At 67.1% G+C, this 92,400-nt stretch carries 91 protein-coding genes; 53 read left to right on the top strand and 38 right to left on the bottom strand.

The features are described from left to right. Together AC04MI_RS01865 and AC04MI_RS01860 are read right to left on the bottom strand one after the other, a co-directional pair. Positions 1–391, bottom strand: a 391-nt coding sequence (locus tag AC04MI_RS01865) for a MerR family DNA-binding protein (protein ID WP_476496951.1), incomplete at its 3' end; no start/stop codon positions are given. 42 nt (positions 392–433) lie between these two features. Continuing rightward, entirely contained in the window at positions 434–640 is a 207-nt protein-coding gene (locus tag AC04MI_RS01860; RefSeq protein ID WP_056742486.1) for a heavy-metal-associated domain-containing protein, read from the bottom strand. Positions 641–807: 167 nt separating this feature from the next. Between AC04MI_RS01860 and AC04MI_RS01855 the strand changes: the two genes are divergently transcribed. The 3 genes from AC04MI_RS01855 (at position 808) to AC04MI_RS01845 (ending at position 5,597) form a co-directional block, all read left to right on the top strand. After that, a complete protein-coding gene (locus tag AC04MI_RS01855; RefSeq protein WP_476496950.1) occupies positions 808–3,069 on the top strand; it encodes a heavy metal translocating P-type ATPase in 2,262 nt (753 codons plus the stop codon). A gap of 118 nt (positions 3,070–3,187) precedes the next feature. Further along, the gene (locus AC04MI_RS01850; RefSeq protein WP_444824944.1) at positions 3,188–4,855 is read left to right on the top strand and encodes a methyl-accepting chemotaxis protein; all 1,668 of its coding nucleotides are present in this window, start codon (positions 3,188–3,190) and stop codon (positions 4,853–4,855) included. A 154-nt stretch (positions 4,856–5,009) separates the two neighbouring features. Continuing rightward, positions 5,010–5,597, top strand: coding sequence for a hemerythrin domain-containing protein (locus AC04MI_RS01845; protein ID WP_476496948.1), 588 nt, complete (start codon positions 5,010–5,012; stop codon positions 5,595–5,597). Positions 5,598–5,701: 104 nt separating this feature from the next. On the opposite strand, the gene AC04MI_RS01840 is transcribed toward AC04MI_RS01845, so the two are convergent. After that, the gene (locus AC04MI_RS01840; protein WP_476496947.1) at positions 5,702–6,805 is read right to left on the bottom strand and encodes an alkene reductase; all 1,104 of its coding nucleotides are present in this window, start codon (positions 6,803–6,805) and stop codon (positions 5,702–5,704) included. A gap of 169 nt (positions 6,806–6,974) precedes the next feature. Here AC04MI_RS01840 and AC04MI_RS01835 point away from each other — a divergent pair, with 169 nt between their 5' ends. Continuing rightward, positions 6,975–8,201, top strand: coding sequence for a YbfB/YjiJ family MFS transporter (locus AC04MI_RS01835; protein ID WP_436076640.1), 1,227 nt, complete (start codon positions 6,975–6,977; stop codon positions 8,199–8,201). 112 nt (positions 8,202–8,313) lie between these two features. Here the strand turns inward: AC04MI_RS01835 and gstA are convergent, their stop codons facing one another. The 6 genes from gstA to AC04MI_RS01805 form a co-directional block, all read right to left on the bottom strand. Next, positions 8,314–8,922, bottom strand: a complete 609-nt coding sequence (gene gstA, locus AC04MI_RS01830) for a glutathione transferase GstA (protein WP_260665763.1) — start codon at positions 8,920–8,922, stop codon at positions 8,314–8,316. Positions 8,923–9,038: 116 nt separating this feature from the next. Continuing rightward, complete coding sequence (locus AC04MI_RS01825; RefSeq protein ID WP_056742476.1) at positions 9,039–9,812, bottom strand: class II aldolase/adducin family protein; 774 nt, start codon at positions 9,810–9,812, stop codon at positions 9,039–9,041. A gap of 248 nt (positions 9,813–10,060) precedes the next feature. Beyond that, complete coding sequence (locus AC04MI_RS01820; RefSeq protein WP_436076639.1) at positions 10,061–10,519, bottom strand: carboxymuconolactone decarboxylase family protein; 459 nt, start codon at positions 10,517–10,519, stop codon at positions 10,061–10,063. Between the two features lie 224 nt (positions 10,520–10,743). Continuing rightward, a complete protein-coding gene (locus tag AC04MI_RS01815; RefSeq protein ID WP_436076638.1) occupies positions 10,744–11,622 on the bottom strand; it encodes an RNA polymerase sigma-70 factor in 879 nt (292 codons plus the stop codon). A 177-nt stretch (positions 11,623–11,799) separates the two neighbouring features. Then, a complete protein-coding gene (locus AC04MI_RS01810) occupies positions 11,800–12,066 on the bottom strand; it encodes a YkgJ family cysteine cluster protein (protein ID WP_110960602.1) in 267 nt (88 codons plus the stop codon). Between the two features lie 12 nt (positions 12,067–12,078). Then, positions 12,079–12,675 (bottom strand): NADPH-dependent FMN reductase, encoded by a 597-nt coding sequence (locus AC04MI_RS01805; RefSeq protein ID WP_436076637.1) that lies wholly within the window; start codon positions 12,673–12,675, stop codon positions 12,079–12,081. A gap of 327 nt (positions 12,676–13,002) precedes the next feature. Between AC04MI_RS01805 and mnmG the strand changes: the two genes are divergently transcribed. The 15 genes from mnmG (at position 13,003) to AC04MI_RS01730 (ending at position 26,771) form a co-directional block, all read left to right on the top strand. Beyond that, positions 13,003–14,988, top strand: coding sequence for a tRNA uridine-5-carboxymethylaminomethyl(34) synthesis enzyme MnmG (gene mnmG / locus AC04MI_RS01800; RefSeq protein WP_436076636.1), 1,986 nt, complete (start codon positions 13,003–13,005; stop codon positions 14,986–14,988). 2 nt (positions 14,989–14,990) lie between these two features. Then, positions 14,991–15,668, top strand: a complete 678-nt coding sequence (rsmG, locus tag AC04MI_RS01795) for a 16S rRNA (guanine(527)-N(7))-methyltransferase RsmG (RefSeq protein ID WP_436076986.1) — start codon at positions 14,991–14,993, stop codon at positions 15,666–15,668. A 117-nt stretch (positions 15,669–15,785) separates the two neighbouring features. Next, the gene (locus AC04MI_RS01790; protein WP_288851757.1) at positions 15,786–16,400 is read left to right on the top strand and encodes a LysE family transporter; all 615 of its coding nucleotides are present in this window, start codon (positions 15,786–15,788) and stop codon (positions 16,398–16,400) included. A gap of 24 nt (positions 16,401–16,424) precedes the next feature. Beyond that, the gene (locus AC04MI_RS01785; RefSeq protein WP_056056973.1) at positions 16,425–17,237 is read left to right on the top strand and encodes a ParA family protein; all 813 of its coding nucleotides are present in this window, start codon (positions 16,425–16,427) and stop codon (positions 17,235–17,237) included. Between the two features lie 34 nt (positions 17,238–17,271). Further along, entirely contained in the window at positions 17,272–17,814 is a 543-nt protein-coding gene (locus AC04MI_RS01780; RefSeq protein ID WP_436076635.1) for an RBBP9/YdeN family alpha/beta hydrolase, read from the top strand. Further along, complete coding sequence (locus AC04MI_RS01775) at positions 17,811–18,086, top strand: hypothetical protein (RefSeq protein ID WP_476496945.1); 276 nt, start codon at positions 17,811–17,813, stop codon at positions 18,084–18,086. The genes AC04MI_RS01780 and AC04MI_RS01775 overlap by 4 nt, the downstream gene beginning before the upstream one ends. Before the next feature lie 25 nt (positions 18,087–18,111). Then, complete coding sequence (locus AC04MI_RS01770) at positions 18,112–18,408, top strand: cupin domain-containing protein (protein ID WP_056056978.1); 297 nt, start codon at positions 18,112–18,114, stop codon at positions 18,406–18,408. Positions 18,409–18,450: 42 nt separating this feature from the next. Next, positions 18,451–19,368 carry a ParB/RepB/Spo0J family partition protein gene (locus AC04MI_RS01765; protein WP_099731631.1) on the top strand — a complete coding sequence of 306 codons (918 nt, stop codon included), beginning with the start codon at positions 18,451–18,453 and terminating at the stop codon, positions 19,366–19,368. Between the two features lie 237 nt (positions 19,369–19,605). After that, complete coding sequence (locus tag AC04MI_RS01760) at positions 19,606–20,961, top strand: hypothetical protein (protein WP_436076634.1); 1,356 nt, start codon at positions 19,606–19,608, stop codon at positions 20,959–20,961. Between the two features lie 12 nt (positions 20,962–20,973). Continuing rightward, entirely contained in the window at positions 20,974–21,717 is a 744-nt protein-coding gene (locus AC04MI_RS01755) for a class I SAM-dependent methyltransferase (RefSeq protein ID WP_056056984.1), read from the top strand. A 337-nt stretch (positions 21,718–22,054) separates the two neighbouring features. Then, complete coding sequence (locus AC04MI_RS01750) at positions 22,055–23,593, top strand: COG3014 family protein (RefSeq protein ID WP_436076633.1); 1,539 nt, start codon at positions 22,055–22,057, stop codon at positions 23,591–23,593. 35 nt (positions 23,594–23,628) lie between these two features. After that, a complete protein-coding gene (locus tag AC04MI_RS01745; RefSeq protein WP_056056988.1) occupies positions 23,629–24,036 on the top strand; it encodes a YcfL family putative periplasmic lipoprotein in 408 nt (135 codons plus the stop codon). Between the two features lie 42 nt (positions 24,037–24,078). Further along, the gene (gene lpoB / locus AC04MI_RS01740; RefSeq protein WP_056742439.1) at positions 24,079–24,696 is read left to right on the top strand and encodes a penicillin-binding protein activator LpoB; all 618 of its coding nucleotides are present in this window, start codon (positions 24,079–24,081) and stop codon (positions 24,694–24,696) included. Positions 24,697–24,716: 20 nt separating this feature from the next. Then, positions 24,717–25,679, top strand: a complete 963-nt coding sequence (locus AC04MI_RS01735) for a hypothetical protein (protein ID WP_056056992.1) — start codon at positions 24,717–24,719, stop codon at positions 25,677–25,679. A gap of 6 nt (positions 25,680–25,685) precedes the next feature. Then, positions 25,686–26,771, top strand: a complete 1,086-nt coding sequence (locus AC04MI_RS01730) for an alpha/beta fold hydrolase (RefSeq protein ID WP_436076632.1) — start codon at positions 25,686–25,688, stop codon at positions 26,769–26,771. 11 nt (positions 26,772–26,782) lie between these two features. Here AC04MI_RS01730 and AC04MI_RS01725 read toward each other — a convergent pair whose 3' ends face one another. Further along, positions 26,783–27,418 carry a flavin reductase family protein gene (locus AC04MI_RS01725; protein ID WP_436076631.1) on the bottom strand — a complete coding sequence of 212 codons (636 nt, stop codon included), beginning with the start codon at positions 27,416–27,418 and terminating at the stop codon, positions 26,783–26,785. A gap of 239 nt (positions 27,419–27,657) precedes the next feature. After that, positions 27,658–28,605, bottom strand: coding sequence for an AraC family transcriptional regulator (locus AC04MI_RS01720; protein WP_436076630.1), 948 nt, complete (start codon positions 28,603–28,605; stop codon positions 27,658–27,660). A 65-nt stretch (positions 28,606–28,670) separates the two neighbouring features. On the opposite strand from AC04MI_RS01720, the gene AC04MI_RS01715 reads away from it, so the two are divergent. The 3 genes from AC04MI_RS01715 (at position 28,671) to AC04MI_RS01705 (ending at position 32,175) form a co-directional block, all read left to right on the top strand. Further along, the gene (locus AC04MI_RS01715) at positions 28,671–29,948 is read left to right on the top strand and encodes an MFS transporter (RefSeq protein WP_436076629.1); all 1,278 of its coding nucleotides are present in this window, start codon (positions 28,671–28,673) and stop codon (positions 29,946–29,948) included. Between the two features lie 144 nt (positions 29,949–30,092). Further along, a complete protein-coding gene (locus AC04MI_RS01710; RefSeq protein ID WP_436074206.1) occupies positions 30,093–30,605 on the top strand; it encodes a DUF1993 domain-containing protein in 513 nt (170 codons plus the stop codon). A gap of 178 nt (positions 30,606–30,783) precedes the next feature. Next, a complete protein-coding gene (locus AC04MI_RS01705) occupies positions 30,784–32,175 on the top strand; it encodes a hypothetical protein (protein ID WP_436076628.1) in 1,392 nt (463 codons plus the stop codon). 107 nt (positions 32,176–32,282) lie between these two features. Here AC04MI_RS01705 and AC04MI_RS01700 read toward each other — a convergent pair whose 3' ends face one another. The 5 genes from AC04MI_RS01700 to AC04MI_RS01680 form a co-directional block, all read right to left on the bottom strand. Beyond that, the gene (locus AC04MI_RS01700) at positions 32,283–34,520 is read right to left on the bottom strand and encodes an NADP-dependent isocitrate dehydrogenase (RefSeq protein ID WP_056742425.1); all 2,238 of its coding nucleotides are present in this window, start codon (positions 34,518–34,520) and stop codon (positions 32,283–32,285) included. 241 nt (positions 34,521–34,761) lie between these two features. Continuing rightward, positions 34,762–35,499: a ligase-associated DNA damage response endonuclease PdeM gene (gene pdeM, locus AC04MI_RS01695; protein ID WP_436076627.1), complete on the bottom strand. Its 738-nt coding sequence runs from the start codon at positions 35,497–35,499 to the stop codon at positions 34,762–34,764. 5 nt (positions 35,500–35,504) lie between these two features. Continuing rightward, positions 35,505–38,219, bottom strand: coding sequence for a ligase-associated DNA damage response DEXH box helicase (locus AC04MI_RS01690; protein ID WP_436076626.1), 2,715 nt, complete (start codon positions 38,217–38,219; stop codon positions 35,505–35,507). Further along, positions 38,216–39,913 (bottom strand): ATP-dependent DNA ligase, encoded by a 1,698-nt coding sequence (locus tag AC04MI_RS01685; protein ID WP_436076625.1) that lies wholly within the window; start codon positions 39,911–39,913, stop codon positions 38,216–38,218. Before AC04MI_RS01685 ends, AC04MI_RS01690 begins: the two co-directional genes overlap by 4 nt. After that, the gene (locus tag AC04MI_RS01680; RefSeq protein ID WP_288851743.1) at positions 39,910–40,971 is read right to left on the bottom strand and encodes a ligase-associated DNA damage response exonuclease; all 1,062 of its coding nucleotides are present in this window, start codon (positions 40,969–40,971) and stop codon (positions 39,910–39,912) included. The genes AC04MI_RS01685 and AC04MI_RS01680 overlap by 4 nt, the downstream gene beginning before the upstream one ends. 317 nt (positions 40,972–41,288) lie before the next feature. Between AC04MI_RS01680 and AC04MI_RS01675 the strand changes: the two genes are divergently transcribed. Next, a complete protein-coding gene (locus AC04MI_RS01675) occupies positions 41,289–41,819 on the top strand; it encodes a BON domain-containing protein (RefSeq protein WP_436076624.1) in 531 nt (176 codons plus the stop codon). Positions 41,820–41,848: 29 nt separating this feature from the next. On the opposite strand, the gene AC04MI_RS01670 is transcribed toward AC04MI_RS01675, so the two are convergent. Next, on the bottom strand, positions 41,849–42,367 hold the full coding sequence (locus AC04MI_RS01670; RefSeq protein WP_436076623.1) for a hypothetical protein: 519 nt from the start codon (positions 42,365–42,367) through the stop codon (positions 41,849–41,851). A gap of 261 nt (positions 42,368–42,628) precedes the next feature. Here AC04MI_RS01670 and AC04MI_RS01665 point away from each other — a divergent pair, with 261 nt between their 5' ends. Next, on the top strand, positions 42,629–44,104 hold the full coding sequence (locus AC04MI_RS01665) for an ABC transporter substrate-binding protein (protein WP_436076985.1): 1,476 nt from the start codon (positions 42,629–42,631) through the stop codon (positions 44,102–44,104). 50 nt (positions 44,105–44,154) lie between these two features. On the opposite strand, the gene AC04MI_RS01660 is transcribed toward AC04MI_RS01665, so the two are convergent. Together AC04MI_RS01660 and AC04MI_RS01655 are read right to left on the bottom strand one after the other, a co-directional pair. Next, positions 44,155–44,481: a YnfA family protein gene (locus AC04MI_RS01660; RefSeq protein ID WP_209816647.1), complete on the bottom strand. Its 327-nt coding sequence runs from the start codon at positions 44,479–44,481 to the stop codon at positions 44,155–44,157. Next, a complete protein-coding gene (locus AC04MI_RS01655; RefSeq protein WP_436076622.1) occupies positions 44,475–45,203 on the bottom strand; it encodes an ArsR/SmtB family transcription factor in 729 nt (242 codons plus the stop codon). Before AC04MI_RS01655 ends, AC04MI_RS01660 begins: the two co-directional genes overlap by 7 nt. Positions 45,204–45,282: 79 nt before the next feature. Here AC04MI_RS01655 and AC04MI_RS01650 point away from each other — a divergent pair, with 79 nt between their 5' ends. Further along, the gene (locus AC04MI_RS01650; protein ID WP_436076621.1) at positions 45,283–45,621 is read left to right on the top strand and encodes an NIPSNAP family protein; all 339 of its coding nucleotides are present in this window, start codon (positions 45,283–45,285) and stop codon (positions 45,619–45,621) included. 425 nt (positions 45,622–46,046) lie between these two features. Here the strand turns inward: AC04MI_RS01650 and AC04MI_RS01645 are convergent, their stop codons facing one another. Both AC04MI_RS01645 and AC04MI_RS01640 read right to left on the bottom strand, forming a co-directional pair. Then, positions 46,047–46,667, bottom strand: coding sequence for an IPTL-CTERM sorting domain-containing protein (locus tag AC04MI_RS01645; protein ID WP_288851739.1), 621 nt, complete (start codon positions 46,665–46,667; stop codon positions 46,047–46,049). A gap of 131 nt (positions 46,668–46,798) precedes the next feature. Beyond that, entirely contained in the window at positions 46,799–48,223 is a 1,425-nt protein-coding gene (locus tag AC04MI_RS01640; protein ID WP_436076620.1) for an FAD-binding oxidoreductase, read from the bottom strand. Positions 48,224–48,393: 170 nt separating this feature from the next. Here AC04MI_RS01640 and AC04MI_RS01635 point away from each other — a divergent pair, with 170 nt between their 5' ends. The 10 genes from AC04MI_RS01635 to AC04MI_RS01590 all read left to right on the top strand — a co-directional run bounded on the left by AC04MI_RS01635 (position 48,394) and on the right by AC04MI_RS01590 (position 56,860). Then, positions 48,394–49,086 (top strand): TetR/AcrR family transcriptional regulator, encoded by a 693-nt coding sequence (locus tag AC04MI_RS01635; RefSeq protein ID WP_436076619.1) that lies wholly within the window; start codon positions 48,394–48,396, stop codon positions 49,084–49,086. A 96-nt stretch (positions 49,087–49,182) separates the two neighbouring features. Beyond that, positions 49,183–50,181 (top strand): Bug family tripartite tricarboxylate transporter substrate binding protein, encoded by a 999-nt coding sequence (locus tag AC04MI_RS01630; protein WP_436076618.1) that lies wholly within the window; start codon positions 49,183–49,185, stop codon positions 50,179–50,181. Further along, the gene (locus AC04MI_RS01625) at positions 50,178–51,686 is read left to right on the top strand and encodes a carboxylesterase/lipase family protein (protein WP_436076617.1); all 1,509 of its coding nucleotides are present in this window, start codon (positions 50,178–50,180) and stop codon (positions 51,684–51,686) included. The genes AC04MI_RS01630 and AC04MI_RS01625 overlap by 4 nt, the downstream gene beginning before the upstream one ends. A gap of 108 nt (positions 51,687–51,794) precedes the next feature. Beyond that, entirely contained in the window at positions 51,795–52,367 is a 573-nt protein-coding gene (locus tag AC04MI_RS01620; RefSeq protein WP_056643459.1) for a hypothetical protein, read from the top strand. Next, entirely contained in the window at positions 52,339–52,803 is a 465-nt protein-coding gene (locus AC04MI_RS01615; RefSeq protein ID WP_099731605.1) for a DUF2752 domain-containing protein, read from the top strand. The genes AC04MI_RS01620 and AC04MI_RS01615 overlap by 29 nt, the downstream gene beginning before the upstream one ends. Before the next feature lie 254 nt (positions 52,804–53,057). Continuing rightward, positions 53,058–53,852, top strand: a complete 795-nt coding sequence (locus AC04MI_RS01610; protein WP_099731604.1) for a GntR family transcriptional regulator — start codon at positions 53,058–53,060, stop codon at positions 53,850–53,852. Next, positions 53,849–54,670, top strand: a complete 822-nt coding sequence (locus AC04MI_RS01605) for a transporter substrate-binding domain-containing protein (RefSeq protein ID WP_099731603.1) — start codon at positions 53,849–53,851, stop codon at positions 54,668–54,670. The genes AC04MI_RS01610 and AC04MI_RS01605 overlap by 4 nt, the downstream gene beginning before the upstream one ends. Positions 54,671–54,738: 68 nt before the next feature. Beyond that, a complete protein-coding gene (locus AC04MI_RS01600) occupies positions 54,739–55,413 on the top strand; it encodes an amino acid ABC transporter permease (protein WP_099731602.1) in 675 nt (224 codons plus the stop codon). A gap of 6 nt (positions 55,414–55,419) precedes the next feature. Then, on the top strand, positions 55,420–56,073 hold the full coding sequence (locus AC04MI_RS01595; RefSeq protein WP_056057035.1) for an amino acid ABC transporter permease: 654 nt from the start codon (positions 55,420–55,422) through the stop codon (positions 56,071–56,073). Then, entirely contained in the window at positions 56,057–56,860 is an 804-nt protein-coding gene (locus AC04MI_RS01590) for an amino acid ABC transporter ATP-binding protein (protein WP_056057037.1), read from the top strand. The genes AC04MI_RS01595 and AC04MI_RS01590 overlap by 17 nt, the downstream gene beginning before the upstream one ends. 131 nt (positions 56,861–56,991) lie before the next feature. Here the strand turns inward: AC04MI_RS01590 and AC04MI_RS01585 are convergent, their stop codons facing one another. Beyond that, the gene (locus tag AC04MI_RS01585; RefSeq protein WP_099732274.1) at positions 56,992–57,360 is read right to left on the bottom strand and encodes an EF-hand domain-containing protein; all 369 of its coding nucleotides are present in this window, start codon (positions 57,358–57,360) and stop codon (positions 56,992–56,994) included. 316 nt (positions 57,361–57,676) lie between these two features. Here AC04MI_RS01585 and AC04MI_RS01580 point away from each other — a divergent pair, with 316 nt between their 5' ends. Beyond that, positions 57,677–58,117 (top strand): hypothetical protein, encoded by a 441-nt coding sequence (locus tag AC04MI_RS01580; RefSeq protein ID WP_056057040.1) that lies wholly within the window; start codon positions 57,677–57,679, stop codon positions 58,115–58,117. Positions 58,118–58,378: 261 nt separating this feature from the next. Further along, positions 58,379–58,948: a cob(I)yrinic acid a,c-diamide adenosyltransferase gene (locus AC04MI_RS01575; protein WP_436076616.1), complete on the top strand. Its 570-nt coding sequence runs from the start codon at positions 58,379–58,381 to the stop codon at positions 58,946–58,948. A gap of 198 nt (positions 58,949–59,146) precedes the next feature. Here the strand turns inward: AC04MI_RS01575 and AC04MI_RS01570 are convergent, their stop codons facing one another. The 4 genes from AC04MI_RS01570 to AC04MI_RS01555 form a co-directional block, all read right to left on the bottom strand. Next, entirely contained in the window at positions 59,147–59,569 is a 423-nt protein-coding gene (locus tag AC04MI_RS01570; protein WP_108500132.1) for a hotdog fold thioesterase, read from the bottom strand. 251 nt (positions 59,570–59,820) lie between these two features. Further along, positions 59,821–60,972, bottom strand: coding sequence for an ABC transporter substrate-binding protein (locus AC04MI_RS01565; protein WP_436076615.1), 1,152 nt, complete (start codon positions 60,970–60,972; stop codon positions 59,821–59,823). Positions 60,973–61,173: 201 nt separating this feature from the next. Beyond that, positions 61,174–62,715: an acetyl-CoA hydrolase/transferase family protein gene (locus tag AC04MI_RS01560; protein ID WP_436076614.1), complete on the bottom strand. Its 1,542-nt coding sequence runs from the start codon at positions 62,713–62,715 to the stop codon at positions 61,174–61,176. 142 nt (positions 62,716–62,857) lie between these two features. Further along, positions 62,858–64,147 carry a solute carrier family 23 protein gene (locus AC04MI_RS01555; RefSeq protein ID WP_056742381.1) on the bottom strand — a complete coding sequence of 430 codons (1,290 nt, stop codon included), beginning with the start codon at positions 64,145–64,147 and terminating at the stop codon, positions 62,858–62,860. Positions 64,148–64,278: 131 nt separating this feature from the next. Here AC04MI_RS01555 and AC04MI_RS01550 point away from each other — a divergent pair, with 131 nt between their 5' ends. Further along, the gene (locus AC04MI_RS01550; protein ID WP_056742379.1) at positions 64,279–65,025 is read left to right on the top strand and encodes a zf-TFIIB domain-containing protein; all 747 of its coding nucleotides are present in this window, start codon (positions 64,279–64,281) and stop codon (positions 65,023–65,025) included. A 188-nt stretch (positions 65,026–65,213) separates the two neighbouring features. Next, the gene (locus tag AC04MI_RS01545) at positions 65,214–66,128 is read left to right on the top strand and encodes a class I SAM-dependent methyltransferase (RefSeq protein ID WP_436076612.1); all 915 of its coding nucleotides are present in this window, start codon (positions 65,214–65,216) and stop codon (positions 66,126–66,128) included. A 100-nt stretch (positions 66,129–66,228) separates the two neighbouring features. Here AC04MI_RS01545 and ubiM read toward each other — a convergent pair whose 3' ends face one another. From ubiM to AC04MI_RS01525, 4 genes are all read right to left on the bottom strand, one after another. Beyond that, complete coding sequence (ubiM, locus tag AC04MI_RS01540) at positions 66,229–67,515, bottom strand: 5-demethoxyubiquinol-8 5-hydroxylase UbiM (RefSeq protein ID WP_436076611.1); 1,287 nt, start codon at positions 67,513–67,515, stop codon at positions 66,229–66,231. Positions 67,516–67,694: 179 nt separating this feature from the next. Then, positions 67,695–68,126, bottom strand: coding sequence for a hypothetical protein (locus AC04MI_RS01535; RefSeq protein WP_436076610.1), 432 nt, complete (start codon positions 68,124–68,126; stop codon positions 67,695–67,697). A 167-nt stretch (positions 68,127–68,293) separates the two neighbouring features. Beyond that, entirely contained in the window at positions 68,294–69,190 is an 897-nt protein-coding gene (locus AC04MI_RS01530) for an alpha/beta fold hydrolase (protein WP_436076609.1), read from the bottom strand. Between the two features lie 248 nt (positions 69,191–69,438). Beyond that, positions 69,439–70,050 (bottom strand): TetR/AcrR family transcriptional regulator, encoded by a 612-nt coding sequence (locus AC04MI_RS01525; RefSeq protein WP_056057057.1) that lies wholly within the window; start codon positions 70,048–70,050, stop codon positions 69,439–69,441. A gap of 106 nt (positions 70,051–70,156) precedes the next feature. Between AC04MI_RS01525 and AC04MI_RS01520 the strand changes: the two genes are divergently transcribed. Further along, on the top strand, positions 70,157–72,229 hold the full coding sequence (locus tag AC04MI_RS01520; protein WP_436076608.1) for an acetoacetate--CoA ligase: 2,073 nt from the start codon (positions 70,157–70,159) through the stop codon (positions 72,227–72,229). Positions 72,230–72,317: 88 nt separating this feature from the next. Here the strand turns inward: AC04MI_RS01520 and AC04MI_RS01515 are convergent, their stop codons facing one another. Then, entirely contained in the window at positions 72,318–73,316 is a 999-nt protein-coding gene (locus AC04MI_RS01515; RefSeq protein ID WP_146870322.1) for a Bug family tripartite tricarboxylate transporter substrate binding protein, read from the bottom strand. Between the two features lie 81 nt (positions 73,317–73,397). Next, positions 73,398–75,368 (bottom strand): acyl-CoA synthetase, encoded by a 1,971-nt coding sequence (locus tag AC04MI_RS01510; RefSeq protein ID WP_436076607.1) that lies wholly within the window; start codon positions 75,366–75,368, stop codon positions 73,398–73,400. Positions 75,369–75,640: 272 nt separating this feature from the next. Between AC04MI_RS01510 and pssA the strand changes: the two genes are divergently transcribed. Continuing rightward, a complete protein-coding gene (pssA, locus tag AC04MI_RS01505; RefSeq protein WP_056057700.1) occupies positions 75,641–76,267 on the top strand; it encodes a CDP-diacylglycerol--serine O-phosphatidyltransferase in 627 nt (208 codons plus the stop codon). A 42-nt stretch (positions 76,268–76,309) separates the two neighbouring features. Then, complete coding sequence (locus AC04MI_RS01500; RefSeq protein WP_436076606.1) at positions 76,310–77,152, top strand: PhzF family phenazine biosynthesis protein; 843 nt, start codon at positions 76,310–76,312, stop codon at positions 77,150–77,152. A 117-nt stretch (positions 77,153–77,269) separates the two neighbouring features. Here the strand turns inward: AC04MI_RS01500 and AC04MI_RS01495 are convergent, their stop codons facing one another. Further along, complete coding sequence (locus AC04MI_RS01495) at positions 77,270–78,151, bottom strand: LysR substrate-binding domain-containing protein (RefSeq protein WP_436076984.1); 882 nt, start codon at positions 78,149–78,151, stop codon at positions 77,270–77,272. 66 nt (positions 78,152–78,217) lie between these two features. Between AC04MI_RS01495 and AC04MI_RS01490 the strand changes: the two genes are divergently transcribed. From AC04MI_RS01490 to AC04MI_RS01480, 3 genes are all read left to right on the top strand, one after another. Continuing rightward, positions 78,218–79,360 (top strand): MFS transporter, encoded by a 1,143-nt coding sequence (locus AC04MI_RS01490; RefSeq protein ID WP_436076605.1) that lies wholly within the window; start codon positions 78,218–78,220, stop codon positions 79,358–79,360. A gap of 59 nt (positions 79,361–79,419) precedes the next feature. Beyond that, positions 79,420–79,698, top strand: coding sequence for a hypothetical protein (locus tag AC04MI_RS01485; RefSeq protein ID WP_436076604.1), 279 nt, complete (start codon positions 79,420–79,422; stop codon positions 79,696–79,698). A gap of 300 nt (positions 79,699–79,998) precedes the next feature. Further along, the gene (locus AC04MI_RS01480) at positions 79,999–80,202 is read left to right on the top strand and encodes a hypothetical protein (protein ID WP_288852458.1); all 204 of its coding nucleotides are present in this window, start codon (positions 79,999–80,001) and stop codon (positions 80,200–80,202) included. 98 nt (positions 80,203–80,300) lie between these two features. On the opposite strand, the gene AC04MI_RS01475 is transcribed toward AC04MI_RS01480, so the two are convergent. Further along, positions 80,301–81,227, bottom strand: coding sequence for a DMT family transporter (locus AC04MI_RS01475; RefSeq protein ID WP_436076603.1), 927 nt, complete (start codon positions 81,225–81,227; stop codon positions 80,301–80,303). 173 nt (positions 81,228–81,400) lie between these two features. Between AC04MI_RS01475 and minC the strand changes: the two genes are divergently transcribed. From minC to yccS, 4 genes are all read left to right on the top strand, one after another. Next, positions 81,401–82,165, top strand: coding sequence for a septum site-determining protein MinC (minC, locus tag AC04MI_RS01470; protein WP_436076602.1), 765 nt, complete (start codon positions 81,401–81,403; stop codon positions 82,163–82,165). A 47-nt stretch (positions 82,166–82,212) separates the two neighbouring features. Further along, the gene (gene minD / locus AC04MI_RS01465; RefSeq protein ID WP_056643423.1) at positions 82,213–83,028 is read left to right on the top strand and encodes a septum site-determining protein MinD; all 816 of its coding nucleotides are present in this window, start codon (positions 82,213–82,215) and stop codon (positions 83,026–83,028) included. Positions 83,029–83,030: 2 nt separating this feature from the next. Continuing rightward, positions 83,031–83,297 carry a cell division topological specificity factor MinE gene (gene minE, locus AC04MI_RS01460; protein WP_056163087.1) on the top strand — a complete coding sequence of 89 codons (267 nt, stop codon included), beginning with the start codon at positions 83,031–83,033 and terminating at the stop codon, positions 83,295–83,297. 170 nt (positions 83,298–83,467) lie between these two features. Then, a complete protein-coding gene (yccS, locus tag AC04MI_RS01455) occupies positions 83,468–85,666 on the top strand; it encodes a YccS family putative transporter (protein ID WP_436076601.1) in 2,199 nt (732 codons plus the stop codon). Positions 85,667–85,706: 40 nt separating this feature from the next. Here the strand turns inward: yccS and AC04MI_RS01450 are convergent, their stop codons facing one another. Continuing rightward, positions 85,707–86,297: an MOSC domain-containing protein gene (locus AC04MI_RS01450; RefSeq protein ID WP_436076600.1), complete on the bottom strand. Its 591-nt coding sequence runs from the start codon at positions 86,295–86,297 to the stop codon at positions 85,707–85,709. Further along, positions 86,294–86,815 (bottom strand): flavin reductase family protein, encoded by a 522-nt coding sequence (locus tag AC04MI_RS01445; protein ID WP_015011990.1) that lies wholly within the window; start codon positions 86,813–86,815, stop codon positions 86,294–86,296. Before AC04MI_RS01445 ends, AC04MI_RS01450 begins: the two co-directional genes overlap by 4 nt. A 104-nt stretch (positions 86,816–86,919) precedes the next feature. Between AC04MI_RS01445 and AC04MI_RS01440 the strand changes: the two genes are divergently transcribed. Both AC04MI_RS01440 and AC04MI_RS01435 read left to right on the top strand, forming a co-directional pair. After that, on the top strand, positions 86,920–87,711 hold the full coding sequence (locus tag AC04MI_RS01440) for an alpha/beta fold hydrolase (RefSeq protein ID WP_476496939.1): 792 nt from the start codon (positions 86,920–86,922) through the stop codon (positions 87,709–87,711). 61 nt (positions 87,712–87,772) lie between these two features. Beyond that, complete coding sequence (locus AC04MI_RS01435) at positions 87,773–88,531, top strand: YdcF family protein (RefSeq protein ID WP_056057075.1); 759 nt, start codon at positions 87,773–87,775, stop codon at positions 88,529–88,531. Positions 88,532–88,576: 45 nt separating this feature from the next. Here AC04MI_RS01435 and AC04MI_RS01430 read toward each other — a convergent pair whose 3' ends face one another. After that, the gene (locus AC04MI_RS01430; protein ID WP_288852463.1) at positions 88,577–89,152 is read right to left on the bottom strand and encodes a flavodoxin family protein; all 576 of its coding nucleotides are present in this window, start codon (positions 89,150–89,152) and stop codon (positions 88,577–88,579) included. Positions 89,153–89,200: 48 nt separating this feature from the next. Next, complete coding sequence (locus AC04MI_RS01425) at positions 89,201–90,538, bottom strand: D-amino acid dehydrogenase (RefSeq protein WP_056742348.1); 1,338 nt, start codon at positions 90,536–90,538, stop codon at positions 89,201–89,203. 176 nt (positions 90,539–90,714) lie between these two features. On the opposite strand from AC04MI_RS01425, the gene AC04MI_RS01420 reads away from it, so the two are divergent. Then, positions 90,715–91,626, top strand: coding sequence for a LysR family transcriptional regulator ArgP (locus AC04MI_RS01420; protein ID WP_476496938.1), 912 nt, complete (start codon positions 90,715–90,717; stop codon positions 91,624–91,626). 125 nt (positions 91,627–91,751) lie between these two features. Further along, positions 91,752–92,366: a TetR/AcrR family transcriptional regulator gene (locus tag AC04MI_RS01415; RefSeq protein WP_056057714.1), complete on the top strand. Its 615-nt coding sequence runs from the start codon at positions 91,752–91,754 to the stop codon at positions 92,364–92,366. The last annotated feature ends 34 nt before the right edge of the window (positions 92,367–92,400 follow it).

The following is a 92,400-nucleotide window of genomic DNA, read 5'->3' as shown; positions in this document are numbered from 1 at the left end:
TTTGCAGGCTGCGCTGCATGGCCTGCATCTGGGCGATGCGTTCGCTCAGGTCGTCGATGTGTTGTTGGGCGATGCGCTTTACCTGGCTGCTGGCGCGGCTGCGGTCGTGCCACAGGCCCAGCAGTTCGGCGATTTCTTCCATCGAAAAGCCCAGGTCGCGGCTGCGGCGGATGAAGTGCAGGGCGTGCACGTCGGCCTCGGTGTACTGGCGGTAGCCGCTGTCGGTGCGCGCCACGCCGTTGATGAGGCCCAGCGATTCGTAGTGCCGCACCATGCGCGCCGAGATGCCTGCGCGCTTGGCAGCGACGCCGATGGGCACGGGCCAGGCGATGGGGCGGGGCGCTGTGGCCTTGGCGCGCGTGGTCGGCGCGGCATCGGGGGAATGGGGCATGGTCATGGTGTGGCCCTCTCTGGGTGCGTGGTGGCGCGGCGCTCAGGCCGCGACGGTGTAGCCTTCTTCGGCAATCGCGGCGGCCAGGGCCTCGCGGGGGGCGGTGCTGTCCACGTCCACCTTGCCGCTGGCGCGGTCGATGCGCACCTGGGCGTTGGGATCTACCTGCTGCACGGCCTGGGTGACGGCGCGTTCGCAGTGGCCGCAGGTCATGCCCTGCACTTGGAAAGTCGTGGTGGTGGTTGCCATGGGGTGTCCTTGTTGGGTTTGGAAATGTGGCCGTGGATGCGACCGAAGCGAATGTTGAAGCTTGACATCGTGGCAGAGTCAAACACCGCTCAAGACACTCATGATGTGAGGGTTGATCAATATCAATGCTTGACCTTGCCATCACGTCAAGGATCAGCATCCCGGCCATGAACACCATCACCACCCCCCTCAACACCGCGCCCGGGTCTGTGCACTCGCTGGACCTGGGCATTTCTGGCATGACCTGCGCAAGCTGCGTGGGCCGTGTGGAGCGCGCGCTGCGCAAGGTGCCGGGCGTGCAGGAGGCCTCGGTCAATCTGGCGACCGAGTCTGCGCGCATTGCCTTTGTCACGCAGGTAGGCGCTGACGCCGCGGCCATGGAGGCGGTCCTGCGCCGCGCGGTGCGCAATGCGGGCTACGAGCCGCGTGCGGCGGGGCAGGAGGATGCTCCGGAGGACTTGTCGCCCTGGGCCGGCTTTTTACCCGTGGGTATTGGCCTGCTGCTGTCGGCGCCGCTGGTGCTGCCCATGATCGGTGACCTGTTCGGCCAGCACTGGATGCTGCCCGCCTGGGTGCAGTTTGTGCTGGCCACGCCGGTGCAGTTCATCCTGGGGGCACGGTTTTACAAGGCGGGCTGGCATGCGGCCAAGGTGCTCAGCGGCAACATGGATTTGCTGGTGGCGCTGGGCACCAGTGCGGGCTGGGGCCTGTCGATGTGGCTGTGGCTCACGGCGCCCTCAGACCACCCGGGGCATGTGCCGCATCTGTACTTTGAGGCGTCGGCCGTGGTGGTCACGCTGGTGCTGCTGGGCAAGTGGCTGGAGGCACGCGCCAAGCGCCAGACCACGGCCGCCATCCGTGCGCTGCATGCGCTGCGGCCCGATGTGGTGCATTTGCTCACCAAGCAGGGCGAGGTGGATGTGCCGGTGGCCGAGGTACTGGTGGGCGATCAATTGGTGGTGCGGCCTGGCGAGCGCATCCCCGTCGATGGCACGGTGCACGAGGGCCACACGCAGGTGGACGAATCCATGCTGACCGGTGAGCCCCTGCCGGTGGCGCGCGATGTGGGCGCGGCGCTCACGGGTGGCTCGATCAACGGCGATGGCCGCATCGTGATGGCGGTGACGGCCGTGGGCGCCGAGACGGTGCTGGCCCAGATCATTCGGCTGGTGGAAGACGCGCAGGCCGCCAAGGCGCCCATCCAGCGGCTGGTGGACCAGGTGTCGGCCATTTTTGTGCCGGTGGTGCTGGTGGTGGCGCTGGTGACCCTGGCGGGCTGGCTGGCCATGGGTGCGGGGCTGGAGGCGGCGCTGATCCACGCCGTGGCCGTGATGGTGATTGCCTGCCCCTGTGCGCTGGGGCTGGCCACGCCCGCGGCCATCATGGCGGGCACGGGCGTGGCGGCCAAACACGGCATCCTGATCAAGGACGTGCAGGCGCTGGAGCTGGCGCACAAGGTGGACACGGTGGCCTTTGACAAGACCGGCACGCTGACCGTGGGCCAGCCCCGGCTCACGGCGTTTGAGGTGGTGCCTGGCCTGGATGACAGCGCGGTGATGGCGGCGGTGGCCGCTGTGCAAAGTGGCAGCGAACACCCACTGGCGCGCGCAGTGGTGGCGGCTGCGGGCGAGCGGCAGATCCACGTGGCCACCGCGCAGGACGTGCGCGCCGTGCCCGGGCGTGGCACCGAGGGCGAGGTGGACGGCCAGAGCTACCTGGTGGGCAGCCTGCGCTGGATGCAGGAGCTGGGGGTGGCACTGGGCCCGTTGTCAGACCGCGCGGAGGCGTTGCAGCGCGAAGGCGCCACGGTGTCCGCCGTGGCCCAGCGGGTCACGGAAGGGTTGGCGCTGCGGGCACTGATGGCCTTTGGCGACGAGCCCAAGCCAGGTGCGCGCGAAGCGCTGGCGGCGCTCAAGGCGCGAGGCATTCGCACCGTGATGGTGTCGGGCGACAACCGGGGCGCGGCCGAGGCCATGGCCCGGCGCCTGGGGCTGGACCCGGCCGCAGGCGAGGTGATGGCCGAGGTGCTGCCGGGCGACAAGGCGGCCAAGGTGGCTGCGTTGCAACAGGGCACTGATGGCAAGCACCATCATGTGGCGATGGTGGGCGACGGCGTTAACGATGCCCCCGCGCTGGCGGCGGCCGATGTGGGCATGGCCATGGGCAACGGGACTGATGTGGCCATGCACGCAGCGGGCATCACGCTGATGCGCGGCGACCCGATGCTGGTGGCGGCGGCGCTGGACATTTCGCACCGCACGGTGATGAAGATCCGCCAGAACCTGTTCTGGGCGTTTGCATACAACGTGGCGGGCATTCCGCTGGCGGCGCTGGGTTACCTGAACCCGGTGGTGGCGGGCGCAGCCATGGCGCTGAGTTCGGTCAGCGTGATGGCGAATGCCCTCCTACTCAAGCGGTGGCGCATGTGATAAATACGTACAGCACGGTCATCGATGTCTGGCAAACTGCAACGATTTGTTGCGAATCCGTCGCCTCGGGGGAGGTGCGGCGACCGCATTGGCATAGCTATATCAAGGACGACAGATCATGAATCTCTTCTCGCTCATGCGGCAGTTCACCATACGTTTGCGCATGCTGGGTGCCATTGGCGTGGTGCTGGGCCTGCTGGGGCTGCTGGGGGGCGCGGGCATGCTGGGCATGTTCCGCATCCACAACATGAGCCAGGACTTCATGGACCACTCGTTCGCCGAGGTGGGTTACATGGCCGAGCTGCGGGGCGAAATGGGTGCCATCCGCCAGTTCGAGAAGGACATGATCATTGGCTACGAGAAGCCCGAAGCCGTGAAGGCCGCGCATGCCAAGTGGGTGGAGAGCCAGGACAAGGCCAAGAAGATTGCCAACAAGTTCCTGGAAGGCGAGGAGGACTCTGACAACCCGGTGGTGCGCAACATCGTCAAGCGCCTGGACAGCTACCGCGAGCTGTTTGCGCACGTGGCGCGCCAGCTGGAGGCGGGTGGCTATGACACCGCCACCATTGCCAACCGCATGAGCGGCAAGGCCGTGGCGGAGTTTGCCGAGGCCGACAAGCTGATGGCCGAGCTGGACTCGGTGCTGCGCGCGGAGGTGGCCAAGTCGGTGGCGCAGCAAAGCGAAGTGTCCAACCAGACCAAGTGGCTGTTTGTGCTGGCGGTGCTGATCACCGTGGTGGTGGTGGTGCCCACCACGCTGATGAACATGAACTCCATTTGCAAGCCGCTGGAAGACGCACGCAAGATGGCCCAGGCGATTGCGGGCGGCGACCTGTCGCAGCACATTGCTGCCGAGGGCAAGGACGAAGTGGCCGATTTGCAGCGCGCGCTGCGCGACATGCAGCAGGGCTTGAGTGCGCTGGTGGCGCAGGTGCGCGACGCCAGCGGCAACATCGCCACGGCCAGCCAGGAGATCGCCACGGGCAACCAGGACCTGTCGCAGCGTACCGAGCAGACGGCCAGCAACGCGCAAGAAGCCGTGTCCTCGCTGTCGCAGCTCACGTCCACGGTGCAGCAGACGGCATCGTCGTCGCAGATGGCGAACCAGCTGGCCGCGTCGGCCTCGCAAATGGCCACCCATGGTGGCGGCGTGGTGCAGCAGGCCGTGGCCAGCATGCATGAGATTTCGACATCGAGCCGCAAGATCGGCGACATCATCGGCCTGATCGACTCCATTGCCTTCCAGACCAACATCCTGGCGCTGAACGCTGCGGTGGAAGCCGCCCGTGCAGGCGAGCAGGGCCGGGGCTTTGCCGTGGTGGCCAGCGAGGTGCGCAGCCTGGCGCAGCGCAGCGCAGCGGCGGCCAGCGACATCAAGGGCCTGATCCAGAGCAGCGTGACGGCCGTGGACGGCGGCGTGCGCCATGTGGAAGAAGCCGGCACGGCCATGAAGGACATCGTGAGCAGCGTGCAGCGCGTGGGCGACATCATTGGCGAGATCACAGCGGCTGCGTCCGAGCAGTCGGCTGGCATCGGCCAGGTGAACAGTTCGGTGGGCGAGATCGACCGCATGACGCAGCAGAACGCGGCGCTGGTGGAGGAATCCGCCGCAGCCGCCGAGTCGCTGCGCGAGCAGGCTGCGCGCCTGTCGCACGTGGTGCAGCAGTTCCGCCTGGCCGAATCGGCAGCCGGCTACGGCCACGGCGGTGCGGTGGCCGCACCCTATGCAGGGCAGCAAACCCAGGCGCTGGCAACAGGCGCCGCGCAGGCGCGCCTGACGCACTGACCACACCTGGCCTTTTCTTCCGATGAGCCCCGCAGGCCTGGTCTGCGGGGCTTTTTTGTGGGCAGAGCTGCCCGGCGGTTTATTGACCTGCGTCATGGGCGCACCCGTGCGCGCGTGGCACCCTTGGGGCCTTGTTGAACCTGGGGAGTGCGCCATGCCGTCGATCAGTCTGCGAACCATTCGCGAAGAGCATGCGTCGCTCGCGGCGGTGCTGCACTCGCTGCGCCTGATGCTGGACCAGGGCCCGGGCGACGAGCCCGCCGCGTTCTTTGACGTGATGCGGGCCATGCTGTTCTACATCGACGAGTTTCCCGAGCGCCAGCACCACCCCAAGGAGTCGCAGTGGCTGTTCCCCAGGGTGGCCGAGCGCTCACCCCAGGCGGCCGAGGCCATCGCCCAGCTGGAGCGTGACCATGAGGGCGGCGAGGCCGCCGTGCGCGAACTGCAGCACCTGCTGCTGGGCTGGGAGCTGATGGGCGACGCGCGCCGCGAGGCGTTTGCGCTGGCGCTGGAGCGCTACATCCGCTTTTACCTGGAGCACATGCGCCTGGAAGAAACCGTGGTGCTGCCCGCCGCCCAGGAGACCCTGCAGCCGGGCGACTGGACCGCCATCGACGCGGCCTTTGCCAGTAACACCAACCCGCTGGCCCCGGGCAAGCCGCACGACGCGGCCTATGACCGGCTCTTCACCCGCATCGTCATGCGGGCGCCCAGTCCGATCGGGCTCGGCTCACCCTCCTGAGCGACTGCGCCGCTTGGTGCTGACTGCGGCAGGCGACCGCTGGCTCGTGCAGCGCCAGCTGCAACCGGTGCGGCCCCATGGGGCCGTTCCGGCGCGGTGCAGACTCAGGCGCTGAGCGCCGGGTAGTCCGTGTACCCCTCGGCCCCGCCGCCGTACAGCGTGGCGCGGTTCACCTCGTTGAGCGGTGCGTTGGTTTTCAGGCGCGCCACCAGGTCGGGGTTGGCGATGAAGGGGCGGCCAAAGGCCACGATGTCGGCGCCCTTGGCCAGGGCGGCATCGGCCAGTTCGCGCGTGTAGGCGTTGTTGACCATCCATGCACCCTTGCCGCCCGCTGCGCGGTAGGCGGCCTTGAGGGCGGCGTAGTCGAAGGGGCGGCCTTCCACCTCGCGCGGGCCGCCGGTGGCGCCTTCGATGACGTGGATGTAGGCCAGGCCCAGCGGGCCCAGGTGGCGCACCACGTGGTCGAACAGCGGCTGCGGGTCGGCGTCCACGATGTCGTTGGCGGGCGTGACAGGCGACAGGCGGATGCCGGTGCGGCCGCCGCCGATTTCCTCGACGATGGCGCGGGTCACTTCGAGCAGCAGACGGGCGCGGTTGGCGATGCTGCCGCCGTAGTCGTCGGTGCGCTGGTTGGCACCGGTCTTGAGGAACTGGTCGATCAGGTAGCCGTTGGCCGCGTGGATTTCCACACCGTCAAAACCCGACGCAATGGCATTGCGCGCGGCGTGGCGGTAGTCCTGCACGATGCCGGGGATCTCTTCGGCGTCGAGTGCGCGGGGCATGGAGGTGGGGGTGAAGGTGGGCACGCCGTCCTTGATGAGCACGGTCTTGGTGTTGGCCTGCACGGCCGAGGGTGCGACGGGTGCGGCGTTGCCGGGTTGCAGGTCGGTGTGCGAGACACGGCCCACATGCCACAGCTGCACCACGATCTTGCCGCCGGCATCGTGCACGGCGCGGGTCACCTTCTTCCAGCCGTCCAGCTGCTCGGTGCCGTACAGGCCGGGCACATCGGCATAGCCCTGGGCTTGCGGGCTGATGGCTGTGGCCTCGGAAATGATGAGGCCGGCACTGGCGCGCTGCGCGTAGTAGGTGGCGACCAGGTCGGTGGGGATGGCCTCGGGCGAGCGGTTGCGCGTGAGCGGCGCCATGGCAATGCGGTTGGCCAGCTGAAGGTCGCCTGCGCGGGTGGGTTCAAACAATGAGGTCATGGTGAGGGTGTCCTGAGGGCTGTGTGCAAGAAAAGCAGCCTTTCAGCTTAATGCTGCAGCGCAAAACGTGCAGCACACTTGCGTCAACAAGGGCACAGGTTTTGTGTTAGCCCGGTCCTCTGGCTGTCGTGCCAGCGGCGCGGGGGCTGTTGCACGAGAATGGACCGCCATGCCCTTGCCACCGCCCCCCGCACCGTTCCCTGTCTCCCCGTTGCGCAGCCTGTGGCTCGCCGTGGCCCTGTCGATGGGCGCCGCCATTTCGCTGGGCATCACGCGGTTTGCCTATGCCCTGTTGCTGCCGCCCATGCGCGAAGACCTGGGCTGGTCGTACACGCTGGCCGGGGGCATGAACACGGCGAACGCGCTGGGCTATCTGCTGGGCGCTCTGGCCACGCCCTGGCTGTTGCGGCGTGCGGCCCCGGGCGCAGTGCTGTTGGTGGGCGCCACGATGGCTACGGTTTTTATGGGCCTGAGCGGATTTTTCACGCAGGCAACGCCCTTGCTGGCGCAGCGCCTGCTGGCCGGTGGGGCCAGTGCGCTGGTGTTCATTGCCGGGGGCCTGCTCGCGGCGCGGCTGGGTGCGCAGGTGCCGGGGCACAACGGATTGCTGCTGGGCCTGTATTACGGTGGCACGGGCTGGGGCATCAGCCTGTCGGCCTTGCTGGTGCCAGCAGTGCTGGGTGTGGCGCCCGCGCCGCATGGCTGGACCTGGGCCTGGTGGGCCTTGGCGCTGGCCTGTGTGGCGGCCACGGTGGCATTGCTGTGGCCGGCGCGGGTGTTGAACGGGCTGGCTGCACCTGTGGCCGCCGCATCGGGGACTCCACCGGAGGCAGCAGTGCCCGACCGCGTGCGCTGGCGGGCCCTGGCCCCGGCGCTGCTGGGTTACGGCCTGTTTGGCGTGGGCTATATCGGCTACATGACCTTTGTGGTGGCGCTGCTGCGCGAGCAGGGCCGGGGTGCGGGCGAGGTGACGCTGTTCTACGCCTTGCTGGGGCTGGCCGTAGTGCTGTCGTCGCGCATCTGGGCCGGGCTGCTGGACCGCAGCCGGGGCGGTGAGGCCCTGGCGCGCCTGAATGCGCTGCTGGGCGTGGGCACCATCCTGCCCGCCATTACGAGCGCGTGGCCGGTGGTGCTGGCCTCGGGGCTGCTGTTTGGCGGGGTGTTTTTGTCCGTGGTGGCATCGACCACGGCGCTGGTGCGGCACAACCTGCCGCAGGCGCTGTGGGCCAGCGGCATCAGCGCGTTCACCATCGTGTTTGCGGCCGGGCAGATCGTGGGGCCCACGGTGGTGGGCTGGATCGCCGATGGGCCTGGAGGCCTGGCGCGCGGGCTGGTGTTCTCGGCCTGCGCGTTGTGGGTGGGGGCGCTGGTGGCGTGGCGGCAGAAGCCGCTGTAGCACACAGGGATTTTGGCCGCGCGTCGAGCTACGTGCTCCCAATCGATACTGGCGGGGCCTAGGCCAGGAACGCCGAGCAAGGGCCGTCCCGCAGCGCCTCAGGGGAGTGTCCCTATTTCAGCAGGCCTTCGGCCTTCATGGCCGCCTGCACTGCGGGGCGGGCACCCACGCGTTCACGGTAGGCCGCCAGGTTGGCCAGGCCGGAGATATCGAGCTTGGTGGGCTGGGTCCAGTTGGTCACGGTGAACAGGTAGCCGTCGGCCACGGTGAACTGGTCGCCCATCAGGTATTGCTTGCCGGCGAGCTGGCCATCCACCCACTGCAGGCGTTGCAGCAGGCGCTCGCGCACCATGGGCTTGTACTCCTCGGGGGTGGCGGGGTTGAACAGGGGGCTGAAGCCCTTGTGCAGCTCGGTGCCGATGAAGGTCAGCCACTCTTGCAGGCGGTAGCGCGCCAGGGTGCCGTTGGCGGGAGCGAGCTGCTTGTCGGGCACCTGATCGGCAATGTATTGCACGATGGCCGGGCCTTCGCGCAGGCGCTCGCCGCTGTCCAGCTCCAGCACGGGCACGTAGCCCAGCGCATTGATGGTGTAGTAGTCGGTGCCGTCCTGCAGCTTGTGGCTCTTGGTGCTGGCCAGCACGGGGGTGTAGGCCAGGCCGGCCTCTTGCAGGGCGATGTGGGGGGACAGGGAGCAGGCGCCGGGGGAGTAGTAGAGCTTCATGGATCGGTCCTTGAAAACGGTCGGAAACCGCCGATCCTATGCGCTGCGCCGGATTCTTGCAGGCGCCGGGGCGCAACCCCGGCGCCCGCCGCGTGGTGCAGCGGGGATGGGTCGTGTCAGCTGTCGTATCCGGGCAGGTCGCGCTGCACCTTGCGCAGCAGCGCGGGCCAGGCAAAAGCGCCGCCCAGACCGCCGGTCTGCACGCGCATGGCCTGGGCCACGCCGCTCACGATCTGCGGGTTCACCTGCGTCAGTTCGCCGCCGGCCTGCGCGTCGATCTGGATGCGGCAGGTGTTCTCGAAGGTGTACATGGACAGGAAGGCGTCGGCAATCGTCTTGCCCACCGTCAGCAGCCCGTGGTTGCGCAGCATGAGGAAGTTGGCTTCGCCCAGGTCGGCCTGCAGGCGCGGCTTTTCTTCGTCGCGGAAGGCCACGCCTTCGTACTCGTGGTATGCCAGCGAGCCCAGCACAAAGGTGCTTTGCTGGCTGATGGGCAGCACGCCGCCCTTTTGCGCGCTCACGGCCACGCCAGCGCGGGTGTGGGTGTGCAGCACGCAGCCCGCCTCGGGCCGGGCCTCGTGTACGGCGCTGTGGATCACGAAGCCGGCAGGATTCACGGGGAAGGGTGAGTCGTGCAGCTTGTTGCACAGCATGTCCACCTTGATCAGGCTCGACGCCGTGATCTCGTCGAACATGAGGCCATAGGGGTTGATGAGGAAATGGTGCTCGCCCGGGCCTGACACCGACTCGGGCAGCTTGGCGCTGATGTGGGTGAAGACCAGGTCGCTCCAGCCGTACAGCGCGACGAGCCGGTAGCACGCGGCCAGGTCGCAGCGCAGCTGCCATTCTTCAGGGCTGACGCTGCCTTGCAGCGAGGGGATGTTGAGCATGGGTGGGTGTCTCCGGTGTTGTGGGTGGGAAGACACCACTGTAGGGCGGGGCGGTGGCTGGGTCTGTCAGGCAGGCTACACCCGCGGCCATGTGTCGGGTGCCTTGTGCTTCATTATTGATAGCAAAAGAGGCATGACTCACTAGCGCTATCGGCCATTTCAAACCGAATCTTTGGTGCATGGCGCCCGCAGCGGGTCCCACGGGCCGATGTCCCCTTCACCGGCCCGTACCCCTCGTCGGCGAGCGCTCAGCCGGCCTGTGGAATCGGTGCGCGCATGCCCGCGTTCAGCAGGTTCCAGGCGTTGATGATGGCGATGGCAAAGCCCAGGTCGGAAATCTCGGCGTCGGAGAACAGGGCCTTCAGCTTGGCGTATTCGTCATCGCTCGCGTCGCTGTGGGGTGTGGCGGTGATGATCTCTGCCCAGCGGAAGGCGGCGCGTTCGCGTTCGCTGAAGAACGGTGCCTCGCGCCAGCCAGCCACAGCGTTGAGGTGGCGCGGATCGGCGCCGTCCTTGACGAGCGCGCTCCAGTGCATGTCCATGCAGTAGGCGCAGCCGTTGATCTGCGAGATGCGCAGGAACACCAGCTCGGCCAGCCGGGTGCCCAGCGGGCCTTTCTTGATGGTTTCAGAGACGTTGACCAGGCCCATGAAGGCCTTGGACGACAGTTGGTGGTAGGGCAGGCGGGCGCTGTTGTGTTGCGACATGGAAAACTCCTGGTGTGAAAGGGTGTTGATAACGGCGGTGAAAGACGGCGCTCGTGTGTAGCCTTGTGGCCTTGTTACCGTGTGGCCACACTGCCGTCTTCCATACCCTTCAAGACGCTGCACCGTGCCGGGTTGTGACAGGTGGCCTGCGTTTTTTCTGCCCTGGCGCACTCGCCGGAGGTGCCCGCGTGATGGTCTGCGCGGACGGCGCCATGCCCATGTCTTTACAGCGGCAGCATGGCCGGGATGCCGGCCAGCTTGTCCGGGTTGCGCACAGCGTAGATGGCCACGATGCGCTCGCCATCGGTCACAAATGCCTGGGCCGACTCGATGCGCCCGTCCACATAGCGCAGCAGGCCCGGCTCGCCGTTGATGAGCGCCATGCGGTACACCACCTGCGCGCCCAGGCGCCGGAACACCGCCCAGTACAGGTTGGTGATGCGAAACGGCCCCACCAGCGGCTTGGGGAACGAGGGCACCACCCCGCCCCCATCGCCGATGAGCTGGGCGTCCTCGCTCAACAGTGCCTCGATGGCATGGCGGTCGCCACTCTGGGCGGCTTTCATGAAGCGCTGCAGCAACTGGTGGTGCACCGCCTGCGGCACCTCAAAGCGGGTGCGCGCCTGCTGCACGCGCTCGCTGGCGCGGTGCACCATCTGGCGGCAGCTGGCCTCGGTCTTGCCCAGCTGGGCGGCGATCTCGGGGTAGTCGTAGTCGAACACCTGGCGCAGCAAAAAGGCCGCGCGCTCCTCCGGCCCCAGCCGCTCCAGCACATACATGAACGCCACCGACAGCTCGCCCGCCAGTTCCGCCGCCGACTCGGGGGTGTGCGCGTCCAGCTCCACCAGCGGCTCGGGCAGCCACCAGCCCACATAGGCCTCACGCTCGGCCTTGGCCGCCCGCAGCCGGTCGATGGACAGCCGCGTGACGATGGTCACCAGCCAGGCCTCGGCCGACTGCAGGGTGCTGGCGTCGGTGCGGCTCCAGCGCAGCCAGGCATCCTGCAGCACATCCTCGGCATCGGCCCGCACGCCCAGCATGCGGTAGGCAATGCCGAAGAGGCGAGGGCGCAGGGTGGTGAAGGGGTCGGTAGAGGTGGTCATGGCAATGGCGGCGGTGGAGTGCTTTCAGTGAAGCACAGACGGCGCACGCCTGCGGTTTGTGACAGCCTGGCTTGGAACTATCGTTTTTATAGCTGCTAGTGCATGTGGCACTAGCGCTTGAGTTCACTTTGGGGCTTGAAACGCCTGCAGTGTCCCTCCGAGGCCCCGCGAGACAGGCTACGGGCGTGCGGCCGGCTGCGTGAGCGATTCCAGCCGGTACAGGTAGTGCAGGGCGTGTGCCTGGTTGCTGCCGCACATCTCGGCAGAGGGCATCAGCCCTGCGCACACCGCCGGGCGCTCGGGTTGGCCAAAGATGCGGCAGCGCGCATCGTCCCCCAGCTGAATGCAGCGCACCCCGGCCGGTTTGCCCTGGGGCATGCCGGGGATGGGCGAGCTGATGGAGGGGGCGGTGCAGCAGGCGCCGCAACCGGGGCGGCAGTCCACGGGCGGGCCGCCTTATTGGCCGCCAGCGGGCTGCAGGCGGCTGGCGCCCCACAGCACCTGGTCCACCACGGCACGCACGCGGTCGCGGTGGGCTGGCTGGACGAGGGCGCCGCTGTCGTCAAACGCGCTGCCTGCCGAGCCCAGGGCAAACGCCTTGGGCGCCAGCCAGCATTCGGCATTGATCAGCAGGGGTGCCAGGTGGCTTTGCGAGCGCAGGCCGCCCAGGGCACCGGGCGAGGCACTCAGCATGCCCACGACCTTGTCGCGAAAACTCTTGCCACCGTCCTGCCAGTCGGGGTTGCCCTTGACGGGGCTGGAGGCCCAGTCGATGGTGTTCTTGAGCAGGGCGGTGTAGCTGCCGTTGTACTCGGGCGAGCAGATGATCCAGGCCGGGTGCTGCCAGAGGATTTCCTTCAGCCGGATCACGTCGGCAGGCGTGCCCTGGGCTTCGAGGTCGGCGTTGTACAGCGGGATGTTGAAGTCCGACAGCTCCATCAGCGTGACGCGGGCCCCCGCATCGCGCGCGATGGCAGCGGTGGCGTGGGCCAGTTTGCGGTTGAAGGATTGCTGGCGGGTGCTGCCCGCGAAGATGAGAAGTTGGGTAGTCATGCGGGCCATTGGAGCACAAAGCCGCGGCAGGAATACTGCAAGCTGCCGCCCTCCGGCGTGTGGGGGCGGGCGCTTGTTTCACGTGAAACACCTGCCCAATGCAGCAGGGGCTGGTAGCGCTGCGGATGGGTGGCGCAACCGCTGTCACCAGGGCTTTGCACAAAAAGCATGCAAAGGTGGGAAAATCGTGGGTTTCCCCTTGCACCCTTGCCGCCCCGATGGCTGGCGAATGATGCATCCCGCCGCCGTGCGACCCGCCCTCGTTGGGCCGTCGCAGGAGGGCGGGCGGTTTTGAATGTCGGGCCCCCCGGGCCCCGGAGCACCCCCATGTTGTACCCCCAGGAATTTGATGTGATCGTTGTCGGCGGTGGCCATGCAGGCACCGAGGCCGCGCTGGCCGCTGCCCGTATGGGCAGCAAAACGCTGCTGCTGACCCACAACATCGAGACGCTGGGGCAGATGAGTTGCAACCCCAGCATTGGGGGCATCGGCAAGGGCCACCTGGTGAAAGAGGTGGATGCGCTGGGCGGGGCCATGGCGTTGGCCACGGACGAGGGTGGCATCCAGTTCCGCATCCTCAATAGCTCCAAGGGCCCGGCCGTGCGGGCCACGCGCGCCCAGGCCGATCGCATTCTGTACAAGGCCGCCATCCGCCGCATGCTGGAGAACCAGCCCAACCTGTGGCTGTTCCAGCAGGCGGTGGACGACCTGATGGTGGAAGGCGACCGCGTGATGGGCGCCGTGACGCAGGTGGGCATCCGCTTCCGCAGCCGCACCGTGGTGCTCACGGCGGGCACCTTTCTGGACGGCAAGATCCATGTGGGCCTGAACAACTACGCGGCGGGCCGGGCAGGGGACCCGCCTGCGGTGTCGCTGTCGGCGCGCCTCAAGGAGTTGAAGCTGTCGCAAGGGCGCCTCAAGACCGGCACGCCGCCCCGTATCGACGGGCGCAGTATCGACTTCTCGAAGTGCACCGAACAGCCCGGAGACGGCATGCCCGGCGGCGTAAACGAGGGCACGGTGCCTGTGTTCAGCTTCATGGGCAATGCGCAGATGCACCCCCAGCAGGTGCCCTGCTGGATCACCCACACCAACGAGCGCACGCACGAGATCATCCGCAGCGGTTTTGACCGCAGCCCCATGTTCACCGGCAAGATTGAGGGCGTGGGCCCGCGCTACTGCCCGAGTGTGGAAGACAAGATCAACCGCTTTGCCGACAAGGACAGCCACCAGATCTTCCTGGAGCCCGAGGGGTTGACCACACACGAGTTCTACCCCAACGGCATCTCCACCAGCCTGCCGTTCGACATCCAGTACGACCTGGTGCGCAGCATGCCGGGGCTGGAGAACGCGCACATCCTGCGCCCCGGCTACGCCATCGAATACGACTACTTCGACCCGCGTTCGCTCAAGAGCAGCTTTGAAACCCGCCAGATCCAGGGTCTGTTTTTTGCCGGCCAGATCAATGGCACCACCGGTTATGAAGAGGCGGCGGCCCAGGGCCTGTTTGCCGGCATCAACGCCGCGCTGCAGTGCCGGGGCGATGCGCCCTGGCTGCCCGGCCGCGACGAGGCTTACCTGGGCGTGCTGGTGGACGACCTGATCACCAAGGGCGTGACCGAGCCCTACCGCATGTTCACCAGCCGGGCCGAGTTCCGCCTGCAGCTGCGCGAGGACAATGCGGACATGCGCCTGACGGAAGTAGGGCGCCAGATGGGTCTGGTGGACGATGCGCGCTGGGATGCCTTCAGCCGCAAGCGCGATGCGGTTTCACGTGAAACAGAGCGCTTGAAGGCCACCTGGGTGAACCCGCGCAACCTGCCTGCCGCTGAATCCGAGCGGGTGCTGGGCAAGAGCATCGAGCACGAATACAACCTGTTCGAACTGCTGCGCCGCCCCGATGTGGGCTACGCCAACCTGATGTCCATGGATGGCGGCAAGTACGCATCCGCCGATGTTTCACGTGAAACCCTGGGCGACTTGAGCGACCCTGTGCTGGAGCAGGTGGAGATTGCCGCCAAGTACGCAGGCTACATCGACCGCCAGAAGGGCGAGGTGGAGCGCGCTGCGCACTTCGAGAAGCTGCGCCTGCCGCCCGACCTGGACTACATGCAGGTCACCGCACTGAGCATCGAGGCGCGCCAAGTGCTCACCCGTCACCGGCCCGAGACCCTGGGCCATGCCTCGCGCATCACGGGCATTACGCCTGCGTCGATCTCGCTGCTGATGGTGCATCTGAAGAAGGGTGGGTTCAAGGAGTTCGCCGTGGCACCCGCCATGCCATCCAAGGCAGAAGGCGAAGTGGCGGCATGACGATGGCGGTGAACAACAACCACGACAGCCTGCGCCAACAATTACAAACCGGGGTCGACACTCTGGCGCTGGGCCTGAGCGATGCGCAGGTGTCCCTGTTGATGGATTTCCTGGCGCTGCTGCAAAAGTGGAACAAGGTCTACAACCTGACCGCCGTGCGTGACCCGCAGGAGATGATGACGCACCACCTGCTGGACAGCCTGGCCGCCGTGGCGCCGCTGCGGCGGCATGTGGCGGGCCTGCAGCAGGGTGGGGTGGCAGCGGTGAAGCTGCTGGATGTCGGGTCGGGTGGCGGCTTGCCTGGCGTGGTGTTTGCCATCTGCTGCCCGGATGTGGATGTGAGTTGCGTGGACACCGTGGGCAAGAAGGCGGCCTTCATCCAGCAGGCAGCAGTGGCGCTCAAGCTGCGCAACCTGCACGGCGTGCATGCACGGGTCGAGACGTTGAGCACGCCGTTCGATGTCATCAGCTGCCGTGCGTTTGCCTCGTTGCCAGACTTTGTGACCTGGTCGCGCAGCGCACTGGCCTCACCCCATGGCGCGTGGCTGGCCATGAAGGGCAAGCATCCAAATGAGGAAATCGCTGCGCTGCCTGGGGATGTGGCAGTGTTTCACGTGGAACAGCTCATGGTGCCGGGTCTGGACGCGGAGCGCTGCATCATTTGGATGAAGCCCGCCTGATGGCTCTGTCCTCAGTGCGCCGACTTTTCGACGGGTGGGGCAGGGGGCTCGCGTAAACTCGGCTCCTCACCCGGGTGCATCTTTCGGTCGCACCCTTCCCGCGCACCAGGAGAAACCATGTTCGGCATCGCAGACTACGGCGCCTTTGTCGCCGCCATCGTGTTGTTCCTGCTCATTCCGGGCCCTGGCAATCTGGCGCTCATCACCTCCACCAGCAAGGGCGGTATTCGCGGCGGCATGGCGGCCACCATGGGCGTGATTGCGGGCGACCAGGTGCTGATGTGGGCGGCAGTGGCCGGTGTGGCTGCGTTGCTCGCCACCTACCCCACCGCCTTCCACGCGGTGCAGTGGCTGGGGGCCGCCTATCTGGCGTGGCTGGGTTTCAAGATGGTCACGGCCAAGCCGGGCGCCCAGCCCATCCTGAACATCGAGCCACGCCACTATTTCAAGCAGGCCGGGCTCATCACCTTGCTCAACCCCAAGGCCATCGTTTTCTACATGGCGTTCTTTCCGCTGTTCGTCGATCCTGCGCGCCACCAGGGCATGCTGACCTTTGGCGTGATGGCGGCCACGGTGGCCGCGTTGACGTTTCTCTATGGCTTGGTCGCCGTGCTGCTCACGCACCACCTGGCCGAGCGCATGCGCGCCAACCCGCGCATCGGCCGCGTGCTGGAGAAAGTGGCAGGCGTCTTCCTGATCGGCTTTGGCATCAAGCTGGCCATCTCCAAATAACACCACACGAACTGCAGCACCCACATGGCCAAGATCTTTTGCGTTGCCAATCAAAAGGGTGGGGTGGGCAAGACCACCACCACCGTCAACCTCGCCGCCGGCCTGGCCAAGATCGGCCAGCGCGTGCTGATGGTGGACCTGGACCCGCAGGGCAACGCCACCATGGGCTCGGGCGTGGACAAGCGCAGCCTCGACCTCACGGTGTACGACGTGCTGCTCGAATCCGCCTCCGTCAAAGAGGCGGCCGTGCTGTCGGACAAATGTGGCTACTGGGTGCTGGGCGCCAACCGCGAACTGGCCGGGGCCGAGGTGGAACTGGTGGCGCTGGAGCACCGCGAAAAGCGCCTCAAATCCGCGCTGGCTGAGGCCGATGGTGACTACGACTTCGTGCTGATCGACTGCCCTCCGTCGCTGTCGATGCTCACCCTTAACGGCCTGTGCAGCGCCCACGGCGTGATCGTGCCCATGCAGTGCGAATACTTCGCGCTGGAAGGCCTGACCGACCTGGTCAACACCATCAAGCAGGTGCACGCCAACCTCAATGCCGACCTGCAGATCATCGGCCTGCTGCGCGTGATGTTCGACCCGCGCATCACGCTGCAGCAGCAGGTGAGCGACCAGCTCAAGGGCCACTTTGGCGACAAGGTGTTCAACAGCGTGATTCCGCGCAACGTGCGCCTGGCCGAGGCGCCCAGCTATGGCCTGCCCGGTGTGGTGTTTGACCCGGCCGCCAAGGGCAGCCAAGCCTTTGTGGAGTTTGCGCAGGAGATGGTCGAGCGCGTGCAAACCATGCCTGCTGCAGCCTCTTCCATGGCCAAAATGGCCGCAGGCGCTTGAAGAGTATGCGGTGGCAGCTATTAATTTGATAGTAATGAAGGCCTCCAACATCCTGCTGCTGCCTGGCTGGCAGAACTCTGGCCCCGACCACTGGCAAAGCCGCTGGGAGGCCGCGCACGGCTACCAGCGCGTGGAGCAGCACGACTGGATGCGCCCGCTGCGCGGCGACTGGTCTGCGCGCCTGGAAGAAACCGTGGCCGATGCCGAGGGCCCCGTGGTGCTGGCGGCGCACAGCCTCGGTTGCATCCTCACCGCCTGGTGGGCGGCGCACACCCGCCACGCGGCCAAGGTGCGCGGCGCGCTGCTGGTGGCGCCGGGCGATGTGGAGCGGCCCGACCTGGCTGCGCAGATCCACGGCTGGGCGCCTATTGCGCGCCAGCCGCTGCCGTTTCCGGCCGTGCTGGTGGGCAGCCGCAACGACCCGTACTGCAGCTTCGAGCGCGCCGAAGGTCTGGCCCAGGCCTGGGGTGCGCGGTTTGTGGACTATGGCGAGCGCGGGCATATCAATGCCGAATCCGGGCTGGGTGACTGGGACGAGGGGCGCGGCTGGCTGATGCAGCTCGCCACCCCGGCATGAGCCGCTGGGCCTTTTGGCGCAAGCGCCCGGATACGGCGGGTGCTGCACAGAGCCAAGCACCCACGATGGCGCGGCGTCCTGTGGCGCTCTACTGGCCGCTCGATGCGCTGCAAGTGGTGCTCGCCTGGCTGCTGCCCAGCGGGGCGGTGGTGGTGGGCGCGCTGGGGCAGTTCATGCTGGCCCTGGTGCTGCTGGCCATCGGGTTCGGTGTGTGGCTGCGCCTGTGGCGCAGTCGCAAGCGGCGTCGCGTGGCGAGCCGCTCTGCGCGTTGATGTTTTGAACCCTTGTTGCCGACCCATGACCAAGATCAGCCTGCCCGCCATTGCCGACCAACTGCCCCGCGCCTGGAACTCCACGGTGGTGGGCCAGGCTGCGGGCGCCAACGTCAAGGTGCTGCGCATGGACGACGCGGCCTATCCCGACGAATCGCACGACTTTGACGAAGCGCTGTTGGTGCTGGACGGCTGCATGCGCCTCGCCCTGCAAGGGCAGGTCACCGAGGTGAACGCGGGCGAGGTGTTCATCGTGCCCGCTGGCGTGCCCCACGCCGTGGCGCCCGGCAGCCACGGCACGCTGGTCATCATCGACCGCTGATTCTTCCCCCCTTTCCCTTTTTCCTTTCGCGAGACGCATTTCATGGTCACCAAAAAACCCAAGGGCCTCGGCCGAGGCCTGGAAGCCCTGCTGGGCCCCAAGGTCGAAGACAAAGTGGAGCAGGCCCAGGCCGCCGAAGCGGGCCTGCCCAGCAGCCTGCCGCTCTCCGAGCTGGTGCCGGGTGTGTACCAGCCGCGCACGCGCATGGACGAGGGCGCGCTGTACGAGCTGGCCGAGTCCATCAAGGTCCAGGGCGTCATGCAGCCTATCCTGGTGCGGCGCCTCGCGGGGGGTGAACACGCAGGTAAGTACGAAATCATTGCGGGCGAGCGGCGTTTTCGGGCCTCCCGCCTGGCGGGCCTGGCCGAGGTGCCGGTGCTGGTGCGCGATGTACCGGACGAGTCGGCCGCCGCCATGGCGCTCATCGAAAACATCCAGCGCGAAGACCTCAACCCGCTGGAAGAAGCCCAGGGCCTGCAGCGCCTGGTCAAGGAGTTTGGCCTGACGCACGAGCTGGCTGCCCAGGCCGTGGGCCGCTCGCGCAGCGCCGCCAGCAACCTGCTGCGCCTGTTGAATCTGGCCGAGCCTGTGCAGACCATGCTGATGGCGGGCGACATCGACATGGGCCATGCGCGTGCACTGCTATCGCTGGACCGCGCCGCGCAGATCACGGCGGGTAACCAGATCGCGGCCAAGAAGCTGTCGGTGCGCGAGGCCGAGGCCCTGGTCAAAAAGATCGGCGCCGAGTTCAGCCTGGTGCCGCAAAAGCCCCAGAAGGAAAAGTCGCGCGACCTCAAGCGTGTGGAAGAAGAACTGTCGGACCTGCTCATGGCCGAGGTCGAAGTGCGCGTCAAGAAACGCGTCAAGCGCAACGGCCGGGTGGAGGACATGGGCGAGCTGGCGATCCAGTTCGGGTCGCTGGAGGCTTTGAACGGCCTGATCGACCGCCTGCGCGGCTGACCCTCTCATCGCTCCGGGGCGCGGCGTTGTTGCCGCGCAAGATGGCGTGAAATAGCGCACACAAACGGTTTCCACAAGTAACTTGCAGGGGCAAAATGCGTCCTTGCGGGGCCTACACTGCGCTGCGTTCAACACACCCGGGTTGACCGCAAGGCCTCTTCACAGGGCGGCGACGACGCTGCTTTGCGGCCCATGATGGTTTGCCGGGTGATCCATGTATCTCCTGGAGCAGACCTGATGACAACCCCTTTGCGCTACCTGACCCCCGCCTGCCTGGCCGCTGGCCTGTGCATTGCCAGCCTGGGCGCCCAGGCCCAAAACACCAAGGCTCCCAAGGTGCAGCTGTGGATGGACCTGTCCACCGGCACCATGGCCGGTATGCCCGAGATGGACAGTCTGCCCGGTGGTGGCGGCATGCTCGGCGGCCTCATGGGGGGCATGGGCGGCGGCGCTGCGCCGGGCATGGGGGGCGGCAGCAACACGTCGTATGGCAACGCCCGCGCCATGTCCATCATGCCGCCGCGCGTCATCGATATCGCTTTGCACAACAGCCTGCGCCCCGGCGTCGAGGCCAGCCAGTCCATCCCGCCCGGCATGCGCATGGGCGAGTCCTTGCCGCTGATCCCTCCGCGTGCCCAGCCCACGCAGACCGAGCCGGGCGAAGTGCCGCGTGAGTACCAGCAACAGCAGCCCAAGGGTCGCATCCTGCTGTACTGGGGCTGCGGTAGCGCGGTGCGTGCGGGCCAGCCCCGCGTGATCGATCTGGCACGTGCCAAGCCCTCCGACTACGCCCAGGCCTTCGCGGGCCGTGCCGTGCCGGACCGGGGCCCGCGCGTGGGCCCGGCCTATGCGCTGTACCCCAACGAACGCAACCAGGTCAGCCTGTCGCGGGACAGCTCGGTGGTGGGCGAGCACCAGGTGCGTGGCGACGGCGTGCCTGCGTCCATGAAATTTACCCTGGGCGCGGCGCAGGACCTGATGCCCGCCATCGACCTGCGCACCACCGGCAAGCCGCAGGACAGCATGGGCACCAGCTGGCAGCCCGTGCGCAACGCGCGTGCCTACTACCTGCACGCCATGTCGCAAAGCGGGGACGACCTCATCATGTGGTCCAGCGCCGAGACGCCGGACACCGGCATGGGCCTGTTCGACTACCTCTCGCCCGCCACCATCGACCGCTGGCTCAAGGAGCGCGTGCTGCTACAGCCCGAGACCACCCAATGCGCCATCCCGCAGGGCATCTTTGCGGGTGGCGGGCGCGATGCCACGCCCATGTTGCGCATGATGGCCTACGGTGGCGAGAGCCACATCGTGTACCCACCCCGCCCGGCCGACCCCAAGGCTGCGTGGGAGCCTGAATGGTCGGTGCGCGTGCGCGTGAAGTCGCACACCATGGCCATGCTGGGTGAAGAGATGCAGGGGCGCCGTGGTGGCATGGGCGCGGCACCCGGCGCACCGTCGGGCGGCACAGGCGCTTACTCCAGCGGCATGGGCGGTGCACCCGCAGGCCAGCCGCCGGCGGGCGACGGCGGCACGGACTCGGGCAATGTGGTCAACCCCGTCAATCTGCTGCGCGGCATTTTTGGCCGCTGAGAACGGAGAACCATGCTCGCCCTGCGCATGCCCTGGCCCCTGCCCGCACTGGCGGCGTGGGCGTGCGCGTGGCTGATCTTTGTGGCGCTGCAGCGCGCCGTTCCACCGGTGGCCGCCTTGCTGGTGGCCTGCCTGCTGGGCACGGCTGCCAGTGTGCTGGGCGACAGCTGGTGGCGGCGCGGGCTGATTGCCGCCGGGTTCCCGTTGTCGCTGGCGCTGCTCGGGGCGGCCAGCCTGCCCACCTGGGCGTGGTTGGTGCCGCTGTCGCTGTTGCTGCTGGTCTACCCGCTCAATGCGTGGCGCGATGCGCCCCTGTTCCCCACGCCACGCCACGCGCTGCAGTCTCTGGCCGTGCAGGCGCCGCTGCCTTTGGGTGCGCGGGTGCTCGACGCAGGCTGTGGCCTGGGCGATGGCCTCAAGGCCCTGCGCCATGCCTACCCTGCCGCCCAGCTCGACGGGCTGGAGTGGAGCTGGCCGCTGCGCCTGCTGTGCGCCCTGCGCTGCCCCTGGGCGCGGGTGCAGCGTGCCGACATGTGGAAGGCCGACTGGAGCGCCTACCAGATGGTGTACCTGTTCCAGCGGCCCGAGAGCATGGCCCGCGCGGCCGCCAAGGCCCAGGCTGAGCTGGCGCCTGGCGCGTGGCTGGTCAGCCTGGAGTTTGCGGTGCCCGGCTGGCTGCCCAGCGTCCAGCTGCGTGCGCCCGGCGGGCGGGTGGTGTGGCTGTACCGCATGCCGCGCCAGCAGCAGGAGGGATGACATGCACACCATGCTCCCACTGTGCTGGCCCCTGTGTCCGTCTGTGTCACCGGCCCCACACGGTTACAGAAAAGATACAAGCTTTTGCTACATTCCGCGGCTGGCTACAACCCCATACACAACAACCAAGAAACTCACAGCCAGAGGGGGCCGCACACAGCACGTATCCGCGCCGGGAGGGGGCGCACGGGCTGCCAGCGCCCGCCTTGACCGGACTTCCACCACGCACGCACGCCGTATTCACAGCACCCTCCCTCTGGCGGGGCTGTTGCACGGCTGCGCGTGGTAAGCGCGGGGTGTTTCTGGTGAGCAACCGACCGATCTGCAAGGAGCATCCATGACCGCCCACCCACCCCGTTTCCGTCCGCGCCTGCTATGGGCCCTGGCACTGAGCGCGGCCCTCACCGGCTGCGCCACCATGCAGAGCCATGACAAGCTGGCCACCGACATGCAGACCGCCGGGCGCAGTGGCGGCATCCCCGCCGCGCTGGCCAGCCTGGAAAGCACGGCCAAGACCGAAGAAGAAAAAACGGCGCTGCTCTTCAACATGGAGCGCGGCGAGCTGCTGCGCATGGACCGCCGCTATCCCGACAGCACCAACGCCTTCCTGCTGGCCGACAACAAGGTCAAGGAATGGGAAGAAACCGCCAAGACCAACCCCTCCAAGCTGATGGGCACCGTGGGCGCCGCCCTGGTGAGCGAGCGCCTGAAGGTCTATGAAGGCCAGGATTACGAAAAGGTATGGCTGACCACGCGCCTGGCGCTCAACCGCATGGCCGTGGGTGATTTTGAAAACGCCCGCGTGGACATCAAGCGCACCCACGAGCGCGAAGCCATCATTGCCGAGTTCCGTGCCAAGGAAACCCTGGCCGCTGAAGAAGAAGCCAAGTCCAAGGGCGCCACATCGGGTGGCAAGGAGCTGAATGGCTACCCCGTCGAGACCCTCAACGACCCCGAGGTGCTGGCGCTCAAGAACGGCTACTCCAACGCGCTGAGCCACTACCTGGCCGGCTTCCTGTACGAAATGCTCAACGAGCCCGGCCTGGCCGCGCCCGGCTACCGCAAGGCCATCGAGCTCAAGCCCGACGCCCCCGTACTGGAGGAAGGCCTGCGCGGCCTGGACAACCGCACCGGCTTCACCTGGAAGCGCCGCCAGCGCATGACCGACGTGCTCTTCATCGTCGAAGCCGGCGACGCCCCCGCGCGCAAGCCCAAGGCCTTCACCATCCCCGTGCCCACCGGCCGGGGCCTGGTCACCGCCAGCATTTCGTACCCTGTGATCGAGCCTTCCAAGGACGCACCCCTGACGGTGGTGTCGGCCGCTGGCACCGACCTCAAGCTCGAAAAAGTGGTGGACGTGAACGTGATGGCCCGCCGTGCCCTCAAGGATGAAATGCCTGGCATGGTGCTGCGTGGCTTCACCCGCGCCGTGGCCAAGGGCGTGCTGCAGAACGAGCTGCAAAAGCGTGGCGGTCTGATCGGCGGCATCATCGGTGCCGCTGCCTCGGTGGCCACCGAGCAGGCTGACGACCGCCTGTGGCGCATGCTACCCGGCCGCGTGTATGTGGCCCGTGGCTACCTGCCCCCTGGCGAGCACACCGTCACCATCAATGGCCGCCAGTTGCCCCAGCCGATCAAGATCGACGGCCAGTACGCTCTGGTGCCCCTGCGCATGTACGACAACAGCGTGCTGATCGGCGACGTGGCCATGCTGGGCCAGCTGCCCACGGTGGCGGCCGCACCCCAGCCGGCTCCTGCCGCAGCAGCGGCCCCCGCGGCCCCGGTGCGCACCACCAACAACAACCGCGCCCGCACCGTGCCCTCGTCCACCGTCAAGCCCACGGCCGCCCAGCCTGCAGCGGCTGCCAAGAACTGACCCCTGTTTCTGACCCCATTCAAGGAGCCTCTGGCATGAGAACCCGTTTTGTCCCCGCCGCGATCCCTGCAGTGCTGTGCGCGGCCCTGATGACCCTGGCTGGCAACGCCAGCGCCCAGTTGCATGACCCCGCCACGCCGCTGGCCGTGGCGGCCAAGGTGGCGCTGCGAGGCGAGGCCAACAGCATCGCCGTGCGCGAGATGCGCATCGTGCGCAAGAACGACATCCTGGTGGTGCAGGCCGACATGGCCAACATGGGCCGCACCGACCGCACCGTGTTCTACCGCTTCAAGTGGCTGGACAACGTGGGCAACCAGGTGGGCGATGGCGAGTCCTGGAAGCAGATGAGCGTGCTGGGCCTGGGCCAGCAGACCGTCAAGAGCGTGGCGCCCACCAGCGCTGCCGTGGACCTGCGCCTGGAAATGAATGTGGAGCCGCGCTGATCGCGCCGCGCCAATCCCTGTTTGAGTGAGGAGTAAACCAACATGAACACCAAGAACCGCATCCAGCGCAGCGCGCTGATCCTGGCCTTTGCGGCCAGCACCCTGGCCTTGTCGGCCTGCCAGAACCTGTCGTCCCCCACCGTGCGTTTTGACCGCCAGGTCAACTACGGCGACGCCAAGGCCGTCGAGCTGGTGACCAACGAGTTCGGTTCCACCGACCTGCAGATGATTGCCGAGAAGATGACCGGCGGTTTGCTCGAAACCGGCATCTTCCAGGGCCGCCCCACGGTGACCATTTCCACCGTCAAGAACAAGACCAGCGAGTACATCGACACCACCAACGTGATGAACTCCATCCAGACCGCGCTGGTCAAGTCCGGCAAGGTGCGTTTTGTGCGCTCCATCAACGAGATGCAGGCCGGTGTGGACGAGCTGCAGCGCCAGAACCAGAGCGGCCTGTACAAGCAGGGCACCACCGCCAAGGTCGGTCAGATGACCGCCGCCAAGTACAGCATGGAAGGCGAGCTGACCAGCATCGTCAAGCAGAACAACAGCACCAAGGACGTGTACTACAAGTTCACGCTGAAGCTGTTTGATGTGCAGGAAGGCACGATCGAGTGGCAGGACGAGAAAGAAATCAGAAAGACCAGCAAGCGCTGATCTGCCCCAAGGAGAACACCATGCAACGCAGAATCACCCTCCACACGGCCCTGGCCGTGATCGCGGCCACCACGCTGGCCTGGGGCACGGGCGCGCAGGCGCAGCAGCCCGGCGCCGCGCCCAAGATCGCCGTGACCGACCTGGCCTATGCCCAGCGCGTGTCCGAATACTTCATGGCCGGCACCTACCAGCGCAGCAGCCAGATGAGCGCCCAGGGCAGCCAGGGCGGCAGCCACAGCCATGGCATGTACGGCGGCGGGGGCTCGTACTCCGGCCAGCAGTCCATGCAGGCGTCCGAGCAGGCCAGCGGCACCTATGTGGCCGGGCGCTACAGCTACATCGAGCAGCGCGAGCTGGGCGGCTACACCAACGACATCAAGGGCGCCATCCTGCAGGGCACGTACTTCCGTCTGGTGCAGGGCAAGGGCTTTGACGCCGGTAAGCCCCAGCCCAGCAAGGCCGAGCAGGTGCTCAACCAGGTGCAGGGCGGCAAGATGGCCACGCCCCAGGCACAGCCCCAGGTCAACGACGTGATCACCCGCATCAAGAAGGGCGAGTTCAACGGCGCCGACTACGTGCTGTTTGGCGTGGTGTCCAGCATCGAGTTCACCGACGCGCTCTCGCCCCTGCAGGGCACCACCAGCGCCACGCGCCAGTACGGCCTGCAGTTGCTGGCCGACTTCTCGCTCATCAACACCAAGACCTACGAGATCAAGGCCGCGTTCTCCGCCCAGGGCGAAGGCAACGACACCAAGATCCTGTCGATCCGTGGCGACATTGCGCCCCCCAACCGGGCCAAGGTGATGCGCGAAACCTCGCTGTCGCTGGCGCAGGACGTGTACCAGCAGCTCGCGGTGCAACTGGGCTACACCGACGCCAACTTGGCGCGCGGCGTGCGCCCACCGGTGGTTTACCAACAAGGCGGCCAGCCCATGCCCGTGCCGCAGCCCCAGCAGCCCGAGCAGGTGCTGATCCTCAAGTAAGCCGCCGTGCGTCCCACCGTGCACCCGCAGCCCTCGCGGGCCCCGGCCCGTGCGGTGCCTGCCCTGCCCAAGGCCAGCCCTGTGCTGGCCTTTTTTGCGTCTGCCGCCCTGGCCATGGCGCTGGTGGGTTGTACGGCCCCGCGCGTACCTGAAGGCGCGGCTGCGGCACAGGCAGACCTTCAAGGGATCGCCGTCGAGCAGGGCCCAGCGCAGGACGCAGGGTTCATTCAGCGGGCCATGCCGGGCGTGGGCGGTGCCGTGCTCCAGACCCTGCAGCGCGCGGAGCGCACCGCGCCGCTGCGTTACCGCGTGATCGTCATCCCTGGCTCGGGCTGCGCGGGCATGGGTCCCATCGCGGACCGTTACTTTGCCGGCCTGCTGCACGCGCAGGTGCTGGTGCTGCACAAGCCCGGGGTCGATCCCCAGTCACAGACAAAGCCCGCCGACTGCCCCCACCCATTTGTGCTGCAAGACCGCCACTCCACCTGGTTCGCCCAGGCGCGCGCGGCGCTGCTTGCAGATGCACTGCAGCGCCAGGGCCAGCCCGCCGTGCCGCAGCTGCTCGTGGGTATCTCTGAAGGGGCTGAGCTGCTGCCCGCGCTGGCCCCTGAGGTGCCGCATCTGGCTGGTCTGGTACTCATTGGGGCCAGCGGCCTGGACCCCCAGGAGGCAGGGGCACTGCAAGCCCGCCGCATGGGTGCAGAGGGCGACTGGACCGCGCTGGGGCAGCTCGTGGCAGGGGCCCCCCACGACAGCGTGGTAGTGCAAGGGCGCAGCCTGGGTTATTGGCGCGACCTGTGGCACTGGCCAGTGGCGCAGCCGCTCATCGACAGCCCCTGGCCAGTGTTACAGGTGTGGGGGGCTGAAGATGTGCTGGTGCCTGCGCAGGCCTACGAACGGTTTGCGAAACGGGCGGCGCCGCGTTCACCTGCCGGTTGGTGCGTACGCCGACTCCCGGGGGCAGACCATGGTCTGCAACAGCGGGTGGCAGACGGCGAGCACCCGGCAGATGGCGTGCAGCGCGTCTGGGCCTGGCTGGAACAATGGGCACGCGCCCCCCAGGGCGGGCTGTGCGCCCCGCTGCAGCGCTGAGCGCCTGGAACTCAACGGGGCCGATACATCCTGAACAGCTGCTCCGGCCCCACGGTGAAATAGTCCGCCGGCCCGCCGCCGCGCAGGATGTGCCCCGCGTTCGCGGTGTCGTACACGCCGTCCTTCAGCAGCGCCTGATCGATGTGCACGGCCACCACCTCGCCCAGCACCAGCCAGGTATCCACCTGGGCCCCGTCCTCCCCCTGCAGCTGCAGGATCTGCGTGCTGCGGCATTCAAAGGTGACCGGGCTTTCGGCCACGCGCGGGGGGCGCACGCGCGTGGAGGGCAGGGGGGTCAGACCGGTCAGGTTGAACTCGCTCACTTCAGGTGGCACGGCGGCGCAGCTCTGGTTCATCACCTCGGCCAGGTCGCGGGTGGCGAGGTTCCACACAAACTCGCCCGTGGCCTGCACGTTGCGTACGGTGTCCTTGTAGCCAATGCTGGCAAAGCCCACGATGGGGGGCACGTAGTTGAAGGCGTTGAAGAAGCTGTAGGGCGCGAGGTTGGTCGCTCCCGTGGCGCTTTGCGTGGAGATCCAGCCGATGGGGCGGGGCCCCACGATGGCGTTGAACGGGTCGTGCGGCAGGCCGTGGCCCAGGCGGGGTTCGTAGCTGTGGAAGGTGTGAGGGGGCTGTGGAGTGGTCATGGGGCTCGGCAGAGTCGGAGCGAACAAGCGGACACCTTAGCGGCAGACGCGGCGCGCTGCAGTCATCGGGGTATCTGAATACTCACTTTTTCATAGCTGCCTGGGCATATGGTTCTAGCGCACAGGGGCAATAGCAGGCAGATAGGGCTCACCGAGCTCCCGTACACCCTGGCCAAGGCCCCGTGCGGCGAAGTCATGCCATAACGCCCGGCAGCTTCGGCTGCACGCACCGCACGGGGCTACGGGACCACGGCTGCCGGCTGCTGCTGCCCCAAAAACCGTCCCGGCGGCTGCCCCACCGACTTGCGCACCATGGCGCTGAAGGCGCTCGCGCTGTAGCCCAGCTCGGCGGCGATCTGGCCCATGGGCATGCGGCCGGCGGCCAGCGACACGGCCTTGGCCAGGATCACCTGCTGGCGCCATTGGGTGAAGGTGCTGCCCAGTTCCGAGCGGAACAGGCGTGCCACGGTGCGGGGGCTGGCGCCCGTGTCCTGCGCCCAGTCGGCCAGGGTGTCGTGGCGCGTGGGGTCGGCCAGCACGGCCTCGCACAGGTGGCGCAGGCGCTTGTCCTGGGGCAGGTCCACGCCCAGCTTCACGGCGGCGGCACGGGCCAGTTCGTCGCGCACCAGGGCGCTCAGGTGCTGCTCGCGTCGCAGGTCGGCGGGGCTGATCGCGGCGCCGCCGTCGGGCGTGGTGGGCATCTCGCGCACCAGGGCGCGCAGCAGGTCGGACACCTCCAGCACGCGGCACTGGCGCCATGCGTCTTCCTGGTCGCGTGGCACGCCGGGGCCGCAGCGCCCCCGGGGCTGGTGAAAGTACAGCGTGCGCAGGTCGGCGTCTTCGACCATGGTCACGGCGTGTTCCACACCGGGCGGAATCCACAGCGCGCGCGAGGGCGGCACGATGTAGGTGCCGTGGTTCACTGTGAGCCGGATCACGCCCGTGGTCGATATCGCCACCTGCGCCCAGGGGTGGCTGTGGGGCATTACCTGCGTGTCGGCGGCCAGCCAGCGCAGCTTGGCGCGCACCGGGCGGGCGGCGGTAGGCACAAACAGCTCGGGCGTGAGCGAGTCCACGTACGAAATCCCGCGCGGCTTGCCGGCCTGGGCGCGAGGCACGACCTCGGCGGCGAAGTGTTCCACCACCGGTTCGGTAGGGGTGGGGGGCCTGGTGGGTGGGTTTGGCATGTTTGCGATAGAAATTGGCCGTCTATCGTAAACCTGCCGAGGGCATGCTGCCTAAGATTCAACCCATGACTGCTTCCACCTCTGGCGCTACCGCCACCACTGCCAACCCCGTCCCCCTGCGGCAGGACGCCCGCACCATCGGCCTGATCGGTCTGGCCCACGGCAGCTCGCACTTCTTTCACATGCTGCTGCCGCCTCTGTTTCCGTGGCTGATCGGGGAGTTCGGCTTCAGCTATTCCGAGCTGGGCCTGCTGGTGTCGGTGTTCTTCGTGATCTCGGGCGTGGGCCAGGCGCTGTCGGGTTTCCTGGTGGACCGTGTGGGCGCGCGGCCGGTGATGTTTTTTGCGCTGTCGAGCTTTGCCGCGGCGGGGCTGGCGGCGGGCACGGCGCAGGGCTACACGGGCCTGCTGCTCGCGGCGGCTTTGGCCGGGCTGGGCAATGCGCCGTTCCACCCGGTGGACTTCACCATCCTCAACAAGCGCGTGTCGCCCCAGCGCCTGGGGCATGGCTTCTCGGTGCACGGCATCAGCGGCAACCTAGGCTGGGCGACGGCGCCGGTGTTCATGGCGGGCATTGCTACCGCTACGGGCTCGTGGCGCACGGCCTGCCTGTGCGGCGCGCTGCTGGCCCTCACGGTGCTGGCCATCATGGTGTGGAACCGCGATGCCATTGACGACCGCCAGGGCGCCTGGGCGCACCAGGCCAAGGGCGGCGCGGCGGCGGTGAAGCCCGAGCACCCCATGGCCTTCCTCAGGCTGCCCTCGGTGTGGCTGTGTTTCTCGTTCTTCTTCTGGAGCACCTGCGCACTCAGCGCCATCCAGAGCTTTGCCAGCCCGGCGCTGCAGTCCATGTATGGCCTTCCGTTGAGCGTGACGGCCATGGTGGTCACGGGCTACATGCTGTGTGGCGCGGCGGGCATGCTGGTGGGCGGCTTTCTGGTGGGGCGTGTGCAGCGGCTGGAGAAGATCATCTCCGTGTGCCTGCTGGGCTCGGCCGCGATGCTGGTGGTGGTGGCCTCGGGGCTGCTGCCCGGCATGGCGGCGCTGGTGGTGGCCTCGGTGGCGGGGCTGGGCACAGGCCTGGCGGGCCCCTCGCGAGACATGCTGATCAAGCGCGCCGCGCCCCCCGGTGCCACGGGCCGCGTGTATGGCACGGTGTACTCGGGGCTGGACCTGGGCTTTTGCCTGGCGGCGCCGGTGTTTGGCGCCATGCTGGACCACGGCATGACGGCGGGCATCTTCTACGGCTCGGCCGTGACGCTGGGCCTGAGCGTGGTGTCGGCGGCGCTCGTGGGGGTGGGCGTGGCAGCGCGGGCGGCACGGCCCGTGCCTGCAGCGGCCTGAAGGGTCCACGGGGCGGGGGCTCTGTACGGCGCCCAGCACGCCGCGCGGGCCTGTGTTGCAATCGCGGTCGGTGGCGCCGGGGCCCTGTTTGGCAGGGTTCGCAACAGCGCCCTTTGTTTTCAACGCACTTCCAGGACACCGCCCATGACGAACCCCATGTACAACGCTAGCATCCCCGTCTTTCGCCAGATGCTGGGCTCGCTCCAGGACATCCTGGCCAAGACCGAGGCCCATGCCACGGCCCGCAAGATCGAGCCGGACGCATTGCTGCAGGCCCGCTTGTTCCCCGACATGTTTCCCATGGCCCGCCAGGTGCTGATCGCCTGCGACTTTGCCAAGGGCGTGGCCGCGCGCCTGGCCGGCGTGGAGGTGCCTTCGCTGCCCGACGCCGAGCGCCCCGGTTTTGCCGACCTGGCCGAGCGCATCCGCACCGTGCTGGCGTTCATCGAAGGCCTGCCGCAGGCCGCGTTTGCCGAGGCTGCCACGCGCCAGATCACCATCCAGCCCGGCACGCCGCGCGAAAAGCAGTTTGTGGGCGAACACTACCTGCTGCACTACGGCCTGCCCCAGTTCTTCTTCCACGTGAACGCGACCTACGCCATCGCCCGCCACAACGGCGTGGAACTGGGCAAGCGCGACTACATGGGCAAGTTCTGACCCTGAGCCCTGTCCTGGGGCGCCAAGGTGCCCCGGGTGCTGCCGTGTGGGGCCAGGCATGCAAATATGGGCAAAAAATGGCCCGTAGCGCTAGTGAAACATGCCTGATGTGCTATCAAATTTGTAGTATTGAACACGACGCCTAGTGCGGATAAAAAAGACAACGGAGACCCGACCCATGCCCACCCCCCGTGCCACACCACGCACCCTGCCAGCCTTGGCGCTGGCCGGCGTGACCTGCCTGCTTTCTGCCTGCGCGCCGGTGCCCACACAACCACCAGCTTCGGCGCCGGTGAGTGCCACGGCCGAGGCCGCGCCCACGGCCACCCCGTGCCCCAAGGACCTGGCGCCCATCGCCCGCTGCCTGTCGGGCAAGGACTCGGCCGGTGCGTATTACCTGGTGGCGGTGCCTCAGCAGTGGAACGGCCACCTGGTCCTGCACGCCCACGGCGGCCCGGCCCTGGGCGCGCCGAAGATGGAGCGGTCGGTGGAGGACCTGGAGCGCTGGGCCATCATGGTCCGCGCGGGGTACGCCTGGGCGGGCAGCACCTTCCGCCAGGGCGGTGTGGAGGTGCGTGCCGCGGCCGAGGACACCGAGCGGCTGCGCCAGATCTTCGTGCGCCACGTCGCCCAGCCGCAGCGCACCATCCTGCACGGCCAGTCCTGGGGCGCCAGCGTGGCGGCCAAGGGGGCTGAGATGTTCCAGACCACGGCCGATGGCAAGCGCCCCTACGACGCCGTGCTGCTCACCAGCGGCGTGCTGGCGGGCGGAACGCGCTCTTACGACTTTCGCACTGACCTGCGCGTGGTCTACCAGTACCTGTGCAACAACCACCCCCGGCCCACCGAGGTGCAGTACCCGCTGAACATCGGCCTGCCTGCCGATGCGGCGATGACCCAGGCGGACCTGGCCGCACGCGTGAACGAATGCCTGGCGCTGAACAAGCCGGTGGCCGAGCGCACGCCCGAGCAGCAGCGCAAAGTCAAAACCATCGTGGATGTGGTCCGCATTCCCGCCAGCTCCATCCAGGGCCACATGAACTGGGCCACCTTCCATTTCCGCGACGTGGTGCAGCACCGCACGGGCGGCGCCAGTCCGTTTGGCAACCGGGGGGTGTCGTACCGGGGTTTGCCCGACGATGCCGCGCTGAACGCCGCCGTGCTGCGCTACCGTGCAGACCCTGCCGCCGTGGCCCGCTTTGCGCAGGACACCGACCTGACCGGCCGCATCCCCGTGCCCGTGCTCACCGTGAAAGGCGTGGACGACCCCACGGCCTTTGTCGAGCTGGACGCAGCCTTCCGGGCCACCATGGCGCAAGGCGGCAGCGCGGCGCGCCTGGTGCAGACCTTCACCCAGCACAACACCCACAGCTACCTGAGCGACCCCACCTACCCCACGCTCATGACCGCGCTGCTGCGTTGGGTGGACGCGGGCGAAAAGCCCACGCCCGAGGGCATTGCGCAGCAGTGCGCAGGCATGGAGGCCACGTTCGGCAAGGGCTGCGCCTTCCTGTCTGGCTATGTGCCGGCGGCTCTGAATACCCGCGTGGCCGATCGCGAGCGGCCGTAGATTGTTTTCTCTTGCGGTTCCCGCCGCGCCATGAAAAAGGCCCCGCTATGCGGGGCCTTTTTCATTTGCCGCTGCAGCACAGGGCCGCAGCAGCGGTGGGGCCGGACTCAGGCCGCCACGGCCTTGAGGGCTTCGTTCAGCGTCTTGCTGGGGCGCATCACGGCGTCCAGCTTGGCCACGTCGGGCAGGTAGTAGCCTCCGATGTCGGCGGGTGCACCCTGCACGGCAGCCAGCTCGGCCACGATGGTCTGCTCGTTGTCGGCCAGTTGCTTGGCCAGTGGGGCGAACAGTTGGGCCAGTTCGGCATCGGCCGTTTGCGTGGCCAGCTCTTGCGCCCAGTACAGGGCCAGGTAGAACTGGCTGCCACGGTTGTCCAGCTGGCCGGTCTTGGGCGAGGGGTTCTTGTTGTTGTCCAGCAGCTTGCCTGTGGCGGCGTCCAGCGTCTGGGCCAGGATCTTGGCCTTGCCGTTGCCGGTCTTCAGGCCCAGGTCTTCCAGCGACACGGCCAGCGCCAGGAATTCACCCAGCGAATCCCAGCGCAGGTGGTTTTCTTCCACCAGCTGCTGCACGTGCTTGGGGGCCGAGCCGCCCGCGCCGGTTTCGTACATGCCGCCGCCGGCCATCAAAGGCACGATGGACAGCATCTTGGCCGAGGTGCCCAGTTCCATGATGGGGAACAGGTCGGTCAGGTAATCGCGCAGGATGTTGCCGGTGGCGCTGATGGTGTCCAGGCCGCGGATCACGCGCTCCAGCGTGTAGCGCATCGCACGCACCTGGCTCATGATCTGGATGTCCAGGCCGGTGGTGTTGTGCTCGTGCAGGTACATCTTGACCTTGGTGATCAGCTGCGCTTCGTGCGGACGGTACGAGTCGAGCCAGAACACCACGGGCATGCCGGAGTTGCGGGCGCGGTTCACGGCCAGCTTCACCCAGTCGCGGATCGCGGCGTCCTTCACCTGGCACATGCGCCAGATGTCGCCTTGCTCCACGTTCTGGCTCAGCAGCACTTCGCCGGTGGCCAGGTCGGTGATGTTGGCCACGCCGTCTTCGGGGATCTCGAAGGTCTTGTCGTGGCTGCCGTATTCCTCGGCCTGCTGGGCCATCAGGCCCACGTTGGGCACCGTGCCCATGGTCTTGGGGTCGAACGCGCCGTGCCATTTGCAGAAGTTGATGATCTCCTGGTAAATGCGGGCGAAGGTCGATTCGGGCATCACGGCCTTCACGTCCTTCAGGCGGCCGTTGGCGTCCCACATCTTGCCGCCGTTGCGGATCATGGCGGGCATGGAGGCGTCCACGATGATGTCGTTGGGCGAGTGGAAGTTGGTGATGCCCTTGGCCGAGTCCACCATGGCCAGCTCGGGGCGGTGCTCGTGGCAGGCGTGCAGGTCGCGCTTGATCTCGTCGCGCTGGCTTTGCGGCAGGGTCTCGATCTTGGCGTACAGGTCCACCATGCCGTTGTTGACGTTCACGCCCAGCTCTTCAAAGGTCTTGGCGTGCTTGGCGAATGCGTCCTTGTAGAAGATGCGCACGCAGTGGCCGAACACGATGGGGTGGGACACCTTCATCATCGTGGCCTTCACGTGCAGCGAGAACATCACGCCGGTCTTGCGTGCGTCTTCGATTTCCTTCTCGTAGAACTCCAGCAGCGCCTTCTTGCTCATGAACATGCTGTCGATCACTTCGCGGTCGAGCAGGCTGACCTTGGGCTTCAAGACGATGGCCTTGCCGCTCTTGGTGATCAGCTCCATCTTCACGTCACGGGCGCGGTCCAGCGTCATGGACTTTTCGCCGTGGTAGAAGTCGCCGGCGTGCATGTGCGACACATGCGAACGCGAGGCCTGGCTCCACTCGGCCATGCTGTGCGGGTTCTTGCGGGCGTATTCCTTCACGGCCTTGGGCGCACGGCGGTCGGAGTTGCCTTCGCGCAGCACGGGGTTCACGGCCGAGCCGGTGCACTTGCTGTAGCGGGCCTTGATTTCCTTTTCCTTGTCGTCCTTGGGCTGGTCCGGGTAGTCGGGCAGGGCGTAGCCCTTGGCCTGCAGCTCGGCGATGGCTGCCTTGAGCTGCGACACGGACGCGGAGATGTTGGGCAGCTTGATGATGTTGGCATCGGGCTGCAGCGTCTTCTTGCCCAGCTCGGCCAGGTTGTTGGGCACGCGCTGTTCTTCGGTCAGGTAGTCGGGGAACTCACCCAGGATGCGCGCTGCCACCGAGATGTCGCTCTCCAGCACGTTGATGCCTGCCGGTGCCGCGAACGTGCGAATGATGGGCAGGAAGGAAGCCGTGGCCAGACGGGGTGCTTCGTCGGTCAGGGTGTAGATGATGGAAGGTTGCTGGGTCGTCATGGCTTGTCTCACGAAACAGAGTAGGTAGATGCCCCCGGCTGCGTCGCAGCGGGGCCAAACGCGGATGCTCTCTGATTCTCCTTGCTCGGGGCTGTCACTGCCCGCTGTTTTTGCAATCGAATCTCACAATGCAAAATTATCATAAGCCCAGGGCACTTTTTTTCACCAAATAGGTGGTAATCACCCTGCGGCCTTCTGCAGTTTGAACCCGTTAGCGCTCGCGCGCCACCCCCCGCAGACCCTAGGAACTCCCCCCAGGAACAGCTACCACGCGGCCAGGCAGGACGGCAAACTGCGTCCAGTGCGCGGGCAGGGTGTCGGGCGCCGTGCCGGTGAAAGCCCCGAAGGCGGGCAGGATCAACTGCCCGTCGCCCCAGCCAAAGCAAGGCGCCCGCAGCGCATCGCGCGCCGGGCCCCGCAGCCGCAGCGTGGGGTGCAGATGCCCGGCGAGCACCGTGTGGCCTGCCACAGCCTGAGGGTGGTGGCAGGCCAGCACCGGCGCATCGGCACAGGGCAACCAGGGCTCGTTGACCAGCGCCATTGCCAGCGCGGCCGGCGGGTCGCCCGCGTGCTGGTCATGGTTGCCGCGCACCAGGGTCATCGCCACACGGGCATGGCGCTGGCGCCAGGGCAGCAGCTGCTGCCACAGCGCATCGGCCGCGCCGCTGCGCGCGTGCAGGAAGTCACCCAGAAACACCAGGTGATCGGCGCCGGTGGCAGCGAGCACCACATCCAGCCGCGCCAGGTTGTCCGCCGTGGTGCCATGGGGCACCGGCTGGCCCGCGCGGCGGAAGGTGGCGGCCTTGCCGAAATGCACATCCGCCACCAGCACCATGCGCGCGGCGGGCCACCACAGTGCGCGCTGGGGCAGCAGTTGCAGTGCGGTGCCGCAGGGCAGGGTAATGGCGTGCGCACCGATGGGGGGCGTAGGGACAGCCGGCGTGCCGAGGGCTGCGGTGTGAAGGGGGAGCGTGGTCATCGTGCTCAGAATCCGTGGCGTCTGCGGGTGCGGCGGGGGGTGTCCCCGCCCGCTGCACGGCGCGCGCGTTGTGTGCGGGCGCCGGAGCTATCGGGCAGGTCCCACGCCATATCTGTGGACTGCACCGCGTGCTGCGCCAGGTGGGTGCCCGTGGTCGCGTCGGCCGCCTGCTCCAGCGCCTGCACCATGCGCGCCAGACGGTCGGCCAGGGTCTCGGTGCTCAGGCGCTCGCGAAAGCGTTCCACCATCAGCGGCAGGGCAAACGGGGTGGGGCGCTCCAGTGCGTGGATGGACAGGGTCTGCGCCTGCATGCCGCGCAGCGTGCGGGCCAGCCGGTCCATGTCCAGCTCGTTCGTCAGCAGCTCGGCGCGTGCCTGGGCCAGCAGCAGGTTGTCGGGGTCGTACTGCGCAAACACGTCGTAGTACAGCGACGACGAGGCCTGCAGCTGGCGGCTGCTGCGCTGCTCGCCCGGGTGGCTCTGAAAGATCAGGCCCGCGATGCGCGCGATCTCGCGAAAGCGCCTGCGCGCCATCTCGGTGGCGTTCAGGCTGGCCAGCACTTCGTCTTCGAGCCCGCGACCGATGGTGGTGTGTGTGCCTTCGCCAATCAGCCGCGGAAGCAGCGTGGCCCAGTCCACCGGCTTGGCCGACAGCAGCTCCAGCCCATAGTCGTTGACCGCGATGGAGAAGGTGTTGGGCACCTGCTGCGATGCGCGCCAGCCCAGCAGCCCGGCCAGGCCCAGGTGCACCAGGCGCCCCGCCAGCGGGTACAGGTACAGGTGCCAGCCCTCGCGCGTGTGCAGGGTTTCGGCCACCAGGCGGCCCGGGGTGGGCAGGGCCGACCAGGCCTGCTGCAGCTCCAGCAGCGGCCGGACGCAGCGCATCTCGGGCGTGGTGAATTCGCCGTGCTCGGCCTGCGCCAGCTGTTCCAGCATCGCATCGGCCAGCGTGTTCGACAGCGGCATGCGCCCGCCGCTCCAGCGCGGCAGCGCAGCGCTGCCCTTGGGGGCGATGCGCACATAGGCCGTCATCTGCTGCGTGCGCACCAGCTCCAGCAGCCGGCCTGCAAACATGAACACATCACCCTTGCGCAGCCGGGCAATGAAGCTCTCTTCCACCGAACCCAGACGCCCGCCGCTCACAAACTGCACCTGCATGCTGGCATCGCTCACGATGGTGCCGATGTTGCTGCGGTGGCGGCGCGCCAGGCGCGCATCGGGCACGCGCCACACACCCTCGTCGTCGGGCACCACGCGGTGAAAATCCGGGTAGGTGGCCAGCGATGCGCCGCCCTGGTGCACGAACTGCAGCGCCCACTGCCAGTCGTTGTCGGCCAATGCAGCATAGGCCGGTGCGCGCCGCACTTCGGCCAGCAGCGCATCGGGCACAAAGCCGCCGCCGAGCGCCACGGTGACCAGGTGCTGCACCAGCACGTCAAGCGGCGCATGCGGCGTGTGCCGGTCTTCAATGCGGCCCTGCGCCAGTGCGTGGCGCGCAGCGGCTGCCTCCACCAGCTCCAGGCTGTGCGTGGGCACCAGCGTGATGCTGGAGCTGCGCCCCGGCGCATGGCCCGAGCGGCCTGCACGCTGCACCAGCCGCGCCACGCCCTTGGCCGAACCGATTTGCAGCACCTGCTCCACCGGCAAAAAGTCCACGCCCAGGTCCAGGCTCGATGTGCACACCACGGCCTTGAGCTGCCCGGCCTTCAGGCCTTGCTCGACCCAGTCGCGCACCTCATGCCCCAGCGACCCATGGTGCAGCGCAATGGCGCCCGCCCAGTCGGGCCGCGCCTCCAGCAGCGCCTGGTACCAGCGCTCTGCTTGCGACCGGGTGTTGGTGAACACCAAGGTGGACGCTGCCGCTTCGATCGACTGCACCACCTGCGGCAGCAGGCTCAGCCCCATGTGGCCCGCCCACGCAAAGCGGTCGGCACGCGCGGGCAGCATCACCTGCACCTCCAGCCGCTTGTCGATGCGGCCTTGCACCAGCACGGCGGGCGGTGGCTGTGGCGTGTCCGGCACGGGCTGCGGCAGCAAGGTGTGCAGCGCCTCCTCCAGGTTGCCCAGCGTGGCCGACATACCCCACACCTGCAGCGCCGGGTTCCAGCCCGACAGGCGCGCCAGCGCCAGCTGCACCTGCACGCCGCGCTTGTTGCCCACCAGCTCGTGCCATTCGTCCACCACCACCAGGCGCACGCTGGCCAGGCGCTCACGCGCATCGGCGCGGGCCAGCAGCAGCGACACGCTTTCGGGCGTGGTCACCAGCAGCGTGGGCAGACGGCGGTCTTGCGCGGCGCGTTCGCCGCTGGCGGTGTCGCCGGTGCGCAGGCCGCTGGTCCAGGTGGGGGCCAGTTCGGGCAGCGGTGCCTGCAGGGCGCGCAGCGAATCGGCAGCGAGTGCACGCATGGGCGTGATCCACAGCACGGTGAGCGGTGGTGCCGCAGCGCGGCGCGTGCGCAAGGCGGTGCGGGCGGTGGGGGCTTCTTCAGTCGCCGGTGCAGTACCGGCCCGTGCCAGGTGCTGCAGCGCGCCCAGCCACACCGCATAGGTCTTGCCCGCGCCCGTGGTGGCATGCAGCAGCCCCGAGCGGCCCTCGCCCATCGCGCGCCACACGCCTTGCTGGAAGCCGAAGGGCTGCCACCCGCGCGCCGCCATCCAGGCGGCTGCGGCACTCGGTGCCACCGGGGGCAGGGGCTTGCGCGGGCGGCGTGTCGTGCTCATATGGCCGCGTCCTGCCCCGGCAGCAGTGCCATCAGCGTTTGCAAGGTATCGGCCTCGGCCACGGGTTTGTCTTGCCGCCAGCGCAGCATGCGCGGAAAGCGCACCGCAATGCCGCTCTTGTGGCGCGGGCTGCGCGCAATGCCTTCGAAGCCCAGCTCAAACACCAGCGTCGCGTCCACGCTGCGCACGGGCCCAAAGCTCTCGCGCGTGGTCTTGCGGATGATGGCATCCACCTGCGCAATCTCGGCATCCGTCAGGCCCGAATAGGCCTTGGCAAAAGGCACCAGTTGCCGGTCCGGGTCGTCCTGCGGCCCGGTCCACACGGCAAAGGTGTAGTCGGTGTAGAGGCTTGCGCGGCGGCCGTGGCCGCGCTGGGCGTAGATGAGCACCGCGTCCACGCTCATGGGGTCGATCTTCCACTTCCACCACACTCCCACATCCTTGGTGCGGCCCACGCCATAGTGGGCGCTGCGGTGCTTGAGCATGAAGCCCTCGGTGCCCATGCTGCGCGCGGCCTCGCGCTGGCGTGCCAGGTCTTGCCAGTCGGTACCTTGCAGCAGTGCGCTCAGGCGCAGGGCCTTGTGGGGCGGGGGAGCGATGGCGGTGTCATCGGGTTGCTGCAGCATGGCCTCAAGCAGCGCGCGGCGTTCCTGCTGGGTCTGCGTGCGTACATCCTGCCCTGCGTGCTCCAGCAGGTCGTAGACCACCAGCACCACAGGCAGCTCGCGCAGCAGCTTGGGGGTCAGCGTCTTGCGACCCAGGCGCTTTTGCAGGTCGGCAAAGGGGCGGGGCTGGGGCTCGCCCGGCAGCCACACCAGGATCTCGCCATCGACCACTGTGCCGTCAGGGAGCTGCTCCATCGCGGCCTCGGCCAGTTCGGGGAAGCGGTCGGTCACCAGCTCTTCGCCGCGTGACCAGATCCACACCGCACCGCCCCGGCGCACGATCTGCGCGCGGATGCCGTCCCACTTCCATTCCACCAGCCAGTCACTGGGCGTGCCCAGCAGTGCAGGCATCTCGGCCACGGGCTGGTTGAACGGGTGGGCCAGGAAGAACGGGTAGGGCTGGCCTGCATCGGCAGCATCCTGCGTACTGGCATCGTCGTCCACCGGCGCGATCAGCGCCTGGTAATCGCTGGCCTGCGGTTGCCGGCCGATCTGTGTGTAGCCCATCAGCCGGTGTGCGATGCGCTTGGGGTCCAGCGCGCTCACCGTGGCCAGCGCCTGCGTCACCTGCAGGCGCGACACCCCCACGCGGAAGTTGCCGGTGATGAGCTTGAAGTACACAAAGCGCTGCTCGGGCGCCAGCATGTTCCATTGCGTGCGCAGACGGGTATCGGCGTCACCCTGCGGCAGGGCGCGCAGGGGCTGCAGCTGAGCCATCCATTCGGCCAGTGTCAGTTCGGTGGGCTGGGTGGGCAGCGGCAGCAGCAGCGCCAGCGTTTCGGCCAGGTCGCCCACGGCCTGGTAGCTTTCCTCGAACAGCCACTCGGGCAGGCCCGCAGCCTCTTGCGCCAGCACCTTGAGGCGCTTGGTGGGCACCATCTGGCGGGGTTTGCCGCCTGCGAGAAAGTAGGTGGCCCAGGCCGCATCAGCGGGCGGTGCAGCACGAAGATATGCCACCAGCGCTGCGAGTTTGGCCGACTGCGCGGTGGTGGCGTCGAGCGCCTGGAACAGCTGGGCAAAGGCCTTCATGCCGACCCCTCGGGTGCGGGCTCGCTGCCTGCTTCGGGCGCGGAACCTGCATCGTCCTCGTTGTCATCGGCGCCGTATTCGGTCGCAAACACCTTGGCGTCCAGCCCCTGCTCGCACAGCCAGCGCACCATCACGGCCGTGCTGCCGTGCGTCACGATGACGCGCTCCGCGCCCGTGGCGCCAATGGCTTTTTGCAAGCTGGGCCAGTCGGCGTGGTCGCTCATCACAAAGCCCCGGTCCACCCCCCGGCGTCGGCGTGCGCCGCGCACCAGCATCCAGCCGCTGGCAAACGCGTCGGAGTGTTCGCCAAACCGCTTGAGCCAGGGTGTTCCCGCTGCCGAGGGCGGCGCCAGCACCAGCGCGCGTTTCAGGTCGGCCTTGGTGAGGCCAGGGTCCGTCACGCGCAGCGTGGGCGGCAGGTCCACGCCCGCCGCGCGGTACACGGCGTTGAGCGGCTCCACCGCCCCATGCACTACGATGGGCCCGATGCTGGCATCCACCCCATGCAGCAGCCGCTGCGCCTTGCCGAAGGCGTAGGCATACAGCACGCTGGCCTTGCCCGCCGCTGCATTGGCAGCCCACCAGGCATTGATGTCGGCAAACAGCGTGGGCTGCGACGGCCAGCGGTAGATCGGCAGGCCAAAGGTGGACTCGGTGATGAAGGTGTGGCAGCGCACCGGCTCGAAGGGCGGGCAGGTGCCATCGTCTTCCAGCTTGTAGTCGCCCGAGGCCACCCACACCTGGCCGCCTTGTTCGACGCGCACCTGGGCCGACCCCAGCACATGCCCGGCCGGGTGCAGCGAAACGCGCACGCCATGGTGGTTGATGACCTCGCCGTAGGCCAGCGTCTGCAGCGCGATGTCCGCCCCCAGCCGGTTGCGCAGCGTGCCCGCGCTGTCGTGGTGCGCCAGGTAGTGGGCCGAGCCCATGCGTGCGTGGTCTGAGTGGGCATGCGTGATCACGGCCCGCTCCACCGGCCGCCAGGGGTCGATGTAGAAGTCGCCAGGCGGGCAGTACAGGCCTTCGGGGCGGTGGACGATCAATTCGTTGCAGGACATGCGTGTGGCATCGTAGGCGGCAAGGCAAAGCCGGTGGGGCTGCCCGGGTTTGCCCGGTGGGGTGTTGCAGGCACTTTTGACGTCCAATCTGCCACAAGCGCCGGTATTGCATGTCTCATTTGCTATCAATAATGAAGCATATTGACCTGTTGGGCCGTGCCGCTCAAGGCGCGTCCCTGCCCATCATCCCGCCGTCGGTTGCGCCGTCTGCAGGACTGCGCCGCGTTCTGCGCGTGGTCGCCTGTCTTTACGGCAGAAAACCACGCCCGTACGATGGCGGTCGCCTGCGGCCCAGACCCGCAGCCAGGGACTCATCCATGCGCATGTATCCGTCGTATCGGTCGCTTTTTGTCGTGCTCTACGGCCCGGTTTTGGGCCTCGTGGCCGCATCAGCCGGCGCCCAGGCCCCTTCGGGCGCCGCGCCGCGCACCAACGCCTTCAACGACCCCTTCGTCCAAGTCACCCAAGCCATCCCGCAATGCCCCGTGCCCGAAGGGCCTCTGTACACCGAGGCCGAGGTGCGCGAACTGGCGCATGTGCGCTCTCAGCATGGCGGCAGCTGCCACCGCGTGGGGCGCTGTCGCCTGCCCAACTCCTACCTCTACGACGCCGAGATCATCCCGCGCGTGCAGCGCTACATCCAGCAGGACGGCCGCTTTGACGACACCAGCGTGTGGGTGCTGGGCGAGCGGCGGCTGGTGACGCTCCAGGGCTGCGTGCAGTCGCAAGCGCAGTCTGATGCGCTGGAGAAGGCTGTGTGGCTGGTGGACGATGTTATGGGAGTGATCAACCTGCTGCAGGTGGGGACGGATGCAGCGGCGGCGCGGTACCCGTTGCTCAGACCTTGACGGCGCCCTGAACAAGGGCAGGCTGCGCTTCAGTCGAAATGGGTGATTGAGAAACGCACTGTCGCCTGGCCGTTGTTCTTAGGCAGTGCATGCATACTCAGTACAACCAAGTCTCCTCGTGCCGACCGGTATTGCACTTCACGGAGGGTAGGCACCACCGTACTCAGGTTGGTGCTGTATGCGGGTGTGGGGTCCGTGCCGTCATGGGATGCTGTGGAGTGCTGCAGCCCCTGGCCCAAGAGTTGAGCATCCAAGGCATTCCAGACCCGCTCGCCTGCGCCAGCTGCCGTGGTGAAGCCAAGCTGCGATTGCGGCGGCTTGTTGCCATCGCCCACCGATCCGAAGTATTCCTGACCCTCTGCACCCGCCGGTACTCCCAGGCTTCGAATCAATCGCGATATGCCCGCGTAGTACACAGGAGATCCGGGCTGCGCCACGAAATCCTCCATAGAAAACATGTAGCCAATGGTGATGAGCAGGCCACACAGGGCGGCGAAGGCTACACCCGCCAGGGACAGGATCACGGTTCGGATGGAGGTGCGGCTCATAGGGCAGATCGTTGGGCACCGGATTGTGGTGCTGAGCAACGTGTCCTACCGGGATTTCCATGGTCTCCAGACCCATTCATGTGCTGCAAAGTGTTGCCTTTCATTCACAAGGAGTTATCTGTGCAGCTGCTGTCTTCCCCGCTTTTATCTAGATACCTGCCAGCCGTGTCCATCGCCGCTGTGGCACTGCTCCCCTGCCTGCTGCCCAACTATGCCTGGGCCAAACCCTTCAAGTGGTCCGGCTCCAGCGACATCCAGACCATGGACATCCATTCGCAGAACAGCGCTCTGGGCAACGGCATCCATGCTGCGGTGTACGAGTCGCTGGTCATGTTCAACAGCCGCACGCTCAGGGTGGAGCCGCTGCTGGCCACGTCGTGGCAGCTGGTCAGCCCCACGCAGATACGCTTCAAGCTGCGCCAGGGCGTGAAGTTCAGTGATGGCTCTGCCATGACGGCGGACGACGTCGTGTATTCGCTGCAGCGTGCGATGAGCAAGACCTCCACCTACGCCATCTACACCCAGGGCATGGACCGCATTGCCAAGGTGGATGGCGAGACCATCGACATCTTTCTGAAGAACCCCAACCCGGTGCTGCTCAACCAGCTGACCGAGCTGCGCGTGATGAGCAAGGCCTGGGCCGAGAAAAACAACGCGGTGGAGCCCAAGGACATCAAGGCCAAGGACGAAACCTATTCGCACCGCAACGCCATGGGGACAGGCCCGTACGTGCTCAAGGAATGGGTGCCCGACCAGAAGATTGTGTTCGCTGCCAATCCGGGCTGGTGGAACGCAGGCAAGGTAGAGGGCAACGTGACCGAGATCACCTACCTGCCCATCAAGTCCGAGGCGACGCGCATTGCCGCGTTGCTGTCCGGCGAGGTGGACTTGGTGCGCGACACCAGCATCCAGGACCTGAGCCGTATCAAGGCCAACCCGAACCTCAAGGTCATGGAGATGGTGGAAAACCGCACCGTGTACCTGGCCATGGACCAGTTCCGCGACGAACTGGCGTGCAGCAACATCAAAGGCAAGAATCCGCTGAAAGACCTGCGCGTGCGCAAGGCGCTGTACCAGGCCATCGATGGCGCAACACTGCAGCGCGTGACCATGCGCGGCATGTCCAAACCCACGGGCGCGATGGTGTCGCCCCTGGTCAACGGGTGGACCGAGGCGGTGGACAAGCGTCTGCCCTATGACCCCAATGCCGCCAAAGAACTGCTGACGCAGGCCGGCTACAGCGACGGCTTTGAGGTGGACTTTGCCTGCAGCAACAACGCCATCGTGCAGGACGAGCAACTGTGCCAGGCGATCACCGCCATGTGGTCGCGCATCGGCATCAAGGCCAAGCTGCGCACCATGCCCGCCGTGAGCTACTACCCAATGGCCCAGCGGCACGAGGCCAGCATCGCGCTGCTGAGCTGGGGCGTGCCCACGTTTGATGCGCTGTACACGCTGCAATCGCTCACCCGCACCAAGACCACGGGGGGCGATGGCAACTACAACCTGGGCCGCTACAGCAACGAGCGCATGGACTACATCGTGGACCGCGTGAAGACCGAGACCGACCTGCCCGTGCGCAACCGGCTGCTCACCGAAGGCCTGCAGCTGCAGAACGACACCGTGGCCCATATCCCCCTGCACAACCAGATGCTGGCCTGGGCCATGAAGAAAAACGTGGAACTGGTGCAGCGGCCGGACAACCGCATCGACTGGCGGTTGATCAAGGTGAACTGAGTCGCTTCCTGAGGTGCTGGTCAGCGCCTTGCCCACGGCGCATGTCGGCGTCAGCGCGCAGGTTGCAGCATGATGATCGCCATGCCTGCCAGCGCCACCAGCACGCCCGCTACATCCCATGGCGTGGGGCGGATGCCATCCACCGCCCACAGCCATACCAGTGCCACCCCGATGTAGACCCCGCCGTAGGCTGCATACACGCGGCCTGCGCCTGCGGTATCGTGCAGCGTCAAGAGCCATGCAAACAGGGCCAGGCTCGCTGCAGCAGGCAACAGGAGCCACGCGGGCTTGCCTTGCTTGAGCCAGAGCCAGGGCAGGTAGCAGCCCACGATTTCGGCGAGGGCCGTGGCGATGAAAAGCAGCAGGGTATTCAGCATGGTGCGGGGCCTTGTGCGGCACTGGAGTTCGGGGCATCCGGGTGGGTGGCCAGCCACTGGCGCAGCGCCAGCTCGCCCTTGGGGGTGAAGTGCACAACGCGCGAGTCCTGAGCGCGTTGTGCCCATCCCCCGTCGAAGAGGCGCTGCAGCAGCGCCGCGCCCAGGGCGCCGCCCAGGTGGTGGCGGCGCTCGCTCCAGTCCAGGCAGGGGCGGCACACCATGCGCCGCTGCTGCGCCAGCGTGGATGTGTCGATACCCACGTGCGCAAACCACCGCGCGCCAGCGGGCGTGATGGTCGTCCCCTGGGGCGTGGCCTGCAGCATGCCCTGGCGCACCAGCGCTTCATAAAACTGCACGCCCACCTCGCCCGCCAGGTGGTCGTAGCAAATGCGCGCGCGGCGCAGTGCTGGCTCCCGGGGGCTGGCGCGCAGCCGCACGGCACCGGCGCGAAACGCCACGTTCATCAGTGATTCCAGCAAGTGCGCCACATCGCGGTCCGCCAGCCGGAAGTAGCGGTGCCGACACTGGCTCTCCACGGCGATCAGGCCTGCATCCAGCAGCTTGGCGAGGTGGGCGCTGATGGTCTGCTTGGTCACGCCTGCAATGTCAGCCAGCTCGGTGGCCGTGAGCGCGCGGTCCGCCATCAGGGCGGTGAGGACTTCGGCGCGTGCGCTGTCGCCGATGAGCGCGGCAATGCGCGCGATGTGGGGGCCGTCTTTCATGGTTCGATCTTGGGCGAACCATTGATGGCCGTCAACCGCCTATCGTGAAGCCCTTGTCCACCAACCTCTCCTGAACGCCATGATCACATGCTTCATTCGCTACGAAATCGATCCCTTTCAGCGCGAGCTGTTCGCCGAATACGCACGCCGCTGGGGCCAGATCATTCCCCGCTGCGGTGGTCATCTGCTGGGCTACTTCCTGCCGCACGAAGGCAGCAACTACGAGGCCTGGGGCCTGATCGGCTTTGAGTCCCTGGCTGCCTACGAGGCCTACCGTGCGCGGCTGCGCGCAGACCCGGAAGGCCTTGCGAACTTTGCACTGGCGCAGGATAAGCGCTTCATTCTTCGCGAGGAGCGCACGTTCACACAGGGGGTGGTAGGCACGCTGGACCTGCCGACCCACTGTGGGGCGCCCTAACGTTTTTGCACTCCCGCGTGTCCTAACGCTCGTGGCAGCCGCGTATGACTTGACCGATTTAGTTCATAGCGGAGAGTGTCCGGTCTGTTTGATGTCTGCGTGCTTTGAGCACGAGCTTGCTGCGGAGGCGTCTGCTGCACTTACCGCTTCGGACCCAATGACCGACGAGAGCCTCACTCTAGGTCCTGTCCAGAGTTTATTCACGAGCGGAGCAGAGAAAGCAACGTGTGCAATGCACGTAGTGTTGATCGGTCTGTGTCGGGGCTTCCGCAACCACCGGGTCCTGTTCATCTAGGCCCAGTTCCGCTCGATCGTCATATGTCCGTGCCCCCTCAAGCTTTTGCAACTCGCTGAGCTAAGCCTCTCGCTCAATGACGTTCGTCGTGCAATCGCCTTTTTCTTGGTCGCCCCGAAGTGGTAGATACCTATCGCGATCTGTTATGACGTCGAATGCCGACAACGCCGCTCAAGCCCAATACCGAAACGAGCGCAATCAAACCCCATTCTGATAGTGTAGGAATCGACGCAGGGCTCGCGGCAAGAATGTTCAATGTGATGGTGTCCGAACTCCCGCCATTGCTGAGCGTGTAAGCGTAACTACCGGGTGTGAGCCCGGCACTGGCAAGGGTAGCACCTGCGAACGTCATCGTTGCTACCAAGTTGGTGGCCGATGTCCAACCGGTAGGTCCCCAGAATCCTGATGCCAAGTTGGGCTGAAAGAAGTATGAGACCCCGGCGTTTGTTGGTCCTGTAAGGCTCGCTCCCGTGCCAAAGTCAGTATTGGGCGTAATGGTCGTACCAAGGCATTGCTGCTGCGATGATCCCACTGCACCGAATGCGAGGCCAGCGTTGACACCCGTATCCATGCCATTGGCGCTCGAGACGGTTGGGCCACCTATCCCCGTGCAAACAGCGGTATTCAGCGTGCCTGTTGAATTGACTACCAAACTAGAACCAACTTGCTGAATCGTCACCGTCACCGCAGCTTGCGCAACTGTCCCGCTGATCAGCAAGGCGGCTAGCATGGTTTTAATTGGTCTTTTCATGATTACTACTACTGGGCTGTGAGATGTAACAGTGTACGGTCTCATCAGGTGCAGGGTAACCAACCGGACTGTCTTATCCGAGAACGAATGTGGCGCAGGCGACCTGTAGCCAGACTCTCTTCGGCACTGTCTCAAAGCGCAAAAATCTTTCCAGGATTGAGAATATTTTTGGGGTCCAACGCCCGCTTGATGGCGCGCATCATGTCCACCGCGCCGGTGCCGGTCTCGTCCAGCAAAAAACCCATCTTGTGGATGCCCACGCCATGCTCGCCGGTGCAGGTGCCGCCCATGCTCAGAGCCCGGGCCACCAGGGTGTGGTTCATGGCCTCGGCCTTGGTGCGTTCTTCGGCGCTGTTCGGGTCGATGAGGTAGCCGAAGTGGAAGTTGCCGTCGCCCACGTGGCCGACGAGGAAGTAGGGGATGCCGCTGGCTTCGACCTCGTCCACCGATTCGAGGAGGCAGTCGGCCAGGCGGCTGATGGGCACACAGGTGTCGGTGCTGATGGCGCGGCAGCCGGGGCGGCTTTGCACCGCAGCAAAGTAGGCGTTGTGCCGTGCGGCCCACAGGCGCGTGCGCTCTTCGGGAGTGCTGGCCCATTCAAAGGCCTGGCCGCCAAATTCGCTGGCAATGTCTTGCACCATCTCGGCCTGTTCCTTCACGCTGGCGGGTGAGCCGTGGAACTCCATCAGCAGCATGGGTTCCTCGCGCAAGGTCAGCTTGCTGTGTGCGTTCACCATGCGCACCGTGTGGTGGTCGATGAGTTCCACACGCGCAATCGGCACACCGATCTGGATGATCTGGATGGTGGTGCGCACGGCCGCTTCGATGCTGGGGAAGGAGCAGATGGCTGCGCTCACGGCTTCGGGCAGCGGGTACAGGCGCACGGTGATCTCGGTCATGATGCCCAGCGTGCCTTCGCTGCCCACCATCAGGCGCGTGAGGTCGTAGCCCGCGCTGCTCTTCTTGGCGCGGGTGCCGGTGTGGATGACCTCGCCGCTGGCAGTGACCACCTCCAGCGCCAGCACGTTCTCGCGCATGGTGCCGTAGCGCACGGCATTGGTGCCGCTGGCGCGCGTGGCGCTCATGCCGCCGATGCTGGCGTCGGCGCCGGGGTCGATGGGGAAGAACAGACCGGTGTCCTTGATGGCTTCGTTCAGTGCCTTGCGTGTGATACCGGGTTGCACCGTCACAGTGAGGTCTTCGGCGTTGATGCTGAGCACCTGGTTCATGCGGCTCACGTCAATGCTGATGCCGCCCTGCACGGCCAGCAGGTGGCCTTCGAGCGACGAACCCGCGCCGTAGGGGATCACGGGCACTTCGTACTGGCTGGCCAGCTTCACCGCATCGGCCACGTCCTGCGTGCTTTCGGCAAACACCACGGCGCTGGGCGGTGGGGCCTGCAGCGAGCCTTCGTCGCGCCCATGCTGTTCGCGTACCGCCTGGGCCAGCGAGCACTGCGCGCCAAAGCGGGCCTGCAGCGCATCGATGAGGGCTTGCGGAACGTCGCGCAGTTGGATTTCGGGCAGCAGGTGGGCGGCAGCGGTGGGGGCGTTCATGGTGTGTGTCTCCGGTGGGTGCGGTCAGTGAGAAGCATTCTAGGTTCGGCCCCGTGGCTGGGCCCTGGGTGATCCACCTTGGGCCCGGGTGGGGATGCGGGTATTCACGGGCTTGCTGGTCAGCGGGGGTGTAAATACATTACGTTCGAAATGTATATTGTGAAAGCGCCATGAACCACCGTGTTTCCCCCAAGGCCGGGACGCGCCGCACCCATGCGGAGCGCAGCGCCGCCACCCGCCAGCACCTGATCGCCACGGCCATCGACGTGATCCAGCACCGCAGCCTGGAGGAGATGTCCATCCACGAGCTGGCCAAGTCGGCGGGCATGACCTCGGGCGCGGTGCAGCACCACTTCGAGTCGAAGGCGGTGCTGATGATGAACGTGCTGAGCGAGCTGATCGAGTCCACCGTGCGCTCGGGCGAATTCTGGCCCAGCGCGGCACTGCCCGCGCGCGAGCGGGCGGCGAAGTTTGTGCAGGCGGTGTGGCGCCTGGTCTACGCGCAGCCGCGTTTCATCGTGGCCTGGAACATCTACCTGGGCTGCCGCAACCAGCCCGAGGTGCTGGGCCACATTGCCGAGCTGCGCCAGAGCGTGCAGGCGCGCATGCACGAAGGCTTTTTCAGCGCCTTCCCCGAGCTGGCAGCAGAACCCGACCGCGATGGACTGCTGGGCCTGGTGCTGTCGTCGCTGCGCGGGCTGGGGCTGCTGCAGCTGTTTGCGCCTGCACCGCCCACCGTGCCCGATACCGTCCAGCAGGCACAACTGGCTTGCCTGGCCGACTGGATTGCCACCCGGTGCGAAGCGGCTGTGCCATCAACGGCAGCCGCTGTGTCCACCAAGGCACGTACACGCCGTCGCTGACCCCTTGTGTCTGCCTGCTTGTCGTGCGGCATCTCCCGCCTGCACGCCACGCATCGCGGACATCCATCGAAGAAAACATTACCAGGAGACACACCCATGACCTCAGCTTTTACGCGCGTTCCAAGCATGGTCGCGCTGGCCGCACTCGCCTGCCTGGCCGGTCGCGCCCAGGCGCAGCAGCCTGCTGCCTACCCGGCCAAACCCATCCAGCTCATCGCCCAGCAGCCGCCCGGCAGTGGCTCGGACGCGATGACCCGCGTGTGGGCCGACTGCGCCGCGCGCGAACTGGGTCAGCCCGTCGTGGTGCAGAACAAGCCCGGGGCCAACGGCATCCTGGCTGTCAACTACCTCAAGGCCCAGCCTGCAGATGGCTATAACCTGCTGAGCATCGGCATGTCGCAGATGACCATCACGCCCTACGTCTACAAGCAGCAGCCCTACGATCCGCTGCGCGACTTTGACGGCGTGGCCGTGCTGGGCACGTCGCCGCTGGTGCTGGCCGTGCCCGCAGGGCAGGGTATTGCCAGCCTGGCGGATCTGCAAAAGCTGGCGCGGTCCACGCCGGGCGGGGTCAACTTCGGGTCGCCGGGCAAGGGCAGCCCAGCGCACCTGCTGACCTCGGCGCTGGTGGAGAAGCTGGGTGTGCCCGGCACCCATGTGCCTTTTGTGGGTGAGGGCGCGGGCCTGACCGCGCTCATGGGCCAGCAGATCCACGCGATGACGCTGGTGATTGGCACGGCGGCCGCACAGGTCAAGGCGGGCAAGCTGGTGCCGCTGGCGCTGTTTGGTGCGCAGCGCTCGCCCTTGCTGCCCGAAGTGCCCACCATCGCCGAAGCCTTGCCGGCCGCCAGCGACCTGGCGCGGCCCGCGTGGATCGCCGTGGTGGCCAAGGTCGGCACGCCCCCCGAGTTGCTGAACCGGCTCAATGCGGTCACTGAGAAGTGTCGGGGTGGCGATTCGCAGTACAAGGCTCGCCTTGAAGCCATGAACGTCACGCTCACTGCCACCGCACCTGCCGATGCGCGCACCTGGGCGGCGCGTGATGCGGCCGTGTGGCGCCCGCTGATCGACAAGCTGGGCCTGGCCACGGAATGACGACGGGCACTGCAGAGCCTCAGGTCACGCTGGCCCACGGTGGGCAACTGCGCGGCCTGTGGGAGGAGGGCGTGCGTGTGTTCCGTGGCATGCCGTACGCGCAAGCGCCACGCGGCGCGCTGCGGTTTGCGGCGCCGTTGCCCACATTGCCGTGGTCTGGTGTGCGCAATGCCACCGCGTTTGCGCCCATGGCACCGCAGCTGGCCCGCAGCGCGCGTGCCGATGCGCCCATGCTGGGGGGCGACGACTGCCTGGCGGTCAATGTGTGGGCGCCAACCGCCGAGCCCGGCGCCCACTTGCCCGTCATGGTCTGGGTGCATGGCGGAGGCTTCTTTCGCGGCGCGGCCAGCGAGCCGCTGTATGACGGGGCAACGCTGGCGCGGCGCGGCGTGGTGGTGGTGTCGGTGCAGTACCGTTTGGGCATTGACGGGTTTTTGCACTTCGAGGGCGAGGAGCACGCTGCGCCCGCCAATCGCGGCCTGCTGGACCTGCTGATGGCACTGCAGTGGGTGCGCGACCATATCCACGCCTGGGGCGGAGATCCAGCGCGCACTACGGTGTTCGGCCAGTCGGCCGGTGCCGGGGCCTTGGCCTGTCTGATGGGCATGCCCGCGTCGCGTGGGTTGTTCCAGCGCGCCATTTTGCAAAGCCCCAGCGTCGCCTGCCAGACCTTGCAGGAGGCTGCTGCGGCGCGCCATGCCGTGGCTGTGCTGGCGGGTGTGGAGCCCACCCTGGCTGCACTGGGCGCGGCGCAGCAGGCTGCTGTGCTGCACGCCGTACACCGGCTGACCTCCGAGCCCGCCCTGCGGCAACAGCACGGGCTGGGCGGACGCAACTTCTTTCCCTTGCGGCCCGTGGTGGATGGCCAGGTGCTCACCGCACCGCCGTTGGAGGCGCTGGCGCAACAGTGGGCCAACCAGCCGCCGGCCCTGCAGGTGCTGGTGGGCAGCAACGCGCAGGAGATGCGCCTGTACCACGTTCCCGGCGGTGCCATTGACCGGGTGACGGAGGCGCAGGTCCATGCCTTTGCGCAGGACGTGGGCTTGAATGCCTCCGCCGCACAGGCCCTTAGAAACATGCTGCCACCCGCACAGCAAACGCCTGGCGAGTGGCTGTGCGCTCTGCAATCCGACTACTACTACCGCGTGCCCGCGCAGCGCATTGCCGCGCTGGCCCACCGCTGGGCCCGCAGCGCCCATGGTTATGAGTTCACCTGGCCCTCGCCGCAGTGGCGTGGGCGCTTGGGCGCAGCGCATGGGGTGGAGCTGCCGTTTGTGTTCGGCAATCTCCACACGCCCACAGGGCAGGAACTCACGGGGCCGACGCCGCCCGCTGCGCTGGCCGAGGCACTTCAGCAGCGCTGGGTGGCGTTTGCGCGGGATGGCAACCCTGGATGGATGCCGTATGCCGGTGCACAGCCACCGGTCCAGCATGTGGGCGAAACGCTGTTTTGTGCGCCCCACACGGAGCCGGAGCGGTTTGCGCTGTGGGAGGGAGTTCTGTAGCGACCCTCTCTCAGAGCTCACCCGTCAGGGGTACCACAGCGGCCGTCGGCTCGCTACACTGAGACCGCGCTTGCGCGCGACTGACCAACTACAGAGAGAGGGATTGCCATGGCTTCAGCCAGTGTGGGAGATTGCCTGTCGGGTGCCTGGGGCACCTTCAAGAAAAACGTCCTCACCCATGTGGTGTGCACCTTGCTGGTGATGGTGGTCGCCGGCATCAGCGCGGGCCTGTTGGCCGGACCCATGATGGTGGGCTACATGCGCATGATCGAGCGCGAGACGCGCGGCGAAGCGGTGCAGATCGGCGACGTCTTTCGGGGCTTTGATGACTTTGTGCCCGCCTTTGTGGCGGGGCTCATCAGTTCGCTGGTGGTGTCGTTGGGCTTCATGCTGTGTTTCATCCCCGGCTTGCTGGTCATGGCGCTGCCCCCTGTGGCACTGTTCCTCGTAGCGCGCGGCGAGCGCGATGGCGTCGCGGCTTTCAGCCAGGCCTGGACCATCGTGACCAAGAACCTGGGCTCGGCGTTCTTCTGCTCGCTGGTGCTGGGCATAGTGGGCTCGCTGGGTTTCCTGCTGTGCTGGGTGGGTGCGCTGCTGACGCTGCCGCTGTCCACCATCGGCTCCTACTACATGGCACGCCAGCTGGTGGGCGATGAGCCGGTGGCCCTTCCTCCCCTCTGACCCCGGCCCCGCAGTGGTGCCGGTGGGCAGCCCACCCGCCTGGCAGCCTTTGGGCGGGGGCGATCGGCGGCAGCGACTGGCGTTGGGCCTGGGCTGGCCGCTGGCCATGGCGGCCACGCCCTGGTGGCTGGGTCAGGGCGGGCTGGGTCTGGGTTGCGGGTTTCTTGCGCTGACGGGCATACCCTGCCCGCTGTGCGGCGGCACGCACGCGTGTGCGGCCCTGGTCCAGGGCGATTGGGCGGCCGCCTGGGCGGCCAACCCGGGTGCGCTGGTGTTGCTGCTGTGGCTGTCGCTGCTGGCGGGCCAGGCGGTGGTCGAAGGCGCTCAGGGCCGCCGCCGCGTGGCGCGCTGGCCCTGGTGGCACCCGGCAGTGTTTGCCGTGCTGGGCAGCGGGTTGGTGCTGTCCTGGCTCTCGCGCCTGGCCGGGCTGGTGTAGCCGCTCGTTGGTTGCTACTCACCTCTTCGTGAGGCGACCGCCTTCTAGGGCCGTCTGAGGGCCCTGCGCAGCCGGTGGCCCGCCAACGCCAGCGCCTGCACCACATCCATGCACAAGCATCCCCTCGGGTCAGGTTAGCGCAGCCCCGCGCATCGTTGCGGGGCAGACAGCCCCATGGTGCACAGCCTCCGTGCGCCAGGCTGGTGCATTCAGCTTGTATACCAGTTGGCACGGAACCTGCGATACCGCAGGCAATGACCACCGCCACCGAGATCAGCAACCGCATCATCGAAGCCGTAATGGCCCAAAAGCTCGCGCCCGGCTCCCGCCTGGGCGAGCAGCAGCTGGCCATGCTGTTCGACTGCAGCCGCACCATCGTGCGCGAGGCGCTCACGCGGCTGGCCACACGGGGCATCGTCACCGTCAGTGCCCGGCGCGGCTGGTATGTGATCGAGCCGTCGCAGGACGAAGCGCGCGAGGCCTTTGAGGCGCGCCGCGTGATCGAGCTGGGCCTGCTGCACCAGCTCAAGGTGGTGGACAAGACGGCGCTGCGCCAGCTCAAGAGCCATCTGCAACGCGAAAAGGCCGCGCTGGCGGGCACCGATGTGGGCATGCGCAGCTTCTTGCTGGGAGACTTCCATGTGTGCCTGGCTGAATGCCTGGGCAACAGCCTGCTGGCCGACACGCTGCGCGACTTCACGGCGCGCACCACGCTCATTGCCATGCTCTACCAGTCATCGCACGATGCGGCTCAGAGCTGTGCCGACCATGTGCGCATCGTCGAGGCGCTGGAAGCGGGAGACATTGCCGGCGCCGAGGCACTCATGTCCGAGCACATCGGCACCGTGCAGTCGGCCCTGCGCCTGCAGGCCAGCAGCGACCCGCTGGCCGGGCTGCGCGACGCGCTGGCACCGGTGCGCAAGAGCCCCGCACCAACCACCGCACCAGCCCGCGCGCGCAAGCCCCGCGCCGCCACCAGTTCCATCCCCCCAGCGTCTGACCCAGACGCACCTGCCGACGCATCCACCTACCTAGGAGCCCTGCTATGACCACCGTCCGCACCGTCACTTCGTCCACCCGCCGCCTGACCCTGGGCGTGCTTGCCGCCACCGGCCTCGCAGCGGCCCTGATCGCACCTGCCGCCCACGCGCAGAACGCGCTGGACAACATCCTCAAGGCCAAGGAAATCAAGATCGCCATTCCCACCGACTACCCGCCCTACGGCTTTGTCGGCACGGACCTCAAACCCCAGGGGCTGGACGTGGAGATGGCCAATTACATCGGCGCCAAGCTGGGCGTCAAGGTCGAGCTGATTCCCGTGACCAGCGCCAACCGCATCCCGTACCTGCAAACGCAGAAGGCCGACCTCGTGATCTCCACCCTGGGCAAGAACCCCGAGCGCGAGAAAGTGATCGACTTCACTGCGGCCTACGCACCGTTCTTCCAGGCCGTGTTTGCGAGCAAGAGCCTGAACATCAAGAGCTTTGCCGACCTGGCGGGCAAGACGGTGGCCGTGACGCGCGGCGCCATGGAAGACCAGGAGCTGGCCAAGGTCGCGCCTGCCGGCGTGGACGTGAAGCGCTTTGAAGACCACGCCGCCAGCATTGCGGCCTTTGTGTCGGGCCAGACGCAGGCCATTGCGACCAGCGCATCGACGGCGGGCACCATCATGGTCAAGAACCCCAACCTGGCCACCGAATACAAGCTGCTCCTCAAGGACAGCCCGAACTTCATCGGTGTGGCCAAAGGCGAAGACAAGCTGCGCCTGCGCGTGAACGAAATCATTGCCGAGGCCCGCAAGTCGGGCGACATCGACAAGCTGTCCAACAAGTGGCTGGGTCGTCCTGCGGGTGACCTGCCCCTGTGATGCGGCGCACAGGATGAATTGCTGAAACCCAAGGGCCTGCGGCGCGACAAGCGGCGCAGGGCACAAGCATGCTGATTGCGCTCGATTTTTCTGCCGTCTTCGCGTCGTGGCCGTTGCTGGTGCGTGGCGTGGTCTGGACCATAGCCCTCACCATCGTGGGCACCGTGCTGGGCCTGCTGCTGGGCACGGTCTGCGCCTGGGCGCGTGCGCGCAACCTGGGCCACCGGCCCACTGCGTTGCGCTGGGCCGTGGCCAGCTATGTGGAGCTGGTGCGCAACACGCCTTTCATCGTGCAGCTGTTCTTCCTGTTCTTCGGCCTGCCCGCGCTGGGGCTCAAGCTCTCGCCCGAGTTCGCGTCGGTCTTGGCCATGGTGATCAACCTGGGCGCGTATTCCGCCGAAATCATCCGCGCAGGCATCGAGGCCACGCCACGCGGCCAGATCGAAGCCGCGCACAGCCTGGCGCTGACGCCGGGCCAGACCTTCCGGCGCGTGGTGCTGCCGCCCGCGCTGCAAAAGGTGTGGCCTGCCATGGTCAGCCAGATCATCATCGTGATGCTGGGCTCGGCCGTGTGCGGCCAGATCTCCACGCCCGAGCTGAGCTACGCCGCCAACCTGATCTCCAGCAACACCTTCCGCGCCTTCGAGGCCTTCATCCTGGCCACTGCTGTGTACCTGGTGCTGTCGATGTTGACTCGTCGTCTGCTGATGTGGGTGGGGACCCGATTCTTGGTGGGGAGGTAAATCGAGATGGTTGAATTTTCCCTTTGGGACATCCTGCGCAACCTGCTGCTGGCAGCGCGCTGGACGGTGTCCCTGTCCCTCATCGCCTTCATCGGTGGGGGCCTGGTGGGCCTGGTGCTGCTGGTACTGCGCCTGTCCAAGGTCCGGGGCGTGGACCGCGCGGTGGGCGCTTATGTGCAGGTGTTCCAGGGCACGCCGCTGCTGATGCAGCTGTTCCTGGCCTACTTCGGCATTGCGCTGTTCGGTATCAAGACCTCGCCGTGGACGGCCGCTGCGGTGGCGCTCACGCTCTACACCAGTGCCTACCTCACAGAGATCTGGCGCGGCTGTGTGGCCTCCATCCCCAAGGGGCAGTGGGAGGCGGCGCAGAGCCTGGCGCTCAACTTCGGCGAACAGCTGCGCCATGTGGTGCTGCCGCAGGCGCTGCGCATCGCGGTGCCGCCCACGGTGGGCTTTCTGGTGCAGGTGATCAAGGGCACGGCGCTGGCTTCGGTCATCGGCTTTGTGGAGCTGACCAAGGCGGGCAGCATGATCTCCAACGCCACCTACAAGCCCTTCCTCGTCTACGCCTGCGTAGCGCTGCTGTATTTTGTTTTGTGCTTCCCGGTGAGCCTGGTGGCGCAGTCCCTTGAAAGGAAACTCCATGGCCATCGCCGCTGAAGCCTCCGCAACCAAACCCACCCCTGCGCACGACGGCATCGTGGTGGGTGAGCCGCCCATTGTGGACATCACTGCGCTGCGCAAGTCCTATGGCAGCAATGAAGTGCTCAAGGGCATCGACCTGAAAGTGCAGCGCGGCGAGGTCATCGCCATCATCGGCAAGAGTGGCTCGGGCAAGAGCACGTTGCTGCGCTGCGTGAATGGGCTGGAGGAGTTCCAGGAAGGCGCCCTCAGCGTCAACGGCCAGAAGCTGCTGCACGACAGCCCTGCCGCCATGCGCGCGCTGCGCCAGCAGGTGGGCATGATCTTCCAGAGCTTCAATCTGTTTCCGCACCTCTCTGTGGGCCGCAACATCATGCTGGCGCCCACGCTGGTGAAGGCGCGCGATGCCAAGGCGGCCGAGGCGCAGGCGCGTCAGCTTTTGGCGCGCGTGGGGTTGGCCGAAAAGTTTGACGCCATGCCCGACCAGCTCTCGGGCGGGCAGCAACAGCGCGTGGCCATTGCTCGCGCACTGGCCATGGAGCCGCAGGTGCTCCTGTGCGACGAGATCACCTCGGCGCTGGACCCTGAACTGGTGGGTGAGGTGCTGCGCGTGGTCGAATCGCTGGCGCAAGAAGGCATGACGCTGATGATGGTCACGCACGAGATGGCGTTCGCCCGCAAGGTGAGCGACCGTGTGATCTTCATGCACCAGGGGCGGGTGCATGAGCAGGGCACGCCTGCCCAGCTGTTTGGAAGTCCGCAGACGCCTGAGCTGCAGCAGTTTTTGTCATCGTTGCACGACTGAAATTCATTTGCCGCTGCTTGTACGCACAAAGGCCTGCCCACGCCCTGGAGTTCCAGCGCGGGCAGGCTTTGCGGTTTGGTAGTTGCGCCTACCCCGGCCTCTGGCTCAGGGCAGTTAAGCGTTGGGCAGGGTCAGGACTGCACCCCCTTGTCGAACTCGGCGCGGGACAGCGATCCGTTCTTGTCGGTATCGAGTTCCTTGAAACGTTGGCTGATGGCTGGCAGCGTGGCGGCCTCTTGCGCGCTCAGCTGACCGTCCTTGTTGGTGTCGGCCTTGTCAAATGCGACGGCCGCTGCGGTGGAGACGCCGCCACTGCTGGGCCCCACAGAAAAAGGCGAGCCTGACTGTGCGGTGCTCTTGCTTGCGGGGCCAAATTGGGGAGGAGAGGAAGAGGAGGACGTCTGTGCCTGCAAGGCACCCACACCACCCAGAGAGAGGGCGGCGAAGAGCATCACGCTGCGTGTGTCGAACGAGTAGTGGCGTCGTTGCAGTGCTTTCATGGTGAGCCTGGCTCCTTGGAAGTTGAACAGGGTTGCATTGCACCGCAGCAAAGCGTGCCGCGCCAGCACTCTTGCCTGCTGTTGCCTCACTCTACATTTGCCAGCGCGGTGTAACGCGGCACGCCTGTTGTGTGTAGATGTCCGCACAGTTTGTAGCCAGACGCAAGCGTCCCCTGGTACGCGTTCACACCCCACATGCTCAGGCGCTTGGCCTGACCTGCAGGCCCGTGAACGTCCTACAAGCGGGGGCGGGGTGCGGCAAAACAATGCATCCAAGCATTTCGCTTGATCGCACGTTTTTCTGAAGGAGTTCTCCATGCAAAAGCAAACCGTCTTCGCCGCTCTGGCCGCATTGGCATGCACCGCTGCGCTGGCCCAGGCCCCCGCCAACAGCAATGCGCGCCCTCCGTCCGAGGTGAACCCTTCTGCATCCGGTGGTGCGGCGGCGTCCAAGGCGCAAAACAAGGTGGACACGCGCAGCGCCAACAGCAGCGCCATGCCTGCCAACCCCGCAGCTGGCGACGGACGTGCGGCTCCGGTGGCCGAGATCAACCCCAGCGCTTCAGGCGGCAAGGCCGCAGCCAAGGCCGATGCACGCGTCAATGCGCGCCTGATGGACACCAACGGCGACGGCATGGTGTCGCGCCAGGAGTGGGACACCTACCACGCACATGCATGGGACACCATGAAGCCCACCAACGCTGGCGTATCCACAGCCGACATCGACAAGCTCAACCGCGCCCCCGCTGCGCATTGATCTCGCCGTACGCAGCGCCTTCATAGCGCTGGGCTGTCGCCCTGTGGCGCACCATGCTGTGTGCCACAGGGCGTGGGTTCGCGTAGCGGGCATGCTGCGTGTGGTGGGCAGTCAGTGCTCATGGCGCAGTGCGTAGGGGATTGGAGGCGAAAGGCTTGCACCCGCGTGGCGGTGGCGGAGAATTCGGGGCAGATTCACTGCGGTGGCTTGTGCAGCGCAGAAGCTGGCATCCATCCTCCCGTTTCCTCATCAAGGCTCCCCATGGGCAACCGACTCACAGAAATCGCAACCCGCACCGGCGACGCCGGCACCACCGGCCTGGGCAACAACCAGCGCGTCTCCAAAAACAGCCTGCGCATCCATGCCATGGGCGATGTGGATGAACTCAACTCGCACATCGGCCTGTTGCTGTGCGAGCCGCTGCCCGATGAAGTCCGCACCTTGCTGGTCGAGGTGCAGCACCAGTTGTTCAACCTGGGAGGCGAGCTGTCGATCCCGGGCTTCGAGCTGCTCAAGACCGACGCCGTCTTGGCATTGGACGAAGCTCTGGCCCACCACAACGCCGCGCTGCCGCGCCTGCAGGAGTTCATCCTGCCCGCGGGCACCCGCGCCGCGTCACAGGCCCACGTGTGCCGGACCGTGGCCCGCCGCGCTGAACGCGCCGTGGTCGCCCTGGGCAACGAAGAGGCGCTGAACGACGCGCCGCGCCAGTACCTCAACCGCCTCTCCGACCTGATGTTCGTGCTCGCCCGCGTGCTCAACCGCATGGATGGCGGTGATGACGTGTACTGGAAAAGCGAGCGCCTGGCCCAGCAAAACGCTACAGAATAGATAGCTACCAGCGCATATTCTTCTAGCGCTTGGGGCCGATTTCATCAAAAATACCCCCAGCCTTTGCCACGGGCGCGTCCCCAGGCCAAGACCGCCGCGCAAGGGCCGCCCCGCCGCGCTGGCGGTGTCCCCCATCCCGGATCGCGCTTGCGATGCGAGAGAAGGGGGAAGGCGCGAAGCGCCTCAGGGGGATGCACTTTATCTCGGTGCGAGGATCGCCATCGTCAGCCGCGACACACAGGTCAGCTCACCCGCTTCGTTGTGCAGATCGATGTGCCACACGTGTGTGGTGCGGCCGATGTGCACCGGCTTTGCCGTGCCGGTCACCCAGCCGCTGGTGGCAGAGCGCAGGTGGTTGGCGTTGATGTCCAGGCCCACGGCGCGGTAGCCCTCCGGCAGGGTGTAGTAGGCGCCGGTGGAGCCCATGGACTCGGCCAGCACCACGCTGACACCGCCGTGCAGCAGGCCAAAGGGCTGGATGGTGCGGTGGTCTACCGGCACGCGGGCGCGCAGAAAGTCGTCACCCACCTCGACAAACTCAATGCCCAGGTGCTCTACGGCGGTGTTGCGGTTGGCGGCCTTCAGCAGGGCCAGGTCGATGGGTTTTTTCCAGATGGGCATGGTGGTCACGGGGCAGGGCCAAGTCAGTGCAAGCCGCTGATTGTGCCAATGCCTGTGGTCCCGCCCTGTGCCGCAGGCGCCTAGGAGCCTGTCCGACTTGGAAGTCGTCGGCTGCGAATCGGCCGCAGCGGTCCATTTTTTACCGTCTTTTTGCCCCATAGCTGGGCTATGGGTCTGCAAATCCGGCAAAAACTGTCCTCGCTGGGGCCGATTCTCGCTATCGACGCTCCAAGTCCGACAGGCTCCTAGCCTCAGCCCACAAACTTCCCGTTGGCGCCCATCACCCCCAGGTCCAGAAAACGCGAGCCCACATACGGCGCGCCGCTGGCGTAGTCGATGGACAGGCCGCCCAGGTCGTTGCTGCGAATGCCTGCGAGGGCGTTGCGCAGCTTGGCGCGGGTCAGGTCGCGGCCGGCGCGCTCCAGGCCCTCGGCCAGCACGCGGGCGTTCACATAGCCTTCAAAGCTGCGGGCCGAGAACTCCTGGTAGCCCAGTGCGCGCATGGCCTTCTGGTAGTCGCGCACCACGGCAAAGCTGGTGCGGGCCGCGTCGGGCAGCACCATCGACAGCGCAATGCCCGAGGCCTTGCCGCCCAGCTGGCGCAGGTTGTCGCCCGACAGCGCCACGCTGGTGGCGGCCAGCGGCGTGCTGGGCGACACTTTCTTGAACTCGTTGACCAGCGTGGCGGTGATGTCGCCCGCCGTGCCCAGCAGCACGGCGTTGGGCTTGGCAGCCACGGCCTTGCCCACCACATCCGCCACCTGGGCGCCTTGGGCGTCGAGCTTGAAGGCCTTGGGTGCGGGCTGCTTGGCGGCGGCCATGGCCTTGGTCACATCGGCCTGAAACTCGCGGCCAAAGGCCGTGTCCTGGTACACGACAGCCAGCTCGGTGATGCCCATGGACACCAGCTTTTGCGCCAGGCGCTGGGCTTCGTCGGTGTAGCTGGCGCGCACGTGGAACACCGAGCGGTACTCGGCCTTGCGCAGCGAGGTGGCGCCGCTTTGCGGGGCCACATAGGGGATCTGCGCCTCGTCCACCAGCGGCAGGATGCGCTGGTTGTTGGCCGTGCCCATGCAGGAGATCAGCGAGACCACGTTGGCGTCGGCAATCAGCTTTCGCACGTTGTCTTCGGAGCGCGCGGCGTCGTAGCCGTCGTCCAGTGCCAGCAGCTTGATCTCGCGGCCATGGATGCCCTTGGCGTTGGCCTGTGCAATGCCCGCATCCAGCCCTTGCTTCAATTCCTTGCCCAGGCTGGCCAGTGCGCCGGTCATGCCGATGGAGCAGCCAATGGTCACGCTCTTGGCGTCCATGGGGTCCTGCACGCCCACGGCGCGCGAAGAGGTGGCAAGCAGCAGGCCGGTGCTTGCGGCCACAAGGGATTGGGTGAACTGACGGCGTTGCATGGTCAAAAAAACTCGCAGGCAAAAAAGCCACCAGCCCCGGATGGGGGCTGGTGGAGGGTGGACTGGGGGAGGTCGATAGACCTAGGGTTAACCCTGATTTTATCTACCCAGGCTGGCAATTGGCTGTCAAAGGCCTGGCAGGGCCTGGGGCGCGCGCCGCGTCCCCTTGTGCCGAATTTGCCCTTTGTGGCCCTTGCGCCCTTATGCCGCGCTGGCCGGGCCTGCTGGCGCGCGCATGCTGCCCGTCTCCACATACCGCTGGTGCCACGACAAGGCCTCGTTCAGCAGGTGCGGCGTGTGCTGGCCCACGGCGCCCCGTTTGGCGCGGGCCACATAGTCGTGCAGTGCGGGGCGGAAGTCCGGATGCGCGCAGCGGTCGATGATGATTTCGGCGCGCTGTGTGGGCGAATGGCCGCGCAGGTCGGCCAGGCCTTGTTCGGTGACGAGGATCTGCACATCGTGCTCGGTGTGGTCCACATGCGAGGCCATGGGCACGATGCACGAGATGCTGCCGTTCTTGGCCAGCGACGGCGTCATGAAGATCGACAGGTAGGCATTGCGCGCAAAGTCGCCCGATCCGCCGATGCCGTTCATGATGGCCGAGCCCATCACATGCGTGGAGTTCACGTTGCCATAGATGTCGGCCTCGATCATGCCGTTCATTGCGATCAGGCCCATGCGGCGGATCAGCTCTGGGTGGTTGCTGATCTCCTGCGGGCGCAGCACGATGCGCTGCTTGTAGTAGTCGATGCGGTCGTTGAAGTCCTGCATGGCTGCAGGGCTCAGCGACAGCGCCGTGGCCGAGGCGCTGGCCAGCTTGCCCGAGCGCAGCATGTCCAGCATGCCGTCCTGCAGCACTTCGGTGTAGGCCGTGAGGTTGTCGAACGGGCCGTTGTTCAGCCCTGCCAGCACCGCGTTGGCGATGTTGCCCACGCCCGACTGCAGCGGCAGCAGGTCTGCGGGCAGGCGGCCCTTTTTCACCTCGTGCTGCAGGAAGTCGATGATGTGGCCCGCGATGCGGTTGGAGGTGTCATCGGGCGCGGCGTACACGCTGTTGCGGTCGGGCTGGTTGGTCATCACCACGGCGATGACCTTGCTCGGGTCGCAGCGCAGGTAGGGCTCGCCAATGCGCTCATCAGGCCGTGTCATGGGGATCGGCTTGCGGTGCGGCGGTACATCGGTGCCGTAGTAGATGTCGTGCATGCCCTCCAGCTGCGGGTTGTGCCAGGCATTCACTTCGAGGATGACCTTGTCGGCCTGGTCCAGCCAGGTCTTGTTGTTGCCCACCGAGGACGAGGGGATCAGCCGCCCGTCGGGCAACACGCCCGCCACCTCGACCACCGCCACATCCAGCTTGCCCAGAAAGCCGAACCACACAAACTGCGCCACGTGCGACAGGTGGATGTCCACGTACTGCATCTGCCCCGCGTTGATCTGGCGGCGCACCGTGGGGTCGGACTGGTAGGGCAGGCGCATCTCGATGCCGTCTACCTGGGCCAGCGCGCCGTCCAATTCGGGTGCGGTGCTGGCGCCTGTCCACAGCCCGATCTTGAAGCCATGGCCCTGCGCGTTCAGGCTCTCGATGCGGCGCGCCAGTGCGCCGGGCACGGCCTTGGGGTAGCCCGCGCCGGTGAATCCGCTCATGCCCACATGGGCACCGGCAGGAATCAGGGCGGCCGCCTCGTCGGCGGTCATGGTGCGGGAGAGAAAGTCGGGGTACAGCACCCGATCGGCCAGGGACATGAACAAACTCCGCAAAAAGAAAAAAGCCACCCGCCCGGTGAGCGGATGGCCCTGTGGACAAAACCCAGGATGCTAGCCTTCGTTCCTTACAAATTAAGGGTTAACCCTTACAAATGCGGTTCGGTCCGGCCACATCCACAGATTACGCCGCTTTGCGGTTGAGCAGCGCGTACAGCAGGATCGCCCCGAACGTGGCGGTGCCGATGCCGCCCAGCGCGAACTGGCCGAACTTGAGCGTGAAGTCGCCCGTGCCCAGGATGAGGGTGATGGCCGCGACGATGAGGTTCTTGTTCTGTGAAAAGTCCACCTTGTTGTCCACCCAGATCTTGGCACCCGCCACCGCGATCAGGCCAAACACCACGATGGACACGCCGCCCATCACCGGCAGCGGAATGGTCTGGATCAGTGCGCCGAACTTGGGGGAAAAGCCCAGCACCAGCGCAAACACACCCGCCAGCAGGAACACGGCGGTGGAATAGATCTTGGTCGCCGCCATCACGCCGATGTTCTCGGCATAGGTGGTCACGCCCGTGCCGCCTGCGCTGCCACTGACCATGGTGGCAATGCCGTCACCGATGAACGCGCGGCCCATGTAGCGGTCCAGGTTCTGGCCGGTCATGGCCGTCACGGCCTTCACGTGGCCCAGGTTCTCGGCCACCAGGATGATGGCCACGGGCGCGATCAGCAACATGGCATTGCCGCTGAACTGCGGGGCTGCAAAGTTCGGCAAACCAAACCACGCAGCGTTGGCCAGTGCGGTCAGGTCCATGGGCTTGCCCAGGCCCAGGCCGTTGGTCAGTACCGCATAGATGATGCTGGCCACGATCAGCCCCACCAGGATCAACAGGCGCTGCACCATGCCGCGCGTGAGCACGGCCACCAGGCCTACGCTCACAAAGGTCACCACCTGCATCCAGCTGTCAAAGTTGCTGGCCGCCATGTTCTTGATGGGAATGCCCGCGAGGTTCAGCCCGATCACCGCCACCACCGAGCCGGTGACCACGGGCGGCATGAAGCGCTCGATCCAGCCCGTGCCAATCGCCTGCACCAGCGCTCCGATGAGCGTGTAGACGAGGCCACACGCAATGATGCCGCCCAGCGCCACGCCGATGTTGGCATTGGCTCCCTGGCCCGCATAGCCCGTGGCCGCAATCACCACGCCAATGAACGCAAAGCTGGAGCCCAGGTAGCTGGGCACCTTGCCGCCGGTGACGAGGAAGAAGATCAGAGTGCCGATGCCGCTCATCAGGATGGCCACGTTCGGGTCAAAGCCCATCAGGATGGGCGCCAGCACCGTGGCGCCAAACATCGCAATCACGTGCTGCACGCCCATCACCGCCGTCTGCGGCCAGGGCAGCCGCTCGTCCGGCGCGATCACGCCGCCTTGTTGCAACACATCAGCGCTTTTCACACGCCAGTTCATGAATCCCATGTGGTTGTTCCTTGTGGTTGAGGCGCGAATGCTAGTGGATGCGGCCAGGGTGGGGGACGAGCATCCCGGGCGGGTTACGATGCCCCCGCCCCCGCGAGGCACCCCGCACCGTTGCCCAGACCCTCACTGCCATGTTTCCTGCACCCACTTGCCCCTCGTGCCGCCAACCCATGCAGGCGCACCGCTTTGCCAGCAACCTGGGCGATTCGCTGGAGCTGGACATCTGCTTTGCCTGCCAGGGCCTGTGGTTTGACCGGCACGAGAACCTCAAGCTCACGCCCCAGTCCGTGGTCGAGCTGTTTCGGCTGCTGCACGAGCACCGTGTGGACCAGCACCAGGCCCTGGCCGAGAGCATGGCCTGCCCGCGCTGCAACACCAGCCTGGCCAAGGGTTACGACGTGGTGCGCAGCGGCCGCTATATGGTGTACCGCTGCGGGCGACAGCATGGGCGCTTCAGCACCTTCTCGTCCTTCATGGTCGAAAAAGGCTTTGTGCGCCACATGACGCGCCCCGAGATCGACGACCTGGCCAAGCGCGTGGGCGCCATCTACTGCACCAGTTGCGGCGCCCCTGTGGACATCCGCAAGGACCACGCCTGCCCCTACTGCCGCGCCGCGTTCTCCCTCATCGACCCCCAGGCCGTGGTGCGCGCCATGGAGGGCTATGCCGCCGCGAGCGCCAAGGCACCGGCGGCGCCGGCATCGCCCGTGGACATTGGCGACGCCCTGGTGGCCCTGGAGCGCGACCGCACCCGGGCCGAGCGGGAGCGCCAGAAGCGGGCGTTCACCACGGCCAGCAGCGACGCCAATGACAGCTCATTCACCGGAGACCTGCTGGCCGCCGGGGTGGCGCTGGTGTGGGCGCTGGTGAAAGACTAGGGATTCAGCGTCGCGCTGGCCGCAAGCCCCGCCAGTGCATTGACATACCGCAGCACGCGCTGCGGTCATTCACGACAGACTGGGGCAGACCGTTCAGAATGGTCCAAGAACCTGTTCTGAGGCCCCGAGGTCCTTGCCCTGGGCCACCCACGCAACCGTGGCGCCTGCAGCCACTGGAGGAGCGCCCCGTGCCGCAGTCCCCCACCAGACGCCCAGCCCGATCGCCGCGCAGCCCTGCGCCACCGGCGCGTGCGCTCCACCGCACCGGCAGCCTGCTGCAGCGCGCGCAGCTGCCCCCCGTGCCCAGCACCTTGCTCATCCCTTTGGCCGCCCGCGCCCACGGCGGGCGCTATTTCCCCTGGCTCGACTGCCACGATGCCGTGGCCCAGGCCTTGCTGACCCAGTTGGGTGCCGATGTGAGCAGCACCCTGGACGACCTGCCCACGGTGCTGCATGTGCTGTGGCGCACCCGCGCCATCAAGGAGGCGGGGCGCGCCTTTTTTGCCGAGCACCCGCAGGCCCTGGGCGTCAACCTGGGGTGTGGCCTCACGCACCACTTTCAGTGGCTGGACACGGGGGCCAACCAGTGGCTTGATGCGGACCTGCCTGCGGTGATGGCGCTGCGCAAGCCCCTGTTGCCGCCGCAGTGCCCGCGCATGCGCCATGCCGATCTGGACCTGTCGCAACCCGGCTGGTGGCAGCGGCTCGGGCTGCCCGCGCAGCGCACCGCACCCCCGGTGCTGCTGGTGTGTGAGGGCGTGTTGATGTACCTGCCACCCGCGCAGGTGCACGCCGTGCTGGCCGAGTTTGCGCAGCACGCGCCACCGGGCTCGCGCATGGTGCTGGATGTGATGACGCGCCAGGCCGTGGGTTGCGCGGCCCGCCACGCCAGCGTGGGGCCTACGGGCGCGGAGTTTCGGTGGGGGGTCGGCCGCATGGCAGAGCTGGCGGCCGTGCACCCGCGCCTGCAGTTGCTGCGCGAGCAAAGCGTGGCGGAGGGCTACGGCTGGGCCGGTATTGCCATGGACATGTGGTGGCGCCCCTGGCTCGGTGCGCCGCTGTATGGCCTGGCCACGCTGGGGGTAAGTGACAGCCCCCCCTGAGCCGCTTCGCGTCGTCCCCCTGAGGGGGACGCCACCGGTGGCCTGGCACAGCCAGTTGCACGGTGGCGCTGGCGTGGGGCGCGCCCGTTGCAGAGGTTGGCTACGGCCTGAGCGTCAGTGCGCGCATCCATTGGGGTGCCTTGCCCGTCAGCTGCCCCACGATGGCCGCCTGCAGCGGTGGCAGGCGCCGCGCGCCCTGCAGCACCAGTTGCCGCAGCAGGCGGGGCACCGGGCGGGCGTCGGTGTACAGGCGCACGATGGCGTTGGTGCCCTGGTAGATGGGCCAGGCGTGGCGGTGGTGGCCCTGGGCGTAGGGGGCCAGGGCGTCGGCGCTGCCAATGTCCTGCCCGCGCTGGCGGGCGCTGACCAGCGCGGCCGTGAGCCGCTCCACCCCCGCCAGCCCCAGGTTGTAGCCATGCGCCGTGACCGGGTGCATGCCCACGGCGGCGTCGCCCAGCAGCGCGCAGCGGTGGCCCGCAAAGCGCTGGGCATACACGGCCACCAGCGGGTAGGCATGGCGCTCGCCCACCAGCGCCATGGGTCCCAGCCGGTCGTTGAACTGGGCCTGCACCTGGGTGGCAAAAGCCTCGGGGCTTTGGGCCATCAGCGCGGCGGCGTCGGCCGCGCCCGCCGTGACCACCACCGAGCACAGCGCTTGTCCAGTCTGTGGGTCATCGGGCAGGGGCAGCACGGCCAGTGTGCGGTCGTAGCCAAAACATTCGTGCGCCACGTTGCCGTGGGGCAGTGCGTGGCGCATGCGGCAGACGATGACGGTGCGGCCAAAGTCGGTCATGTCCGCGCCAAGGCCCAGTTGGCGGCGCGTGGCCGAGAAGCGGCTGTCGGCGGCCACCAGCAACGGGGCCGTGAGGCGCTGGGGCGTGGCGTGGTCGCCAGGGCCCGTGTGGGAGGGCACGCAGTCCAGCTCGGCATGGCCGGGCAGCGCGGCCACGCGGGTGACCTGGGTGCCGGTGAGCAGGCGCACGCCCGGGGTGCTCGCAGCCACCGCGTAGGCCGTGCGCCGCAGCGCGTGGTTGGGCACGATGAAGCCCAGGGCGCCGGGAGCCGACACATCGCCGTGGGTGCCGCTGGCCGCGTTCAGTTGCAGCGCGCTGTGGCGGCCCAGCGGGCCGTCGTGCACCTGGGCCTCGGCAATCTGGCCCACCTCGTGGTCGGCCAGGTGCGCCCAGCTGCCCAGCCGCCGCAACGTTGCCTGGCTGGGGTGGGTGAGGGCGATTTCGCGGCCGTCAGGTGCGGGCTGTGCCAGCGCGCGGTCGCCCTGCTGCTCCACCACGGTGGCGGTGAACCCGGCCTGCGCCAGGGAGATGGCCAGCGACAGGCCCGCCGGGCCTGCGCCGACGATGAGCACGTCGCTGTGGTGGGTGGTCATGGCGGGATGAATACAGGGTGACAAGGGGCCCGCCCCGGGTCGGGGAGGCCGCGCGCCATTGTGGGCGGGCGGGTCTGGGCACGCTTTGCCCTGCGTCAAGCCATGGCGTGGTGGCGCTATCTAATTAATAGCTGCTAAGGCATATGGTTCTAGCGCCTGGGGGCTAAAACAATCCGAACTCAGTCTCTGGCTGCCTTGCGCGGGGTTTTGCTGGACTTCTTTTTGGCCGGGCCTGCCTTCTTGCCGCGCAGGTGCAGCACCCAGGTGACCAACAGCCACAGGTAGCCCGCCGGGATGCTGTACGCCGCAAAAGCCGCCAGCGACAGCGGTGGTGCGGTGATGGAGCGCGGGTTGGCAATGGTCTCCAGCAACTGGCGCGTGCCGGTGCCCAGCGTGGGCGTGGCGTGCTGGGTGCCCGAGCGGGCCATGAGGGCGCCCATGAAGGTGAAGAACTCCATCAGCAGCGCGCCGATCAGAAAACAGGCCAGCAGGGCCATCAGCTGTGCAAACGCCCGCCGGTTGCCCTTGGCCAGGAACACGATCGCCGACACCAGCCACAGCGCGGGCAACAACAGGACCAGGGCGGGCCAGGCGGACAGGAGAGTGGACATGGGAGACACGGCAGGTAGCAACAGGCAGCAGGGGCCGCTGGTGCGGGCACCAGCGATTCATCGGCAGGGCGCCTCCAGGAAGGCGGTCGAGTGCGGATGATAGAGGCTGCCTGTCACCGGCTGATTCCGGCGGGGCGCGCGACCCGTCTGCCACCACCGGCCGGCGCTTACGCCGCCACAAAGTCGGCCACGGCCTGCAGCACCTCCGCCTGCTGCAGGATCTTGCGGTGCCCCAGCCCCTCGGTGGCCAGCAGCGCGGCACCCGGAATGTGGTCGCGGTAGGCCTCGCCGTCGGCAAAGCGGTTGATGCGGTCGCCCCGGTCGTGCACCACCAGCGTGGGCAGTGCAATGCGCGGGCCCACGGCGGGGGGCTCGAACTGTCGCATCAGGATGCCCTCGCGCGCCTCGATGCGCCGCTGCATGGCGGCGCGGGTGCGTTCGGACAGGCCAAACACCTGCGCGAACAGGCGCGTGTATTCGTGCGGCGAGGCGGGCGGCGCCAGCAGCACCAGCCGCCCGGTGGCCAGGCCCCGGCTGGCCGCATGGGCCGCTGCGTTGGCCGCCAGCGAATGGGCCACCACGGCGTGGGGCGCCGAGTCCTGCGCGTGCAGGCGGGCGGTGGCGTATTCGATGGCACGGGCGAACTGCGGCAGGTTGCTCACGCGGCCCCGGCTGCCGCCGTGTGCGGGCAGGTCCACCAGCACCGGGCGCAGGCCGCGGGCGGCCAGGGCGTCGGCCAGCGGCAGCATCTGGCGCGCATGCCCGCCCCAGCCGTGCAGCAGCAGCACCGTGGGGCCGTGCGGCTGGGCCTGGGGCAGGTACAGCGTGATCTCGGCGTCTTCAAACGCCAGGCGCTCCGTGCGCCAGTGGCCCGGTGGCACGGCGCTGCGGCCCGGTTTGCGCAGGGGCAGGGGCGTGCCAAACAAGCGGTAGGCCGCGCGCACGGCCAAGGTGGGCCACAGGCGTTCGGCCGTGCCCAGCGCCACACGCAGCAGGCGCATGCCGGGGTGCTCGCCGTAGAAGCTGGACGGGGCCTGCAGCGCGGCGGATGGGGAGGTGTTCATGGTGGGACTCCAGGAGGGAGATGGGGGTAGATGGGGGAGGTGGACCGGGTGGACGGTCAGTAAAAGATCCAGTCCCGGTTGCTGCGCGGGAGGCTGGTGAGGGTGCTGCGTAGCGACCGGATGGCGCCCACTGCGGCCGCAATGGCGGCAATGCCCAGGATGATCAACATGGTGGTTCCTTTCTTCGCACGGTTGTGCGAAATTGGGGCATAAAAAAACAAGAGCACTCCCTGGCACACCACCGCGTATCAAGCGGGGGAGGGGAGATAACTCTTGACGAGGCGCGCCCAGGACGCCTCGGTGCGTGCCACTGCCTGCGGATCGCGCAGGAAGCGAACGTCGTGCAACAAGCCCATGATCAGGCCATAGATCTCGCCCACCAGCTGGTCGGGGGATGTGTCGGCCGCCAGGTGCCCGGCCTCGATGGACTGGATCACTGTGCGGCGCAATGCGGCGCGCCAGCGGGTGATTTCAGCGTGCAGCAGGTCGCGCAGCTCGCCCTCGCGGTCGTCCAGCTCGAAGGCGCCTGCGGTGTAGATGCAGCCCGTGAAGGCCTCCACGTCGCGCGTGCGGGCAATCCAGCGGCGCAGGATCTCCTGCAGGCGCGGCAGGCCCTTGGGCTGCTGCATGGCGGGCACGAACACGTCGGCCAGAAAGCGACGGCCAAACTCCTCGATCACCGCTTTTTGCAGCGCCTCGCGCGAGCCGGCCCGCGAAAACACGCCGCTCTTGGACAGGCCCACGCGGTCGGCCACGGCCTGCAGCGTGATCGACTCCAGCCCCTCGGCCGCAGCAAGGTCCAGCGCCGCGCCGACGATGGCGGCGCGGGTGAGTTCGGCTTTCTGGGTTTTGGCGTCCATGGGCGCAATTTAGCACGATTGTGCGAAATAAGACAATCCCCGCGCTGTCAACCGGGCGACGGGTGTGGCTGGCCTCTGCCGGGCGCCGCTGGTACGCTGCGTCGCCATGGAGACAACACACAACACCCCGCCCTACATTCCCCAGATCCGCCTGTACCAGAACTGGCTGCGCGACCAGCGCGGTCTGCAGTTCGACAGCTACGACGCGCTGTGGCGCTGGTCCACCACCGACCTCGACGCCTTCTGGCAGAGCATCTGGGACTACTTCCAGCTGCAGTCGCCCACGCCCCACACGGCCGTGCTGGCAAAGAACACCATGCCCGGCGCTTTGTGGTTCCCCGGTGCGCAGGTCAACTACGCACGCCAGGCGCTGCGGCATGTGGATGCCGCCCACGCGGCGGGCCTGCCCGCCATCATCAGTCGCAACGAAAAGGGCCAGCACCGCGAACTGAGCTGGCCTGAGTTGCGCCGCCAGGTCGCGTCGCTGGCGCTGCACCTCAAGGCCCAGGGCATCCAGCCCGGCGACCGCGTGGCCGCCTACCTGCCCAACGTGCCCGAGGCCATGATCGCCTTCCTGGCCACGGTGAGCATCGGCGGCGTGTGGAGCATCTGCGCGCCGGACATGGGCACGCATGCGGTGCTCGACCGCTTCCGCCAGATCGAGCCCAAGGTGCTGATCGGCGTGGACGGCGTGAGCTATGGCGGCCGCGACCACGACCGCCGCCCCATGCTGGCCGAGCTGCGCGAGGCCCTGCCCAGCGTGCAGCACGCGGTGCTGCTGGGCAATCTGGATGCTTCTGTTTCAATAGCTGGCTGGGCAAGCTGGACTACCGCTACCGCCCAAAACGATGCAGAAACGGCGGCCTTCGAGCCGATGTGGCTGCCGTTTGACCACCCTCTGTGGATCGTCTACTCCAGCGGCACCACCGGCCTGCCCAAGCCCATCGTGCACGGCCACGGCGGCACGGTGCTGGTGGCGCTGCAGCTCAAGGTGCTGCACAACGACATCGGCTGCAGCTACGAGGCCAACAGCTTTGGCGAGCGCTACCACTGGTACAGCTCCACGGGCTGGGTGATGTGGAACGCACAGCTCAGCGGCCTGCTGTCGGGCACCACCTGCGTGATCTACGACGGCAACCCCGGCGGCAGCAAGGACCACCCCGACTGGGGCGTGCTGTGGCGCTTTGCGGCCGAGACGGGCGTGACCTTCTTCGGTGCGGGCGCGGCGTTTTTTGCCAACTGCATGAAGGCGGGCATCACGCTCGCGGACTATGGCGACTTGACGCGCATCCGCGCTTTGGGAACGACCGGTTCGCCGCTGTCGCCTGAGGTGCAGGAGTGGGGCACGGCGCAGTTCGAGACGCTGGGCACGCACGACATCTGGTGGAACAACATCTCGGGCGGCACGGATTTCTGCGGCGCCTTCATCGGCGGCAACCGCGAGATGCCACAAGTCGCTGGTGAGATGCAATGCCGCATGTTGGGCGCGGCCGTGGAGTCGTGGGACGCCGAAGGCCGCCCCGTGCAGGACGCGGTGGGGGAGCTGGTCTGCGCGCAGCCCATTCCGTCGATGCCTTTGTTTCTGTGGGGCGACAAGGACGGCAGCCGCTACCTGTCGAGCTATTTCGACATGTACCCCGCAGGCCACGGCCGCCAGCCCGGCGGTGGCGACGGCCCCGCGAGCATGGGCGCGGTGTGGCGACATGGCGACTGGCTCAAGATCGGCGCCAACGGCGGCTGCGTGATCTATGGCCGCTCTGATGCCACCATCAACCGCCACGGCCTGCGCATGGGTACGAGCGAGATCTACAGCGCGGTCGAATCGCTGCCCGAAGTGCTCGACAGCCTGGTGGTGGACCTGGAATACCTGGGCCGCGAGAGCTACATGCCGCTGTTTGTGGTGCTGCGCCCCGGCTACGCGCTGGACGATGGCCTGCGCGCGCGCATCAACGGCGCCGTGCGCACGGCCCTGAGCCCACGTTTTGTGCCCGACGACATCTTTGCCGTGGCCGAGGTGCCACGCACCTTGAGCGGCAAGAAGCAGGAGCTGCCCATCAAGAAACTGCTGCTGGGCCAGCCCATCGAAAAGGTGGTCAACAAGGACGCGATGGCCAACCCGGGATGCCTGGATTGGTATGTGGCGTTTGCGGCGCAGCGGGCGAGTGTGCTCCAAAAATAATAGCTGATAGCGCTTATTGAATAAGCGCTAGCGCCTTGTTTGGGTGCAAGAGTGAGTGCGGCGCTGAGGCGTGCTGCACCCCAGGGAGTCAGTCCAGCTTCGCGCCAGACGCCTTGATCAGCCGCTCCCACACCGGGCGTTCCTTGTTCATGGCCGCGGTGAACAAAGCCGGTGAGCTCTTTTGCACGTCAAAGCCCATGGCCGTGATGCGCTGCGCCACATCGGGATGCTCGGTGGCTTTGCGCACCTCGGCCGCAACGCGCTCCAGGATGGCGGGCGGTGTGCCTGCGGGGGCTCCAAACGCCAGCCAGCCCGCCACGCGGTAGGCCTCGTCGTTCAGGCCCTGTTCGCCCAGTGTGGGCACGTTGGGCAGCGTGCCCATGCGGCGCTCGCCGCTCACGCCAATGGCCTTGAGCTTGCCGGCGTCGATGTGCGCCTTGACTTGCAGTGCACTCGCAAAAGCAATCTGGATCTGCCCGCCCAGCAGGTCCTGCACCATGGGCGCCTCGCCCCGGTAGGCCACGTGGCTCATGTCGGCGTTCTGCGACTGGCTCATGTACGCGCCGGCCAGATGCGGGTAGGCACCCGTGCCGTAAGAACCATAGGCCACCTTGCCTTTGTTGGCGGCGATGTATTTCAGCAGCTCAGGCCCCGTGGCCACCGGCACGCTGGGGTGGGCCACCAGCACCAGGGGCGCGATGGCGATCTGGTAGATGGGCGCGATGTCCTTCTCGGGGCTGTAGGGCAGCTTGGTGTACAGGAACTGGTTGGTGAGCATCGAATTGCTCAGCGCCAGCAGCAGGGTGTAGCCGTCCGGCGCGGCCTTGGCCACCGCGTCGGTGCCGATGATGCCGGCCGCGCCGGGCTTGTTGTCGATGACCATGGGCTGGCCCAGGCCCACGGCCATCTTCTCGGCCAGCACGCGCGCCAGCACGTCGGTGGCGCCGCCGGGGGCGAAGGGCACCACCACCTTGATGGGCTTGTTGGGGTAGGCGGCCTGCGCCCAGGCGGCGGTGCCGGTGCAGGCGGTGGCAGCGGCCAGCGCGGCAGCGCCGAGCCAGGAACGGCGGGTCAGGGGGAAGGGCATGCGTTGTCTCCTGTCGTGGTTATTAGCAATGAGAAATCGAACGGGCTCCACCAGACATGGTGGTGGGCCGGAGCCTGGCTGTCACGCCATGGGCTTATGCGGTCTTGGGGCCCCTGGGGCGGGGCCGGTGGTGACGCGCACGGTGAGGGGCAGGGGCGCGAGCACTTCGCGCAGGCGGGCCTGCAGCGCGTCGGCGTCGGCGTCGGGGCCCGGGGCCACGGTCACGCGCACGGCGTTGTCGCCCTCGGGCTGTACCTGGGGACGGAGGCCGTCCGTGGCTTGTCCGCACACCCCATCGACCAGCGCTTGCACCGTGTGGCAGGCCGCGCGCTGGCGCAGATCGGGCTTGTAGATCTTGCCCACGTTGGTCACGGGCATGGTCTGCAGCACCTGCACCCAGCGCGGGCGGGCCACGGCCTCGTCCACGCGTTCGGCGGTGAAGGCCAGCAGTTCGGCCTCGGTCACAGCCGGTGCACCGGGCACCAGCGTGGCGTAGACCACGGGCAGCTCGCCCGCATAAGCATCGGGCGCGCCCACGGCGGCGCACAGCTGCACGGCGGGGTGGGAGCCCAGCGCGTCCTCGATCACCTTGGGGTCGATGTTGTGGCCGCTGCGGATGATGAGGTCCTTGGAGCGGCCGCTCAGGTGTAGGCGCCCTTGCTCGTCCACAAAGCCCAGGTCGCCCGTGGCCAGCCAGCCGTCCGGCGTGAACGCCTTGGCCGTGTCGGCCGCATCGAGAAAGCCCGAGAACAGGTTGGGCGACTGGAACAGCACCATGCCCGGCTGGCTGGGCGGCAGGTCCTGGTCGGACGCGTTGCCCTGCGCATCCAGCGCCACGATGCGCAGCTGGGTGTACGGCAGCCGCCAGCCCACGCAGCCTGCGGGCGCGTTGACGCCCGGTGGGGTGATGGTGGAGATGCCCGCCATCTCCGTCATGCCCAGGCTTTCGTGGATGTGCAGGCCAAACAGGCGCTCAAACCGCGCTGCCAGCTCGGGCGCGAGGATGGCAGCACCCGTGCGGCAGTAGCGCAGCGTGGAGATATCGGCGCCGCCCAGCGGCACATTGGCCAGTGCCGCCAGCACCGTGGGCACGGCGGACAGGTAGGTGCAGCGGTAGCGCTCCACCAGCCGCCAGTAGTTGGCGATCACCTCGCGGTTGCGGAACAGGCCGGTGGTGGGGATGATGGTCTCCACCCCCGCAGACAGCGCCGCGAGCGAGCCCGGCAGCACGCCTGCCACATGGAACAGCGGGTAGCCGTTGATGCCCACGTCCTCGGGCCGTATGCCCTGCATCTGCACGCTGCCCCAGGCGGTGAACACCTGCGCGCCGTGGCTGTGGCGCGCGAGCTTGGGCGCGCCCGTGGTGCCGCCGGTGTGAAAGTAGGCCGCAATGTCGGTGGCAGCAATGTGGCGACCGCTCACCAGGTGGTCGCCGGGGTGCTGTTGGCGCGCAGCCAGATCCACCACGCTAGCGGGCAGGGCAGGCGCTGCTTCGGGGGCTTCATCGTGCGGGGCCACGCGCAGCACGGTGGTCAACGTGGGCACCAGGGCGCGCAGGCGCAGCGCCTTGCTCCAGTAGCCCACATCACCTTCGCCGCCATAGGCAATCAGCACCTTTGCACCCGCCAGGGTCATCATGGCCGCGATCTTCTCGTCGGTGAGCATGGGGTTGAGCGGTTGCACGATGCCCGCCGCCTCGCCGCCCCACAGGGCCAGGTGGTATTCCAGGCAGCCGGGCAGCAGCACGGCCACGGCGTCTTGCGGGCCCACGCCCAGGTGGTACAGAAGGTTGGCCGTCTGGTGGATGCCGGTGAGCAGCTGCGCATACGACCAGCGGATGGGTTCAACAGTCGGGTCGGCCGTGGGCAGAAAACTCAGCGCTGTCTTGTCGCCAAACGCTGCGGCCGAGTTGACAAAGATTTCGTAGGTGCTCTGCACCGGCAGCGCCTCGGCCAGGGGGCGGGCTTCGATCCGCTCCACATCCTGCAGGCTGCGCACCGGGGCACCCGGGGCAAAAGGACTGTGCAGTGGGGGCAACGAGGGGTGGCGCATGGGGTTGTCTCGGGTCTTGTGGGGAATCAGGTCGGTCACCGACGGTGCACATATGCGGCGTCGTCCTACCTGGCGGCCGTCGCCGCTTGCCCACAGTCTGTCCGTGTGCCAGCGCAAAAGCAGTCACGCAGATGTCAGGGCAGGTCTTCAGGGCATACAGGCGATCCGCTGCGCGATGGACAACAGGCTCTTGACGCGCCGGTGACGCTGCAGCACACCCATAATGGACCTTGTTGATTGCCACTGCGCGCCCCGCTGCGCGCCTTTACTTCATGAACACACCGCAGCCGCCCAAACGTTTTTCGATGATCCGTGAGTTCCACCTGGCCGACTGGTTCACGCTGGGCAACGCGGTCTGCGGCGTGGGCGCGCTGTTCTCGGTCATGTCGTACCTGGAGACCAGCAATGTGGTGCATGTGTACTTTGCATGTGCCCTGGTGCTGGCCGCGCTGATCTTTGATGTGCTGGACGGCCGCATCGCCCGCTGGCGCCAGAAAAGCTCGGCCATGGGCCGCGAGCTGGACTCGCTGGCGGATGTGATCTCGTTTGGCGTGGCCCCGGCCATCATTGCCTATGGGTGCGGCATGCAGGGCCTGTACGACCGCATCGTGCTGGCCTACTTTGTGGCCTGCGGCGTGTCGCGCCTGGCGCGCTACAACGTCACCGCCGAAACCCTGTCGGGCGACGATGGCAAGGTCAAATACTTCGAGGGCACCCCCATCCCCACCTCCATCGTGCTGGTGGGCCTGCTGGCCCTGGCCGCCTGGCTGGGCGCAGTGCGCGAGAACCTGTGGTTTGGCAAGCTGCTGATCGGCGGCTTCACGCTGCACCCGCTGGTGCTGCTGTTTGCGGTGTCGGGGTCGCTGATGATCAGCCGGATTCGGATTCCGAAGCTCTGAGCCGCTGGCTAGCGCGTCCTTTCTTTGTGGATGTTGAACACCATGGCACTCCAAAAAATCGCAGCGTTCTCCGACGGCCCCCAGGGCGGCAACCCCGCCGGCGTATGGATCGGTGACGCGCTGCCCAGCCCCGCAGACATGCAGCGCATCGCCGCTGAGGTCGGTTTTTCTGAAACTGCGTTTGCCGCCCCGCTGGGCGATGGCCGCTGGCGGGTGCGCTACTTTGCGCCCGAGAGCGAGGTGCCCTTCTGTGGCCACGCCACGATTGCCCTGGGCGCCGCGCTCGCGCAGCGCGAGGGAGACGGCGTGTTTGCGCTGTCGCTGAGCCAGGCCGAGATCACGGTCGAAGGCCGTCGCGCGGGCGATCTGGTGCAGGCGGCGCTGCAGTCGCCCCCCACGCGCAGCGGGCCTGTGCCAGCGGCGCTGCTGGCCGATGCGCTGGCCCTGTTTGGCCTCAGTGCGGTCGATTTGGACCCGTGCATTCCGCCCGCGCTCATCCACGGCGGTGCGGACCACCTGGTGCTGGCGCTGCGCAGTCGCGAGGCACTGGCGGCTATGCACTACGCGCTGGAAGTTGGCCGCACGCTGATGGTGAACGCCAAGCTGGTCACCATCGTGCTGGTGTGGGTGGAGTCCGACCGGCTGCTGCACACCCGCAATGCCTTTGCGTCGGGCGGCGTGCTGGAAGACCCGGCCACGGGTGCCGCCACGGCCGCGTTGGCGGGCTACCTGCGCGACCTGGGCTGGCCGCACGGCGGTGCCATTGACGTGGTGCAGGGCGAAGACATGGGCATGCGCTCGCGCCTGCGGGCCGAGATCGGGCCGGTGGCTGGCAGCTCCATCCGCGTGTCGGGAACGGCACGGTGGATGGGCGATGGTGAATGATTTTGCTATTGAAAATATAGCTGCCGGCACATGATTCACTAGCGCTACCGCCCGATTTGTGCAGAAATCGGGCAAGCCGAGCACGTGGGGCTCTGTGCGCCCTGCCCGGCCTCCCGCTCAGGCGCTGATCTCGTCCTGGAGCCACTGCACAAAACGCAGCGTCTCCGGTGACGGGTCCGGCGCCATGCCCAGGTAGTGCCGCGTCAGCGGCAGCCGCAAGGTGGGCAGGGGCGACACCAGCCGCCCCGAGGCCAGGTCGTGGGTGATCAACGACACCGGTGCCACCGCAAAGCCCAGTCCATCCACGGCGGCCTGCAGCACAAAGTGCAGGTGGTCAAACTGCAGGCAGCTGGCGGGCTGGAGCCTTGGCGCGTTCACCAGCTTCTTCCAGCTTTCCCAGTCCTTGCTGCGCGATTTGGACAGCAGCAGCACATGGGACGACAACGCTTCGGGCTGCGCCACCGGGCGCTGGGCGAATAGGGCAGGCGCGCCCACCACCAGCGCCTCGTCCTCCAGAAACGGCTGCACCTGCATGCCCGGCGGCCAACCGCGTGGGCCGCGCCGCAGGGCCAGGTCGAAGGTCTCGGTGGCATGGTCCGGCGCCAGCGTGCTGGTGATGACCTGGGGCTCAATGTCCGGATGCTGGGCCACAAAACCCGGCAGCCGGGGGATCAGCCACCGCACCGCAAAGCTGGGCCGCACATTGATCTTGACGCTGCGCAGCCCGGCATCGCCCCGCAGCGACTGGGCGGCGGCGCCGATCTGCGCGAGTGCAGGCCCGACCTGCGCGTGAAACTGATGCCCTGCCGCCGTGAGCATCACCTGCCGCGTCTTGCGCTCGAACAGCTCCACGCCCAGGTGGGATTCCAGCGCCTTGATCTGGCGACTGATGGCGCTGTGGGTGACGTGCAGCTCCAGCGCGGCGCGGGTAAAGCTCTGGTGGCGCGCCGCTGCTGCAAAGGCGCGGACGGCATTCAGCGGGGGCAGGCGGGGTGACATGCGTGCAATTTTGTCACGCATGGCGCGCAGCAATATCGTTTGTCGCGCCGGGCACCGCCGCGCACCATGCGGGCCATGCCACAGCCTCCAGCCAACCCCTCTGCCTCAGACCTCCACTCGCGCCGCGCTGCCTTGGCGCTCGGCCTTGCACTGCCTGGGGACACGGTGCTCTACCTGCTGCTGCCGATGTTTGCCCCGGCGTTTGGCGTCACCCTGTTCGAGGCGGGCATTCTGCTGGCCGCAAACCGCCTCGTGCGCATTGCGGGCTACGGGGCGGTGGCGCGGTTCTATGCCCGCCATGGCGAGCGTCTCACCTGCTCGCTGGCCGTGCTGGCCGCCGCCGCGTGTGCGCTGGGGTACGCCACCCTCAGCGGCTTCATCGCCTTGTTGGGCCTGCGGCTGCTGTGGGGCCTGGCCTTTGCGGCGCTGAACCTCGCGACGCAGGCGCTGGCCACGGCCGAGCCTCTGGGCGCAGCGCGACGCGCCGGACAGTCGCGCGCCTTTGCAGCGCTGGGGCCCATGCTGGCCCTGCCTGCGGGGGGTGTCTGCGCGCTGTGGTGGGAGCCCCGGGCGATCTTCTGGGTGTTTGCCGCCGTCGCGTTGTGCGCCTTGCTGGCCACGCGGCATTTGCCCGCCCAGCCGCATGCTCTGCCGCCACCGCCAAAGCGCTGGGACAGGTTGCCGGGTCGCCTGGACCGCTTTTCGTTCGTTGAGGGGTTGGTGCTGGACGGCCTGTTCATCATCGGCCTGTCGTACCTGGGCCGCGATGTGCTGTCGGGCCATCCGGTGGTTGTGGCGGGGATGCTGCTGTCGGTCCGCTATCTGGCCGAGATCGCGCTGAGTGTGGTGGGTGGCGACCTGGCCGAGCGCTATGGCGCCGAAGTGCTGCTCGTGGGTTTTGCGGTGCTCACGTCGCTGGCCCTGGTGGGTTTTGGCCTGGGGTGGCTGTGGACCAGCGCACTGACCATCGTGATTTTGCGAGCCCTGCTGCTACCCCTGTTGCCGCCGCTGGTCGCGCGCCGCACACCGGGACCGGGGCGCATCCAGGCGCTGGCGACGCGGTCGGTGTGGCGGGACCTGGGCGCCGGTGCAGGCCCGGTGCTGGCGGGTGTGCTGCTGCCCATTGCGCCGTCCGCCTGGGTGTATGGCGTCGCAGCCTTGCTGCTGTCGGCCACGGCCATCGCCTGCTGGGCGCCGCGCGGCGATTGATCGTCTGCGCATCGACCATCGCTTTTTCTCACAAATCCTCTTTTTTTGGAGAACTCCCCTTGGACATCCACACCACATTGATCCGCTGTGCTGGTGGCACGGTCGACCTGCCCGCGCGGCCCATGAACCACCGCAGCGATGGCGGGCATGTGCTGGTGCACCCGCCGCGCCCCGTCTGGGAACGCAGCGAGCTGACGCCCGAAGAGCTGGCGCATTGGTCATGCCTGGTGGCCGCCACGGGCCGGGCCATGCTCGACACCTTGCCGCAGCTCGCCGGAGGCTGCCTGAACTACTGGGAGGCGGGCAACAACGCGCTGAACCCGCTGGCCCATCCCTAGAGCCTGTTCAATGTCTTTTTGGAGAGCGCATTGGAGTGCACTCGGGATGAGTGGATGCTTCGGGTGCGCCGCATGGGCTCGTGCCCATGCAAGCAGTCGGGGCGTCCAATCGCCCGATTTCACTCCAACCCTTCGGGCAAGTGCCTTGCCGGGCGGTCTGCGGCGTTGCGGCGCTTGCCGATAGCACGGGCTATCGGCAGCGCACCGCGCCTAGCATTCCATCCCGGCAAGGTACTTGTGCGACTTCAAAAAGACTTTGAACAGGCTCTGAGGCCCAAAACCCCCGCACTGCATCGCAAGATGCACCTGCATGTATTTGGGCGAAGCCCCCGGGCCACCCACCCGGACTGGCTGTGGGGCGAACCGCCCCGGTTTCCGAATTTTGCGCAGTCTGAGGCTTGGACCCAGCAGTTCACACGGCTGGAGGACGATGAAGGCGCCGCGCTGGGTGCGCGCATTCAGGTGTTGCTGGATACGCGGTATGCACTGAGTCGGGTTGGCTGACGATACCTGCCAGCACACGAATTGCTATTAAAATTGAAGCTGTAAGCGCTTACTGGTCAGGCGCTAGGCGGTGTTTTTATGAATCTCTTTTGTTACGGTTACTGCGCGACCACAGGCCGCCGGTTCACCAGCACGATGCCCGCCGCCACCAGCACCAGTGCCGCCACCAGCCCGGGCGTCACGGGCTCACCCAGCCATAGCGCGCCAAACAGCAGCGCAAACACCGGCGTGAGGAACACAAACACCGAGATCTTGGTCGCCGGGTAGTGCGCCAGCATCCACATCCAGGCGAGGTAGCTCACAAACGCACCCACCAGCGCCTGCACCAGCAGCGATCCCCAGGCAAAGCCGCTGAACTGCCAGACCCAGGCCTCACCCAGGCCCAGCGATAGCACTGGCAATACCGCCGTGCTCACCGCCACTTGATAGAAAAGCTGCTTGGCAGGCGCCACGCGTGCCAGGGGCGTTGTGCGGATCACCACCGTGGTCAGCGCCCACATCAGGCCCGCAGCCAGTCCCAGAAGATCTCCCAGCCAGCCTTTGGGCAGCGCCGTGCTGGCATGGCCCAGCAGCCCGTCGCCCAGCGCCAGCCCCACGCCCACAAACGCAGCGGCCAGGCCCAGCCACTGCCAGCCCTGCAGGCGCTCACCGGGGATGAAACGCGGCAGCAGCAATGCCACCCAGAAGGGCGACGCATACAAGAACACTGTGAGCCGCGAGGCGGTGGTGTACTGCAGGCCCAGATAGATGCACGCGAACTCGCCGGCAAACAACGCCCCCGCCAGCAGTCCGGCACGGGTGGCCCCGGCGGGCTCGCCCGCGCCGGAAAGGCCTACACCACGCCACAAGCACCAGGCCGCTACTGCGACCGTGGCCAGCGCAAAGCGCACAAAGGCCTGGAACACGGGCGCCACCTCAGCCACCGTGGCCTTGACCAGCACCTGCTGGAAGCCCCAGAACATGCAGCAGGCGAGCAGCAGGGAGATAGCCAGGGCGTCGATGTGTGTTTTGCGGGTGGAAGGCATCGGCGCATTATCAAAGGGCGCGGTGGGTCTGCCGGTCGCCTGGGTGCATCCGCTGGCCTTCTTGCAGTCCGCTGTGAATGCCGAAAAAGCGCATACGGACGCTTACACAGGCCCACGGTACACTTTGCGCCTTCTGAAACAGGTTACCGCGCTCCTTTTTCCTATCCCCCCTCATGGCCCTTACGACGGCGGCGCAGTCCCGCTCCAGCTTTGACCTCAAGAGCGCCTCGCTGCCAGTGGTGGCGGTGTTGCTCAAGACCACCGACGCCGCCCAGTTCGTAGCCGATCTGGCCGAGCGCGTGGCCGACGCCCCGGGCTTTTTTGACAACGACCCTGTATTGATCGACCTGGCGCCCGTGCGTGAGGCCGAAGCACCCATCGACTTTGCCGCCATCGCAGCCGCGCTGCGCCAGCACAACACCCTGCCCGTGGCCGTGCGCGGCGGCAGCCCCGCCCAGATGGACGCCGCGCGCGCCGCGGGCTTGGCCGCAGCGCCCGATGCGCCTCCGGCGCGTGCCGAGGCGCCCACGCCGGTGCAGGAGGTGGTGCGTGAAGTGATCCGCGAGGTTGAGGTGGAAGTGGTACGCGAAGTGCCCATGCCCGGCCCCGGCACCGTGGTGGTGGACAAGCCCTTACGTTCTGGCCAGCAGGTCTATGCGCGCGGCGCCGACCTGGTGGTGATGGCGGTGGTGAGCTTTGGCGCCGAGGTGATTGCTGACGGCAACATCCACGTCTATGCCCCGCTGCGCGGCCGCGCGATTGCCGGTGCGCGGGGCAACACCGAAGCCCGTATCTTTTCGACCTGCCTGGAGCCGCAACTGGTCTCCATTGCAGGCATCTACCGCACCACCGAGACCGAGCTGCCCGCCGAGGTGCGCGGCAAGCCGGCCCAGGTGCGGCTCGAAGGCGAGAAGCTCCTCATCGAGCCGCTGGCCTGATCCCTTCATTCCCCATTCGTACCAACCCCACAGAGAATCAGCAACACATGGCCAAAATCGTCGTCGTGACCTCCGGCAAAGGTGGCGTGGGCAAGACCACCACCAGCGCCAGCTTTGCCACCGGCCTCGCCCTGCGCGGCCACAAGACCGCCGTGATCGACTTTGACGTCGGCCTGCGCAACCTGGACCTCATCATGGGCTGCGAACGCCGCGTGGTGTATGACCTGATCAATGTGATCCAGGGCGAGGCCAACCTGAACCAGGCCCTCATCAAGGACAAGCAGTGCGACAACCTGTTTGTGCTGGCCGCCAGCCAGACACGCGACAAGGATGCGCTCACGCAAGATGGCGTCGAGAAGGTCCTCAAGGACCTGGCCGCGATGGACTTTGAATACATCGTCTGCGACTCGCCTGCCGGCATCGAAAGCGGGGCGCTCATGGCCATGCACTTTGCCGACGAGGCGCTGCTGGTGACCAACCCCGAGGTGTCTTCGGTGCGCGACTCCGACCGTATCCTGGGCATGCTGGGCAGCAAGACCAAGCGTGCGATTGACGGCGGCGAGCCCATCAAGGAACACCTGCTCATCACGCGCTACAACCCCAGCCGCGTGCAGGACGGCCAGATGCTGAGCCTGGAAGACATCCAGGACATCCTGCGCATCAAGCTGATCGGCGTGATTCCCGAGTCGGAAGTGGTGTTGCAGTCGTCCAACCAGGGCACGCCCGCCATCCATGCGCAGGGCAGCGATGTGAGCGAGGCATACAAGGACGTGATCGACCGCTTCCTGGGGCAGGACAAGCCGCTGCGTTTCATTGACGCCGAAAAGCCCGGCTTCTTCAAACGCCTGTTCGGGAGCAAATAGCCATGGCTTCTTTTCTGTCCTTCCTGCTCGGCGAGAAGAAAAAAACCGCCAGCGTTGCCAAGGAGCGGCTGCAGATCATCCTGGCGCACGAGCGCAACGGCCGCAATGCATCCGAGCCCGACTACCTGCCCGCGCTGCAGCGAGAGCTGGTGGCGGTGATCTCCAAATACGTCAAGATCAACCCTGAAGACCTCAAGGTGCACCTGGAACGCCAGGACAACCTGGAAGTGCTGGAAGTCAAGATCGAGCTGCCCGATACCGTGCGATAGGCAGCCAACGCCACCGGGCCACGCACTCCCATCGTGCCCCGGTATCGCCCCAGACCCTGCCCCGCAACCCTGCGCGGCAGGGTTTCTTTTTGGGCCGGCGTGGCCTGATTTGGCCCGACAATTGCTGGATGTACTAGGGTAATCCCTAATCTTTCGGCAACAAGGCTCCTGTGGACACAACCTGGAAACTCAGCTGGCAGCGTGCACGCAACCACGAAGGCGTCACGCGCGGCGCGCGTGCCTTGGTGGCCCTGGCCGCCGTTCTGGCCTATGGCTGGTGGGCCGACTGGCAGGCCGAGTTGATGCCGGTGCTGCTGGGCGTGATCGCCAGCGCGCTCACCGAAACCGACGACAGCTGGCGCGGACGCCTGCGGGCGCAGTGCCTGGCGCTGGCGTGTTTTGGCCTTATGGCGGGGGCAGTCTGGGCGGCGGTGTCCTGGCCCTGGGTGCTGATGGGGGTGATGGCGCTGCTGGCCTTCGGCATTACCATGCTGGGGGCGTTGAGCGAGCGCTACCGCGCCATTGCCTTTGGTTCGCTCATCCTGTTCATCTATGCGGGGCTGGCCGCCCACAGTAGCCGTGCGGGTGCGGGTGACGCCATCCCCCGCATGCTGGCGGGTGCGGCCTGGTACGGCGTGGTGTCGGTGCTGTGGCATGCCGTTCTGCCGCGTGCACCGGTGCGCTACCGCCTGGCCAAGCTCTACGCCATGCTGGGCGAATACCTGCGCCTGAAGGCGCTGTTGCTGGAGCCGGTGCGGGATGTGGATCTGGAGCGCCGCCGCATGGCGCTGGCACTGCACAACGGCCGCGTGGTGGACGCCCTCAACGCCACCAAGGAGAGCCTGATCAGCCGCATGGGTGCGAGCGCCCCCCCGCTGTGGCTGCAAACGGCCATGCACCAGTACCTGGCGGCGCAGGACGTGCACGAGCGCGTGAGTTCGTCCCACGAGCATTACGACCTGCTTGCCCAGTCGTTCTTTCACAGCGACGTGCTGTACCGCTGCCAGCGCGTGCTCACGCTGCTGGGCGAACAGGCGCTCAAGCTGTCGGTGGCCATCGAGGCGCAGTCGGTGCCCCAGCACTGGGGCGTGACGGCCCGTGCCATTGAGGACATGCAGGCCGCCGTGGCGCACCTGCAGTCCCAGGCGCAGCCCGCCGGTGCCGCGTCCCTTCCCGCCCAGTCCCGGGCGTTGCGGTCACTGCAGGCGTTGGCCGACAACCTGACCGCGCTGGCCGGTGTGTTTGCCGGTGCGCTGGCGCTGCCAGCTGGCAACGCCGAAGTGGCGGTGGACCACGCACTGTTTGACCGCGAGCCCCGCAGCCTGCGCGATGTCTGGACACGCCTGCGATCGCACTGGCAGCTGCAGTCTCCCTGGCTGCGCCACAGCCTGCGGCTGAGCCTGTCCCTCATGGTGGGCTTTGCCCTCATGCAGGCCACGGCCGATCCGCACGGGTACTGGATCTTGCTGACCATCGTGTTCGTGAGCCAGCCGCAGTACGCGGCCACGCAGACGCGGCTGATGGAGCGCGCAAAGGGCACCGCCATGGGGCTTGCGCTGGGGTGGGCGGTGATCCAGCTGTTTCCGGGCGAGCTGGTGCAGGCCGCCTTGCTGGTGCTGGGGGGCGCGGTGTTTTTTGGGGCGCGGCACACCCGCTACACCCTGGCTACGGCGGCTGTCACCACCTTGTTGCTGCTCAGCTTTCATCAGATGGGCGCGGCCAGCGGCGTGATCTCCGCGCGCCTGCTCGATACCGTGGTCGGCTGCGTGATCGCCGCCGTCGCCTCATGGCTGGTGCTGCCGTCGTGGCAGTCGCGCCACTGGCCCCGGCTGGCCGCCCAGGTGCTGCAGACCCAGGCGTTGTACCTGCGGGAGATTCTGGCGCAGTACCAGGGCGGCAAGTGCGACCACCTGGCCTACCGCCTGGCCCGGCGCAATGCCCACAATGCGGATGCCGCACTGTCCAACTCGTACAGCGCCATGCTCAAGGAGCCCTTGCATGTACGTGGCAACGCCGAGGTGGTGGGGCATTTCCTGTGCCTGTCGCACACCCAGCTCAACTACCTTTCGGCCCTGGGTGCCCAGCGCGGTGGTGCGGCGGCCCAGCCCATGGACGAGGCTACGCGTGAACTGGCGCAAAGCCTGCTGGCGTCCCTGCAGCAACTGGCGCTGGAGCTGGAGCGCGCGCAGCAGTCAGGCCGGGTGCGCAAGTCCCACAGCGCCCCGGCAGTGGCCCAGGTTCTGCGCGAGTGGGGCACGGTACCGGCAGCGCCCAGCGCGCACAGCCTCATGGCGGCGCAGCTGCAGCTGGTGGGCAAGGTGTTCCCACAGTTGCAGGCGCAGGCGCGCCAGCTGGTGACCACGGAATAACCTGGGTGGAGTGCGGCGCGCGAATGCTGCCGCAGCCGGGTCAGCGTGCGTGCTTGGCGAACTTGCCCGCAAATGCCTGGGCAATGCTCAGCCCGCGTTGCCCCGCGACCAGCGTGGCGGTCTGCCCGGCGGCGATGGTGCCAGGCCGGTCCACCGCCAGGTAGTAGCCGCAGCAGCCCGCCAGCGCCATGGCGCGGCCGGCTTGGGAAAAACCCATCACGGCATTGAACTTGAAGCAGGGCTCGCGGGGGGCCGTCACGCGCAGCACGCAGTCCGGGAAATGCCACTCATCGCCCACAAACACCTCATGCTCCAGCGGTCCGTCAATGGTGAGGTTCTCGCCCATGAAGCCTGGTGGCAGCGCCTCGTCGAACAGGCTCACGCCCCGCTCGCGGCGTTGGGCCTGCCAGAACGCATAGTGCGCAGCGGGGTAGGCATACACCGCCTTGGCCAGACCGCCGTGCACGCTCAGGTCGGCCTGCTCGTCACCCGCCAGCCCCAGTGGGCCCACAGACACGGGGTCGGTGACGGATGTTTTGCCGATGGCGGTGAGCACCGACCGCTCGCCCACCTTCAGGCGGCGGGCGGAGCCGACGTTCACGTGGCGTACGACGATGAAGGGCGCCGTCACAGCGGGTGCTCGGTGTAGAACTTGCCGCCGTGGTACAGCAGGGGCGACGCGCCCTCGCGGTGCTCGCAGCGCTCCACCTCGCCCACGAAGATGGTGTGGTCACCCTCCTTGTACTGGCTGCGGTTGAAGCACTCGAACGTGGCGGCGGCACCGGCCAGCAGCGGCGCGCCGCTGATACCGGGGCGGTGCTCCAGGCCGGCCCAGCGGTCGATGCCGCGGGTGGCGAACCGTTCGGCCAGGTCTTTCTGGTCCGCTGCCAGCACATGGATGGCGTAGTGTGAGCCGTTGGCAAACGCCGGCATGGTGCTGGCGCCATGCGACAGGCTCCACAGCACCAGCGGGGGCTCCAGCGACACCGAATTGAACGAGCTGGCCGTGAGCCCCACCAGTTCGCCCGCCGCATTGCGGGCGGTCACGATGGTCACGCCCGTGGCGAACATGCCCAGCGCATTGCGGAATTCGCGGGTCGAAAAGCTCGGCGGCAGGGCGAGGGCGGGGCGGGGGAGCGATGGGTTCACAAAAGCGGCGCCAGCGGTGGCGGCGTGGGGGCAAGCAACAGGACCTATTATCAGGCGCCACCCTCCGCTGCGCTGTTGCGGGGTTTACTTCTGCTTTTCACCGCATGGCTGCACTGCTCCCTACCTTCACCACCCTCGGCTCCGGCCCCACCGTGCTCATGCTGCACGATGCCGACGGCGACCACCTCACCTTTGCGCCCCAGGTGGAGACCCTGGCCACCGCTGGCTACCGGGCTGTGGCCTGGGACATGCCCGGCTATGGCCGCAGTGCGCCCGTGGAGCCCTACACCTTCAAGGCGCTGGCACAAAGCTGCCTGGCGTTGATCGAGGCGCTGCGCTGTGGTCCCGTCACCCTGGTCGGCCACGGTATGGGCGCCATGGTGGCGCTGGAGGCCGCCGTGCGCGATGCGTCCAAGGTGCGCCGCATGTTGCTGTGCGCAGGCGGCCCGGCGCTGGATGCCCAGGCCGTGAAAGACTGGGTGGCACCGCGCGAGCAGGCCCTCAAGGCCCTGGATGCGGGTGGCAGCATGGAACAACTGGCCCAGACCCTGGTGCCGCAGTGCATCGGCACCGGCGCCCTGCCCGAAGGCGTGCGGCTGGCGGGCCATGCATTGGGCCAGGTGTTCCCGGGCGCTTACCGCCGCGCCCTGGAGGCCCTGCCCACGTTTGACCGGGGTGCCGCCGCGCTGGCGCACCTGGCCATGCCGGTGCTGCTGGTGGGCGGTGATCAGGACCGGTGCACTCCCCCCGCAGCCTTGCAGGCGCTGGCCCAGGTGTTGCCCGATGCGCAGACGGTGCTGCTGCCGCATGTGGGGCATTGGCCCCAGCTGGAAGACCCCGAGGGGTTTGACGCTGCGCTGCTCGATTTTCTGGCCCACCGGCGCACGCTGCACTGACCCTTTTGATCTTGGCTCGCCCGGCCGCCGCGCCCGGGCATGAACGCTGCCTTCTTTCTCCATGTTGTTTGCCCTCAAGAAAATTCTGTCTGCGCTGCTGTTGCCGCCGGTGTCCAGCATCGTGCTGGCGCTGTTTGGTCTGTGGCTGGCGCGGTACCACCGTCGCACTGGCAACACGCTGGTGGTGCTGTCGCTGTTGTCGGTGCTGGTGTTGTCCTGGCCGCCGGTGTCGGACGCGCTGGTGCGCAGCCTCGAGCGCTACCCCGCCGTCACGCCGCGCCAGTTGCCCGAGGCGAAGGTGCAGGCCATCGTGGTGCTGGGTGGCGGCGCCGACACCGTGGCGCCCGAATACGGGGTGGACGTGCTCAGCCGGGGCGCACGCGAGCGGGTTCGCTATGCCGCCTACCTGCAGCAGCAGACCGGCCTGCCCATTCTGGCCACGGGGGGCTCCACGGGCGGCACACGGGCCGAGGCCCTGGTGATGAAGGACGTGGTGGAGCGGGAGTTCAAGGGCCGCGTGCGCTGGACCGAAGTGGAGTCCCTCGACACCCGCAACAACGCCGAAAAATCGGCTGTGCTGCTCAAGGCCTCGGGCATCGAGCGCATTGCGCTTGTCACCCACGGCTGGCACATGGTTCGGGCGGCGAAGGACTTTGAACACGCCGGGCTGCAGGTGCTGCCTGCGCCCATGGGCTTCAAAGGGGGGCAGTCGCGCAAGCTCTATCGCGTGCTGCCCCGCGCCTCGGCCCTGTCCGACAGCAGCCTGGCGCTGCATGAATGGCTGGGCATAGTGGCCCAGCGTGCTTCGCTGGACCGCTGAGAGCTCGTTGACGATCCCCTGCGAGATCGTCCACAGGCTCTCAGATCAGCCTGCGGCGGGTGTGACCAGGAAGCGGCTGGCGGCTTCCACCGCCTGCGCATCGGCCTGCACGGCGCCCGGGGGTCCGCCCTTGCCCCACAGGGCGCCCCCCCACGTCATGGACAGGAACTGCGCACACAGCGCCACCGAATCGATCATGGGCTGGGCCTTGGTGCGGTCGCCGCTGGTGGTGATGAGCGACAGCGTCTTGCGGCCCATGGCGTCCTTGAAGTCCACGCCTGGCACACGCATCCAGGCGCTCCAGTGGTCAAGGTACGTCTTGAGCGGGGAGGGGATGCTGTACCAATACACCGGCGCCACCCAAACGATGTGGCTGGCGGCCAGCGTGGCGTCCAGCAGGGTTTTCATGTCGCCCTCGGGGGGGGCGTAGGTGCCGCTGGTGTGGCGCTGGTCCACAAAGGGCGGCAACTGCATGCGTGCGAGGTGGTGCCAGGTTTGCTCCGTGCCCGCAGGCAGGGCCGCTGCGGCCTGCCGCGCCAGCCATTCGGTGTTGCCGAGGTGGCCGGGTTCGCGGGTGGAGGTGGTGAGGAAGAGGTAATGGGGTGCAGACATGGCCGGCATCGTAGCGGCACCGGCCCGTGTCTGCAGGCGCAGGGTGGGCGCCGTCCCTCAGGCCGGGACCACAGCGCGGGGCGCGCGCACGGCTTCGGCACCCAGAAAACCAAAGTTCATCGCAGGCTGTTCGCCACTGATCAGCTCGGCCAGGGCCTTGCCCGAGCCCGCACCGTGCGTCCAGCCCAGCGTGCCGTGGCCCGCGTTGACCCAGAGTTTGCCCACGCGGGTGCGACCGATGAACGGGATGTTGGTGGGCGTGGCGGGGCGCAGGCCGGTCCAGTACTGCGGGTTGCCGCCTTCCTCGGGCGTGCGCGTGTCGCACACGCCGGGCAGGATGGCCTCGATGCGGCGCGAGAGCATGTGGCAGCGCGCGCGGGCCAGGGAGCTGTCGAGTGTCAGGTCCCAGCCGTTGAGCTCGATGGTGCCCGCCACGCGCAGGTGGTTGCCCAGGCGGCTCATGGCGATCTTCTTGCCGTCGTCGATGGTGGAGACCATGGGCGCACCCTCGGGCTTGAGCAGCGGGAAGGTCGCGCTGTAGCCCTTGCCAGGGTAGATCGGCAGGTCCACGCCCACACTGCGCAGCAGCGGAGCGCTGTACGAGCCGCAGGCCACCACGATGGCGTCCGCCTTCAATATGAAGTCTTTTTTGCCGCTTGCGCTAGTGGAATTTGGCATGACTGCTACTGAATCAATAGCATTGCCAATCTTGTTCAGCCGCAGCACATCGTGGCCGTACAGGAACTGCACGCCGCGCGCTGCGCAGCGGCGGGCCAGTTCCTGGGTGAAGACCCGTGCATCGCCGCTTTCGTCAGTGCTGGTGTAGGTGCCGCCGGTGATCTTGTCGCCGTAGGCCTTGAAGGCCGGTTCGATCTGCAGCAGCTCGTCGCGGCTCACCAGGCGGCGCTGCACGCCATGCTTGCGCATCAGCTCCACGGCATGGCCTGCGGCGTCAAACGATTTCTGGTCGGTGTAGAAGTGGGCAATGCCGCGTTCGAGCCGGTTGTATTCGATGCCCGTGGTTTTCACCAGGTCCTTCAGCGCGGCATGGCTGTAGGCGCCCAGCGCCACAATCTGCTGCACATTGCGCTCGAACGCCGCGTCGTTGCACTGTGCCAGGAACTGCAGGCCCCAGCGCCATTGCTGCCAGTCCATCTGCGGGCGAAACAGCAGCGGCGCTTCCTTGTCGAACATCCACTTGAGCGCCTTGAGCGGCGCCTCGCGGTTGGCCCAGGGCTCGCAGTAGCTCACCGAGATCTGTGCCGCATTGGCAAAGCTGGTTTCGAGCGCGGCATCGGGCTGGCGGTCGATCACGATGACTTCGTGACCGCGTTCCAGCAGGTGCCACGCCGTGCTGATGCCGATGATGCCGGCGCCGAGAACAATGGTTTTCATATGCGGAATGCCTTGTGAGCCTTTGCGTGCCACACGCCCCAGTGCGGGACACGATGGGGCGCAGTGTGCGCGACATTGCATTCAACTAAAAGCAAAATTAAACTTACTCCAAAAACATCAGCGCACCTAATGAATGGCGCTGCGGAGACAACCCTCTTTTGTTCGAGCCCGAGACCATGAGCACCTACGATCCCGCCGCCCTGGAATGCCTTGCCGCCATCGTTGAAGAGGGCGGCTTCGAGCGCGCCGCGCAGCGCCTGATCGTCACGCAGTCGGCCGTCTCGCAGCGCCTGCGCGCGCTGGAGGCGCAGGTGGGCTCGGTGCTCATCGTGCGCAGCCGCCCGCTGCGGCCCACGTCGGCCGGGCAGCTGCTGCTCAAGCACACCAAGCAAATGCGCCTGTTGCGCGCCGACCTGGAGCGTGACCTGCAGGAGCTGGCGCCCAGCGCGCCGGGGGGCTCGCGCGAAGACGAGCGCATCTCGATCGCCATCAACGCCGACAGCATCGCCACCTGGGCCATGGGTGCGCTGCACGATCTGGTGCGCCAGCGCCTGCCGCTCGAAATCATCGTGGACGACCAGGATTTCACGCAGGAATGGCTGCGCTCGGGCCAGGTGCTGGGCTGTGTGACCACGCTCAAGCAGGCGCTGCGCGGTTGCAAGATGGTGCCGCTCGGGGCCATGCCCTATGTGGCTGTGGCGTCGGCCAGTTACGCGCAGCAGTACCTGCCGCAGGGGCTGACGCCCCACAACTTCCGCGACGTGTCGTTTCTGTCGTTCAACCGCAAGGACGACATGGCGGCCGAGTTTGTGGCCCGTGCGTTCGGGCTCAAGCGCGTGGCGCTCAACCACCTGTTTGTGCCGGGCTCCGAGGCGCAGATGCGTGCGGTGGCCGCTGGCTGGGCCGTGGGGGTGATGCCCGAGCTGATGGCGCGGCAGGCGCTGGCCGACGGCAGCATGGTGGACCTGGCCCCAGGCCGCTCACTGCCGATCCAGCTCTATTGGCATTGCTGGAACCTGGAGTCCGAGCTGCTGGATGCATTGTCGGCAGCGCTGACAGGCGCCGCGGCCCAGGCGCTGGTGTCCTGACACGGCCTTGCTGTTCGCCACATGCGGGGCGCAAGGCACGGTTTGTGCTGTCAAAAACGTGAACGACGTAGTTGCATTGCAACTTAGTCATTTATTTTTTTACTGCAATGTATAAAATAGACTCCATGCAAACGCCGCAACCCAAAGTCTCTTTCAAGGAGCAGATGCATCAGGCCCGCGAGGATGCCATCCTCCAGTCCGCCTGCCGCCTGCTGGGTGAAAAAGCCTTCGACGCCATGACCATGGACGACGTGGCCAACGCCGTCGGTATCGCCAAGGCCAGCCTGTACAAGCATTTCTGCAGCAAGGAAGAGCTGTGCAGCGCCGCCATGGTGCAGATCCTGGGGCGCGTACAGGCTTATCTGGCGGGGTTGCCGGCCGACATGCCCCCGCTGGAAAAGCTGCATGCGCTAGTGCGCTGGTCGCTAGAGCGCCTGCTGACCAACGAGATGCCCCTGCTGCCCAGCCGCAACTCCACGCTGCGTGCGGTACTCATGGCCAACAAGGACTACCTGAACGGACTGGTGGCCGTGAGCGACCAGATCGGCGAATGGATCACCCAGGCCCAGGCCCAAGGGGTGATCAGCCCCACGCTGCCGCCGCTGGTGGTGCTGTACACCCTGTATGCGCGTGCGTGCGACCCGGTGGTGAGCTTCCTCAAGGAAGGCGGGCAGTATTCGGACGCCGAAATCGTGGACCTGGTGGTGCGCACCTGTTTTGACGGCCTGGCGGCGCGTTGAGCCGGGCGGCTTCATAGGCCACACAGCAAAAAGC

The sequence above is a fragment of the Acidovorax sp. LjRoot204 genome, assembly GCF_056175785.1.
This window is presented reverse-complemented; position numbering and strand designations above follow the sequence as displayed.

Bases quoted from the DNA above. Each gene is read 5' to 3' on its own strand.
- AC04MI_RS01860 (WP_056742486.1), bottom strand. From the start codon at position 640: ATGGCAACCACCACCACGACTTTCCAAGTGCAGGGCATGACCTGCGGC.
- AC04MI_RS01855 (WP_476496950.1), top strand. From the start codon at position 808: ATGAACACCATCACCACCCCCCTCAACACCGCGCCCGGGTCTGTGCAC.
- AC04MI_RS01850 (WP_444824944.1), top strand. From the start codon at position 3,188: ATGAATCTCTTCTCGCTCATGCGGCAGTTCACCATACGTTTGCGCATG.
- AC04MI_RS01845 (WP_476496948.1), top strand. From the start codon at position 5,010: ATGCCGTCGATCAGTCTGCGAACCATTCGCGAAGAGCATGCGTCGCTC.
- AC04MI_RS01840 (WP_476496947.1), bottom strand. From the start codon at position 6,805: ATGACCTCATTGTTTGAACCCACCCGCGCAGGCGACCTTCAGCTGGCC.
- AC04MI_RS01835 (WP_436076640.1), top strand. From the start codon at position 6,975: ATGCCCTTGCCACCGCCCCCCGCACCGTTCCCTGTCTCCCCGTTGCGC.
- gstA (WP_260665763.1), bottom strand. From the start codon at position 8,922: ATGAAGCTCTACTACTCCCCCGGCGCCTGCTCCCTGTCCCCCCACATC.
- AC04MI_RS01825 (WP_056742476.1), bottom strand. From the start codon at position 9,812: ATGCTCAACATCCCCTCGCTGCAAGGCAGCGTCAGCCCTGAAGAATGG.
- AC04MI_RS01820 (WP_436076639.1), bottom strand. From the start codon at position 10,519: ATGTCGCAACACAACAGCGCCCGCCTGCCCTACCACCAACTGTCGTCC.
- AC04MI_RS01815 (WP_436076638.1), bottom strand. From the start codon at position 11,622: ATGACCACCTCTACCGACCCCTTCACCACCCTGCGCCCTCGCCTCTTC.
- AC04MI_RS01805 (WP_436076637.1), bottom strand. From the start codon at position 12,675: ATGACTACCCAACTTCTCATCTTCGCGGGCAGCACCCGCCAGCAATCC.
- mnmG (WP_436076636.1), top strand. From the start codon at position 13,003: ATGTTGTACCCCCAGGAATTTGATGTGATCGTTGTCGGCGGTGGCCAT.
- rsmG (WP_436076986.1), top strand. From the start codon at position 14,991: ATGGCGGTGAACAACAACCACGACAGCCTGCGCCAACAATTACAAACC.
- AC04MI_RS01790 (WP_288851757.1), top strand. From the start codon at position 15,786: ATGTTCGGCATCGCAGACTACGGCGCCTTTGTCGCCGCCATCGTGTTG.
- AC04MI_RS01785 (WP_056056973.1), top strand. From the start codon at position 16,425: ATGGCCAAGATCTTTTGCGTTGCCAATCAAAAGGGTGGGGTGGGCAAG.
- AC04MI_RS01780 (WP_436076635.1), top strand. From the start codon at position 17,272: ATGAAGGCCTCCAACATCCTGCTGCTGCCTGGCTGGCAGAACTCTGGC.
- AC04MI_RS01775 (WP_476496945.1), top strand. From the start codon at position 17,811: ATGAGCCGCTGGGCCTTTTGGCGCAAGCGCCCGGATACGGCGGGTGCT.
- AC04MI_RS01770 (WP_056056978.1), top strand. From the start codon at position 18,112: ATGACCAAGATCAGCCTGCCCGCCATTGCCGACCAACTGCCCCGCGCC.
- AC04MI_RS01765 (WP_099731631.1), top strand. From the start codon at position 18,451: ATGGTCACCAAAAAACCCAAGGGCCTCGGCCGAGGCCTGGAAGCCCTG.
- AC04MI_RS01760 (WP_436076634.1), top strand. From the start codon at position 19,606: ATGACAACCCCTTTGCGCTACCTGACCCCCGCCTGCCTGGCCGCTGGC.
- AC04MI_RS01755 (WP_056056984.1), top strand. From the start codon at position 20,974: ATGCTCGCCCTGCGCATGCCCTGGCCCCTGCCCGCACTGGCGGCGTGG.
- AC04MI_RS01750 (WP_436076633.1), top strand. From the start codon at position 22,055: ATGACCGCCCACCCACCCCGTTTCCGTCCGCGCCTGCTATGGGCCCTG.
- AC04MI_RS01745 (WP_056056988.1), top strand. From the start codon at position 23,629: ATGAGAACCCGTTTTGTCCCCGCCGCGATCCCTGCAGTGCTGTGCGCG.
- lpoB (WP_056742439.1), top strand. From the start codon at position 24,079: ATGAACACCAAGAACCGCATCCAGCGCAGCGCGCTGATCCTGGCCTTT.
- AC04MI_RS01735 (WP_056056992.1), top strand. From the start codon at position 24,717: ATGCAACGCAGAATCACCCTCCACACGGCCCTGGCCGTGATCGCGGCC.
- AC04MI_RS01725 (WP_436076631.1), bottom strand. From the start codon at position 27,418: ATGACCACTCCACAGCCCCCTCACACCTTCCACAGCTACGAACCCCGC.
- AC04MI_RS01720 (WP_436076630.1), bottom strand. From the start codon at position 28,605: ATGCCAAACCCACCCACCAGGCCCCCCACCCCTACCGAACCGGTGGTG.
- AC04MI_RS01715 (WP_436076629.1), top strand. From the start codon at position 28,671: ATGACTGCTTCCACCTCTGGCGCTACCGCCACCACTGCCAACCCCGTC.
- AC04MI_RS01710 (WP_436074206.1), top strand. From the start codon at position 30,093: ATGACGAACCCCATGTACAACGCTAGCATCCCCGTCTTTCGCCAGATG.
- AC04MI_RS01705 (WP_436076628.1), top strand. From the start codon at position 30,784: ATGCCCACCCCCCGTGCCACACCACGCACCCTGCCAGCCTTGGCGCTG.
- AC04MI_RS01700 (WP_056742425.1), bottom strand. From the start codon at position 34,520: ATGACGACCCAGCAACCTTCCATCATCTACACCCTGACCGACGAAGCA.
- pdeM (WP_436076627.1), bottom strand. From the start codon at position 35,499: ATGACCACGCTCCCCCTTCACACCGCAGCCCTCGGCACGCCGGCTGTC.
- AC04MI_RS01690 (WP_436076626.1), bottom strand. From the start codon at position 38,219: ATGAGCACGACACGCCGCCCGCGCAAGCCCCTGCCCCCGGTGGCACCG.
- AC04MI_RS01685 (WP_436076625.1), bottom strand. From the start codon at position 39,913: ATGAAGGCCTTTGCCCAGCTGTTCCAGGCGCTCGACGCCACCACCGCG.
- AC04MI_RS01680 (WP_288851743.1), bottom strand. From the start codon at position 40,971: ATGTCCTGCAACGAATTGATCGTCCACCGCCCCGAAGGCCTGTACTGC.
- AC04MI_RS01675 (WP_436076624.1), top strand. From the start codon at position 41,289: ATGCGCATGTATCCGTCGTATCGGTCGCTTTTTGTCGTGCTCTACGGC.
- AC04MI_RS01670 (WP_436076623.1), bottom strand. From the start codon at position 42,367: ATGAGCCGCACCTCCATCCGAACCGTGATCCTGTCCCTGGCGGGTGTA.
- AC04MI_RS01665 (WP_436076985.1), top strand. From the start codon at position 42,629: ATGGACATCCATTCGCAGAACAGCGCTCTGGGCAACGGCATCCATGCT.
- AC04MI_RS01660 (WP_209816647.1), bottom strand. From the start codon at position 44,481: ATGCTGAATACCCTGCTGCTTTTCATCGCCACGGCCCTCGCCGAAATC.
- AC04MI_RS01655 (WP_436076622.1), bottom strand. From the start codon at position 45,203: ATGAAAGACGGCCCCCACATCGCGCGCATTGCCGCGCTCATCGGCGAC.
- AC04MI_RS01650 (WP_436076621.1), top strand. From the start codon at position 45,283: ATGATCACATGCTTCATTCGCTACGAAATCGATCCCTTTCAGCGCGAG.
- AC04MI_RS01645 (WP_288851739.1), bottom strand. From the start codon at position 46,667: ATGAAAAGACCAATTAAAACCATGCTAGCCGCCTTGCTGATCAGCGGG.
- AC04MI_RS01640 (WP_436076620.1), bottom strand. From the start codon at position 48,223: ATGAACGCCCCCACCGCTGCCGCCCACCTGCTGCCCGAAATCCAACTG.
- AC04MI_RS01635 (WP_436076619.1), top strand. From the start codon at position 48,394: ATGAACCACCGTGTTTCCCCCAAGGCCGGGACGCGCCGCACCCATGCG.
- AC04MI_RS01630 (WP_436076618.1), top strand. From the start codon at position 49,183: ATGACCTCAGCTTTTACGCGCGTTCCAAGCATGGTCGCGCTGGCCGCA.
- AC04MI_RS01625 (WP_436076617.1), top strand. From the start codon at position 50,178: ATGACGACGGGCACTGCAGAGCCTCAGGTCACGCTGGCCCACGGTGGG.
- AC04MI_RS01620 (WP_056643459.1), top strand. From the start codon at position 51,795: ATGGCTTCAGCCAGTGTGGGAGATTGCCTGTCGGGTGCCTGGGGCACC.
- AC04MI_RS01615 (WP_099731605.1), top strand. From the start codon at position 52,339: ATGAGCCGGTGGCCCTTCCTCCCCTCTGACCCCGGCCCCGCAGTGGTG.
- AC04MI_RS01610 (WP_099731604.1), top strand. From the start codon at position 53,058: ATGACCACCGCCACCGAGATCAGCAACCGCATCATCGAAGCCGTAATG.
- AC04MI_RS01605 (WP_099731603.1), top strand. From the start codon at position 53,849: ATGACCACCGTCCGCACCGTCACTTCGTCCACCCGCCGCCTGACCCTG.
- AC04MI_RS01600 (WP_099731602.1), top strand. From the start codon at position 54,739: ATGCTGATTGCGCTCGATTTTTCTGCCGTCTTCGCGTCGTGGCCGTTG.
- AC04MI_RS01595 (WP_056057035.1), top strand. From the start codon at position 55,420: ATGGTTGAATTTTCCCTTTGGGACATCCTGCGCAACCTGCTGCTGGCA.
- AC04MI_RS01590 (WP_056057037.1), top strand. From the start codon at position 56,057: ATGGCCATCGCCGCTGAAGCCTCCGCAACCAAACCCACCCCTGCGCAC.
- AC04MI_RS01585 (WP_099732274.1), bottom strand. From the start codon at position 57,360: ATGAAAGCACTGCAACGACGCCACTACTCGTTCGACACACGCAGCGTG.
- AC04MI_RS01580 (WP_056057040.1), top strand. From the start codon at position 57,677: ATGCAAAAGCAAACCGTCTTCGCCGCTCTGGCCGCATTGGCATGCACC.
- AC04MI_RS01575 (WP_436076616.1), top strand. From the start codon at position 58,379: ATGGGCAACCGACTCACAGAAATCGCAACCCGCACCGGCGACGCCGGC.
- AC04MI_RS01570 (WP_108500132.1), bottom strand. From the start codon at position 59,569: ATGCCCATCTGGAAAAAACCCATCGACCTGGCCCTGCTGAAGGCCGCC.
- AC04MI_RS01565 (WP_436076615.1), bottom strand. From the start codon at position 60,972: ATGCAACGCCGTCAGTTCACCCAATCCCTTGTGGCCGCAAGCACCGGC.
- AC04MI_RS01560 (WP_436076614.1), bottom strand. From the start codon at position 62,715: ATGTCCCTGGCCGATCGGGTGCTGTACCCCGACTTTCTCTCCCGCACC.
- AC04MI_RS01555 (WP_056742381.1), bottom strand. From the start codon at position 64,147: ATGGGATTCATGAACTGGCGTGTGAAAAGCGCTGATGTGTTGCAACAA.
- AC04MI_RS01550 (WP_056742379.1), top strand. From the start codon at position 64,279: ATGTTTCCTGCACCCACTTGCCCCTCGTGCCGCCAACCCATGCAGGCG.
- ubiM (WP_436076611.1), bottom strand. From the start codon at position 67,515: ATGACCACCCACCACAGCGACGTGCTCATCGTCGGCGCAGGCCCGGCG.
- AC04MI_RS01535 (WP_436076610.1), bottom strand. From the start codon at position 68,126: ATGTCCACTCTCCTGTCCGCCTGGCCCGCCCTGGTCCTGTTGTTGCCC.
- AC04MI_RS01530 (WP_436076609.1), bottom strand. From the start codon at position 69,190: ATGAACACCTCCCCATCCGCCGCGCTGCAGGCCCCGTCCAGCTTCTAC.
- AC04MI_RS01525 (WP_056057057.1), bottom strand. From the start codon at position 70,050: ATGGACGCCAAAACCCAGAAAGCCGAACTCACCCGCGCCGCCATCGTC.
- AC04MI_RS01520 (WP_436076608.1), top strand. From the start codon at position 70,157: ATGGAGACAACACACAACACCCCGCCCTACATTCCCCAGATCCGCCTG.
- AC04MI_RS01515 (WP_146870322.1), bottom strand. From the start codon at position 73,316: ATGCCCTTCCCCCTGACCCGCCGTTCCTGGCTCGGCGCTGCCGCGCTG.
- AC04MI_RS01510 (WP_436076607.1), bottom strand. From the start codon at position 75,368: ATGCGCCACCCCTCGTTGCCCCCACTGCACAGTCCTTTTGCCCCGGGT.
- pssA (WP_056057700.1), top strand. From the start codon at position 75,641: ATGAACACACCGCAGCCGCCCAAACGTTTTTCGATGATCCGTGAGTTC.
- AC04MI_RS01500 (WP_436076606.1), top strand. From the start codon at position 76,310: ATGGCACTCCAAAAAATCGCAGCGTTCTCCGACGGCCCCCAGGGCGGC.
- AC04MI_RS01495 (WP_436076984.1), bottom strand. From the start codon at position 78,151: ATGTCACCCCGCCTGCCCCCGCTGAATGCCGTCCGCGCCTTTGCAGCA.
- AC04MI_RS01490 (WP_436076605.1), top strand. From the start codon at position 78,218: ATGCGGGCCATGCCACAGCCTCCAGCCAACCCCTCTGCCTCAGACCTC.
- AC04MI_RS01480 (WP_288852458.1), top strand. From the start codon at position 79,999: ATGCACCTGCATGTATTTGGGCGAAGCCCCCGGGCCACCCACCCGGAC.
- AC04MI_RS01475 (WP_436076603.1), bottom strand. From the start codon at position 81,227: ATGCCTTCCACCCGCAAAACACACATCGACGCCCTGGCTATCTCCCTG.
- minC (WP_436076602.1), top strand. From the start codon at position 81,401: ATGGCCCTTACGACGGCGGCGCAGTCCCGCTCCAGCTTTGACCTCAAG.
- minD (WP_056643423.1), top strand. From the start codon at position 82,213: ATGGCCAAAATCGTCGTCGTGACCTCCGGCAAAGGTGGCGTGGGCAAG.
- minE (WP_056163087.1), top strand. From the start codon at position 83,031: ATGGCTTCTTTTCTGTCCTTCCTGCTCGGCGAGAAGAAAAAAACCGCC.
- AC04MI_RS01440 (WP_476496939.1), top strand. From the start codon at position 86,920: ATGGCTGCACTGCTCCCTACCTTCACCACCCTCGGCTCCGGCCCCACC.
- AC04MI_RS01435 (WP_056057075.1), top strand. From the start codon at position 87,773: ATGTTGTTTGCCCTCAAGAAAATTCTGTCTGCGCTGCTGTTGCCGCCG.
- AC04MI_RS01430 (WP_288852463.1), bottom strand. From the start codon at position 89,152: ATGCCGGCCATGTCTGCACCCCATTACCTCTTCCTCACCACCTCCACC.
- AC04MI_RS01425 (WP_056742348.1), bottom strand. From the start codon at position 90,538: ATGAAAACCATTGTTCTCGGCGCCGGCATCATCGGCATCAGCACGGCG.
- AC04MI_RS01420 (WP_476496938.1), top strand. From the start codon at position 90,715: ATGAGCACCTACGATCCCGCCGCCCTGGAATGCCTTGCCGCCATCGTT.
- AC04MI_RS01415 (WP_056057714.1), top strand. From the start codon at position 91,752: ATGCAAACGCCGCAACCCAAAGTCTCTTTCAAGGAGCAGATGCATCAG.